Origin of the sequence: Clostridium frigoris, assembly GCF_018861865.1 — a bacterium.
In the GTDB taxonomy this organism is placed as follows: domain Bacteria; phylum Bacillota; class Clostridia; order Clostridiales; family Clostridiaceae; genus Clostridium_AD; species Clostridium_AD frigoris.
Genome location: NZ_JAHLDV010000005.1, coordinates 1 through 115,343, shown reverse-complemented (window position 1 = coordinate 115,343; position 115,343 = coordinate 1). Strand labels below are relative to the sequence as shown.

Annotated in this window: 111 protein-coding genes, 20 tRNA genes, 1 rRNA gene and 1 other annotated feature; of the genes, 105 read left to right on the top strand and 27 right to left on the bottom strand. The window is 30.5% G+C overall.

The window, feature by feature from the left end:
* Positions 1 to 56 precede the first annotated feature (56 nt).
* The gene (locus KPL37_RS04150; RefSeq protein ID WP_216146153.1) at positions 57 to 806 is read left to right on the top strand and encodes an acyl-[acyl-carrier-protein] thioesterase; all 750 of its coding nucleotides are present in this window, start codon (positions 57 to 59) and stop codon (positions 804 to 806) included.
* Positions 807 to 1,391: 585 nt separating this feature from the next.
* Here KPL37_RS04150 and KPL37_RS04145 read toward each other — a convergent pair.
* A complete protein-coding gene (locus KPL37_RS04145) occupies positions 1,392 to 2,624 on the bottom strand; it encodes a BaiN/RdsA family NAD(P)/FAD-dependent oxidoreductase (RefSeq protein WP_216146152.1) in 1,233 nt (410 codons plus the stop codon).
* A 329-nt stretch (positions 2,625 to 2,953) separates the two neighbouring features.
* On the opposite strand from KPL37_RS04145, the gene KPL37_RS04140 reads away from it, so the two are divergent.
* The 8 genes from KPL37_RS04140 to KPL37_RS04105 all read left to right on the top strand — a co-directional run bounded on the left by KPL37_RS04140 (position 2,954) and on the right by KPL37_RS04105 (position 3,623).
* A tRNA-Glu gene (locus tag KPL37_RS04140) sits at positions 2,954 to 3,028 on the top strand.
* A 13-nt stretch (positions 3,029 to 3,041) separates the two neighbouring features.
* Positions 3,042 to 3,117 (top strand) — tRNA-Val (locus tag KPL37_RS04135).
* A gap of 5 nt (positions 3,118 to 3,122) precedes the next feature.
* A tRNA-Asp gene (locus KPL37_RS04130) sits at positions 3,123 to 3,199 on the top strand.
* Between the two features lie 9 nt (positions 3,200 to 3,208).
* A tRNA-Thr gene (locus KPL37_RS04125) sits at positions 3,209 to 3,283 on the top strand.
* A 15-nt stretch (positions 3,284 to 3,298) separates the two neighbouring features.
* Positions 3,299 to 3,373, top strand: a tRNA-Glu gene (locus tag KPL37_RS04120).
* A 13-nt stretch (positions 3,374 to 3,386) separates the two neighbouring features.
* Positions 3,387 to 3,462, top strand: a tRNA-Val gene (locus tag KPL37_RS04115).
* 5 nt (positions 3,463 to 3,467) lie between these two features.
* Positions 3,468 to 3,544, top strand: a tRNA-Asp gene (locus tag KPL37_RS04110).
* Positions 3,545 to 3,551: 7 nt separating this feature from the next.
* Positions 3,552 to 3,623, top strand: a tRNA-Thr gene (locus KPL37_RS04105).
* Between the two features lie 150 nt (positions 3,624 to 3,773).
* On the opposite strand, the gene KPL37_RS04100 is transcribed toward KPL37_RS04105, so the two are convergent.
* Positions 3,774 to 4,760 (bottom strand): ATP-binding protein, encoded by a 987-nt coding sequence (locus tag KPL37_RS04100; protein WP_216146151.1) that lies wholly within the window; start codon positions 4,758 to 4,760, stop codon positions 3,774 to 3,776.
* Positions 4,753 to 5,739, bottom strand: a complete 987-nt coding sequence (locus tag KPL37_RS04095) for a DnaD domain protein (RefSeq protein WP_216146150.1) — start codon at positions 5,737 to 5,739, stop codon at positions 4,753 to 4,755. The genes KPL37_RS04100 and KPL37_RS04095 overlap by 8 nt, the downstream gene beginning before the upstream one ends.
* Before the next feature lie 232 nt (positions 5,740 to 5,971).
* On the opposite strand from KPL37_RS04095, the gene KPL37_RS04090 reads away from it, so the two are divergent.
* The 4 genes from KPL37_RS04090 (at position 5,972) to KPL37_RS04080 (ending at position 8,491) form a co-directional block, all read left to right on the top strand.
* The gene (locus KPL37_RS04090) at positions 5,972 to 6,961 is read left to right on the top strand and encodes a M23 family metallopeptidase (RefSeq protein WP_216146149.1); all 990 of its coding nucleotides are present in this window, start codon (positions 5,972 to 5,974) and stop codon (positions 6,959 to 6,961) included.
* A 61-nt stretch (positions 6,962 to 7,022) separates the two neighbouring features.
* Positions 7,023 to 7,148 (top strand): hypothetical protein, encoded by a 126-nt coding sequence (locus KPL37_RS20040; protein ID WP_281418619.1) that lies wholly within the window; start codon positions 7,023 to 7,025, stop codon positions 7,146 to 7,148.
* A gap of 199 nt (positions 7,149 to 7,347) precedes the next feature.
* Positions 7,348 to 8,010 carry a hypothetical protein gene (locus KPL37_RS04085; RefSeq protein ID WP_216146148.1) on the top strand — a complete coding sequence of 221 codons (663 nt, stop codon included), beginning with the start codon at positions 7,348 to 7,350 and terminating at the stop codon, positions 8,008 to 8,010.
* Positions 8,011 to 8,275: 265 nt separating this feature from the next.
* The gene (locus tag KPL37_RS04080; protein ID WP_216146147.1) at positions 8,276 to 8,491 is read left to right on the top strand and encodes a hypothetical protein; all 216 of its coding nucleotides are present in this window, start codon (positions 8,276 to 8,278) and stop codon (positions 8,489 to 8,491) included.
* Positions 8,492 to 8,596: 105 nt separating this feature from the next.
* Here KPL37_RS04080 and KPL37_RS04075 read toward each other — a convergent pair whose 3' ends face one another.
* Both KPL37_RS04075 and KPL37_RS04070 read right to left on the bottom strand, forming a co-directional pair.
* On the bottom strand, positions 8,597 to 8,770 hold the full coding sequence (locus KPL37_RS04075) for a uracil-DNA glycosylase (RefSeq protein ID WP_216146146.1): 174 nt from the start codon (positions 8,768 to 8,770) through the stop codon (positions 8,597 to 8,599).
* Between the two features lie 129 nt (positions 8,771 to 8,899).
* The gene (locus tag KPL37_RS04070) at positions 8,900 to 9,544 is read right to left on the bottom strand and encodes an undecaprenyl diphosphate synthase family protein (RefSeq protein WP_216146145.1); all 645 of its coding nucleotides are present in this window, start codon (positions 9,542 to 9,544) and stop codon (positions 8,900 to 8,902) included.
* Positions 9,545 to 9,771: 227 nt separating this feature from the next.
* On the opposite strand from KPL37_RS04070, the gene KPL37_RS04065 reads away from it, so the two are divergent.
* Positions 9,772 to 10,086, top strand: coding sequence for a demethoxyubiquinone hydroxylase family protein (locus KPL37_RS04065; protein WP_216146144.1), 315 nt, complete (start codon positions 9,772 to 9,774; stop codon positions 10,084 to 10,086).
* 85 nt (positions 10,087 to 10,171) lie between these two features.
* Here the strand turns inward: KPL37_RS04065 and KPL37_RS04060 are convergent, their stop codons facing one another.
* Both KPL37_RS04060 and KPL37_RS04055 read right to left on the bottom strand, forming a co-directional pair.
* A complete protein-coding gene (locus KPL37_RS04060; protein ID WP_216146143.1) occupies positions 10,172 to 10,819 on the bottom strand; it encodes a tRNA-uridine aminocarboxypropyltransferase in 648 nt (215 codons plus the stop codon).
* Positions 10,820 to 10,850: 31 nt separating this feature from the next.
* On the bottom strand, positions 10,851 to 11,345 hold the full coding sequence (locus KPL37_RS04055; protein WP_216146142.1) for a TspO/MBR family protein: 495 nt from the start codon (positions 11,343 to 11,345) through the stop codon (positions 10,851 to 10,853).
* Positions 11,346 to 11,656: 311 nt separating this feature from the next.
* Here KPL37_RS04055 and KPL37_RS04050 point away from each other — a divergent pair, with 311 nt between their 5' ends.
* The 14 genes from KPL37_RS04050 (at position 11,657) to KPL37_RS03985 (ending at position 24,287) form a co-directional block, all read left to right on the top strand.
* Positions 11,657 to 12,727: an NAD(P)H-dependent flavin oxidoreductase gene (locus KPL37_RS04050; protein WP_216146141.1), complete on the top strand. Its 1,071-nt coding sequence runs from the start codon at positions 11,657 to 11,659 to the stop codon at positions 12,725 to 12,727.
* A gap of 150 nt (positions 12,728 to 12,877) precedes the next feature.
* Entirely contained in the window at positions 12,878 to 13,330 is a 453-nt protein-coding gene (locus KPL37_RS04045; RefSeq protein ID WP_216146140.1) for a MarR family winged helix-turn-helix transcriptional regulator, read from the top strand.
* 18 nt (positions 13,331 to 13,348) lie between these two features.
* A complete protein-coding gene (locus tag KPL37_RS04040) occupies positions 13,349 to 14,332 on the top strand; it encodes a beta-ketoacyl-ACP synthase III (protein ID WP_216146139.1) in 984 nt (327 codons plus the stop codon).
* A gap of 20 nt (positions 14,333 to 14,352) precedes the next feature.
* Positions 14,353 to 14,583 (top strand): acyl carrier protein, encoded by a 231-nt coding sequence (gene acpP, locus KPL37_RS04035; protein ID WP_216124444.1) that lies wholly within the window; start codon positions 14,353 to 14,355, stop codon positions 14,581 to 14,583.
* A 173-nt stretch (positions 14,584 to 14,756) separates the two neighbouring features.
* Positions 14,757 to 15,689 (top strand): enoyl-[acyl-carrier-protein] reductase FabK, encoded by a 933-nt coding sequence (gene fabK / locus KPL37_RS04030; protein ID WP_216146138.1) that lies wholly within the window; start codon positions 14,757 to 14,759, stop codon positions 15,687 to 15,689.
* Positions 15,690 to 15,782: 93 nt separating this feature from the next.
* A complete protein-coding gene (fabD, locus tag KPL37_RS04025) occupies positions 15,783 to 16,718 on the top strand; it encodes an ACP S-malonyltransferase (RefSeq protein ID WP_216146137.1) in 936 nt (311 codons plus the stop codon).
* A gap of 68 nt (positions 16,719 to 16,786) precedes the next feature.
* Positions 16,787 to 17,527 carry a 3-oxoacyl-[acyl-carrier-protein] reductase gene (gene fabG, locus KPL37_RS04020; RefSeq protein ID WP_216146136.1) on the top strand — a complete coding sequence of 247 codons (741 nt, stop codon included), beginning with the start codon at positions 16,787 to 16,789 and terminating at the stop codon, positions 17,525 to 17,527.
* An 86-nt stretch (positions 17,528 to 17,613) separates the two neighbouring features.
* Complete coding sequence (gene fabF, locus KPL37_RS04015; protein ID WP_216146135.1) at positions 17,614 to 18,855, top strand: beta-ketoacyl-ACP synthase II; 1,242 nt, start codon at positions 17,614 to 17,616, stop codon at positions 18,853 to 18,855.
* Positions 18,856 to 18,857: 2 nt separating this feature from the next.
* On the top strand, positions 18,858 to 19,367 hold the full coding sequence (accB, locus tag KPL37_RS04010) for an acetyl-CoA carboxylase biotin carboxyl carrier protein (RefSeq protein ID WP_216146134.1): 510 nt from the start codon (positions 18,858 to 18,860) through the stop codon (positions 19,365 to 19,367).
* 70 nt (positions 19,368 to 19,437) lie between these two features.
* Entirely contained in the window at positions 19,438 to 19,905 is a 468-nt protein-coding gene (fabZ, locus tag KPL37_RS04005) for a 3-hydroxyacyl-ACP dehydratase FabZ (RefSeq protein WP_246578115.1), read from the top strand.
* Between the two features lie 51 nt (positions 19,906 to 19,956).
* Positions 19,957 to 21,303, top strand: coding sequence for an acetyl-CoA carboxylase biotin carboxylase subunit (locus tag KPL37_RS04000; RefSeq protein WP_216146133.1), 1,347 nt, complete (start codon positions 19,957 to 19,959; stop codon positions 21,301 to 21,303).
* 114 nt (positions 21,304 to 21,417) lie between these two features.
* Entirely contained in the window at positions 21,418 to 22,278 is an 861-nt protein-coding gene (gene accD, locus KPL37_RS03995; RefSeq protein WP_216146132.1) for an acetyl-CoA carboxylase, carboxyltransferase subunit beta, read from the top strand.
* Positions 22,279 to 22,321: 43 nt separating this feature from the next.
* On the top strand, positions 22,322 to 23,272 hold the full coding sequence (locus KPL37_RS03990; protein WP_216146131.1) for an acetyl-CoA carboxylase carboxyltransferase subunit alpha: 951 nt from the start codon (positions 22,322 to 22,324) through the stop codon (positions 23,270 to 23,272).
* A 133-nt stretch (positions 23,273 to 23,405) separates the two neighbouring features.
* Positions 23,406 to 24,287, top strand: a complete 882-nt coding sequence (locus tag KPL37_RS03985) for a DegV family protein (protein WP_216146130.1) — start codon at positions 23,406 to 23,408, stop codon at positions 24,285 to 24,287.
* 129 nt (positions 24,288 to 24,416) lie between these two features.
* On the opposite strand, the gene KPL37_RS03980 is transcribed toward KPL37_RS03985, so the two are convergent.
* Complete coding sequence (locus KPL37_RS03980; RefSeq protein ID WP_216146129.1) at positions 24,417 to 24,563, bottom strand: small, acid-soluble spore protein, alpha/beta type; 147 nt, start codon at positions 24,561 to 24,563, stop codon at positions 24,417 to 24,419.
* A gap of 229 nt (positions 24,564 to 24,792) precedes the next feature.
* Here KPL37_RS03980 and proC point away from each other — a divergent pair, with 229 nt between their 5' ends.
* The 8 genes from proC to KPL37_RS03940 all read left to right on the top strand — a co-directional run bounded on the left by proC (position 24,793) and on the right by KPL37_RS03940 (position 32,580).
* Complete coding sequence (gene proC, locus KPL37_RS03975) at positions 24,793 to 25,602, top strand: pyrroline-5-carboxylate reductase (RefSeq protein ID WP_216146128.1); 810 nt, start codon at positions 24,793 to 24,795, stop codon at positions 25,600 to 25,602.
* Between the two features lie 162 nt (positions 25,603 to 25,764).
* Complete coding sequence (locus KPL37_RS03970) at positions 25,765 to 27,006, top strand: hypothetical protein (RefSeq protein WP_246578114.1); 1,242 nt, start codon at positions 25,765 to 25,767, stop codon at positions 27,004 to 27,006.
* A 154-nt stretch (positions 27,007 to 27,160) separates the two neighbouring features.
* Complete coding sequence (locus KPL37_RS03965) at positions 27,161 to 27,886, top strand: ABC transporter ATP-binding protein (protein WP_216146127.1); 726 nt, start codon at positions 27,161 to 27,163, stop codon at positions 27,884 to 27,886.
* On the top strand, positions 27,873 to 28,625 hold the full coding sequence (locus KPL37_RS03960) for an ABC transporter permease (RefSeq protein WP_216146126.1): 753 nt from the start codon (positions 27,873 to 27,875) through the stop codon (positions 28,623 to 28,625). The genes KPL37_RS03965 and KPL37_RS03960 overlap by 14 nt, the downstream gene beginning before the upstream one ends.
* Before the next feature lie 19 nt (positions 28,626 to 28,644).
* Positions 28,645 to 30,096: a sensor histidine kinase gene (locus tag KPL37_RS03955; RefSeq protein WP_216146125.1), complete on the top strand. Its 1,452-nt coding sequence runs from the start codon at positions 28,645 to 28,647 to the stop codon at positions 30,094 to 30,096.
* Positions 30,093 to 30,788, top strand: coding sequence for a response regulator transcription factor (locus KPL37_RS03950; protein ID WP_216146124.1), 696 nt, complete (start codon positions 30,093 to 30,095; stop codon positions 30,786 to 30,788). Before KPL37_RS03955 ends, KPL37_RS03950 begins: the two co-directional genes overlap by 4 nt.
* 270 nt (positions 30,789 to 31,058) lie before the next feature.
* Positions 31,059 to 31,331: a hypothetical protein gene (locus tag KPL37_RS03945; protein WP_216146123.1), complete on the top strand. Its 273-nt coding sequence runs from the start codon at positions 31,059 to 31,061 to the stop codon at positions 31,329 to 31,331.
* 385 nt (positions 31,332 to 31,716) lie between these two features.
* Positions 31,717 to 32,580: a methionyl aminopeptidase gene (locus KPL37_RS03940; RefSeq protein ID WP_216146122.1), complete on the top strand. Its 864-nt coding sequence runs from the start codon at positions 31,717 to 31,719 to the stop codon at positions 32,578 to 32,580.
* 111 nt (positions 32,581 to 32,691) lie between these two features.
* Here the strand turns inward: KPL37_RS03940 and KPL37_RS03935 are convergent, their stop codons facing one another.
* A complete protein-coding gene (locus KPL37_RS03935; protein WP_216146121.1) occupies positions 32,692 to 33,036 on the bottom strand; it encodes a protease inhibitor I42 family protein in 345 nt (114 codons plus the stop codon).
* Positions 33,037 to 33,570: 534 nt separating this feature from the next.
* On the opposite strand from KPL37_RS03935, the gene KPL37_RS03930 reads away from it, so the two are divergent.
* The 3 genes from KPL37_RS03930 to KPL37_RS03920 all read left to right on the top strand — a co-directional run bounded on the left by KPL37_RS03930 (position 33,571) and on the right by KPL37_RS03920 (position 38,829).
* On the top strand, positions 33,571 to 36,501 hold the full coding sequence (locus KPL37_RS03930) for an insulinase family protein (RefSeq protein WP_216146120.1): 2,931 nt from the start codon (positions 33,571 to 33,573) through the stop codon (positions 36,499 to 36,501).
* 89 nt (positions 36,502 to 36,590) lie between these two features.
* Positions 36,591 to 37,538: a phosphoglycerate dehydrogenase gene (locus tag KPL37_RS03925; protein ID WP_216146119.1), complete on the top strand. Its 948-nt coding sequence runs from the start codon at positions 36,591 to 36,593 to the stop codon at positions 37,536 to 37,538.
* A gap of 58 nt (positions 37,539 to 37,596) precedes the next feature.
* Positions 37,597 to 38,829, top strand: coding sequence for a competence/damage-inducible protein A (locus tag KPL37_RS03920; protein WP_216146118.1), 1,233 nt, complete (start codon positions 37,597 to 37,599; stop codon positions 38,827 to 38,829).
* Between the two features lie 162 nt (positions 38,830 to 38,991).
* Here the strand turns inward: KPL37_RS03920 and KPL37_RS03915 are convergent, their stop codons facing one another.
* From KPL37_RS03915 to KPL37_RS03890, 6 genes are all read right to left on the bottom strand, one after another.
* Complete coding sequence (locus KPL37_RS03915; protein ID WP_216146117.1) at positions 38,992 to 39,498, bottom strand: ferritin; 507 nt, start codon at positions 39,496 to 39,498, stop codon at positions 38,992 to 38,994.
* 192 nt (positions 39,499 to 39,690) lie between these two features.
* Complete coding sequence (locus tag KPL37_RS03910; RefSeq protein ID WP_216146116.1) at positions 39,691 to 40,884, bottom strand: S8 family serine peptidase; 1,194 nt, start codon at positions 40,882 to 40,884, stop codon at positions 39,691 to 39,693.
* Positions 40,885 to 41,038: 154 nt separating this feature from the next.
* Positions 41,039 to 41,467 carry a DMT family transporter gene (locus KPL37_RS03905; protein WP_281418618.1) on the bottom strand — a complete coding sequence of 143 codons (429 nt, stop codon included), beginning with the start codon at positions 41,465 to 41,467 and terminating at the stop codon, positions 41,039 to 41,041.
* A gap of 58 nt (positions 41,468 to 41,525) precedes the next feature.
* Positions 41,526 to 42,011 carry a dUTP diphosphatase gene (locus KPL37_RS03900; RefSeq protein WP_216146115.1) on the bottom strand — a complete coding sequence of 162 codons (486 nt, stop codon included), beginning with the start codon at positions 42,009 to 42,011 and terminating at the stop codon, positions 41,526 to 41,528.
* Positions 41,998 to 42,549, bottom strand: coding sequence for a 2'-5' RNA ligase family protein (locus KPL37_RS03895; RefSeq protein ID WP_216146114.1), 552 nt, complete (start codon positions 42,547 to 42,549; stop codon positions 41,998 to 42,000). The genes KPL37_RS03900 and KPL37_RS03895 overlap by 14 nt, the downstream gene beginning before the upstream one ends.
* Positions 42,550 to 42,581: 32 nt before the next feature.
* Positions 42,582 to 43,130: a hypothetical protein gene (locus KPL37_RS03890; RefSeq protein ID WP_216146113.1), complete on the bottom strand. Its 549-nt coding sequence runs from the start codon at positions 43,128 to 43,130 to the stop codon at positions 42,582 to 42,584.
* A 247-nt stretch (positions 43,131 to 43,377) separates the two neighbouring features.
* Between KPL37_RS03890 and KPL37_RS03885 the strand changes: the two genes are divergently transcribed.
* The 8 genes from KPL37_RS03885 to KPL37_RS03850 all read left to right on the top strand — a co-directional run bounded on the left by KPL37_RS03885 (position 43,378) and on the right by KPL37_RS03850 (position 49,952).
* A complete protein-coding gene (locus tag KPL37_RS03885; protein ID WP_216146112.1) occupies positions 43,378 to 43,539 on the top strand; it encodes a DUF1540 domain-containing protein in 162 nt (53 codons plus the stop codon).
* 198 nt (positions 43,540 to 43,737) lie between these two features.
* Positions 43,738 to 44,994 carry a UDP-N-acetylglucosamine 1-carboxyvinyltransferase gene (locus KPL37_RS03880; RefSeq protein WP_216146111.1) on the top strand — a complete coding sequence of 419 codons (1,257 nt, stop codon included), beginning with the start codon at positions 43,738 to 43,740 and terminating at the stop codon, positions 44,992 to 44,994.
* 25 nt (positions 44,995 to 45,019) lie between these two features.
* Positions 45,020 to 45,805, top strand: coding sequence for an MBL fold metallo-hydrolase (locus KPL37_RS03875; RefSeq protein WP_216146110.1), 786 nt, complete (start codon positions 45,020 to 45,022; stop codon positions 45,803 to 45,805).
* Positions 45,806 to 45,898: 93 nt separating this feature from the next.
* Positions 45,899 to 46,462, top strand: a complete 564-nt coding sequence (locus tag KPL37_RS03870; RefSeq protein WP_216146109.1) for a GerMN domain-containing protein — start codon at positions 45,899 to 45,901, stop codon at positions 46,460 to 46,462.
* A gap of 116 nt (positions 46,463 to 46,578) precedes the next feature.
* Positions 46,579 to 47,076 carry an SEC-C metal-binding domain-containing protein gene (locus tag KPL37_RS03865; RefSeq protein ID WP_216146108.1) on the top strand — a complete coding sequence of 166 codons (498 nt, stop codon included), beginning with the start codon at positions 46,579 to 46,581 and terminating at the stop codon, positions 47,074 to 47,076.
* A 165-nt stretch (positions 47,077 to 47,241) separates the two neighbouring features.
* On the top strand, positions 47,242 to 47,721 hold the full coding sequence (rlmH, locus tag KPL37_RS03860; RefSeq protein ID WP_216146107.1) for a 23S rRNA (pseudouridine(1915)-N(3))-methyltransferase RlmH: 480 nt from the start codon (positions 47,242 to 47,244) through the stop codon (positions 47,719 to 47,721).
* 82 nt (positions 47,722 to 47,803) lie between these two features.
* Entirely contained in the window at positions 47,804 to 48,496 is a 693-nt protein-coding gene (locus tag KPL37_RS03855; protein ID WP_216146106.1) for a response regulator transcription factor, read from the top strand.
* The gene (locus KPL37_RS03850; protein WP_216146105.1) at positions 48,489 to 49,952 is read left to right on the top strand and encodes a HAMP domain-containing sensor histidine kinase; all 1,464 of its coding nucleotides are present in this window, start codon (positions 48,489 to 48,491) and stop codon (positions 49,950 to 49,952) included. Before KPL37_RS03855 ends, KPL37_RS03850 begins: the two co-directional genes overlap by 8 nt.
* Positions 49,953 to 50,028: 76 nt before the next feature.
* On the opposite strand, the gene KPL37_RS03845 is transcribed toward KPL37_RS03850, so the two are convergent.
* A complete protein-coding gene (locus KPL37_RS03845; RefSeq protein WP_216146104.1) occupies positions 50,029 to 50,325 on the bottom strand; it encodes a hypothetical protein in 297 nt (98 codons plus the stop codon).
* Between the two features lie 168 nt (positions 50,326 to 50,493).
* Here KPL37_RS03845 and murI point away from each other — a divergent pair, with 168 nt between their 5' ends.
* The 7 genes from murI (at position 50,494) to KPL37_RS03810 (ending at position 56,690) form a co-directional block, all read left to right on the top strand.
* Positions 50,494 to 51,267, top strand: a complete 774-nt coding sequence (gene murI / locus KPL37_RS03840) for a glutamate racemase (RefSeq protein ID WP_216146103.1) — start codon at positions 50,494 to 50,496, stop codon at positions 51,265 to 51,267.
* A 248-nt stretch (positions 51,268 to 51,515) separates the two neighbouring features.
* Positions 51,516 to 51,956 carry a hypothetical protein gene (locus KPL37_RS03835; RefSeq protein WP_216146102.1) on the top strand — a complete coding sequence of 147 codons (441 nt, stop codon included), beginning with the start codon at positions 51,516 to 51,518 and terminating at the stop codon, positions 51,954 to 51,956.
* A gap of 143 nt (positions 51,957 to 52,099) precedes the next feature.
* Positions 52,100 to 52,618 carry a peptidylprolyl isomerase gene (locus tag KPL37_RS03830; protein ID WP_216146101.1) on the top strand — a complete coding sequence of 173 codons (519 nt, stop codon included), beginning with the start codon at positions 52,100 to 52,102 and terminating at the stop codon, positions 52,616 to 52,618.
* A gap of 51 nt (positions 52,619 to 52,669) precedes the next feature.
* Entirely contained in the window at positions 52,670 to 53,047 is a 378-nt protein-coding gene (locus KPL37_RS03825; RefSeq protein WP_216146100.1) for a DUF3783 domain-containing protein, read from the top strand.
* A 165-nt stretch (positions 53,048 to 53,212) separates the two neighbouring features.
* The gene (locus KPL37_RS03820; RefSeq protein WP_216146099.1) at positions 53,213 to 53,878 is read left to right on the top strand and encodes a S24 family peptidase; all 666 of its coding nucleotides are present in this window, start codon (positions 53,213 to 53,215) and stop codon (positions 53,876 to 53,878) included.
* A 318-nt stretch (positions 53,879 to 54,196) separates the two neighbouring features.
* Positions 54,197 to 55,996: a heme NO-binding domain-containing protein gene (locus KPL37_RS03815; protein ID WP_216146098.1), complete on the top strand. Its 1,800-nt coding sequence runs from the start codon at positions 54,197 to 54,199 to the stop codon at positions 55,994 to 55,996.
* 28 nt (positions 55,997 to 56,024) lie between these two features.
* Complete coding sequence (locus KPL37_RS03810; protein ID WP_216146097.1) at positions 56,025 to 56,690, top strand: phosphatase PAP2 family protein; 666 nt, start codon at positions 56,025 to 56,027, stop codon at positions 56,688 to 56,690.
* A gap of 72 nt (positions 56,691 to 56,762) precedes the next feature.
* On the opposite strand, the gene KPL37_RS03805 is transcribed toward KPL37_RS03810, so the two are convergent.
* Positions 56,763 to 57,653: a radical SAM protein gene (locus KPL37_RS03805; protein WP_216146192.1), complete on the bottom strand. Its 891-nt coding sequence runs from the start codon at positions 57,651 to 57,653 to the stop codon at positions 56,763 to 56,765.
* 119 nt (positions 57,654 to 57,772) lie between these two features.
* Positions 57,773 to 58,849, bottom strand: a complete 1,077-nt coding sequence (locus KPL37_RS03800) for a YkvI family membrane protein (RefSeq protein ID WP_425514022.1) — start codon at positions 58,847 to 58,849, stop codon at positions 57,773 to 57,775.
* A 229-nt stretch (positions 58,850 to 59,078) separates the two neighbouring features.
* On the opposite strand from KPL37_RS03800, the gene KPL37_RS03795 reads away from it, so the two are divergent.
* The 6 genes from KPL37_RS03795 (at position 59,079) to KPL37_RS03770 (ending at position 64,841) form a co-directional block, all read left to right on the top strand.
* A complete protein-coding gene (locus KPL37_RS03795; protein WP_216146095.1) occupies positions 59,079 to 60,155 on the top strand; it encodes a hypothetical protein in 1,077 nt (358 codons plus the stop codon).
* A gap of 114 nt (positions 60,156 to 60,269) precedes the next feature.
* Positions 60,270 to 61,199 carry a tRNA modification radical SAM protein MnmL/YtqA gene (gene mnmL, locus KPL37_RS03790; RefSeq protein WP_216146094.1) on the top strand — a complete coding sequence of 310 codons (930 nt, stop codon included), beginning with the start codon at positions 60,270 to 60,272 and terminating at the stop codon, positions 61,197 to 61,199.
* A gap of 165 nt (positions 61,200 to 61,364) precedes the next feature.
* Positions 61,365 to 62,474, top strand: coding sequence for an ABC transporter ATP-binding protein (locus KPL37_RS03785; protein ID WP_216146093.1), 1,110 nt, complete (start codon positions 61,365 to 61,367; stop codon positions 62,472 to 62,474).
* A gap of 14 nt (positions 62,475 to 62,488) precedes the next feature.
* The gene (locus KPL37_RS03780; RefSeq protein ID WP_216146092.1) at positions 62,489 to 63,439 is read left to right on the top strand and encodes a PucR family transcriptional regulator; all 951 of its coding nucleotides are present in this window, start codon (positions 62,489 to 62,491) and stop codon (positions 63,437 to 63,439) included.
* 227 nt (positions 63,440 to 63,666) lie between these two features.
* Positions 63,667 to 63,993 (top strand): hypothetical protein, encoded by a 327-nt coding sequence (locus KPL37_RS03775; RefSeq protein WP_216146091.1) that lies wholly within the window; start codon positions 63,667 to 63,669, stop codon positions 63,991 to 63,993.
* Positions 63,994 to 64,136: 143 nt separating this feature from the next.
* Positions 64,137 to 64,841: a 2-phosphosulfolactate phosphatase family protein gene (locus KPL37_RS03770; protein ID WP_216146090.1), complete on the top strand. Its 705-nt coding sequence runs from the start codon at positions 64,137 to 64,139 to the stop codon at positions 64,839 to 64,841.
* An 83-nt stretch (positions 64,842 to 64,924) separates the two neighbouring features.
* Here the strand turns inward: KPL37_RS03770 and KPL37_RS03765 are convergent, their stop codons facing one another.
* Positions 64,925 to 66,103, bottom strand: coding sequence for a class I SAM-dependent rRNA methyltransferase (locus KPL37_RS03765; RefSeq protein WP_216146089.1), 1,179 nt, complete (start codon positions 66,101 to 66,103; stop codon positions 64,925 to 64,927).
* A 382-nt stretch (positions 66,104 to 66,485) separates the two neighbouring features.
* On the opposite strand from KPL37_RS03765, the gene KPL37_RS03760 reads away from it, so the two are divergent.
* Entirely contained in the window at positions 66,486 to 68,042 is a 1,557-nt protein-coding gene (locus KPL37_RS03760) for an ABC-F family ATP-binding cassette domain-containing protein (RefSeq protein ID WP_216146088.1), read from the top strand.
* A 44-nt stretch (positions 68,043 to 68,086) separates the two neighbouring features.
* Here KPL37_RS03760 and KPL37_RS03755 read toward each other — a convergent pair whose 3' ends face one another.
* From KPL37_RS03755 to KPL37_RS03725, 7 genes are all read right to left on the bottom strand, one after another.
* Complete coding sequence (locus KPL37_RS03755) at positions 68,087 to 68,950, bottom strand: hypothetical protein (protein ID WP_216146087.1); 864 nt, start codon at positions 68,948 to 68,950, stop codon at positions 68,087 to 68,089.
* 457 nt (positions 68,951 to 69,407) lie between these two features.
* Positions 69,408 to 69,860 carry a hypothetical protein gene (locus KPL37_RS03750; protein ID WP_216146086.1) on the bottom strand — a complete coding sequence of 151 codons (453 nt, stop codon included), beginning with the start codon at positions 69,858 to 69,860 and terminating at the stop codon, positions 69,408 to 69,410.
* 169 nt (positions 69,861 to 70,029) lie between these two features.
* Positions 70,030 to 70,683 carry an HAD family hydrolase gene (locus KPL37_RS03745; protein WP_216146085.1) on the bottom strand — a complete coding sequence of 218 codons (654 nt, stop codon included), beginning with the start codon at positions 70,681 to 70,683 and terminating at the stop codon, positions 70,030 to 70,032.
* 47 nt (positions 70,684 to 70,730) lie between these two features.
* Positions 70,731 to 71,255, bottom strand: a complete 525-nt coding sequence (locus KPL37_RS03740; protein ID WP_216146084.1) for a phosphatase PAP2 family protein — start codon at positions 71,253 to 71,255, stop codon at positions 70,731 to 70,733.
* A 90-nt stretch (positions 71,256 to 71,345) separates the two neighbouring features.
* Positions 71,346 to 72,692 carry a [Fe-Fe] hydrogenase large subunit C-terminal domain-containing protein gene (locus KPL37_RS03735; RefSeq protein WP_216146083.1) on the bottom strand — a complete coding sequence of 449 codons (1,347 nt, stop codon included), beginning with the start codon at positions 72,690 to 72,692 and terminating at the stop codon, positions 71,346 to 71,348.
* A gap of 176 nt (positions 72,693 to 72,868) precedes the next feature.
* Positions 72,869 to 72,944: transfer RNA gene (locus KPL37_RS03730), tRNA-Pro, on the bottom strand.
* A gap of 252 nt (positions 72,945 to 73,196) precedes the next feature.
* Positions 73,197 to 73,520, bottom strand: coding sequence for a hypothetical protein (locus KPL37_RS03725; protein ID WP_216146082.1), 324 nt, complete (start codon positions 73,518 to 73,520; stop codon positions 73,197 to 73,199).
* 188 nt (positions 73,521 to 73,708) lie between these two features.
* On the opposite strand from KPL37_RS03725, the gene KPL37_RS03720 reads away from it, so the two are divergent.
* Positions 73,709 to 74,065 (top strand): hypothetical protein, encoded by a 357-nt coding sequence (locus KPL37_RS03720; protein ID WP_216146081.1) that lies wholly within the window; start codon positions 73,709 to 73,711, stop codon positions 74,063 to 74,065.
* A gap of 104 nt (positions 74,066 to 74,169) precedes the next feature.
* On the opposite strand, the gene murC is transcribed toward KPL37_RS03720, so the two are convergent.
* Positions 74,170 to 75,549, bottom strand: coding sequence for a UDP-N-acetylmuramate--L-alanine ligase (gene murC / locus KPL37_RS03715; RefSeq protein WP_216146080.1), 1,380 nt, complete (start codon positions 75,547 to 75,549; stop codon positions 74,170 to 74,172).
* Between the two features lie 294 nt (positions 75,550 to 75,843).
* Here murC and purR point away from each other — a divergent pair, with 294 nt between their 5' ends.
* From purR to KPL37_RS03500, 43 genes are all read left to right on the top strand, one after another.
* Positions 75,844 to 76,665 carry a pur operon repressor gene (gene purR / locus KPL37_RS03710; protein WP_216146079.1) on the top strand — a complete coding sequence of 274 codons (822 nt, stop codon included), beginning with the start codon at positions 75,844 to 75,846 and terminating at the stop codon, positions 76,663 to 76,665.
* Positions 76,666 to 76,768: 103 nt separating this feature from the next.
* Entirely contained in the window at positions 76,769 to 77,086 is a 318-nt protein-coding gene (gene spoVG / locus KPL37_RS03705; RefSeq protein ID WP_216146078.1) for a septation regulator SpoVG, read from the top strand.
* A 178-nt stretch (positions 77,087 to 77,264) separates the two neighbouring features.
* Entirely contained in the window at positions 77,265 to 78,635 is a 1,371-nt protein-coding gene (glmU, locus tag KPL37_RS03700; protein ID WP_216146077.1) for a bifunctional UDP-N-acetylglucosamine diphosphorylase/glucosamine-1-phosphate N-acetyltransferase GlmU, read from the top strand.
* 202 nt (positions 78,636 to 78,837) lie between these two features.
* Positions 78,838 to 79,809 (top strand): ribose-phosphate diphosphokinase, encoded by a 972-nt coding sequence (locus KPL37_RS03695; protein WP_216146076.1) that lies wholly within the window; start codon positions 78,838 to 78,840, stop codon positions 79,807 to 79,809.
* A 306-nt stretch (positions 79,810 to 80,115) separates the two neighbouring features.
* Positions 80,116 to 80,802 (top strand): response regulator transcription factor, encoded by a 687-nt coding sequence (locus tag KPL37_RS03690; protein WP_216146075.1) that lies wholly within the window; start codon positions 80,116 to 80,118, stop codon positions 80,800 to 80,802.
* 1 nt (position 80,803) lies between these two features.
* Positions 80,804 to 82,219 carry a sensor histidine kinase gene (locus KPL37_RS03685; RefSeq protein WP_216146074.1) on the top strand — a complete coding sequence of 472 codons (1,416 nt, stop codon included), beginning with the start codon at positions 80,804 to 80,806 and terminating at the stop codon, positions 82,217 to 82,219.
* An 87-nt stretch (positions 82,220 to 82,306) separates the two neighbouring features.
* A complete protein-coding gene (locus tag KPL37_RS03680) occupies positions 82,307 to 83,515 on the top strand; it encodes a S1C family serine protease (RefSeq protein ID WP_216146073.1) in 1,209 nt (402 codons plus the stop codon).
* A gap of 126 nt (positions 83,516 to 83,641) precedes the next feature.
* The gene (pth, locus tag KPL37_RS03675) at positions 83,642 to 84,205 is read left to right on the top strand and encodes an aminoacyl-tRNA hydrolase (protein WP_216146191.1); all 564 of its coding nucleotides are present in this window, start codon (positions 83,642 to 83,644) and stop codon (positions 84,203 to 84,205) included.
* 61 nt (positions 84,206 to 84,266) lie between these two features.
* On the top strand, positions 84,267 to 87,788 hold the full coding sequence (gene mfd, locus KPL37_RS03670) for a transcription-repair coupling factor (RefSeq protein WP_216146072.1): 3,522 nt from the start codon (positions 84,267 to 84,269) through the stop codon (positions 87,786 to 87,788).
* A gap of 73 nt (positions 87,789 to 87,861) precedes the next feature.
* Positions 87,862 to 88,857, top strand: a complete 996-nt coding sequence (locus KPL37_RS03665; RefSeq protein WP_216146071.1) for a peptidylprolyl isomerase — start codon at positions 87,862 to 87,864, stop codon at positions 88,855 to 88,857.
* Between the two features lie 221 nt (positions 88,858 to 89,078).
* Complete coding sequence (spoVT, locus tag KPL37_RS03660; protein ID WP_216146070.1) at positions 89,079 to 89,630, top strand: stage V sporulation protein T; 552 nt, start codon at positions 89,079 to 89,081, stop codon at positions 89,628 to 89,630.
* 164 nt (positions 89,631 to 89,794) lie between these two features.
* On the top strand, positions 89,795 to 91,333 hold the full coding sequence (locus KPL37_RS03655) for a putative polysaccharide biosynthesis protein (protein ID WP_216146069.1): 1,539 nt from the start codon (positions 89,795 to 89,797) through the stop codon (positions 91,331 to 91,333).
* A 17-nt stretch (positions 91,334 to 91,350) separates the two neighbouring features.
* Positions 91,351 to 92,796 (top strand): bifunctional methyltransferase/pyrophosphohydrolase YabN, encoded by a 1,446-nt coding sequence (gene yabN, locus KPL37_RS03650; protein ID WP_216146068.1) that lies wholly within the window; start codon positions 91,351 to 91,353, stop codon positions 92,794 to 92,796.
* A gap of 97 nt (positions 92,797 to 92,893) precedes the next feature.
* A complete protein-coding gene (locus KPL37_RS03645) occupies positions 92,894 to 93,169 on the top strand; it encodes an HU family DNA-binding protein (RefSeq protein WP_216146067.1) in 276 nt (91 codons plus the stop codon).
* Between the two features lie 284 nt (positions 93,170 to 93,453).
* Positions 93,454 to 93,714: an RNA-binding S4 domain-containing protein gene (locus KPL37_RS03640; protein WP_216146066.1), complete on the top strand. Its 261-nt coding sequence runs from the start codon at positions 93,454 to 93,456 to the stop codon at positions 93,712 to 93,714.
* Positions 93,715 to 93,859: 145 nt separating this feature from the next.
* Entirely contained in the window at positions 93,860 to 94,153 is a 294-nt protein-coding gene (gene yabP, locus KPL37_RS03635; RefSeq protein ID WP_216146065.1) for a sporulation protein YabP, read from the top strand.
* 7 nt (positions 94,154 to 94,160) lie between these two features.
* On the top strand, positions 94,161 to 94,565 hold the full coding sequence (gene yabQ / locus KPL37_RS03630; protein ID WP_216146064.1) for a spore cortex biosynthesis protein YabQ: 405 nt from the start codon (positions 94,161 to 94,163) through the stop codon (positions 94,563 to 94,565).
* A 94-nt stretch (positions 94,566 to 94,659) separates the two neighbouring features.
* A complete protein-coding gene (locus tag KPL37_RS03625; RefSeq protein ID WP_216146063.1) occupies positions 94,660 to 94,932 on the top strand; it encodes an FtsB family cell division protein in 273 nt (90 codons plus the stop codon).
* An 81-nt stretch (positions 94,933 to 95,013) separates the two neighbouring features.
* A complete protein-coding gene (locus KPL37_RS03620; RefSeq protein ID WP_171298551.1) occupies positions 95,014 to 95,427 on the top strand; it encodes a S1 domain-containing RNA-binding protein in 414 nt (137 codons plus the stop codon).
* Positions 95,428 to 95,579: 152 nt separating this feature from the next.
* Positions 95,580 to 95,668: transfer RNA gene (locus KPL37_RS03615), tRNA-Leu, on the top strand.
* Between the two features lie 5 nt (positions 95,669 to 95,673).
* A tRNA-Met gene (locus KPL37_RS03610) sits at positions 95,674 to 95,749 on the top strand.
* A gap of 5 nt (positions 95,750 to 95,754) precedes the next feature.
* A tRNA-Met gene (locus KPL37_RS03605) sits at positions 95,755 to 95,831 on the top strand.
* 150 nt (positions 95,832 to 95,981) lie between these two features.
* Positions 95,982 to 96,057, top strand: a tRNA-Met gene (locus KPL37_RS03600).
* 55 nt (positions 96,058 to 96,112) lie between these two features.
* A tRNA-Met gene (locus KPL37_RS03595) sits at positions 96,113 to 96,188 on the top strand.
* 70 nt (positions 96,189 to 96,258) lie between these two features.
* Positions 96,259 to 96,347 (top strand) — tRNA-Leu (locus KPL37_RS03590).
* Positions 96,348 to 96,352: 5 nt separating this feature from the next.
* Positions 96,353 to 96,428 (top strand) — tRNA-Met (locus tag KPL37_RS03585).
* 69 nt (positions 96,429 to 96,497) lie between these two features.
* A tRNA-Leu gene (locus tag KPL37_RS03580) sits at positions 96,498 to 96,583 on the top strand.
* An 8-nt stretch (positions 96,584 to 96,591) separates the two neighbouring features.
* Positions 96,592 to 96,667, top strand: a tRNA-Met gene (locus KPL37_RS03575).
* Positions 96,668 to 96,672: 5 nt separating this feature from the next.
* A tRNA-Met gene (locus KPL37_RS03570) sits at positions 96,673 to 96,749 on the top strand.
* Between the two features lie 309 nt (positions 96,750 to 97,058).
* On the top strand, positions 97,059 to 99,449 hold the full coding sequence (gene spoIIE, locus KPL37_RS03565; RefSeq protein ID WP_216146062.1) for a stage II sporulation protein E: 2,391 nt from the start codon (positions 97,059 to 97,061) through the stop codon (positions 99,447 to 99,449).
* Positions 99,450 to 99,713: 264 nt separating this feature from the next.
* Positions 99,714 to 101,108: a tRNA lysidine(34) synthetase TilS gene (gene tilS / locus KPL37_RS03560; RefSeq protein WP_343216212.1), complete on the top strand. Its 1,395-nt coding sequence runs from the start codon at positions 99,714 to 99,716 to the stop codon at positions 101,106 to 101,108.
* A gap of 3 nt (positions 101,109 to 101,111) precedes the next feature.
* Positions 101,112 to 101,648, top strand: a complete 537-nt coding sequence (gene hpt / locus KPL37_RS03555; protein ID WP_216146060.1) for a hypoxanthine phosphoribosyltransferase — start codon at positions 101,112 to 101,114, stop codon at positions 101,646 to 101,648.
* 101 nt (positions 101,649 to 101,749) lie between these two features.
* Positions 101,750 to 103,579, top strand: a complete 1,830-nt coding sequence (ftsH, locus tag KPL37_RS03550) for an ATP-dependent zinc metalloprotease FtsH (RefSeq protein ID WP_216146059.1) — start codon at positions 101,750 to 101,752, stop codon at positions 103,577 to 103,579.
* Positions 103,580 to 103,920: 341 nt separating this feature from the next.
* On the top strand, positions 103,921 to 105,591 hold the full coding sequence (locus KPL37_RS03545; protein ID WP_216146058.1) for a formate--tetrahydrofolate ligase: 1,671 nt from the start codon (positions 103,921 to 103,923) through the stop codon (positions 105,589 to 105,591).
* Between the two features lie 291 nt (positions 105,592 to 105,882).
* Positions 105,883 to 106,662 carry a type III pantothenate kinase gene (locus KPL37_RS03540; RefSeq protein WP_216146057.1) on the top strand — a complete coding sequence of 260 codons (780 nt, stop codon included), beginning with the start codon at positions 105,883 to 105,885 and terminating at the stop codon, positions 106,660 to 106,662.
* 8 nt (positions 106,663 to 106,670) lie between these two features.
* Positions 106,671 to 107,642 carry a tRNA dihydrouridine synthase DusB gene (dusB, locus tag KPL37_RS03535; RefSeq protein ID WP_216146056.1) on the top strand — a complete coding sequence of 324 codons (972 nt, stop codon included), beginning with the start codon at positions 106,671 to 106,673 and terminating at the stop codon, positions 107,640 to 107,642.
* 97 nt (positions 107,643 to 107,739) lie between these two features.
* Positions 107,740 to 108,558 carry a Rossmann-fold NAD(P)-binding domain-containing protein gene (locus KPL37_RS03530; protein ID WP_216146055.1) on the top strand — a complete coding sequence of 273 codons (819 nt, stop codon included), beginning with the start codon at positions 107,740 to 107,742 and terminating at the stop codon, positions 108,556 to 108,558.
* Between the two features lie 265 nt (positions 108,559 to 108,823).
* Positions 108,824 to 109,306 carry a transcription elongation factor GreA gene (greA, locus tag KPL37_RS03525; RefSeq protein ID WP_216146054.1) on the top strand — a complete coding sequence of 161 codons (483 nt, stop codon included), beginning with the start codon at positions 108,824 to 108,826 and terminating at the stop codon, positions 109,304 to 109,306.
* A gap of 240 nt (positions 109,307 to 109,546) precedes the next feature.
* The gene (gene lysS / locus KPL37_RS03520) at positions 109,547 to 111,064 is read left to right on the top strand and encodes a lysine--tRNA ligase (RefSeq protein ID WP_216146053.1); all 1,518 of its coding nucleotides are present in this window, start codon (positions 109,547 to 109,549) and stop codon (positions 111,062 to 111,064) included.
* Positions 111,065 to 111,233: 169 nt separating this feature from the next.
* Positions 111,234 to 111,308: transfer RNA gene (locus KPL37_RS03515), tRNA-Asn, on the top strand.
* Positions 111,309 to 111,404: 96 nt separating this feature from the next.
* Positions 111,405 to 111,570 (top strand) — a binding site (T-box leader).
* 43 nt (positions 111,571 to 111,613) lie between these two features.
* On the top strand, positions 111,614 to 113,005 hold the full coding sequence (locus KPL37_RS03510) for a glycine--tRNA ligase (RefSeq protein ID WP_216146052.1): 1,392 nt from the start codon (positions 111,614 to 111,616) through the stop codon (positions 113,003 to 113,005).
* A 271-nt stretch (positions 113,006 to 113,276) separates the two neighbouring features.
* The gene (gene murD / locus KPL37_RS03505; RefSeq protein WP_216146051.1) at positions 113,277 to 114,656 is read left to right on the top strand and encodes a UDP-N-acetylmuramoyl-L-alanine--D-glutamate ligase; all 1,380 of its coding nucleotides are present in this window, start codon (positions 113,277 to 113,279) and stop codon (positions 114,654 to 114,656) included.
* Positions 114,657 to 115,282: 626 nt separating this feature from the next.
* Positions 115,283 to 115,343: ribosomal RNA gene (locus KPL37_RS03500) — 16S ribosomal RNA — on the top strand; the annotation flags it as partial.

Here is a 115,343-nt window from a genome sequence, read left to right as displayed (position 1 = left end):
GGTAATCATAAAATTAGTAGATATTATGTACTCATAAAAAATATAGGAGTGATAACATGAGTAAAATTCCAGTAGTTACTGGCAGAGAGTATAATGTTCATTATTATGAAGTAGATATACAAAAAAGAGTTTTGATTACAAGCATAATGAATTATCTAGGAGATATGGCAATGTACCAAAGTGAAACTTTGGGAGTTGGAATAGACTACCTTAAAGATAACAAAATGGCCTGGGTCTTATATAAATGGGACATAACAATGGAGTCATACCCACTACTTAATGAGACTATAAGGGTGGAGACCTTTGCACATTCTTTTAAAAAATTTTATGCAGATAGAAAATATGATATCTTTGATGGTAAAGGAGATAAAATAGGACATGCTGATTCAGTTTGGATTTTAATAAATACAGATAGAAGAAGACCAATAAGAGTTACAAAAGATATGTATGAAGTTTATGGTATAGAGGATAGTCCGAACACTTTAATAAACATTGAGAATATATTATCAATAAATGAAGTAGATAGTGAGAAAAGTTTCCAGGTAAGATATAGTGATATTGATACAAATATGCATGTAAACAATGTTAAATATGCAGCATGGGCAATAGAGACAATACCTGAGGAGATTATATTAAATAAAGAACTTAAAAATATTAAAGTAACCTACATCAAGGAAACAAAATACGGTGAAGTTATAAAAGTAAGCACGCAGGTGATAAAAGAAGTTGATAAAACGATATGTAGACATAGAATAGTAAACGAAGAAGGAATTGAACTGACTCTTTTAGAAAGTATCTGGGTATAGTAGACAAATAGATTATCTTATATATTGTTAATGAAAAGGATAGATTGCTCAGATTTCTTTCACTTCACCATGTAATTCTAAAATTTATATTATTTACATATGCTAAAAATCACAAACTCGCTTTCGCTCAAACATGTGATTTTCTCCACGCATCTGTAAATAAAACAAATTAGAATTACTATGGTTTGTTAAATGAATCCTACGCAATCTATCCTTTTGTTAATATAATATAAGAAAAAATACAAAAGTGCTAGGTTGATAATATTAACGATAGAGTATGTTTAGGGAAAATGAAAAATCTAAGTCATTCTGTTTAGAGGTTAGGTATGTTAATTGGATAAATCATATATTTTTCTTATATTATGCTAACAAAAGTATAGGTTGATAAGAATGCATTTGAATGTGCCTTAGCAATTCTTAATTAACTTTATGGAAAGATGCGTTAAGAAAAGTGCTTGTTTGAGCGTTAGCGAGTTTGCACTTTTTAGTATCTTACAATAAAGTTAATTTAGAATTACTTGGCTAAGTGAAGCATTCAAGCAACCTATACTTTTAGTTATAGCATAATATAAGAAAACACTAAGACTATCTTTTGGAAGCATTTTTGCCTGCGACAGCACCAGAACTCCACGCCCATTGAAGGTTAAAACCACCGCAATCACCATCAACATCTAATATTTCACCTGAAAAGAATAGGCCCTTTATAATGTTAGATTCTAGAGTTTGAGGATTAATTTCTTTTGTATTTATGCCTCCTGCAGTGACTTGAGCATTTGAAAAAGAATTAGTGCCTGATACTTCAAATTGCCAATGTTTAAGCAAATCATAAATAGCTTTTTTTTCTATTTGATCCAAGTCGTAGCAAGGTTTGTGCATATCTTCTATTTTGGCTTCTTTTAAAACTATTGGAATCATTTTCTTGTGAATTATACCGATAAATGAATCACAAAGGTCGCGACTTTCAAATAATGACCAATGTTTGCTTAAAAATTGTGGTAAATCTTCGCGGCTGATATGTGGTAACATATCAATTTTTAAAGAAACTTTATTCTTTTTTGATAAGCCATAAGCTGCAGTTCTACTAAGTTGAAGTATTGGAGGTCCAGAAATACCGTAGTCCGTAAAGAGTATTTCTCCAAATTCCTTTTGAATACATAAACCATTTATAAATATTTCTCCATAACCATCAAATTTTACTCCAGATAAAGCTTTTAATCTACTATAGTTTAATTTAAGCTGTACAAGGGCAGGTAATTGAGGAAGTACATTGTGACCCAATTGTCTTGCCAATGTATAGCCGGAGCCGTCAGAACCTGTTTTAGGGGCACATTTGCCACCGGTTGCAATAATCAACCTGTCACATTCATATATACTATTATCGGAGCTGGAAATTCTAAAACCATTCTTAGTTTTATTGATTTCCTTAGCTTTAGTGTTTGTATAGACAGGAATATTTTTTTCGTCTAGAGCAAACCTTAATATATCAAGAACTGATGAGGCTTGCATTGACATAGGAAACATTTTACCTCCATCTACGGTCACCAAAGGTATGCCCAAAGAGGCGAAAAAAGCTATAGTATCCGATGAAGAAAAAGAATTTAGGGTGTTTGTAAAGAAACCAGGGTTATCACTATGGTATCTATCATTATTTATATGATCATTACTAATGTTACATCTACCGTTACCGGTAGTTAATATTTTTTTGCCAATTCTGTCGCTTCCTTCAATTATCGCTACATCTATACCAAAATCCTTGGCTATAAGAGCAGCTGTTAGACCGGAAGCGCCTCCGCCAACTATTATAAGAGAATGTTTCAAAAAAATCTCTCCCTTCGAGAAAAAATTATGTTTATAAAATATAAATTGTTTGATTATAATTTTACCCTAAAATGATTAAGATGAACATGAATTTTATATAAATCATTTAATATGTCCATAAATTTAGTAATGAATAGGAATATATCAAAAAAAACTATAATTTTTATTTGTGGGTTAAACCGTTGGAACCACTAGAGTTAAGCAGCATATTAAAAAAAAAGAATGAAAAAAACAAGAAAACATGTTGACACACTAAGATAAATTGGGTATTATAGTCTATGTCGGGTTGCGAGACCCAACTACATAATTAATAAAGTGACAACGACTATGGCTCCTTGGTCAAGCGGTTAAGACACCACCCTTTCACGGTGGTAACAGGGGTTCAATTCCCCTAGGAGTCACCACTAAAACATATATGGGAGCATAGCTCAGCTGGGAGAGCATCTGCCTTACAAGCAGAGGGTCACAGGTTCGAACCCTGTTGTTCCCACCATATATGGCTCAGTAGCTCAGTTGGTTAGAGTGCTGCCCTGTCACGGCAGAGGTCGAGGGTCCGAGTCCCTTCTGAGTCGCCATTTTCATTAGCTAGCATGGCTCAACGGTAGAGCAGCTGACTTGTAATCAGCAGGTTGTAGGTTCAATTCCTATTGCTAGCTCCATTTAAAACTTAATAAGGCTCCTTGGTCAAGCGGTTAAGACACCACCCTTTCACGGTGGTAACAGGGGTTCAATTCCCCTAGGAGTCACCAACAAAACATATATGGGAGCATAGCTCAGCTGGGAGAGCATCTGCCTTACAAGCAGAGGGTCACAGGTTCGAACCCTGTTGTTCCCACCATATATGGCTCAGTAGCTCAGTTGGTTAGAGTGCTGCCCTGTCACGGCAGAGGTCGAGGGTCCGAGTCCCTTCTGAGTCGCCATATTTTTGCTAGCATGGCTCAACGGTAGAGCAGCTGACTTGTAATCAGCAGGTTGTAGGTTCGATTCCTATTGCTAGCTTCAGAAAAGTACTAAACATTTGTTTAGTACTTTTTTTGATTTGATAAAAGATTATTATAGTATATGAACATTCCAAAAGAAAGATGGTTTAATAATAGAAAGTACATATTACCATAAAAGCATTTATGGTAATATGTACTTTGTTATTAATTAATAATGTTTAGATTTATTTAAATTTTTCTTTATTCTTATATCATCCCCAAAAAATTTACAAAGTGTAAAATTGCCCATTAATCTAGAAGTTATTCTTTCAGAATAGGTTTTAAGTAAGCTCTCAAGAGTTAAATTAGTGGAAACTAACATTTTTTTTTGTTTTAATAATTTAGTGTTAAGTAAGTTAAACATTTCAGCTTTATTAAAATCTGAAAGTTGCTCAGTACCTAAATCGTCAATAATAAGTAAGTCACAATCTATTAGTAATTCTTCTAAAGAACTATTGTTATTAAACCTAATATCTTTTAAGGCCCTTATTAATTCCTCGGCAGTCCTATACACTACAAAAGAACCTTTATCAATTAATTCTTTTGTAATGCAATGAGACAGAAAAGTTTTTCCTGTTCCAGAACTTCCATAAAACAACAGGTTTTCATCACTTGTATGGAAGTTTTTTAAAAAGTTCATAGATTTAGATAGAATTTTTTCCATATTCTTTTTTGGTGACTCTGATTGGAGTTCACTTTTTCTAGAAGGATAATAATCTAATTTAAAATTATCAAAATTATGAGTTTTTAGCATGTTTTTTAATTCAGATCCAGTATAATAAACATCAACAACCTTTTGTTTGAAGCAAGAACATTTAGTGTTTCCAATAAATCCAGTGTCGCGGCATTTATTACATCTATAATGTAAATTCAAGTATTCCATGTCAAATCCATTAGAGACTAATAGTTCAGATTTTTTTACTCTTAGATCCATTATTTTTTCTTTTAAATTATGTAAATACCCTTCTCTATTATCAATACTCTTCAATGCACTAATGGATAACTCAATACATAACCTACCTATTTTTCGATCTATTTCAATAATTTCAGGATGCGTTTTTTCTATATGAATTTTTCTGTTTCTATAGTCAGATTCTTCTTTTTGTCTTATTTCATCATACATACCTAATATTTTGGTCTGATATCCTTTAATCATTTTTATCCCATCCTAGTAGTTTTTTTTCTAGTTCATCAAAATCATAAGCTCTTTGTTCATAATCATTAAAACTACCTTTAGCAGGTTTACCACCAGCAGTATTGCGTTTGCTAGTAATCGCATGTTTTTTATCTTTCTTTTCTATATCCTCTAAGGAGTTTATGCCATCTTTAAACCAACTATTTAGAATTCCATCAATATATTTAAAATCGGCTCTGCTAAGTCTATCAAAACAAATATCACAAGCTTTAAATATAATTTCTAGAGAAAATTTATAAACATTTAGCCATTTATCTAGTATTTGCTCTTGAGGTTTCATTATATCAGGAGCTTTAATCCCTAAATAATTTAATATTTTTCTAATATTTATCCATTTATCTTCGTGTTTCTTTATATAAGATTGGGCGTCTTCAATATTTTTAATATCCGCATCATGCCATGCAATGGCAATGGTTTCAATGTACCTATAATCAACTTTACCTTTTGACACGCAATATTGAATTAATAGAAGTATTAATTCTGGGGGGAAATTATAATCTTTTTGCCAACTTAGGTACATTGTCATTTCTTTTGGTGACAATGGTTTGGCTAATAGTTTTTCAATATCCTGTAGCATGCCTTTTATTGAAGAGTTGTTTAATTCCTTGAGTAAATTTATATTTTGTATATTCTCATCTGGAACATCTAACAGGTCTAAAAATTCAATATTAAAATTACCCATATTATCAATGGGAGTCATTTTAATTATGTTTTCATCGTTCCAGTAGCTCCAAGCATTAACAACATCAGTTTCTAGAAGTCCGAGTGTATTTGCTATTACTGAAGAAGTAGCACCTATTTCTCCAGAAGTACAATATTTTAGTCCGAGAAGATAAACTTTAACAAATTCTCCTCTAGCTTTAGGCATAAACTTATCTATAAAAATATTACTCACAGGAGTATATTTATAATTTTCATTTTTAAACATGAAAGTGCTCATAAAGTCACTACCTTCCTTTTTATATTTTAAAATTATTATTTTAACATCTAAAATTAAGTTTATCTATATAGCGTAAACAATAAAGTATACACTACATTTTAGTCTATAAAAATTTTATTATTCAACCTATAGTATACCATATAGTTAAAAATATAAATAAAAGAATATTTAAATATTGTTTAATATGTGGTAAAAAAGGGTATATTAAGTAAATGTTATAGGAGGTATAATATTGAATACTTTAAGACGAAACAAAAGTGTTATTTTTGTGTTACTTACAACAATGATACTTACTACTACAATTTTATATTTTAATGTATACAAATTTTATGGATATAAAGTTTCCAGAGGAGGAAATACTATTACTTTTGTAAAAAGTAGGATAGACTTTAATAAAACATATAGGGAGTTTAAAAGTGAGCTCAAATCGAAATATAGTAACGCTACAATAATAGAAGATTTTACTTTAACTAAAGTAAAAGTGGATGATGCTGATAGTTTTATGAATAATGATGAACTCAAAAAAGTTATGTTAAAAAAATTTAATATAGTAGTTGATGCATTTTTAATGAAATCGGATAATAGAAAAGTTGCAGATGTAACATCTGAAAAGCAAGGGAAAGCAATTCTTAATTCTATGCAAGATGATTATAAGAGAGCAAAATTAACTAAAACTTTAAAAACAAATGTAGAAAATAAAATTAGTTATGAACCAGTTAAAGTTAAAATAGGAAGTTTGCATGAAAACTCAGAAATTATTAGTGAAATAGCACAATATAACATCAAAGATAAAACACCATTAATAACGGTTAAAGAAGTAAACAGTGGAATAAAAAAAATCAAAATACTTCAATCTGAATCAATAACTAGTCCATCAAGAGGCCATATAAGTTCAGGGTTTGGAACACGATGGGGAAAAATGCATAAAGGAATTGATATAGCCGCAAATTTTGGGGAATCAATAGATGCCGTATTAGATGGCACTATTACTTATTCAGCGTGGGAAGATGGATATGGTAATGTAATAAAGATTAATAATGGTTGTGGCATAGAAACCATGTATGCACATTGTAGTGTTATTGTTGTGAAAAAAGGTGATATAGTAAAGGAAGGCATGAAAATAGGAGAGGTAGGAAGCACGGGGCATAGTACAGGTCCACATCTGCATTTTGAACTAAGAGTGAATGGAGAACCTAAAAATCCTGAAAAATATATAAGGTGAAAATAAATATATGAATAAAATTATATTAAAAGTGAAAAATACTTTATAAAGGGGTGAGTTTATGCCATATAAAGAAATGAGTACACCAGCTAAGAAAAAGGATAATAAATCTAAAAAGCCAGAGATTATTGAAGAATCTGATATGAAAAAGGAAAAACGTAAATCAGCAATAAGATTTGATGAATAATTAAACTTATTTAACAAGTGAAAGCGATAGTTAAGTTTAATAAAAGATGGATTATAAAGAGAGTATTTTATGCTCTCTTTATTTTTTTGGATGAAATATTATATAAAATTGTAACGTAGGTTACCGTAAGTTTATTTTATATACAGTATTATTGAGATATAGATTTGTAAATTAAACAATAAATATTGGAGGAATAATAATGAGCGCTTTTTTAGCACCAATCCACACGTGGATATTTAGTAAGATTTTATTGGCAGAAGATTTAGAGTCAAACTTAAAAAAAGTTTATATAGATAAATACGGTGATAATGCAAAGGATGTTATTGAAAAATCACTGGTTTATGGTAGTCCAATAGACACAAGCAAAAGCATCGAGGATATAATTGACGTATCTAATATTCATGGTTGGCTTCAGGATAAAATCAAAAAAGCTGAAACGAGAATAGCATTTATAATAACAGAAATGACTAAAAAAAATGAAACAGAAGCAGAGGTTATTGCACATGAATGTTTCGTGAAGCAAGGTGAAATCGTGGGAGAGATTTCAAGAGCAAAAGAAATGTCGAAAAATCCAGAAGATGTATTTAATGCACTTAATAATTACTTGTTAGAAGGTATGCCTTGTGATAGAGTAACAAGACCTATAAAATCTGAAGATGATATATTTGAATGGGAAACTACAAGTTGCATTCATAAAAGCTATTGGGAAACAGTAGAGGGAGATGTAAATATATTTTATAACCTTAGACATGAATGGATTAAAGCATTTGTTGAGAATTCAAATGGTGAATATACTTATAATTTCATTAGAAACTTAAAACATAATGGTATAATTGGGGTCAATCAAATTATAAGAAAGTAGGTATAAAGATGGACATAATACTTATTAATCTATTCATGGAATAGAAGTAGTGTTTTATACATTGTAATAATTTTTTGAAAATCAGAATTTTAAAGTTATATTAAAAACGCTTAATAGGCGTTTCTATTTTTTTGAGGATAAATTTTATGTTTTTTATCAATACTATATTATTATCATTATTTTTTTCTGAAAAGTGTTTCTAAAATCTACAAAGTATATATTTACTGTAAATGAAAATCCTAATATTCGAGAGGAGTGATGAATTTTGAGAAGTGTAAAGGGGCGACAATTAGGACAAGAAGAATGTGAAAAACTTAAGGATGGTCTAGACAGATATGTAAAAATCGAAGGTATAGAAAGTAAGTTAGTAAATATACCCACTATAGTTACAGGAATTAATGGTGATGGGACAATAAGGCAAGAAGAAATTCAGGCTTACGCATATGAGGTAGTTGATCAAAATAATAAAGTTATAGATTAACATTTAATTAGGGCACAGCGTATATAATCAAAGTTATAATAGTATAAAGTTTTATTTATGTGCCTTAATTTGTAATTTTATTAGCAGGTACCATAAAACACTTACTTACTTTACCTTTGGTGTAAATTTAGCACAAGCTATCCCAGATGATTGTTTTACTAATATGGAAGGTAAAGTTGCAGATTTAAAACCATAAAGTTTACATCCTTTAGGGTAAGCTGGATCCCAAGTAATATAGTAATATATGCATTTACAACAATTTATTTTTTTAATAACCATAAGAGCTCCTTTGATGAAATAATATTATGTAAGTTTAAAAATATTATTTCATTAATAATAGCATATTTTAGTGCATAAAAAAATAGATATAGTTTGTTTTAGACCTATATCTATATAGAAAATATAAAATTAACCACCAAGGGTTACATCTTGCTGATCATACCAATTTAAAGCGTTAGTTAAATGCTCAGATTTAAAATCAGGCCAAAGGTCATCTATAATATAAAAATCAGAATAAATGGACTGTATTGGTAAGAAACCACTAAGACGACGTCTACCACCCCAACGAATAATTAAATCTACTCTAGAAATATCTTTAGTTTTGATACAATTAATTATATTACTCCTTTTGCTACTTTTGTTTTGGTTGAGGTTACTAAGATCCCATTCCCACCCATAGTTTACTAGGAAATTTATTTTTATACCGCCTTTGCCAAAGGTTTTACGCGTAGTAAAAGGAAGTAACTCTTTTGGAAACATAGGTGAATCACAATTCCCTACTACTAATAAATCGGCATCCTGTGTACTTAAAAGCTTTACAGCATCTACGCAAGCGTTAACAAAAGCTTCTCTTTGCAGTGCTGGTCTTTTGGTATTATCTGTAGTAAAACCGTAATAAGTTATTTCTTTTACACCTGCATCTTTGCAAAGCTTATACAAAGATAGACCAGGATCTAATCCATAGGTATATCCTTTGTCTTTAGATAAACCATTATCTACGGACCATCTTCTATTTCCATCGGGAATTATTCCGATATGATTTGGTATTCTCATATTACCACCCTTTAATTATAAATTTTTACAAGTTATAAATCATATTATATCCATTATTTATACATTAATCCATAATAATTATAGAACAATTAATAATTTAATCTCATAGGGGGAATTATAAAGGGTGATATACTAAAATCTTAGCTAGAATTTAGTTTGCGGATAAATGAATAAAATATCATGATGGTGCTAAAAATACATCTAAGTTTAAAAAGGAGGATGAAACTATGGCGTTATTAGGAAATCCATTTGTTGCGAATGTACCAAGACAAATGTCAAATGATGAGCTTGCACAAGCAATTCGCGTTGATATTTCAGGTGAACTTGAGGCTATCATAGGTTATGAAGCTCATTCAATGTCTACAACTGATGAAAGAGTTAAAAAAGTTTTGAATCATATCGCAGATGAAGAAAGAAGGCATGTTGGTGAGCTTCAAGAAGTTTTGTACATGTTATCGCCAAAGGATTCACAATTCATGGAGGAAGGTAAACAGAAAATTAAAGATCAGCAATCTCAAAATTTTCAGCAACCGATTCAGTAATTTTTATTGTAAGATTATTAGTTTTTAATATGGTTATTTTAGATATTAATAATAATTAAAAATACTATCCTTTTGGATGGTATTTTCAATTTTTATTAGAGGGTATAAGTTTGTGACCACTTAAGCCAGCCTTATAACTCTTTAAGAATAAATTGTAAAATTCATCGATTACTTGTGAAGCTTTAATCTCGCCATTTATAGTTAATATTTCTATTGCAGCTTCTATTGTACATAAATTACCGTCCTTTGCACCTCTTCTTAAATCATATATAGACTTAAAGCTTGGGTTTAATGAAATAATTGGGAGGTTTTCTAAATAGAAACTTTTCCTAAGTATTTTCCGTGCTTCTTTCCATGTACCGTCTATGATAATAAAGGCAGGGATTTTTTCTGAACTTTTGTATTCAATTTTTCTACACTTGGTTTCGTTATTTTCTATGGGAAAAAGCAAAAATGGTTCATAAATATCATTATTTAAATTTGTTATTAATTTTTCTGGAAATTTTGTTCTTTCCCAAAGAAAAAGCTCTGTGGAATGTGGATTTATGAGTTTTAATAGTCTTGCAGTATTAGAAGGTCTGTAAAATTCTTTTTCCGTAGATAGAATCCAAATTTTTGAATTGGTTTTTATTTTAGGTGCTGCAGAACAGATGCAATTTATAATAGGCAATCCACATTGGTTACAACTGTTATACAGACTTGTTATTTGTTTTATTTTATAATTTGAGTTCATATTTCCTCCTAAGTATTTAATAATACAAATTTTAATTAAGCATCCATATAGTATAATTTAAAACTCCAGCAAATGATACCCAAGCGATATATGGAATCATAAGATAAGCTGCGGGTTTATCAATCCTATAAAATTCAAAAGTAGTTAGAAGAATAAATACTAATAATAGAAGTAACTCTAAAAAAGCTATAGCATATAGTCTAAACCTAAAGAATATAATGGACCAAAGAAAATTTAAAAACAATTGAAAACCATATAAAATTAATGCTTTTTTTACATCAACTCCGGATTTGTAAGCCATCCAAATCCTATAAGCAGCTACAGCCATTAAAAAGAATAATATTGTCCATACAATAGGAAAAATCCATCCAGGGGGCGAAAAAAAAGGTTTATTAAAATCTTCATAGACGCTCGGACCGCTCATGCTTAAAAAACCACTTAAGAAACCTATGCCTTGTGCAATCAAAATGCTAATAATAAGAGCAATAATATTTTTTTTACCATTTACCTTAAAAATAGTAAACATATTTTATCTTCCTTTCTATAATTATTTTGAGTATAGTTTTGGGTAAATATAAGCAAGTATATTTTATAATATACTTGTTTAGGAGTTGTTTTATACCTATAAAAGGTTTGTATAATTAGTAATGATATTAGGCAAAGTAAAAGCATACATTAAACTGCTATAAATACTAAAAAGAATGAAAATTAAAGATTCTGTTATTAAAAAACATTTGCATTAGTTGTAAGATACTTTTATCTTGACATAGAATATAAAAATATATATACTTTGACTATCAAACTAGTTGAAAATCTAAGCAAAGGGAGAGGATAATTATGAAGTTACCTCCTTTAAAAATTGGAGAATTAATAGCACGTATTCCTATAATTCAAGGTGGTATGGGAGTAGGAGTATCTTTATCGAAGCTTTCATCAGCTGTTGCAAATGAGGGTGGTATTGGGATAATATCTACTGCACAAATTGGATTTAATGAAAAAGACTTTGCAACTAATGCAAAGGAAGCAAACAAAAGAGCATTAAGAAATGAAATTAGGCGAGCTAGAGAATTAAGTCCTAAGGGTATACTTGGAATAAATATTATGGTAGCTATGAATAATTATGATGAACTAACAACGGTAGCTTTAGAAGAAGGTATAGATTTAATAATATCTGGTGCAGGGCTTGCACTTGATTTACCCAAAATAGCCAAAGGATTTAAAACAAAACTTGCACCTGTAGTATCGTCAGCAAAGGCAGCTATAGTTATATCAAAGATGTGGGACAGAAAAAATAATTGTGCCGCGGATTTAATTGTTGTTGAAGGCCCAGAGGCTGGGGGTCATCTTGGTTTTTCTTTGGAATCACTACTTGAGAAGAAAGCACAAGATTTAAAGCAAATAGTTAAAGAAGTTATAGAGGCAATTAAGCCTTTTGAAGAGAAATATAACAAGAAAATTCCAGTAGTAGCTGCTGGTGGAGTCTATACTGGCACCGATATTTCAGAATTAATAAAAATAGGTGCAGCTGGTGTACAAATGGCTACTAGATTTGTGGCGACGTATGAGTGTGATGCTAGTTTAGATTTTAAAATGGCATATATTAATTCAAAAGAAGAAGATATTAAGATAGTAAAAAGCCCGGTAGGTATGCCTGGACGTGCTATTAACAATAATTTTATGAAAGACGTAGAGGAAAATGGTTGCAAAGTAAGTAAGTGTTATCTATGCATTAAGAAATGCAACCCTAAAACTACACCCTATTGTATTACAGAAGCACTTATACAAGCAGTAAGAGGGAACTTAGATAAGGGACTTATTTTTGTTGGAAGCAATGCTTATAAAGTAAATAAAATTGTGACAGTTAAGGAACTTATGACTGAACTTGAGGAAGAAGCAGAACGTAATTAATAGTTTACTATACACAAAAGAAAAATGTAAAAATTTTCATTAAGATGGTAAAAATATTGACAAATTACAACTCCATAGATATACTTTGAGTATCAAAGTACATGAAAATATAAGTATATGAAAATCAAGGTATGGGAAATGGTGATAATTATGAGCAGATCTGTTGGAGTTGTAAATGAACTTTTAGTAGAGACCTTTAGTGATATAACTCAGATAGAACAGAGGGCACTTAAAGAAGGAATCCTTAATGATATATCTGTAACAGAAGTACATACTATTGATGCAATTGGAATGTATGAATATCGAACTATGTCAGAGGTTGCTCAAGATCTTAGAATAACTGTGGGGACTCTTACAACCGCTATTAATAAACTTCTCAAAAAGGGGTATGTTGATAGAAAAAGGGGAGAAGAAGATAGAAGATCAGTAATGATTACACTTACCAGAAAAGGAAAACTTGCCTATAGAATACATAATAGGTTTCATTCTAATATGGTACATGCAACTATCGATGGGTTAAATGAAGAAGAGGAAGAGGTATTAATAAAATCTCTTGAAAAATTAAATGATTTCTTCAAAAACAATTATAGATTAGAAGATTAAGGAAGTGGGAGTTAAGCAATGAATGAAGTACAAATAATTGGTACGGGAAGTTATGCACCTGTAAATATAATGACTAATCATGAGTTATCAAAAATTGTAGATACTTCTGATGAATGGATAGTTTCTATGACGGGTATAAAGCAGAGACATATATCTACAGGTGAAAACACTTCAGATTTAGCTACAAAAGCAGCAGCTTTCGCATTAAAAAATGCAAATGTTAAAGCCGAAGATATAGACTTGATCATTGTTGCAAGTACATCTCCAGATCAATTTGTACCAGCAACTGCATGTATAGTTCAAGGAAATATTGGAGCAGTTAATGCCATGGCTTTTGATATATCAGCAGCGTGTACAGGGTTTATATTTGCCCTAAATATAGCAATGCAATTTCTTAAAACAGGTCAGCTAAAAAGAGCACTAATAATAGGGGCTGATGTATTATCAAAAATAGTTGATTGGACAGACAGAAACACTTGTATTTTATTTGGAGATGGAGCAGGGGCAGCAGTACTTGAGGCGGGAAAAGTTAGAGGGATAATCTCTATAAATTCAGCTTCAGAAGGTCAAAAGGGCAAATTTTTGACGTGTCCAACTGTAGATGTGAAAAATACATATACAAAAGGAACTGAAAATTTTAAATCAACAATAAGTATGGATGGCAAAGAAATTTTTAAATTTGCAGTAAAAACTATTGCAAGTAGCATAAGTAGAATCTTAAATGAAAATAATTACACACTTGATGATATTAAGTATGTAGTTTGTCATCAAGCAAATTTTAGAATAATAGAATTTGTTGTTAGAAAATTGAAGGCTGATAAAGATAAATTTTTCGTTAATTTAGATAAGTATGGGAATACTTCAGCAGCAAGTATAGCTATAGCAATGGATGAAATGAATAAGAAAAATTTACTTACAGCTGGAGATAAAATTATACTTGTAGGCTTCGGTGGTGGGTTAACCTACGGAGCTTCATTAATAGAATGGACAATGAATAAATAAAATCTTAGGAGGAATTAATAATGGTATTTGAAAAAGTTAAAAGTGTAATAGTTGAACAATTAGGAATAGACGAAGCAGAGGTTAAAATGGAGGCTAAATTTGCAGATGATTTAGGTGTAGATTCTCTTGAGATTTTTGAAATTGTTATGTCACTTGAAGAAGCATTTGAAATTGAAATACCAAATGAGGATATAGAAAATATTAAAGATGTACAGGGAATTGTTAAATATATAGAAGAAAAACTTAAATAATTTAAATTAAGAGTTAGATGATTGGGGAGCTGAAATACTAAGTATAAAAATTTAGTTTTATTCAGTATATTAAAAAGTATATATTACGTAGAATGTAGTTGTAGTAATATATACTTTTTTTTTATAATTATCTGACTTTAACTATATGTTTTAAGGAATCAAGGAGGGGTAAAATGTTTAATTCCGTATTTTTTAAAGAGTTGGGTGTAAAGTATCCAATAATACAAGGTGGGATGGCTTGGGTTGCGGACAGTAGTCTGGCATCTGCAGTATCTAATGCAGGAGGCCTAGGTATTATAGCTGCAGCCAATGCACCAACAGATTATATAAGGGATGAAATTAGAAAAGCTAAAAAGCTAACAGATAAATCTTTTGGCGTTAATATAATGCTTTTGAGTGATAATGCAGAAGAAATTGCACATCTTGTATGTGAAGAAGGTGTTAAGGTAGTTACTACTGGAGCAGGTAATCCAGGTAAATATATGGAACTTTGGAAGTCACATGGGATTAAAGTAATACCAGTAGTGGCTTCTGTTGCATTGGCAAAGCGTATGGAGAGAGCTGGAGCAGATGCAGTTATCGCAGAAGGCTGTGAATCTGGAGGACATATCGGTGAACTTACAACTATGTCACTTGTACCCCAGGTTGTTGATGCGGTTACTATTCCTGTAATCGCAGCAGGCGGAATAGGCGATGGACGAGGTGTTGCGGCAGCATTTATGCTTGGCGTACAAGGAGTACAAGTAGGAACAAGGTTTTTAGTAGCAAATGAATGTACAATACATGATAATTATAAAAAGAAAATATTAGGTGCGAAGGATATAGATTCAGTGGTTACTGGAAGATCTACAGGTCATCCTATTAGGGTTTTAAAAAATAAATTATCGAGAAAATTCCAGAAATTTGAGAAAGAAAATGCTTCAATAGAAGAGTTAGAGGAACTGGGACGAGGATGTTTACCAAAGGCAGTAAAAGAAGGCGATATAGAGATGGGATCTATTATGGCAGGTCAAATTGCGGGTCTTGTAAAAAAAGAACAAAGTTGCAAGGAAATTATCGAAGAAATGTTCACAGAGGCGAAAGAAGCTATTATAAGATTTAAATAAATTATTATATTATTATTTCATACAGATTAAAGCCATAATATTTGGAGCTGAAGTAATGATTAGCTCTAAAAGTGATGAGTGAGGAGATAAATTATGAGCAAAATTGCTTTTATTTTTCCGGGACAGGGAGCCCAATATATTGGTATGGGCAAGGAATTATTTGAAAATATAGAGGAATGCAAAAATATATTTAATATAGCAGATAAAGAACTTAATTTTGAATTAAGTAAACTTTGTTTTGAAGGTGAAATTGAGGAGTTAAATATTACAGAGAATACTCAACCCGCTATTTTAACTGTTAGTATAGCAGCACTTATGGCATTACAAAAATATGGTGTGAAATGTGATGTGACTGCAGGACTTAGTCTTGGAGAGTACTCAGCACTTGTTTGTAGTGGAGCTATGAATTTCAAAGATGCTGTAAAGCTTGTTAAAAAGCGAGGTAGATTTATGCAAGAGGCGGTACCTGTAGGGATAGGCACCATGGCTGCGATTATTGGTCTTGAGGCATCGAAGGTTAAGGAAGCATGTAACGAGGCAAAAACTTCTGGGATAGTTGAAATTGCAAATTTGAATTGCCCGGGACAAATAGTAATTGCCGGGGAAATAGCGGCGGTAGAACTTGCATGTGAAAAAGCTAAGGAAAAAGGTGCTAAACGAGCTATAGTTTTATCTGTAAGTGCACCATTTCATTCATCTATGCTAAAACCGGCAGCAGAGAAGTTAGAAATCGAACTTGAAAATATAGTCCTTAAAGATATGAGTATTCCGGTAATGACAAATGTAAATGGGGATTATATAAAAAGCATAGATGATATCAAATCAAATTTAAAACTTCAAGTTATGAGTTCGGTTTTATGGGAGACAATTATTAGAAGAATGATAAAAGACGGTGTTGATACTTTTGTAGAGATAGGACCTGGCAAAGTATTAAGTGGATTTGTTAAGAAAATAGATAGAAACCTTACAATTGTTAATATAGAAGATATGGCATCTTTAAATAAAGCAGTAGAATTGCTAAAAAAATAGGATTTATTAATAATAAAATTGATTAATAAATAAAGATATATGAAAGATGCAAAGGAGAACATAAATTTATGTTAAAAGGAAAAACAGCAGTAGTTACAGGAGCTAGTCGTGGCATTGGAAGAGCTATAGCATTAAAGCTTGCAAAGCTTGGTGCAAATGTAGTTGTTAATTATAGAAATAGCGTTGATGCAGTGCGTGAAGTAGTTAAAGAGATAGAAGCTTTGGGAGTTAAGGTACTTGCAATTCAAGCGGATATAAGCAGTTATAGTGACGTGGAAAATATGATGAAGAAATGTGTTGAGGAATTTGGAAGCATAGATATTCTAGTTAATAATGCTGGCATAACAAAAGATGGGCTTTTGATGAGAATGAAAGAAGAAGATTTTGATAGTGTTATAGATATTAATCTAAAAGGTGCCTTTAATTGCACAAGACATGTATCATCTATAATGCTTAAACAAAGAAGTGGAAGAATAATAAATATATCTTCAGTTACTGGGATTACAGGAAATGCAGGTCAAGTAAATTATTCGGCAGCGAAGGCAGGAATAATAGGAATGACAAAATCTGTAGCTAGAGAATTTGGAAGCAGAGGGGTAACTTGTAATGCAGTAGCACCAGGATATATTCAAACGGATATGACTGAGTCTTTGCCCACTAAAGTAAAGGATGCTATAATGAGCACTATTCCATTAAAGAGACTTGGCAGGCCAGAAGATGTTGCAAATGTAGTAGCATTTTTAGCAACAGATGAAGCAGCATATATAACGGGTCAAGTTATAAATGTAGATGGTGGAATGGTAATGTAGCACATTTGGGTGATTCAGCATATAAATATGATGCGACGCCCTAAGGTGATTAAGCACCTAAAGATGATTAAAGGAGGATTTACTTTATGAAAAATAGAGTCGTTATAACAGGTATGGGAGCAGTTACACCTATAGGAAATGATGTAAATATTTTTTGGGATAATATAAAAAAAGGAACTTGCGGTATAGATGTAATTAAATCTTTTGATGTTACGGATTTTAAATGTAAGTTAGCTGCAGAGGTTAAAGACTTTGATGTAACCGTAGCGCTAGATAAAAGAGAAGCTAGAAAAATGGATATGTATTGTCAGTATGCAATGGTTGCAGCGAAAGAAGCAGTTGAAAACTCCGGACTAGATGTAGAAAACGAGGACAGTGAAAGAATAGGAGTAATAGTTGGTTCTGGTATTGGTGGAATAAGTACCATTGAGAGAGAACATGCAAAGCTTTTAGAAAAGGGACCAAGTAGAGTGACACCTTACTTAATACCTATGATAATTGGTAATATGGCAGCTGGAAATATAGCAATAAAGTATGGTGCTAAAGGTATGTGTTATAGTGTAGTTACTGCTTGCGCTACAGGAACAAATGCAATCGGGGATGCTTTTCATCTAATTCAAGATGGTAGAGCAGATATAATAATAGCTGGAGGAGCAGAAGCATCTATAAGTCCACTTGCTTTATCTGGTTTTACACAATTAACAGCTTTAAGTAAAAGTGAAGACCCTTTAAGAGCATCAATTCCTTTTGATAAGGAGAGAAATGGTTTTATTATGGGAGATGGTGCAGGTATAGTTATACTTGAATCTTTAGAGCATGCACAAAAGAGAAATGCTAAAATATATGCAGAGGTCAATGGTTATGGATCAACTTGTGACGCATACCACATAACTTCACCAGCACCAGATGGAGAAGGGGCTGCAAGGTCAATGGTAATGGCGCTTAAAGATGGTGGTGTTAAGCCAGAAGAAGTATCTTACATTAATGCACATGGAACAAGTACTCCATATAATGATAAGTTTGAAACAATAGCTGTTAAATCTGTTTTTGGTGAATATGCTTACAAGATACCAATGAGTTCAACAAAGTCTATGACAGGACATCTTCTTGGAGCATCAGGAGCAATAGAGGCTATAGTATGTGTAAAAGCATTAGAAGAAGGTTTTGTGCCAGCAACTGTAGGTTATAAAGTACCAGATGAAGATTGTGATTTAGATATTGTTCCAAATGTAGGCAGAAAACAGCAGCTTAAGTATGCAATGTCAAATTCTTTTGGATTTGGTGGTCATGATGCTACTATATTATTAAAAAAATGGGATGGTAGATAACTATGGATTATAAAAACATTCAAGAATTAATAAAAACTGTTAGTGATTCGCAAATCACTTGTTTTGAAATTGAGACAGAGGGTATTAGAATAAAGATGGAGAAAAAAGAAGACCAGGTGGTAGTAGAAAGAATTCCTGCAAGTTCTACACAGATAGCTACGGCTACACAGGATCAATTAACTAGAAAAAACATAGAAATGCAGGAAGTACATGCAACAAATATAGAAAATGATGTTTCTAAAAATGCAGCGAAGACAATACCAGATGAAAACATATGTATAGTTAAATCACCTATTGTTGGAACTATGTATACTTCTCCAAGTGCTGAATCAAAGAATTTTGTTAAAGTTGGTTCTAAAGTTAAAGTAGGAGATACACTTTGTATATTAGAAGCTATGAAACTTATGAATGAAATTGAAAGTGAAGTAGATGGAGAAATTTTAGAAGTATTAGTTTCTAATGAAGATATGGTTGAGTACGGTCAACCATTATTTAAAATAACTAAGAACTAGTGCATAAAAAGGTAACCTAAAATTTAAATTTATTTAGTGATTTAATAACGTGCGAGGTGGAGGGATTAACATGGAAAATATAAAAGAAAATACAGAAGCTATAAAAGGAATTACTTTAGATGTAAAACAAATTCAACAAATTATTCCCCATAGATACCCATTTTTATTTGTGGATAAAGTAGAGGGATTAGAACCAGGGAAAAGAGCAGTTGGGTATAAGAATATTACTATGAATGAGTACTTTTTTCAAGGACACTTCCCTGAGGAACCAATACTTCCAGGAGTGATTATTATTGAGGCTCTTGCGCAAGTTGGGGCGGTAGCGCTTTTAAGTATGGAAGAATATAAAGGTAAAATAGCTTATTTTGGTGGTATTAACAAAGCAAAATTCAAGAGGAAAGTTGTTCCTGGAGATGTACTTAAGCTTGAGGTAGAGATAATTAAGATGAAGGGGCCTGTTGGAATAGGGCTTGGAATAGCAACAGTAAATGGAGTAAAGGCAGCACAAGCTGAAATTACGTTTGCAGTAGGTATTTAAAGAGTTTGAACGCTTTAGTTAATAATTTTAAGTATGGGGAAGGTAAACAATATGTTTAAGAAGATATTAATTGCCAATAGAGGCGAGATAGCGGTAAGAATAATTCGGGCATGTAATGAAATGGGTATCCAAACTGTGGCAGTATATTCCGAGGTTGATAAGGAAGCTCTTCATACTCAAATGGCAGATGAGGCTATATGTATTGGACCTGCTAAATCTAAGGATAGTTATTTAAATATGCAAAATATATTAAGTGCTACAGTTCTTACAGGTGCAGAAGCTATTCATCCAGGTTATGGATTCTTATCTGAAAATAGTAAGTTTGCACAAATGTGTGAGGAATGTAATATAAAATATATAGGCCCTAATTCACAAAATATTGATAACATGGGTAATAAGTTAAAGGCAAGAGAAATTATGATAAAAGCTGGTGTACCTGTTGTTCCTGGGTCAGATGGAGAAATTGCTTCTGAAACGGATGCTTTAGAATCAGCTGAGAAAATAGGATACCCTGTAATGATAAAGGCTTCAGCAGGAGGCGGGGGACGTGGTATAAGAGTTGTTAGCAAAGTAGAGGATCTCGCAAGCGCATTTAATACTGCAAAAGTAGAGGCGGAAACTGCATTTGGTGATGGAACAATGTATATGGAAAAATTCATAGAAGAACCAAGGCATATAGAGTTTCAAATACTTGCAGATGAGCATGGAAATGTGGTTCATCTTAATGAGCGAGATTGTTCTATTCAAAGAAGAAATCAAAAGGTAATAGAAGAGGCGCCTGGAGCTGGAATGAAAGAAGAACTTAGGAAACAGATGGGAGAGGTTGCGATTAAAGCAGCTAAATCTATTAATTATAAAAATGCGGGAACTATAGAATTCTTACTTGATAAGTATGGTAAATACTATTTCATGGAGATGAATACGCGTATACAAGTGGAGCACCCAATAACAGAAATGATTACTGGGATAGATTTGGTTAAAGCCCAAATAAGAATAGCGGCAGGTCAAGTACTTCCATACAAACAAGAAGAGATAAATATTAAGGGTCATGCTATTGAATGTAGAATAAATGCAGAAAATCCTGCTAAGAATTTTATGCCTTGTCCAGGGGTCATTAAATCACTTCATATTCCTGGTGGATATGGAATAAGAGTAGACAGCGCAGCGTATCAAGGATATAAAATTCCACCGACTTATGACTCTATGATAGGAAAGCTCATTGTGCACGGAAAAGATAGAGATGAAGCAATATGCAAAATGAGAAGGGCACTTGGTGAATTTATAATAGAAGGAGTAGATACTAATATAGACTTCCAATTTAAGATAGTAAATAATAAAGATTTTATAAAAGGCAAATTCGATACTGGATTTATTGGTAAAGAATTTAAAAATATTTAAAAGTAGCTAAATGTATACTGGAATTTATTACTTAAAAGTTTTATACTATGAGAGTAGTATTTATTATAGATGCTATAAATTGAAGTGGGTATGGTTTTAGAAAGGGGTAGTTATATGTTTGAGTTTAAACGTATATTTAAAAAGAGTAAATATATTGAGGTTAAAAATTTAGAAAATGAATATGGTGAGAAAAAACCTAATATCCCTTCAGGAATGTGGGTTAAATGTGAAACCTGTGGTAAAATCCTTTATAAAAAGGATTTGGAGAGTAGCATAATGACCTGTGATAATTGTAGAACCCATTTCAGAATTGGGTGTCGCGAAAGAATAGATTATACAATAGATAAAGGTACTTTTAAAGAATACGATGAATTTATGATCTCAGGTAACCCTATAGATTTTAAGGGATATACTGAGAAACTTCAAAAATTGCGCGATAAGACATTATTAAATGAAGCAGTAATTACTGGAGAAGGAAAGATAAATGGACAGGATACGTTAATTGCGGTGATGGATAGTAAGTTTATGATGGGAAGCATGGGGTCTGTTGTTGGAGAAAAAATTACGAGGGTCATTGAAAAAGCAACAGAGAGCAAAAAACCAATTATTATATTTACAGCCTCAGGGGGAGCTAGGATGCAGGAGGGGATATTTTCTCTAATGCAAATGGCTAAAACTAGCGCAGCGATTGCAAGACATAATGATAGTGGTAACCTTTATATAACTGTGCTTACAGACCCAACTACAGGTGGAGTTACAGCAAGTTTTGCAACTCTTGGAGATATAATTATCGCAGAACCTAACGCGTTAATAGGTTTCGCAGGTAAAAGAGTAATAGAGCAGACATTAAATCAGAAATTGCCTGAAGGGTTTCAAAGGGCCGAATTTTTGCTTAAGAAGGGTTTTATAGACAAGATAGTGGATAGAAAAGATATGAAGGATACTTTAGCACAGATATTGAAAGTTCATTTGTAGCACCGAAAGAAAGACAAAAGTAATACATAAGGAGTGAAAATTTATGGTAACTTTACCTTTTGAAAAGCACATGTATGAACTTAAAAGTAAAATAGATGAGCTAAAAAACTTAGCAAAAGATCAAAATATGGATTTAGATAAAGAGATAAGACAGATGGAAATAAAGCTCTACAATATGCAAAAGGAAGCCTATAAAAATTTAACTGCTTGGGATAAAGTAAGTATTGCAAGGCTAGTGGAACGTCCGACTGCTCTTGATTATATAAATAGAATTTTTGAGTCATTTATTGAGTTACATGGCGATAGATATTATGGAGACGATGCTGCAATTGTGGGTGGAATCGCAGAGTTTAATGGTATACCTGTAACTGTTATAGCACAGCAAAAGGGAAATAACACAAAGGAAAACATAAAGAGAAATTTTGGTATGCCGAGTCCTGAAGGTTATAGAAAAGCCTTAAGACTTATGAAACAGGCAGAAAAATTTAAAAGACCTGTTATTTGTCTTGTTGATACTCCGGGAGCATATTGTGGATTGGGTGCAGAAGAAAGAGGTCAAGGGGAAGCAATAGCTAGAAATCTTATGTATATGTCAACTTTAAAAACACCAATAATTTCAATAGTAATTGGTGAAGGTGGAAGTGGTGGAGCTTTAGCTATGGCAGTAGCAGATGAAGTTTGGATGCTTGAGCATGCAATTTATTCTATTTTATCACCAGAAGGTTTTGCTAGTATATTATATAAAGATGCAAGTCTTGCTAGTGAAGCGGCGAGTGCCATGAAAATAACAGCTCAGGATTTAATAAATTACGAAGTAATAGATAGAATTATAAAAGAACCTTTAGGTGGAGCACATACTAATGTAGATGAGATGTCAATTAGTATTAAACGTAATTTAGAGGAAGCAATTGTTAGATTAAAACGTGAACCAATAAAATCCCTACTTACAAAAAGATATTATAAGTTTAGAAAAATAGGTATGGTAGTAGAATAATTAGTGATTTTCAATTCAATGAAGCTCGGAAAAGTATATTTGCTTTTCTTTTTTTGTATATAGGTGTATATATAAATTATATAGAATAAAAGGTAAAAATAATATTTAAAGAATGGCAAAGGGGATTTAAGTTATGAGTAAAACACATAGTGAAATAATTCTAGTAATAGATTCAGGATGCGATTTACCTTTAGAATATATTAAACAAGATAATATAGTGCCATTAGGGTTGATTTGTAACTTTAAAGGGCAAGCAATAGAAGACGATTTTGGAGAAAAGTTTACTCGCAAAGATTTTTATGCTGCTTTAAGGCAGGGAGAAACGCCTACCACCTCACAAATTAATAGCCAAATATATTTAGATGTATTTAAAAAGTATGTTTTACTGAAAAAGTCTATAATATATATTGCATTGTCTTCTGCATTAACTGGAACTATTAATAGCGCAAATATAGCAAGAGAAACTATACTTGAAGAGTTTACTGATGCTGATATAAGAATAGTAGATAGTAAATGCGCAAGCCTTGGACAGGGACTTTTAACATATTATGCATATGAAATGTTGAAGAGTGGAAAATCTACAGGAGAGATAGTTAAATGGCTTGAGGAGAATAAACTGAGAATTAATCATTGGTTTACGGTTAATGATTTAAACCATTTAAAAAGAGGTGGGAGAATATCTAGTTCTGCAGCAGCTGTTGGTACATTACTAAATATAAAACCTGTTTTATTTGTGGACAACGAAGGTAGGCTTATACCATTCTCTAAGTGTAGAGGAAGAAAAAAAGCAATGAGTACACTAGTACAAAAGTTTAAGGAAAAGTCAGATCCAAGCATAAAGCAAGTTATTGCAATAAGTCATGGGGACTGCCTAGAAGATGCATTGGCTTTAGAAATATTACTTAGAGAAAATGGAAATGTTAAGGACGTTATTTTGAATTATGTTGGGACGGCAGTAGGGTCACATGTAGGACCAGAGATGTTAGGAATATTTTTCATAGCAAAAGAAAGATAAAGATTGAATATTTTAATAGTAATAAATCGCAATTATAATAACACATCATATATTAACATAATATCATTAGAATAAAGCAAAAGGAAGGTGTCATAGGGCATCTTCCTTTTGCTTTAGTATATACAAAAATTATTTTGTCTCTTTTCCTAATTTTTTAGACTCTTTAGAAACACCTATTTCATTGGCAGTTTCCATTCTCATTTTTTCTAATTCTTTTTTTGTTTTTTGACCAGCTTTTTTATTGTCTTTGCTATTTTTGTTGTCTTTATGTGACATATTAAGATCCTCCTTGTGTTATTTAAGAGTACAAAATTATTATTAAACCATTGCCTCTTAATATTAAATCCCAATATTAATATAACCATATTTTTATTGTTTATACTAAAAAATGTTATTAATTTGAATGCGACGTCTAACGACTAAGGAGCTGATTGTAGCACCACAGGAGATAATTAATGATATAATTAGTGTTATTAAGTAAATTTACATTGGAGGAGTTAATGATATGAATAAAACAATAGGATTTATAGGTTGTGGCAATATGGCAAGGGCTATGATAAGTGGGATAGTTAAATCAAATTTAGTTTATAGTGAAAATGTAATAGCAAGTAATCCATCAGATAATAATTTAATTAAGGTACAAGAAGAACACAATATTAAAGTAACAAAGGATAATAAGGAAGTTGCAAAGTTTTCTGATATAGTAATACTTGCTGTAAAACCTTATAAATATTTTGAAGTAATTGATGAAATAAAACCATATTTAAAGAAGGATGTGGTTATAGTAACTATAGCCGCTGGAATAACATTAGAGCGTATGAGCAATTTATTAGGGGAGAAAGCAAAAATTATAAGAACTATGCCAAATACTCCAGCACTTGTAGGGGAGGGAATGAGTGCACTTTGCTCAAATACAAATATAACTCCAAATGAATTGCAAGATGTATTAAAAATATTTGAAAGTTTTGGGAAGGTAGAAATATTAGATGAAAAGCTTATTGATGTGGTTCCGTCTGTTAGTGGGTCATCCCCGGCTTATGTATATATGCTTATTGAAGCTTTAGGTGATGGTGCAGTGCTCCAAGGAATGCCAAGAGGCAAAGCGTATAAAATGGCAGCACAGGCAGTGCTAGGGGCGGCCAAAATGGTGATTGAAACTGGAGAACATCCAGGAAAACTTAAAGATGACGTGTGCTCACCGGGGGGAACTACTATAGCGGCAGTATACACCCTTGAAAAAAATAATTTTAGGGGATCTGTAATTTCAGCTATGGAGAGCTGCACTGAGAAGGCAATTAAAATGGGTAAAAACTAATTAAAAAAATATTTCATATATCATGCATTATACATGAATGAATGGAGTTTATACTTTGTTTATAATTTGTTTATAGAAAGTAGAGACATGTACCTTAAAATAAAACTATGAAAGACTTTCATGTTAAAAAGCAAATTTATAGCAAAGAGGAGATTAAATAAAATGAAGTTAAATAAGAAGACAGCAACAATTGTAAGTTTTGCTCTAGGCAGTGTAATGTTTGCAACTACTGCTATGGCACAAGTATTAACTAAAAGTGGATATGATCAACTTAAGGACTCCGTTAAATATACCGCAGAAAGTGCTACAACAAAGCTAACAAGTTATACTGCAGATATGTCTATTGTCTTAAAAGACAATGGAACTGTAGTTTATTCTGAGGATTCTCTTGATAAGGTTGATGTATCAAAGGGAGCTAAAGAAACTGTAACAACAGGACTAGATGGTTTTAAAAAAACACAGGGTTATACTTACTCTGATATAAATGGTTATATATCCAAAGATACTTCGAAAAAGTCATATGTTATAACTGAATTTACAACTCCCCATAAAATTACAACTTCACAAAATCCTTTTAAAGAAGAGGGAGCAACTGACATGGAGAAAATTGCAGATGCTGTTGTCGGTAATTTAAAAGATGCAGTTGTAGTTACGCAAAATTCAGATGGAAGTAAGACTTTGTCTGGTTCTTTAAGTGAAGCTCAAATACCGGCTATTGTTAATGCAGTTGCTTCACTTACATCTAAAAAAGGATTTGAAAGTATAACTAATACTGAAAGTAATATGCCTAAAATAATAAGTGATATTTTTGTAAAAGAAGTTAAGGGAAATATGGTAACAACTAAGGAGGGATTAATTCAAACCGTTCTTGGTACTGGAGTGATTTCTGGTAAAGATGCAAAAGGCGTAGAGCACAAATTAACCTTTGAGTTACTAGCAAAGATGACAGATGTTAATTCTACTAAGGTTAGTAAACCTGATTTAACAGGTAAGAAAGTAGAAAAAAATGTAGAACAAGATTATAGTAAATTAACAAATCCAGAAAAATATATAGGAAAATACAAGACGGATATTTTAATAGAAAAGGATGCTAAATTTATAAAAATAGGAGAAAGATTTGTAGACATAACTTCTTTAGATAAGAAAGGTGTCAGCGGAAGATATTATGAACAATATGCAAAGGGCTTTGAGGAATATGCAGTAGATAAAAAAGATTTCAAGTTTAGTTCAACATTTCAAAAAGATCAGTTTAATGGGCTTTTCAATTCGAGTAGTGAAGTTGGTGAAAAGATTACAGGTAACATATCTATAAACATAGGTTCAGCAGATATATACTTTAGTACGAATGGAAGTACTGCGCAGCAGATGCTTAATAATGATAATTACAGTAAAGTATTCAACTAGTAATAAATAAAACAATTTAATTATTTGGGGACTCTAAATTAAAACATTGTATGGGGGGAGTCTCCAAACTGTTAATTTTACGATTATATAATGGTTATCGAAACTATATGTTTATAACAAAAAGATTTGAAAAAGTGTATTTGGGTGGAAATAAATGGAGAAAGTAATTGAAATTAAAAACCTTTCCAAGGTATATAAAAATGGACGGGGCATAACAGATATAAATCTTGATATACATAGAGGGGAAATTTTCGGATTTCTAGGACCTAATGGTGCTGGTAAAACTACTGCTATGAAAATAATGACTGGACTTATAAGACCAGACAGCGGGGATGTAAAAATCTTAGGACATAGTATACTAGAGAATTACGAACAGGTAATGAAAAAAGTCGGGTGCATTATAGAAACAGCAGAAACCTATTCCTATTTAACAGCTTATGAGAATCTAAAGCAAGTCTCAAGATATTATAAAGACGTTGACGATCAGCGAATTGATGAAGTCTTAGAGCTGACAGGTATTCTTAAATACAAAAATGAGAAACCTAGAAAGTTCTCTCTTGGAATGAAACAAAGACTAGGAATTGCAGCAGCCATTTTAGCAAGGCCAGAGGTAATTATATTAGATGAACCTCTAAATGGACTTGATGTTGAGGGAATGATTGCTATGAGAAATATAGTGAAAGACCTTGCAGCAAAGGAAAATACAACATTTTTTATATCAAGTCATCTTATTCACGATGTTGAACTTACTTGTACACATATTGGTGTGCTATACAATGGTAGAATGCTTAATGTTGATACTATGAAGAATATATTAAATAATTATTCAACACTTGAAAATTATTTTGTTAGTGAGGTAGAGCGAAATGGTAGAATTTAAAGCTGCTTTAATAAATGAAATTGAGAAGTTATATAAAAGAAAAAAAATTATTGTCGCAGTAATTATATCAATTATTGTCATAATTGTTGGACAATTATCTATGGTAGTATTAAGATCTGGTTTTGGACTACGTGGGGTTTCCAGCATGGAATTTCCTATACTGGTGCTATCAGTTGTTGTGAACACAATTCTTCCTTTATTTACGGCACTTGTTACTATAGAGAGTTTCTCAGGAGAGTTTTCACAAAACACTATGAAAATTGCATTAACAAGGCCCATCTCACGATTAAAATTTTATGCATCAAAGTTAATTGCAATTATGCTATTTATCATAGCAAACCTTTTATTTATAATGATTTTTTCAATAATTGCGGGTTGTCTTTTTAATTCAAATTCAGCTACATTTAGTAGTGTTATTAAAATTCTAGTTTCCTACATTGTAACGCTTGTGCCTATGGTGATATTATCGATAATTATTGCTTTTTTTGCCAATATAATTAGAAGTGGTATAGGCGTATTTTTTCTGTCTATTTTCGTTTTTGTTATGTTTAAGGGACTCGGAATTTTATTTTACAGATATTCGGGTATGTTCATTACATCAATGATGAACTGGTATACGCTATTTACTATGGATACCATACCTATTTTAAAAATCTTTCTTCAATTTATGATGATGATTAGTTATGGTATAATATTTTTTACAGCAGGATATTATATATTTGACAAAAAAGAATTTTAAAGACATTTTGAGGTGAAAAATGAACATAAAAAAAAGATTACTTCTTTCTAATACTATAACTGTGGTAGTGCCTTTTGTAATTACAATTATAGCTGCGTTCTTATTTATTTTTATTTCTTCAACTATTTTTAACAAGGACGTAAGTTATGGTAATTTTAAAAAGTTTGTATTTATAAAGACTCAATTATCTGATACTAGCAATATTGTACGTAATCAAACTTCAGGTGATATGCAGAATAAAAAATATCAACAATATTTACGCCAAAGGTTATCAACCATAAACGGAGAAATTATAATACTTAAAAATAGTACTATTATTTTCACTTCAAAGGATTTGAATAAAATTGACATAGAGAAGTGTTTAGTAGAAGGTAATGCTAGATCTGAAAAAAGATTAGTGGAAATTGATACTATATCTTATATGGTAGAAGTAACTCCAATTAGGTTTATTGATGGTAACGTAGGAAATGTCATATTAATTGCTCCAGTGTTTAAGTATTCAAGTATTCTAGAAGAGTTTATTATATTTATAGTTGCTATATTCCTTATATCGTTTATAGCGGTCAACATATATATGTCGTATTTACTTTCTAAAAGAATAATAAAGCCTTTATCACTTTTAAGTACAGCTGTAGGAGAAATTAGTAAAGGTGAGCTAAGTCTAGAAATTATTGAAGTCGGAGACCAAGAAATTAAGAATTTATGTGCTGATTTTGAAAAAATGAGAATACAACTTAAAGATTCTATTCGATTGAAAAAAAAGTATGATGAGAATAGGACTATGCTCGTTTCTAGTATATCTCATGATCTTAAAACACCTATAACGTCAATAAAAGGTTATGTTAATGGCATTTTGGATGGTGTTGCGAATACTCCTGAAAAGGTAGATCGATATTTAAAGACTATTTATTCAAAGTCGGAACAGATGGACATTATGATTAATGATTTGCTTTTATATTCGAAGTTAGATCTGAGTCAATTACCTTTTAATTTTGAAAAGACAGATATTATAGATTATTTTAAATACTGTATTCATGAAAGCGCACCAGAACTTGAAAAGTCGAACATAGAAATTTGTTTGGAGAATAATTTGGATGGTTTAAAATATATTATGATTGATAGAGAAAGATTAATGAGAGTGATATTAAACATTATTGATAACTCTAGTAAATATATGGATAAAGCTCAAGGCAAAATTACAATACTGCTTAGAGAAACAAATTCTAGTATTATAATCGAAATAAGAGATAATGGATCTGGTATTGATGAAAATGATGTAAATAAAATTTTTGATAGATTTTACAGAGCAGATATTGCAAGAAGTGAAGCAAATGGAAGCGGACTTGGGCTTGCAATTGCGAAACAAATTGTAGAGGGTCACAGTGGTACAATATGGGCTGTGAGTCATGAAAATGAGGGTACAAGCATTTTGATGTCATTTGGGAAAATATTAAATAAAGGAGTATTATGAAAAAAATTTTAATAGTAGAAGATGATATAAGTATTGCAGAGCTTCAAAAGGACTATTTAGAGCTCGAAGGGTTTGAGGTAAAAATATGTAATGATGGGGTAGATGGATTAAATGCTTTGAAAACAAAGGAATTCGATTTATTAATTCTTGATGTTATGCTTCCTAAAATTGATGGATTTACTATTTTGCGTAGTATGCAAGATGATAAAGAAATCCCAGTTTTAATGGTTTCTGCAAAAAAAGACGATATTGATAAAATAAAAGGATTGAGTCTTGGTGCTGATGATTATATTACAAAGCCGTTTAACCCAGGTGAACTAGTTGCTAGAGTTAAGTCACATATTCAAAATTATGATAGAATAAAAAATAAATTTAACGCTAGTGTGAAAAGTAGCACTATTATAATAAGGGGACTAGAAATAAGAAAGGATTGTAGGCAGGTATTTGTAAATGGTACTGAAATAAATTTAGCTCAAAAGGAGTTTGAGTTGTTGCTATATCTAGCTGAAAATCCTAACAGGGTATTTAGTAAGGTCGAGTTATTTGAAAAGATATGGGGATATGATGCACTATCCGATACTGCGACTGTAACAGTACATATTGGAAGAGTAAGAGAAAAGATAGAGAAATTTACATCTAAACCTCAATATATTGAAACTGTTTGGGGAACGGGGTATAGGCTTCGGGTATAAACGTACCCTAAGCCTATATTTTTTATTATCCTAAAAATCATATGTATTAGGTTTGTAAGGAATAAAAATTGTAATCAAAACATATATATTTATTATGAGAGTAAAAGCTATTGACTAACGAACAAATGTTCGTTACAATATATACATAACATAATAAGACAAAATACTTTTAAAGTATATATAAATATATAATTATTTCATTTTACGATAGTTTTAATTTGTACCTAAACTGTATTTCTAAAGTGGATTATTGGACTGGGGGTAAAACAAATGGAAACAAAAGATTTATTAGTTAAAATAAATTACTCAAGAGGGGGTAATGATAGTTTAGCAATAACTTATGCTTCAAGTACTGATAATGTTAATCGTTCTTCTAAATACTTAATATGTGGAGGAATGTATAATAGAAATGGTGGAACTATAGTGTTTAAGGCTAAGAATATAGAAGAAGCTGCAGAAATAGCTAATAATAATTTAGTAGTCAATGCGAGTGGTAATAAATATCAATATCTTAAAAAGGAACATATGATAAATAATATATAGAGAATAAGTCATTAAAAATAGATTAGGTTACTCCAAATTTTTAATAAAAAGAGGTATTCTTTAAATTTAAGGATATCTCTTTTTAGCTTTTAATAATATGTTGGCGTAACTCAGGTTTTATTATATCTTCAATTTCAGTTTCGTTGTATTCGTCACTAAAATATTTATTAATTATTAATTAATGCACAACAATTGTAAAGAAGAGGTATAATAGTAACTGTAATAAAAGATTAAACCATCAATAAAGCATATAACCTTAATTATTTAAGGTTGCTTAAAGATAAGCATATACTTAGCATAATAAAAAATAACAAGTCTAAGATGCCTTATAACTAATTTGTAGTTAATATTGATGTTTAGAATAATTTTAGTGGGAGGAAATAAAATGAATAAACTATCACGAAATGATGTGTGTTGGTGTGGAAGTGGCAAAAAATATAAAAAATGCCATATGAATCAAGACATATTTATAAGCAATATAGAGGAGAAAGTTGGGTATACAATACCTAGAGATATTATGAAAACGCAAGAGCAGATAGAAGGTATAAGAAAAAGCTGTAAACTGACTCATGATGTATTAGACATTGTTAGTGAAAGAATAAAAGTGGGAGTAACCACAGAGGAAATTAATACTTGGGTACATGATTATACGGTAGAGCATAATGCATACCCAGCGCCATTAGGCTATGGGGGATTTCCTAAGAGTGTATGTACATCAATAAATGATGTGATATGTCATGGAATACCATGTGAAACTATTCTAAAAGACGGAGATATAGTTAATGTAGATGTATCTTGTATATTAGACGGATATTATGGTGACGCTAGCAGAATGTATGTAATCGGAGAGGGTTCTAAAGAGGCCGTGGATTTGGTACGTGTCTCAAAGGAATGTTTAGACCTAGGTATAGAACAAGTGAAACCATTTAATACACTGGGCGATATAGGAAATGCTATTCAGCAACATGCAGAAAGTCTTGGTTATTCTGTAGTATATGATTATGGTGGTCATGGTGTTGGACTAGAATTTCATGAAGAACCATTTGTAGCTCATATAGGCAAAAAAGGTGAGGGTACAATACTGTTACCTAATATGACGTTTACGATTGAACCTATGATTAATATTGGAAGCCCAGACACGAGAGTACTTGATGATGATTGGACAGCGGTTACAACAGATGGATCATTGTCATCTCAATGGGAACATACCATACTTATTACTCAAACAGGTTATGAAATATTAACATAATCATTAATTAATAAATAGTGATTTACAAGGAGAGTCCACGTTACATACTGTGGACTTTCCTTTTTATTTTTTTACTGATTTTTGTGAATTAGGTCAATTTGATAAGGTATGCTATTGCACTTTTATTATGTATGTTAATTCATCTAAGAAGCATGACTCTTTTTTCCAGCTTTTATAATAAGAAAAGGTTATTTTACATTCGCCACAATTCAAGCATTTAAATTTCCAAATAATTTGCTTACTTCCTCCTAAAATATTTGGTTTATTAAAATCATATATTACTTTCTCTTCTAATATTATAATAGAAGGATCAGAAGTAGTGTAATGCCAAGAATATCCGGTTGTAGGAGATTCGGTAAGTTCAATAACCATATGCTCATGAAGAGATATAATGTTTATAAGCTTATTCCCTAAAACTATTGCATTTAACTTGAAATTTTCATATTTTTTATCCAAGTAATTTCCCTCCTTGATCATCACCTATTAGTGTTATTATTATTTCTTTTTTTTATATATTTATTCATGCAACAACAATATCGTAAATTTAATTTTAGTATCCAAATTCAATATTTTATATAAAAAAGTAAAACAAAAAAACATTGCTGTAATAATATGCATATTTAAATTTATAAGCGTATTGGTTAAGATAATATTCCAAATATTATAACCTAAATTATTTTTTATTCTATGCGTAGTATAGACTAAATAAAAATGAGGAAAGATAAATATATTAAATAATTTATGTTGTTAGCAGTGTGGAATAAAATGGTGTATAATTAATATAATAAAGAAAATTTTAATATTAGATATCATGAGTATGACATATTTGTTATACTCATGCCATACTTGTAATCAGTTATGCATAAGCATCATGTTTATTCAATGCTTGTCATTCATATAATATGTAATGTGCTTAAATATAAAATTTACGGAATATGAAACACTTAACGAATTATTTAATTTTTTAAAGAAAGTATTAGGAGGAGAAAAATGGAGTTTAAAATTGGAAGTACATACCATGGCTTTAAGTTAATTGAGGAAAAGAATATAGAAGAGTTAAATTCAGTAACAAGATTATTTGAACATTTAAAAAGTGGAGCTAGATTATTTCATATAGAAAATGATGATGACAATAAGGTTTTTTCTATAGGATTTAGAACACCACCTAAAAATAATAATGGACTCCCACATATATTGGAACATTCAGTACTTTGTGGATCTAGGAAGTTTCCTACAAAAGAGCCCTTTGTAGAATTAATAAAAGGATCTTTAAATACATTTTTAAATGCTATGACTTTTTCTGATAAAACAATTTATCCCTTAGCAAGTAAAAATGAAAAAGATTTCGTTAATCTTATGGATGTGTATTTGGATGCTGTTTTTTATCCAAACTTATACTCACAACCGGAAATATTAATGCAAGAGGGTTGGCATTATGAATTAGAAAACAAAGAAGACAAATTAACATACAAAGGTGTAGTTTATAATGAGATGAAAGGCGCATTCTCATCTCCGGAAGGGTCCCTTATGCGTAAAATTCAAGAATCCTTATTTCCTGACACTTCTTATGGTGTAGAGTCAGGTGGAGATCCAGAATTTATACCAGATTTAACTCAGAAGGAATTTACAGAGTTTCATAAAAAATATTATCATCCATCCAATAGTTATATATTCTTATATGGAGATGGAGATATTGATGAGCAGTTACAATTCATAAATGATAAATATTTAAAAGAGTTTGATAGAATTCAAATTGATTCAGAAATATTGTTACAAAAACCATTTAGTAAGATGAAAGAGGTTAAGATGGACTATCCTATTTCTAGTGATGATGATGAGAAGGGTAAAACCTTCTTAAGTTTGAACTTTGTATCAGGAGATAACGTTACCCAACCAGAAATGCATTTAGCTCTTGAAATTTTAGAATACTTATTATTAGAAAGTGCTGCAGCGCCTTTAAAAAAAGCGCTTGTGGATGCAGAGATTGGTAAGGATGTATTTGGAAGTTTCGATAATAGTATATTACAACCGGTGTTTAGTATAGTAGTAAAAAACTCAAGTGAAAGTGAAAAAGAAAAATTTAAGGAGGTTGTATTTACAACCTTAAAGAATTTAGTTAAAGATGGAATAGATAAAAAATTAATAGAGGCATGTATAAATATTACTGAATTTAAGTTAAGAGAAGCAGATTTAGGTGGCTTTCCAAAAGGATTATTTTACTATATAACTAGTATGGATAGTTGGCTTTATGATAAAGACCCCACTATGCATTTAGAATACGAAAGTTATTTAAGTAAAATAAAAGCTGCATTAACTACAAATTACTTTGAAAAACTTATAGAAAAGTATCTAATTAATAATACCCATAGTTCTATGGTTATTTTGAATGGTAAAAAAGGTCTTGCAGAGCAAAAGTCAAAGGCAACACAAGAAAAACTAGAAAAATACAAAGAGGGCCTCTCGGGGAAAGAAATAGAGGAAATTGTGAAGAGTACAAAAAATCTTAAAGAAAGACAAATGACACCAGACTCTGTAGAAGTACTTGAGACTATCCCTCTACTTGAGCTTTCAGATATTGAAAAAAAGGTAGAACACCTACCTTTAAAGGTAAATGATGAGCAGGGAGTAAAAGTATTATCTCATAATATATTCACCAATAAAATTGCTTATATAAATATATTGTTTGATGCTAAAAAAGTAGATGTTGAGTTAATACCTTATGTAACCTTACTATCAACTATTTTAGGTAGAGTAAGTACGCAAAATACTAATTACTCCGATTTATCTAATGAAGTTAATATTCATACAGGTGGTATTCATTTTACTACAGATGTTTATGGTGAAAATGAAAATTTTGAAAAATATAATCCTAAGTTAGTAGTAAAGACTAAAGCATTAGTTGCAAGTATTCCTAAACTATTTGATATTATTGCAGAAATAATTAGTCTTACTAAATTTGATGAAAAGAAACGTTTGAAGGAGTTAATTCAACAATTAAAATCAAGATATGAGATGAAAATTATTGATAGAGGACATATGGTAGCAGCTGGAAGACTTACATCATACTTTTCACCAGCTTCAGCTTATATAGAAAAAACAACAGGTATTTCATTTTATAAGTTTTTAAATGAAATTGAAACAGATTTTGATAATAAAGCAGATGAGGTTATAAAAAATTTAAATAAGGCATCAAAACTTATATTTAACAAAAATAACCTTATAATAAGTGTTACAGGAGAAGAAGACATATACAATTCATTTGTTAGCGAGCTACCTAAAGTCATTAATGTCCTAGGAGATGAAAAATTACCAGATGCTAAGTATGATTTTGATTTGAGTAAAAATAATGAGGGATTACTGACTTCATCAGATGTTCAGTATGTAGCTAAGGGATATAACTTTATTAAGAAGGGTTATTCTTATTCAGGTAAGATGTTAGTACTTAAGACTATAGCAAGCCTTGATTACTTGTGGAATAGAGTTCGTGTACAAGGTGGAGCCTATGGTGGATTTGCAAACATTGCTAGAAGTGGTAACATAGTATTTGTATCGTATAGAGATCCAAATGTTAAAGAAACTTTAACAGCATATGATGGAATATGTGATTATATACAAAATTTTGAAGCCTCTGATAGAGAAATGACAAAATACATTATAGGTACAATTAGTGAGCTGGATTCACCATTAACACCATCTATGAAGGGTGAACGGGCTACAGCATATTATATAAGAGGTATCACTGAGGAGCAAAGACAAAAGGAGCGAGAAGAGGTATTATCTACAAATTCTGATGATATTATATCATTTAAAACATTGCTCTCTGATATTATAAAAGAGAATTATTTTTGTGTACTCGGAAATGAAACAAAACTTAAAGATAATAAAGAAATATTTACTAAATTAGTAAATGTATTTAAATAAGGTGCCTTATGGCACCTTTTTTTCAAAGAAAAGGAGAAAAGGAGCCATCTACGTGGCAATTGGTATCTTTTTTTTTAAGGGGGATATGAATGTCTATTAAAGTACTTTTCACATATAACTACGGAGGAGAGAAAAGGAAAAATATAGAAGCTTTGGGATATGATTTAAAGGTTGTTTCAGAGGAAAATTTGACGTATAGTGAAGAACTTGCAGATATTGAAGTTTTAGTTTGTTATGACCCTTTTAAGACTCTTGATATAAAGAAAATGAAAAAACTAAAATGGATTCAATTATCTAGCATTGGCATTGATCAATTGCCAGTTGAGTATGTTAAAAATACTTCTATTATAATTACAAATAACAAAGGTGGATACAGTATTCCTATGGGGGAATGGGTTGTGTTAAAAACCCTTGAGATTCTAAAGAATAGTAAAAGATTATATAAAAATCAAGCCGATAGAAAATGGAAAGTGGATACAAGTCTTCTTGAGTTATATGGAAAGACTATAGGGTTTATTGGGACAGGTACAATAGCTAATGAAGCAGCTAAGAGATTTCAAGGGTTTGGTGTAACTATTCTAGGTGTAAATACAACTGGCCATGATGTTATATATTTTGATAAATGTTATGCTATGGATAACCTTCATGAAATGCTAAGGTTATGTGATGTTGTTGTGGTTGCATTGCCATATACTAAATCAACATATCATTTAATTAATGAGGATATGTTTAGTGCGATGAAAGATGGAACTTTTTTTATAAATGTAGCTAGAGGTAATATTGTAGATGAGCCATGTCTAGTTAAGAATTTACAAAATGGTAAACTAGCGGGTGCTGCAATAGATGTATATGAAGAAGAACCTTTAAAAGATAATAGCCTACTTTGGGATTTAGATAATATTATATTAACTTCCCATAATTCTTGGATTTCACAGATGAGAAATGAGCGAAGATTTGAGACTATATATGAAAATATGAAAAGGTATGTAGTAACTAAGGAACTAATAAATATTGTAGATTTAAAAAAGGGATACTAAATTATAAAGATACAGATGCCATTTGCCATGTGGGTGGTACCAAGAGGAGGAAATAATCATGAAAGCAGAAATATTAGCAGTGGGTACAGAAATATTACTAGGCGATATAGTAAATACAAATGCACAATATATTGCTAAGAGATTGGCAGATTTAGGAATGTCAGTATACAATCAATCAGTAGTTGGAGATAATCCAGAAAGACTTTTAGAGGCATATAGATTAGCTTTTAGTAGAGCTGATTTAGTTATAACTACTGGCGGCCTTGGACCTACGAAGGATGATTTAACTAAGGAGGTAGCTTTTGAGTATTTTGGAAAGAAAAGCGTGGTTCATGAAGCTTCTTTAAAAATTATTGAGAACTATTTTAAAAAGACCGATAGAGTAATGGTAGAAAGTAATAAGAAACAGGCGTATTTTCCAGTGGATGCAGTAATACTTCCTAACAATAATGGTACAGCACCGGGATGCATAATAGAAGAAAATAAAAAAATTGTTGCACTTCTACCTGGACCACCTTGGGAAATGAAGCCTATGTTTGAGGAGAGTGTTGTTCCATACCTTAGAAAGTTTGAGCAAGGGGTATTAGTTTCAAAGGTACTAAGGGTTATTGGAGTAGGTGAGAGTAACGCTTCCGAAATGATAGAAGATATATTAGACACGCAAACTAATCCGACGGTTGCACCTTATGCTAAAGAAGGAGAAGTAACATTTAGAATTACGTCAAAGGCTAATACTTATGATGAAGGTATAAAACTTATGGAGCCTATGGAAGCTAAAATACGTAGTAGACTTGGTAATGATAACATTTATGGCGAAGGTGATGTAACTTTAGAAAGTGTACTTTGCGAAATGTTAGTTAATAAAAAGTTAACTATAGCAACAGCTGAATCTTGCACAGGAGGAATGGTTGCAGCAGCACTTATAAATTACCCCGGGATATCGTCGGTATTTATGGAGGGAGCAGTAACTTACACTAATGATGCTAAAATTAATAGATTAGGAGTTAAGAAAGAAACTTTAGATAAGTATGGTGCAGTAAGTAGTGAAGTTGCAGCAGAAATGGCTATTGGAATAGCAAAGACTGCAGGTACTAGCATTGGAATTTCAACCACAGGTATTGCAGGACCGGGTGGAGGAAGTGAGGAAAAACCAGTAGGCCTTGTATATGTAGGATTATATATTAATGGTGAAGTTAAAACCAAGATGCTTAAATTGTCAGGTGATAGGCAAAAGGTTCGAGAAAGAGCGACCAAGCAACTAATAGACCTGCTTAGGAGAGAATTATTATAACATAATTGATCTATATTATTATAAGGACAAAATTTAGTTTATTTATATAAAATGGATAATAAAATAGATCTAGACATAAAAAAAACAGGTATATACACCTGTTTTTTTATGTCTAGATTACAATTATCTCAAATATATGTTGTTTTTATTAAGATATAGAAGTTATTTAGTAGGTAGAACAAAAACTCTTGTTGCTAGCTCGTTATCTAAAATGTAGATACTTGTTGGATCGTCATTAATTCTTCCTAGTCTTTTTATAAGACCGTTGAAATTAGCTTCTTCTTCCACTTGCTCATCAATAAACCATTTAAGTAAGCTTATGGTTGCATGTTCTCTCTCATCTGTTGCAATGTCAGTAAGGTTGTAAATTTTACTTGTTACAATTTTCTCATGTGCGTATGAAATTTTAAAAGCATCAAGGAGAGATTTATAATCGTTTTGAGGATTAGGCATCCCTTCTAGAGTTACACGTCCATTCATTTCATTTATATAATTATAAAATTTCATAGCATGGAATTTTTCTTCCTCAGCTTGTACTTTAAAAAAGTTAGAAAATCCGTCAAAATCTTCAGCAGCGCAGTAAGCCGCTATAGCTAAGTAAAGATGTGCAGAGTAAAATTCAAAATTCATTTGTTTGTTTAGTTCAGTGAACAATCTTTCGCTTATCATAATAATCCTCCTAATATTTTAAGGGTAGTATAAAATAATGAGCATACCCTTAGAAATGTTGATTAGTAATAGTAAATATTATTGTTTTAATAGTAATAATGATTTTTAATTAATTATAAATATTAAACAATATCTATATTATACACTATATATTTTCTATTATACGATATTTAGATAATATATATTAATAATTCAAGGTAATAATTTTTCCAAATCTATAATTCCTGCACCTTGCATATATTTTGGAAAATTTATCAAATTAGAGGATGCCTTTAATAATGCCAATATATCTTTAAAACCTAAATCCTTATTGTTTTCATAGAGAAGGGCACATATACCGCATACATATGCACAAGAGCAGGAAGTCCCGGTGTAAGTGGTATATAAATTAGTAATGCCATGCGGATAAAGCTTTATATTATTTTTTTCGGATATGAATTGTGTGTCGGATATCAATGAACAAATATCAACGCAGGCAGCAATTAAATTTGGTTTATCAAGTTTATGGAAAGGTCCACATGACGAATAATCATATATGATAGGGGTTCCTATGCTATTGTAACCACCTACAGTTATACAGTTATTAAGCGTAGCTATACCTCGTATTGAACTCTTAACACTTTTATTGCTTCCGCTGGGAACTATCACCACAAGACCTTTTAATGCTGCTAAATCGAAAAGTTTAGAAAATAAAGAAAGCATAAATTCATTAGTTTCTAGGGTTTCGAAAGGAAGACAAATAATTTTAATATTGAAGTCCTTACTTTCATTAATCAGAGTTTCAAGTGAAAATAAAATATCAGATATAAATCCTTTACCGAGCTTATTGAATGCCTTAATAGCATAAAGATGACTATTTTTTGCAACACCTTTGTACATGCCTTTTGAGCCGTAACCACTGCCACAAATAACACCACTCATAAACGTACCATGACCATTATCATCATAAGGATAGTTTAAATTATTAACTACATCTATGAATTTTTTAATCTTATTATAAGGATTTATTAAGTCACAATGCGGATATACCCCGCTATCAATTATTCCAATCCCAATACCATTTCCAGTTAATTCATAATTACTTTGGAAGGAGATACCATTAGAAGCGAGTATGCTACTACCACATAAATGTGCATAAGAATCAAAAGTCATATATGTTACCTGAGGATATTCGAGCATTCTATCTATAACGCTTGCGGTTAAAATAGCACAAATACAATTTATGGAGGGAATATGACGTAAAATATCGCATTTTAGAGATTTTATTTTATTAACAGTTTTACTTTCGAGAGATTTATAGTGTATTATCACCCTATAGTTATCATATAGGTTATTTAACAAAGCGTGCTTAAGAGAAGGATCTAACTTATTTTTGAAGGAAAACATGCATGCCTCCTAATGAATTGTTGCATCATTATAGTATATGCAAATTTTAAAAATATGTTAATGAAAAAGAAAAGTATAATTTAAAAGAGGAAAAAATAGATTTAATATTAGGTTAAATGGAAAATAAAATTATAAAAAAAATAAAAAGAGTTTATTACCCTTTCCATTTAAATATTATTATACCTAAAATCATTATGCCTACTCCTATAAATTTAGAAATACCAAATTTTAGTTGGGTAGCTCCAAATAATCCAAATCTATCAATTATACCAGCAGCTAGTAGTTGAGCAACTAATATAATAGCAATAGAACAAGTCGGTCCCATATTTGTTATGCCTAGCATAACAGAAAATATAATTATGGCGCCTAGTACTCCTCCTAGCAAATAAAATTTATTTACGTCTTTTATTGCTTTAAAATTGCCATTACCTACTATAAGAAGTATTATTAAAGTTAAAATAAAACCAGTGAATTGTACAAAAACATTAGTTTCCCATAATCCAATTTTTTCACTTAACCTTGTATTAAAAACACCTTGAAGGCTCATACAGATACCTGCGATTACAGAAAATATTATCCCCAATTACAATCACACTCCTCCAAGGTAGTTTACCCAAAATGTTTTGTAATATTAAAATATTTTAATATCCATTATCTTGTCTTTCATGGTTAATCTTATTTTTGTAAAAATATCCAGCTTCAATATCATCTTCAGAAAAGCCTAAGCTTTGACCTAAACTTAAAAAATTATTAAAGATACTTGAATAGTTATCTAAGGAAGCTGAAGTTGCAAAATTTGCTATTGTTATATATAAATTTAAAAACTGAAGAGATAATTCACAGGTTGAATTTTTTACATTCAAAGTAATATTTTGAAATCTTTTTTCTAATCCTAAACTTAAAATAAAGTGTATACAATCAACATATTCTTCCAGAATTATATCTTTACTTGATGATTCTTTTGTACTCCAAAATTTAAAACAACGAGTTTCGTTTGCGAGCTCGCCGAGTTCTACTTGAAGTGACAATATTTTTTTATTAAATAAAGGCACACCTTCAAGTTGATGCTCAGTCTCAATCCTATGGTCTAAAGTGATTTGCATCTCAAATAATTTATGTAAATTCATATTTTTTAACCACCATTTCATCATTATTATTTATAGGTTTCCAAAGCTCTACAGCACTAATTGTTATAGTTCTTTGGAAATTTTCATCTTTAGCTAAGTTACAAGCAGATAAATACTCGTTATTAGACCATTCTCTATCCGCGAAAGTTGTATTAGCAAGTGAAATATGTAAATTCCAATTTTCAATATGTTCTCTAACGGCAAAGCCTTGTTTGTTTAATGTAGAATTTATGTTTTTAGATAATTCATATATAATACCTTTGTTATCGATGTTTAAGTTTACAGATTTAAAGGGAGAATCAAAACATATTACACCATTTAATTTTACGTCAAATTTAGTGTAATCTTTAAGAATATTTGTTAAAGAAACATCTAAATCAAAAATACTAGGGTTTGTTATTATTTCTAGTGTTATATGAAGCTTGGGTAAATTTGTGTCGGCTCTGTACAGATTATATTTGTTGCAAAGTGATTTTTGCACAGATTCTATATATTCATAGGAAATTTTATCAAATAAGCCAACTAAATAATAAATCATTTTTTCCTCCTCAAAAAAAATATTTTATGCTTTTAATATTTTTTTAACTCATAAGTCTTAACTAACATTTCCTTTTTATTGTTTACTTGTTTCCATAGCTCTAACCTAGAAACCTTTACAAATTTAAAAAAATCGTCTTTGGATAGATTTGTATCAATAGAAATATTACCTAAAGTATATGACTTTTTAATAATATGATTAGCATTAGCTATTAGAATACGCAAATCAATTTTATTATCATCAGTTTTAACGTTAAAGCCATGTAGAGATAAAGTGTCTGTAATATTTCTAGCTATGCGAAAAATATATCCTTTGTCTTCGATTTTAAGATTAACTTGACTTGAGTTTTCAGTTAATTCAATACTGTTGTTTATTCCAACTTTAAAGTGTTTATAAGGAGATAAAATTTTAGAAATAACTACATCTAATTTATCTACATCAGGATTCGTAATAGTACTCACAGTTATATAAAGGCTAGGGGAGCTTTTGTATAGTTTATATTTTCTACAAATATCCCTTTGAATATTTTGAACTATAGAATTTGATAAATCATCAAATAATGCAACTAAAAAGTATTTCATGTTTGTCCTCCAAGTGAAATTAATAACCAAGATTGGTTAAAATTATTTTGATTAAATTATAAGTTTATTATAACATAATTTTTGATCTTTGTATTTTTTGTGTAAATTTATGTAACCAGAATCATTTTGAATTTATTAAGATAAAAAAGTATATGTGAGTTAATATAAATAGTTTTTAATTGTTTGTATAAATTATAATAATAATACTAATAATAGATTTGTAGTAAATAAAGGGAGGTGCTTTTTTATGGAGCATAACAATAGTATAGGTTGCGTAGTAAGTGAATGTGAATATCATTGTAAAGATGACAATTTTTGTACTTTGAATAAAATTGATGTAGTAAAACATGAAAATGTTGCTAAAACACCAGAATGTACAGATTGCGGTAGTTTTAAGACAATGAGATAATATAAAAATCACCCGTAAAAAATACGGGTGATTTTTATATTATCTCAATAAAAATTATAAATATTGTGTTAAACATAACAATATTATCCCACATTTTTAAAATAAGTGCTAGAATATAATGTAGGTATGGTATAATTGAGTTATATGTATAAAAATAAAAATACTTAATATATAAGGTATAGTGAGGATGATACAAATATGGATAAATTGGTAATTAACGGGGGTCGACGTATCCTTGGTCAAGTGGAAATAAGTGGTGCAAAAAATGCGGCAGTAGCAATTTTACCAATAGCTATAATAGCAAGTAAAGGTAAATGTATCATTGACAATATTCCAGATATAGAAGATGTAAATTGTATTGAAAGAATATTGGAAAATTTAGGCTGCGAAATTAAAAGAGAAAAAGATTCAGTTACAATAGATAGCACAAGTATAATTAGCATAGATGCTAATACGGAAGATGTAAGAAAAATGAGAGCATCATATTATTTGATTGGTGCGCTTTTAGCTAGGTTTAAAAAGGCTAAAGTAGAACTTCCGGGAGGGTGTCCCATAGGGGCTAGACCAATAGACCAACATATAAAAGGTTTTGAAGCGCTTGGGGCAACGGTAACTATTGAAAATGGTGCTGTAAATGTTCATGCTGATAGGTTAATCGGAACTAGTATTTACTTTGATGTTGTTACTGTAGGTGCAACGATAAATGTAATGACAGCCGCAACGCTTGCAGAAGGTACAACTATTTTAGAAAATTCTGCAAAAGAACCACATGTTGTTGATGTAGCTAATTTTTTAAATTCTATGGGAGCTAACATTAAAGGTGCAGGTACGGATGTTATAAGGATTATAGGGGTTGAGGAATTAACAGGATGTAACTATAGTGTAATTCCAGATCAAATTGAAGCAGGTACCTTTATGATAGCGGCAGCTGCTTGTGGTGGAGAGGTAACTATAAATAATGTTATCCCAAAACATCTTGAATCAATTTCTGCAAAGCTTATAGAAATGGGAGCAGAGGTACATGAAGGCGGAGATAGTGTTACGGTCAAGGCAAGCGGAAGACTTAAGGCTGTAAATATTAAGACGCTTCCTTATCCAGGCTTTCCAACGGATGTGCAACAACCAATGAATGCATTGCTTTGTATTTCAGAGGGGAGAAGCATAATAAATGAAAGTATATATGAATCTAGATTTAAACAAGTTGATGAATTAAAAAAAATGGGGGCTAATATAAAGGTTGAAGGAACTGTTGCTAAAGTTGATGGTGTAAGTAAACTTAAAGGAACTGTAGTTGTGGCATCAGATTTAAGAGCCGGAGCAGCTTTAGTTATTGCAGGGCTTATAGCAGAAGGTACAACAGAAATTTTAGGCATAGAACATATTGATAGAGGGTACCCCAATATAGAAGAAAAATTTAGAAGTATTGGTGCAGACATAAAGAGGGTTACTATATAACAATTTTAAATTAAAGGAGACAATTATGATTTTTTGTCCATTATATAGTGGAAGTAGTGGAAATAGTATTTTTGTAGCGTCACAAAATACAAAAATTTTAGTGGACGCAGGTATGCCTGGAAAAAGCATTGAAGGTGCACTTAAATATATAAATCAAAACCCAAATGATCTCGATGGTATTTTTATTACTCATGAACACTCTGACCACATAAAGGGTGCGGGTATTGTTTCAAGGAGATATAATATACCCATTTATGCAAATGAAGACACTTGGAAAGCTATGGAGAGTAAAATAGGGAATATAAAAAAAGAGAATATAAGAATTATAAATAATAACTCTGTGGATATAATGGATATGCATATAACAAATTATAAATTATCACATGATGCAGCAGCGCCTATAGGATATGCTTTATATACCGAAAAAAAGAAAGCGTGTATAGCTACTGACTTAGGTTATTTTTCGCCGGAAGTAAAGAATATAATAAAAGATGCTGATGTGGTTTTACTCGAGAGTAACCATGATGTAGAAATGGTGAAATTCGGACCATACCCATATTCATTAAAAAGAAGAATATTAAGTGATGTAGGTCATTTGTCTAATGATGCGTGTGGCCAAGCTATAGTGGATATAATGAGCAAAAAACATAAACATATCATTTTAGGTCACTTAAGTAAAACAAACAATTTCCCTGATTTGGCTTATCAAACAGTGGTTAATATTCTTAAAGAAAATAATATAGAAATAGGTAAGGATATTTCTTTGAATTTAGCTAAAAGAGATATGCCAAGCAATCTAATTGAATTTTAACAACCCAAGAGATGGTTTAATTACATTTAAGAATAAATATTATTACCTCAGTAAATTCAATACTTTAGTGAATTATTAAAGGAGAGGTTAAATATGAAAAAAGCAATCAAAATATTAGTATGTTCTATTCTAGTTGCGTCAACAGTTACATTTTCAGGGTGTGAAGAAAAAGATGAGAAAAGCGTCACGAATAAAGAAAAACTTGAAAATCTAAAACTACCTCTAGAAAAAGATGGCTTTATTCAATTAGGTATTTATTTTGATGGTACTAAAGATGGATCAACAGTAAAAGTAGTTAAAGATGAGAGAATTATTAATAAGGAAGAGCTCATTGGTGAGACTATCATGCAGGAACTTATAAAAGGACCTACTGTAAAAAGTGAATTAAAACCAATACTTCCGAGGGAAACTAGACTACTTAGTTTTTCAATTAAAGATAATATTGCTTATGTAAATTTAAGTAAAGAAGCTAAAATAAAGATGTCAGAGGCGAAAGAAAAAAGTTGTCTTCAGAGTATAGCAGCGTCGCTAACTCAATTGTCGTCTGTAAAAAAAGTTAAAATGACACTTGAGAACAATGATATTAATACTATAGGTGGAAACTTTAATGTATCTAAGCCTTTCAGTAAAGAAGGATTAACACTATTAAACAAATAAATAGTAAATAATAAAAAACGTACAAATATATTAAACATATATGTTGAATATTAACGAAGTTTTTATTATAATAATGAGATATAATAAATATATTATGATTTGAAGGAGAATAGAGTATGAGTTTATATAAAGAATGGACGGATATGGTGGTTGATTATGTTAAACGTAGAGGAGAAGCTGCGTTTTGGCATGACTATGGTGAAATCGAAAGACGTATTTATACTAAATTATTAGCAAACCATACAGAAAAGGTTGAGGGCACAATGGAAGAGCTTGCTAAACACTTTGAAGTATCTAACATATATTTCATGGGATTTACTGATGGAATAAATGATAGTCTTTTAGAACCTGTACAATTAGAAGAAACTGAAAGTGACACAGAAGTTAATTTCAAAGTGGATTTCGAAAAACTTTATTTTAACATGTTAGATGCAAAAGCAGATTATTTATATGAACTTCCTCAATGGGAAGGGATTTTTTCAAAAGAAAAAAGAAAAGAAATTCAAAGATCATATAGAGATTCTAAAATGGTAGTGAATAATGATAAAGTTGGAAGAAATGATCCATGCCCTTGTGGAAGCGGTAAAAAATATAAGAAATGTTGTGGGAAATAATTTTACCTTAATTATATAAAGAAAAAATAAAGAATGAATTACAGTAATAAACTTTGCTTTTAAGCAAGGTTTATTTCTTTTTAGTACCTAAGTTTGATATATGGTATGCAATAGTATATTATATGTATGATAATTGTAATATAAGTAAATTAAAGGGGATTTAGAATGAGAATAACTGTAATATGTGTAGGGAAAATAAAAGAAAAATATCTAAGAAGTGCTATAGATGAGTATTCCAAAAGACTATCTAGATATTGTAAACTTAATATAATTGAGCTAAGTGATGAGAAAACTCCAGATAATGCTTCTGGAAAAGAAGAGATATTAATAAAGGTAAAAGAAGGCGATGCTATACTTAAGAATATTAAGGACAGTATGTTTGTTATTGCTTTAGAACTAAAGGGAAATATGTTATCCTCTCAGGAGCTTTCAAATTACATAAGGAATTTGGGAGTAAGGGGAGAGAGTAATATAGCGTTTATAATTGGTGGATCACTCGGTTTATCTAAAGCGGTTTTAGAAAGGTCAAATTACAAGTTGTGTTTTTCAAAGATGACATTTCCACATCAGTTATTTAGGGTAATGCTGCTTGAGCAGATTTATAGAGGATTTAGAATAATAAGTGGTGAACCATATCATAAATAGGGTCAAATTGTATGATTTAAAATTTTATCCTAGGTGAAGTAAACTTTTAGGTTACAATGTATAAAGATGGGAGGGATGCATAATGAATATTTTAATTGTAGAGGATGAACAAGATATAAGAGAATTGCTAGAAATCCATTTATCAAAAGAAGGATACAAAATTTTTACGGCAGAAGATGGTGTTCAAGCTTTAAATATATTTGAGACTAAAGATATAGATATTGCGCTACTTGATGTTATGATTCCAAAAATTGATGGATTTAAAGTTCTTAAAAAAATTAGAGAAACTAGTGAGATACCAGTGATTTTTATAACTGCAAGGGAAGAAGAGTCTGATAAAATATTTGGTCTTGGGCTAGGAGCTGATGATTATGTAATAAAACCATTTAGCCCTATTGAAATAATTGCACGGGTTAAGGCTCAGCTCAGAAGGTATTATAAGTATGCTAATAAAACTCATAAAACTGGAATAGTTGTTGGAGAATTAAGACTAGACAAGGATAGTTGCTGTATTTATAAAAACAATATAGCTTTAGCTTTAAATCCGAAGGAATATAGGTTATTAGAGTTTATTTTAGAGAATCCAGGAAAGGTATACACTAAAAAACAGTTATATGAAATAGTGTGGTGTAATCCATATTATGGGGATTCAAATACTATTATGGTACACATAAGTCATATTAGAGAAAAAATTGAAGAAGATCCTAAAAATCCTAAATATTTAAAAACAATAAGATGTATAGGTTATAAAATGGAGTTACATCATAATGAATAGAAAAAAGTTAAAAAAATTAGGAATTTACTTTAAAAGCAAGAAAATGGCTACTCAATTATTTAAGAATTATATTGTATTTACAATTATATTAGTTGCAATATTCATTCTAACAATTGTAACTTTATTGTTTTATTTTTCTTCTAATTATTTAGATTTACCAACAGATAAAACTACAGCAGAGTATATTATAAAGCAAAATTATAAAGATATAAACGTAACAAATTTCATAAAACATAAGGGCTATGTTGAAGTACTTGATAAAAATCTAACTATTGTTATGGAAAATGGTAGTAAGCATGAAGTGGGATTTAAATATTCACAAAAGTATTATCATGATATGATTACCAATAATTTAAAAGATGGTTATTTTTATTCTAGTAAATATGGTACCAAGAAAGAGCTTATTCTAATTACAGCTATGCCAAATAGCATATTTGATGCATATACCTGGGGTTTTGAACATAAGCAACAATTGGAAGAGGCTAGTAAACGTAAGAATTATGGATTTAATTTCTTAACAATATTCCCATTTATAATATTTGTATTTCTATTATCTACAATGGTACTTTATTCTAAACTTACATCAATGATTTTTGTAAAACCGTTAAAAAAACTTTTAAAAGGTGTTAACACTGTAAAAAATGGTGAATACTCAACAAGGGTTGAAATTAATTCTTTAAACGAAATTGGTCAACTAAAGGATGCATTTAATTTAATGGCAGAAAAGATACAAAAGGAGAAGTTATTAAAGGAAAAAGCAGAACATAATAGGAAAAGGATGATACTTGATATATCACATGATTTAAAAAATCCGTTAACAAGTATATTAGGATATTCCGAATTTATATTAGAAAATGATGACATTAATATAGAGGATAGAAATAAGTTATTAAAAGTTATTAATAACAATAGTAGACGAGCGAATGATCTAATTCAAGATTTATTCGAATTTTCACGTATTGAAAGTACAGAATATAAATTAGACATAGGTAATCATGATATAGGTGAGTTTTTACGAGAACTAATTGCAGGGTATGTTCCAATTATGGAGCAAAAAGGCGTTTTATATGAATTTAGTATTACAGAAGATGAAGTTGAAATACCATTTGATAGAAAAAACTTAGATAGAGCATTAAGCAACATTTTATTAAATAGTATTAAATATAATAGTCCAGGGATTACTATTAATATCAATCTTTTATTAGATAATAATGATGTTATAATTATTATTGAGGACAACGGAATAGGAATACCTAAAGAATTTCAAGGTAATATTTTTGAACCTTTTGTTCGAGTAGATACTACGAGAAATTCTAGGAGTGGTGGTACAGGGCTTGGGCTTGCAATATCAAAAGCAATAATTCAAAAACATGGTGGGAATATAACTTTAGTGCAAGATATAGATAAGGGTTGCAATTTTATAATAAAATTAAAGAAGAGCGTAGGTAATATATAGATTAGACGTTTTTAAATAGAAGTTAACTGCACCTTGCCTTGTAGGTAGTGTGCAGCTTAAGGTTATCTTATAACACTTATTTGCTTCTATTTACTTTATTAATTTCTTTATCAAGATTTTTTATACGATTCTCTATTTTTTTTAGGGCATTACAGTAATCTAGTAAAGACTCATTAATATGACTATTAGTTTTAAAAATTGAGTATAATTCTTTTCCAAGATCCAGGTAGAGGTTATCCATATTATTTTCTTCAAAGTGGAGTTTATATTTAAGTTTGGATATTTCAATAAAATCTTCGGATTTGTTTGATAAGACCTCTAAACCGTTGCTTATTGAATCTTTAATTTTGTATAAATTAGGGCCTGAAGGCATAACAATTCCTCCTTTTATGGTATAATTTAAATTAAATGGGTAGACTCAATAACATACTATTTAAGAGAATGTGTATATGTGACTAATAAATGCTTACATACCAATAAATATCTTTATTCTCTTATAAATTATATGTAGAATTATTAATCTTAATATGGTGGTGATAATGTGAATAATAGAGAAAGACCAATAGGATTTTTTGATTCAGGGGTAGGCGGAATAAGTGTGTTAAAGGAATCTCTAAAAGTACTTCCTAATGAAGATTTTGTTTATTTTGGAGACTCATTAAATGCGCCCTATGGAACTAAAAATGTAAATGAAGTTAGAAAATTAACTTTCAAGGCAGTAGATTTTCTTTTGGAAAAAGGCGTAAAAGTAGTAGTGATTGCTTGTAACACTGCTACTAGTGCGGCTATTGATGAACTCCGTAACAGGTATAAAGATATACCTATAATTGGTATAGAGCCAGCACTTAAGCCTGCTGTAGAAATTAGTAGGGGCAAAAGCGTAATTATTATGGCAACTCCTATGACTTTAACTGAAAAAAAGTTTGATAATTTAATGAAGTTGTACAACAAAGAAGTTGATATAATACCTTTGCCTTGTGCGGGGCTAGTTGAACTTATCGAAAAAGGAATTATAGAGGGCGATGAGATTAATAAGTATTTAAAAGGAAAGTTAAAAGAGTTTAGCCATTTAGATGTAGCAGCTATAGTACTTGGATGTACTCACTATCCATTTATAAAAAAAGAATTAATTAAGATCGTTGGAGAAAAAACTATTATAATTGATGGAAGTATAGGTACAGTCAATCAATTAAAAAGGCAACTTAATCGTAATAATCTTTTAAATGAAAAGGAAACAAAAGGTATTGTAACTATATATAGTTCATCTATAGATGATAATACAATAGATTTAAGTTATAAATTATTAAAACTATAGTCTTATTATGTAGACTTAAGAGAAAGCATTGTATATATATATAAGAACAGCCTAAAACTATTAAATTAGTTTTAGGCTGTTTTTGTTTTTATTCTGGGATGTAAAATTAGCTAGTATAAGCTAAATACCCAATTTTTAAATTCCATTTAAATAACATAAGGTACTTATAATAAAATTAATTATAGCAATAGCATGACTAGGTGAATAGTATAAACTATACAAAGAAACAACAGAAATAAGGTGATGAAATGAGAGTATTTCAATTTAAAAAAGATAATGAATACAAGGTAGATCAGGATACATTTGATATGAAAATTGAAGGGATAAATAAAATTAATTGTATAACTATAGATAATCCCGTGCAAAATAATTGCTTATGTGTTATAAACCATTTAGTATGTAAATTTGAAGGAAATAAGAACATTGCGCATTTAATTATTACAAATGATGATAAACAATTCAAAGATACAACTACATTTGGTGGTTTAAATATTGGCTATAAGTATGATAAAGGAGAAACATTAGATAATTTAGAAATAGATATAGTTAATATTGATATAAATCGAGCGATTGACATGCTAGAAGAATATTCTTTGATAATACTTCCAGGAGGAAATATCCAAATAAAATTAGAAGAACCACAAGAAAAAATGAGTTTACAGATAAGCGTTGGTAAGGAAAACATTTAATTTTTAATTAGAATGACATTCTTAAGAATAGATAGGTCTTAACTAATTATTTTTGAGAGTGTCCTTATATATAAAAAATAGTAAATGATATAAAATGTGATATAATTTAATATGAATAGATAACATAAAGGAGAGATAAATATATGAATCCAATAGTTACAATTAATATGCAAGATGGAAAAGTGATAAAGGCTGAGTTATATCCAGAAGTTGCACCGAATACGGTAAATAATTTTATTAGTCTTATAAACAAGGGTTTTTATAATGGACTTATTTTTCATAGAGTAATTCCAGGATTTATGATTCAAGGCGGTTGTCCTGAAGGAACAGGCGTAGGTGGACCAGATTATTCTATAAAAGGTGAGTTTTCTTCTAATAAATTTAAAAATGATTTAAAACATTCAACAGGTGTTTTATCAATGGCTAGATCTAATGATTCGGATTCAGCAGGAAGTCAGTTCTTTATAATGGTAGCTAATTCTTATCATTTAGATGGAAGTTATGCAGCTTTTGGTAAGGTAACTGAGGGATTGGAAGATGCTTTAGAAATAGCTAAGGTAAAAAGAGATTTTAGAGATAAACCAAATAAAGAACAAAAAATAAAAAGCATGAGTGTTGATACTTTAGGAATTGAGTACAGTGAGCCAAAAAAAATAAAATAAGTATACATCAACCAAATCAGTAAAAATAATAAATTGTAGGGGGGATATAGTGTGAATCTTATTAATGAAAAAAGCATCCTTGCATATGGACTAACGGGTGTTGAGGAAGAAGTACTTAATGAGTTATTGGCAAAACAAAACATATTACCTTGCAGAGTAATTGAGAAAAATATGGGCAATGTAACAATTAGGGAAGTATTACAAGATATTAAAAAAATAAAGGTTAATACTGAATTACCTAATGAAAAATTACTTATATTTAGTAATTTTGAAGACAAGGAATTGTATGAGCTAATTGATGACATAAGACAAATTAAAAGCAGCGATACAATACTTGCAGCAGTAACACCAACGTCTATAAATTGGACAGTCAATTATCTTATGCATCATCTGATTGCAGAAAGAGAAGCTTATAAGAAAAGTAAATAAAGTACATGATGCATTATATAAATCTTCTGCTATAAGTAGAGGATTTATATTTTGTTGTACAAATAGTTACAAATTTTAAATAAAAATTTTTATATATACCGTAAATGGTGTAAAATTATAATTAAATGATTAAAAATAATTATTCAATTGGAAAGGCGGAGAATTATGAGTAGAGTAGGAGATAGGATTAAACAAGTAAGAGAAACAAAAGAGGTAAGCCAAAAACAATTAGGTAAAAAAATTGGAGTTTCTGAAGGATTTATTAATGATATCGAATTAGGTAAAAAAGTTATAAATGAAAAACTTTTAGAAAAAATATCTAAAATTTTAGGAGAAGAAATAGAAGATAGATCAGTGGCGTTTGAAGATGATCCCAAAGGGGATGAAAGAAATCCAAAACTTGAGAGGCCAATTGCTGGAAAAGTAAATGAAGTTTGGAATGATGCATTTAGCTCAGTTTTAAAAGATGTTGTCATCTATAAATATGATCTAGTTAAAGCTATTGGTATGAGACAAATGCCAATAATATCAAATAAAGTAGAGGGATATGCTCAAGATAAAGTTTTATTTTTAGAAATAGAAAACGATGATATGCAGGGGTTTAGAATTTGCAGTGGAGATGTTGCATTTGCTCATCTGACTCATGAGATAGAAAATAATTCTATATCATTATTAGATTATAATGGGGAAAGAGTTTTAAGGCAAATAAAGAAATTAGATAGTAACAAAGTATTGTTACTCAGTAATAGAATTTCATTAAAAACTGATACAGTTCCACATAACGACATTAAAGTAATTGCAAAACTAGATAGTATACAGTTTAAGTTATAATTATTATTTTAATGGTAAGATATGACTTACAAAGAATGGTATAATTGATATGTAAGGGGTGACTGCACCCAGGATATATATGGGGTGTACTATTCTTATTGTGAGGCATATTTTTTTATGAATATATCATTTACAAATGAAAATTAGCATTAATTGTAGAATAAAAATGATTAATTAATAATTAATAGTGTTAACAAAACACTACTAATAGTTTATAATAAATAGTATGTATGAAATATGCAATAATAGATGTAAATTAACAATTGATTAAAAAAACAAAAGGTAAGTGATATATAAATAAGGGGGGGAACTGTTATTATGAAAGGAACAGTAGTAGCAACTTGGATGAAGACTTGTAGAAAGCTTTATGGGGATGATGTAGTTAACAATGCGATGAAATCTGTAGGGTGGAATTCTAGAAAAATATTTTCACCGGTGGAAAATGTGGATGATATCCAAGTTAAAAATGTAATTGGGGATATATCAAAAAATCAAAATATATCTATTGATGTGCTATGGAGAACCATAGGAAAAGATAATTTAACAGCTTTCCATAGAGATTTTCCTGCATTTTTTAACACTGAAAATGTGTACTCGTTTTTGAAATCGCTGTTTGATATACACGTTGTGATGACAAAAAAATTTGTTGGAGCAAAACCGCCTTTAGTGGGAATAACTCCTATTTCAAGTAGGGAAGCTATTTTTACATATAATTCTAAGAGGGCGATGTTCGATTATTTTTTAGGACTATTGGATGGTACATGTGAGTATTTTAGTGAGAAAGTTCAAATCGAGCAATTAGAAAAAACTACAGATAGCTTAAGTTTAAAGCTTACATTTGATAAGGATATTTATTATAAAAAAACATATAAAATTAATAAAATACTATCATTAGGCTTTGTTAATAATACGCATGGTAAAGTGGGAATATTTACTTTTATTATAGCGTTGCTTGGAGCAATGATGTTGATTGGTACAGATGATATTTTAAAAGCAGTAGGTTTCTCTATAATTGCTGGTGTAGCATCAAGTCTTGCGTCTTTTATAATGGGAAGACCTTTTAAGTTAATTATGCAAACTATAGACCAGATTAATAGCAATAATTATGTTGAAGATGGAGATATAGTTACTTGCGATGAGTACGAAGAGTTATACAAAAACATTAAAAAATATAAAAAAGGATTTAGAGCGGATTTTGTTGAATTTAAAGGTGTGACTGATGAAATGGATACTTTTGCACAAAACATAAATGTGATTTCTAGTAGAATGAAAGATACTTCAGAGGATATATCAGGAGTAGTTGAGCAAATGGCTGATACCTCTGTAAGTCAAGCAGAGAGTACAGAAAATGCTGTTTTAATTTTAAATGATAACATTAGATCACTCACAAATATCGTTAAAAATGAGAATGGCAACAAGGATGAATTAGAAAAAGCTCTTGAAAAGATAAATAATAGCTATGAAAGTGTAGATAAAACGAGTAAAAATATACTTGGAACTTTAGAAAAATTTAAGGGAGTTAAGGATAATGGCATAAGGCTTGAAACCAAGGCTCATGATATAACAAGCATAGTGTCAATTGTTTCTCAAATTTCTGAACAAACAAACTTACTTGCTCTTAATGCGTCCATAGAGGCTGCTCGTGCAGGGGAACAAGGAAAAGGTTTCGCTGTTGTTGCAGATGAAGTTAGAAAACTTGCAGAACAGTCAAAGAGTGCTGTAGAAGAAATTAACAGCAATCTAATTGAGTTTGTTAAGGATATTAATGTACTTGTTGATAAAATCGGTGACCAATATGATATCTTGCAAAATGAGACTAAGGGATTAGAGGATGTAAGAGATATAAGTTATGAGGCTACTATGTCTGTTAGAACAGTTTCAACGGCAATGATAGATACCATAAATGATTTAGATAGAGAAGCTAAGTCTATTGGGAAAATATATGAAACAATAGAGTCGTTAGCCGCAATTTCAGAAGAAAATTCTGCATCTTCAGAAGAGGTAAGTGCAAGTGTTGGAACTTATACAAATGAAATTAAGAAGTTAATAGACAGTATATATGAGTTCAAAAAGATAACAAGCTCATTTAAAGATGATTTGAAAAAATATAAGATATAGTTATTATTAGGGAAGTAGGGAAACAAAGATGGAACAATTACAAAAGAAGATTGTAACATATCAATGGAAGGATGTTATTAAAAGGGGATTATTTGCTCTAAGCATACCATTAATAAGTTTGACTTATCCTATGCTTAATCAATATAGAGGAAATACTAATGACTTATTTACATTTGTAGATAAACTCATACCTTTTAATAAGTTTTTTATATTACCTTACGTATCTTGGTATATATTTATAGCAGTTTTTTCTGTTATTTTATGTATAGCAGATAAAGAAAAATATTTTAAACTACTTATAACTTTAAATATAGGTATGATTACATGTTATATAATATATTATTTTTATCCAACTTATGTTCCGAGGCCTTTGATATTAGGAACGGATTTCTTTAGCAATTTAGTTTTGAATTTATACGCGGCGGATAACCCCTACAACTGTTTTCCGAGTATTCATGTTTTAAATTCAGTGCTTATAGCTTTGTATATTTATGAATCTGAAAAGGTCAGCAAATGTACAAAGGTGATTTGTATTATTATGTCTGTTTCTATAATTTTATCTACTATGTTTATAAAGCAACATTATTTTGCAGATGTGATTGCAGGCGTAATATTTGCTTTTATTTTGTATTTTTCTTTTAGGAATTTAAAATTTAATTTACATAAAAGAGGTACCATAACATATATAGAATAATTAAAGGTCCCAATGATTAAATCATGGGGACCTTTAATTGTTAAAAAACGGCATAGATTGTAGTGTTATTTATTATATCCCACTTAAATTAAAATCAGGTATGAAAGCAGCAGACGAAGTCCCACTGTCTTGAATAAAACATTTTGTTATCCCTAAGTTTAAGCAGTAGTTTATTAAAGCGTCATAATGAGCTTGATTTATGGTCTTGTTTATTTCAGGATATTTAGTGGCTACATGTATAGGTGTATATTGATTCATTAAGCTAATATAAACATCATTATTAAAGGTAGCATGTATGAAGTCTATTACTTTTTTAGAATCAAATAATAAGCCAGGTAGCATTAGATGTCTAATTATTACTCCCTTTTGAATTATACCATTATCATCAAGTTTTACTTTGCCTACTTGGCAGAACATTTCAGTAATAACTTTACTTGCAGTATTAAAATAATTAGGTGCTTTTGAATATTTAATGGCATATTTGTCTGCATAATATTTTAAGTCTGGGAGGTAAACGTCAATTAGTCCAATAAGTGACTTAATGGTTTCTATATTTTCATATCCATTTGAATTATAGAGAATAGGAATACTAAGACCGCCTTTTTTAGCCATCTTTAAGGCAGCTATTATCTGTGGGACATAATGAGTTGGCGTAACTAAATTTATATTCAAGGCCCCCCTTGTCTGCTCCTCTAAAAAAATTTCACTAAGGCGAGTTATTGATATTATTTTTCCAAAACCTTCATGACTTATTTTATAATTTTGACAAAATACACATTTCAGATTACAATTTGAAAAAAACACAGTTCCAGAACCTAACTCACCTGAAATGCAAGGTTCTTCCCAATGATGTAAAGAAACTTTAGCTACTTTTATATACTGAGAAGCGTTGCAATAGCCTAATTCACCATCTAATCTATTAATAAAACATTTCCTAGGACATAAATTGCATTTTTTTAGCATGTCTAAGGAGGTTGAACCATCTAACTCTTTTGTGTTTTTATTTATCATTTTTATCTCCTTGATTTATAATTACAAGTTTTAGAACATACAAGAATTGTACAACTTCGATATGTACAATGTCAATTATGCCTTTTAGTAGTTTTCCTATAAAATAGAATGCATTGAATTAAAAAAATAAAACTTATTGCACCAAAACCAGGATAGAGGACTTTGATTAGAGTTTTGAAGCCAATTTGAGAAATAGGTAAAGCTATAAGGAGTATTAATAAAACAGCTTTCTTATACGAAATATTAAACTTTTTTTCTAGAGTTTTTCCAACACTATAGATGTTGGAAACTTCAGTTGAAAACATTTCACACCAGATTACACAAAGTAGAAGAACTTGCATTAACATACCAAAACGATGAGTTATATAAAGAAGAGGAATTTCATATTTAAAAATTTGAGGAATGTTTAATAAAAGCATTATATTTATCAAATAGCATAAGATAGTTAGACCTAATGCACCTATTATAACTCCAGGAATAAGAACTCGGTTATACTTAATTTCTTGACTTAGGGGTACTAGTACGCCACTACAACACAACATATTAAAACCAGCATAAAGCAAGGCTGAAAAAAACCATTGAACAGGTATTATATTGTTTTTATAAGAGGGAATCTGTTTTATATAAGTAACACTTACCATATCTTTATAAAATAATAAATATAAAATAAATATGGTTATAATAATTGTAATTAGAGTTGGAACTATAAATGAATTTATAGTGATTAATCCTTTAGTATCTTTAAGGACAGTGTATAAAGAGATCATAGACATAAGTAAAATCCCTATCCATTTTGAAATACCAAAATATTGATGAAGAAGTGCACCACTTCCAGCGAGAATTACGGCAGCACCACTTACTAAGAAAAAGCTTGTGAAAATATCTGTAATGATACCAAAAAAACCTGGGCTTACGAGAGTAATAAGCTCAGTATAGGAGCTTAATTTATGTTTTAGACTAATAGAAACAATAATTGAACTTATTACAATATAAATTAAACAACATACAAGAATACCCCAAAAACTTACATATCCATAAGTGCTGAAAAATTGAGTTATTTCTTGACCAGAAGCAAGTCCTGCACCTACTATGGTGCCAATAAATACAGCTGCAGTTTGAAATATTAAACCAATCGTTTTTTTCAAAATATCTCCTCCACAAAATTATTAAATTTAGAGCCACACTTAAATAAGATGCTTATAGTTATAAATATATGTGTGTTATTTAATAAAAAAAAATAATTTCAATAAAAATAATAATTATATAAATTAAAAATTTACTTTGAGGGAAACTATAATTATAATAAATTATTTTAATTTATAAATATTGAGCATATTTGCAACTGAAATTTAAAATTAATTGAAGGGAGTGAAAATATTGAAAAAATGGGTAAGTTGTTTATTAATACTGTTTTGTATTTTGTCTATTGTGGGATGTTCAAATAAAGAGGAAGAAGAGAAGTTAAAAGTAAATACCTTTGAAATTAAAACTGCAACCAATGTAGTTGGAAGTTATATGAATTTTATAATGAAAGAAGATTTCGAAAATGGTAAAAAATTATATACTAAGGATTTGCAACGTAAAGCTGTTAATTTGCCTATTAGTAATATGAAAATAAAAGGTTATAAAGTTACAGAAAGCAATGAAGTTGGTAGAAGTGGAGTTTTTAAGGTAAGAGTTACTAGAACATCTATTGATAGTTCCTTGTCTAGTATGGATGAGTACACTATTAAAATTGTTAAAGATGGAGCTGAATATAAAATAAGTGAAATTACTAATGAACCACAAAAGGAGGCTTTTCTAGAAGGCGCAGGTATTAGATTTCGAGATAAAAAAAATGTAAAGACAAATTTAATTATCGATGTATCAGGAATTCCTAAATATTCATATTCAAAGGATGACGGAGCAAAGCTATATAAAACAATGGTACCATTAAAAGAATTTGGACCCATAAATTTTAGCTATGAGGGAGATAAAATAGCATTTAGTACTTATAACAAAAATTCATTTATCGGTATTGTAAATATCGATGAATCTCTCGAAGTTCAGGGTAACGCTGATCAATCATCAGGTCAATCAACACAAGGCTCCGGATCTGGGGTAATGGCTAAAGAAAAACCAATAGGAAAAGATTTAGTGCCAATAGATTTATTATTTGGTTGCAAAGTAGAATTTATGACATTTTCATTAGATGAAAAATTTTTGCTTGTGCAATATAATAATGAAAAAATGGGGAAATGTATTAGAGTTTATAAAGTAGACAATGGGGATATGATCCCAATTAATTTTGAAAAAGATTATCCTATAGAAAAGGTTCAAATAATATTTTCTTCTTTTGGCGAGGATAACATGACATATGAAGTAATCTCCAAATCAAAGGGCAATGGAGCAGAAGCAGATATTATTGGAAAATGGAAATTAAGTTTAAAGGATTTTACCGTAAAAAAACTATAATTAATACACTCTCTATGGAGATAAGGTATAATTAATATAAATTTAGAAAATAGATAACTAGTCTAATAGCTAGTTATTAATTTTAATATTTTTTTATAAGAAAGGGAGAGTCTAGTGAAAAGTTTATGGAATGACAAAAGATATCATAGTTTAAATTATTTTTTAAGAAATAAATTTGGTAGTAAGGTTTTTAAAATTTCTTTAGATGGTGGGTTTTCTTGTCCTAATAGAGATGGAACTATAAATAGTAGCGGGTGTTTGTTTTGTAGCGAGAGGGGTTCTGGAGATTTTGCTGGAAATAGGATATTTCCTATTACAAAGCAATTCGAAGATATAAAGATTATGATGAGTAAGAAATGGAAATCGGGAAAGTATATTGCCTATTTTCAAGCATATACAAATACATATGCTAGCGTCGCAGTATTAAGAGAGAAATATGAGGAAGCAGTATTTCAAGAGGGCGTAGTGGCTCTTGCTATAGCGACAAGGCCTGATTGTTTAGAGGATGATGTATTAGATCTTATAGAGGAATATTCAAATAGAGTGTATACGTGGGTAGAATTAGGACTTCAGACGAGCTCTGATGAAAGTGCAAAAATTATTAATAGGGGTTATAAGTTATGTAAGTTTGAAGAGGCTTTGATCCAGCTAAATAAAAGAAATATAGATGTGGTGGTTCATACTATATTTGGTCTTCCTGGAGAAAGCAGTTCGGATATGCTTAAAACAATAGAATATGTTTCACATAAAAATATAAAAGGTATAAAGCTTCATTTGCTTCATCTTATGGAAAATACACCTATGGTGGAGCTCTATAAGCAAAAAAAACTAAAATTTTTAAAGCAAGATGAGTATGTAGATATTATTTGCAAAACAATTACTATGCTTCCACCTAATATGGTTATTCATAGATTAACAGGGGATGCACCAAGAGATTTATTAATAGGTCCTATGTGGAGTTTGAAAAAATGGGAAGTCTTAAATGCAATAGATAATAAACTAAAGGAGTTAGATTTATATCAAGGGAAAAATTTTATAGTGTGATTTTTAAATAAACAAGCCCTATATTAATATAATAACAATTTGTGTATTTCTACAAATTAACTTCATCACTTTTGGGGATATTGAGAATAGATAAATATGTTTTAAAGGATTACAATATACTTATATTGAAAATCATTTAAAACAAACATATAGGGGGAATATATTATGTCAAGTTTATCATTAAGGCACATATACAAGGTTTATGATGGCAATGTAACGGCGGTTAAGGATTTTAATCTTGAAATAGAAGATAAAGAGTTTATAGTTTTCGTAGGACCTTCAGGGTGCGGTAAATCAACAACTTTAAGAATGATAGCAGGTCTTGAAGAAATATCAAAAGGTGAAATATATATTGGCGATAAAGTTGTAAATGACGTAGCACCTAAGGATAGAGATATAGCAATGGTTTTTCAAAACTATGCACTATATCCTCATATGACTGTATATGATAATATGGCATTTGGATTAAAACTAAGAAAAATGCCAAAAGATGAAATAAAGAAAAAGGTTACTGATGTAGCTAAAACACTTGATATAGAACATTTACTTGATAGAAAACCAAAGGCATTATCAGGTGGACAAAGGCAAAGGGTTGCACTTGGAAGAGCAATAGTAAGAAATCCTAAGGTATTCTTAATGGACGAGCCATTATCAAATTTAGATGCTAAACTTAGAGTACAAATGAGAACGGAAATATCAAAGCTACATCACAAACTTCAAACAACATTTGTATATGTAACTCATGATCAAACAGAAGCTATGACTATGGGAACAAGAATAGTTGTAATGAAAGATGGTTTAGTTCAACAAGTAGATACTCCACATAACATATATGAGCACCCAGTTAATATATTTGTTGCTGGATTTATAGGAAGTCCTCAAATGAATTTTATGGATGCTAAGATTTTAGAACAAAATGGTGAAATTATTATTGCTTTTGATAATGAAACTCTAGTGATTCCAAAGGATAAAGCTAAAATCATAAGGGAAAAATCCTATATAGGTAAAACTGTTATAATGGGAATTAGACCAGAAGATATTGATGATGGTATTACTTTTCTTGAGGCACATAAGGATGCAATTATAGAAGCTAAAGTCGAGGTCGTAGAGCTTATGGGAGCAGAGACTAATATTTATATGTCAAAAGGAGATACAAATATTGTCGTAAGGGTTAACGGGTCTTCTATGGCTAAGGTTGGAGATAAGATTAAAATTGCTTTAGATATAAATAAAATTCATATATTTGATAAAGAAACTGAAAACACGGTAATATAGGGAGGCGACTGAAAATGTACAATTTTAATGAATTCTTAAAGAATTTAAGTCATTCTTCAAAAATACCATTTAATGTAGTTACGAAGGATGGTAATCCACTATATATTAGTGACTTAGATATTGAAAATTCACATATAACTAACTTTACGATTATGCTTGGACGTGTTACAAGTATAATTAGTTTAGAAAAGCAGTATGAAAATTGTATAGCTTTGCTCAAATATACTATCGAAAACAAGTATACCCAATGTTTTCTATCTAAAGAACAGGCAGTTATTGATATTCTAGAGAACAGAGAAATTTCAATTGACAACATTAGTATAAATTTGCCTTTTCTTAAAAATGGATGTTATGTTATATTAATAAGTGTTAACGAAAGCAAGTATGAAGCGCTTGGCATCATAAAACAAATATACGATAATGAGGCAGTCGTAAGTTTAATCTATAATGATAGAATTATTGTGATCGGTGAATTTGCAGAGGTCGAGCAACATATAGAAAGTATTAAGGAATCTATATCATCCGATTTGTATTGTGAATGTTATGTAAGTTACGGTGATATAAATTATGATATAAAGGGAATTAAAAAGGCCTATAATGATGCGATCGAGTGCATGATACTTGGTAAAAAATTCGACATAAAAGATCATACATTTAATTATAACAAGATGTTATTTGAGAAAATTGTATATAATGTAGATTCTAAGATTAAGCAGGAACTGTTATATATGTTAAAAGATAAATTTGATTCTTTGGATAGTCAAATGATTGTAACTATTGAGCAATTTGTAGATTGTGGTCTTAACATAAGTGATGCTGCTAGAAAGTTATATGTGCATAGGAATACCTTAATTTATAGACTAGATAAGATTAAGAAAGAAACAAATTTTGATATTAGAAATTTTAAAGATGCATCCGTATTTCTTATAGCCTTTTTGACATGGAAAGGAAATAAGGTAGAGTAACTTTTTTTCTTAGATGCGCAATAACGAAAGTATTATCTAAAAAAAATGTGTTATTGCAAAAATATATCACTTTTGGTGATTCCATAAAAGAGACTTCATAAGGAGCTTTATGCTCCATGTGGAGTCTTTTAGTTGTTATAAGGAGAATAGTGGTGTAATGTTTATAATAGTGGTGTTACAGTTGTAAAAATAAAGTAACAATTAAGATTAATATAGGAGGAATTGATATGAAAAGTAGAAGTGTTTTAATTAGAGTATGTATATATATTGCAATGACGTTTCTTTTGATTTTTTTAGAACCAAAGGTTAGTAATGTGTTACTTGGAAGTATATATTGGTTACTTTACATTGTGGCAATAGTGGTGCTAGTTAGTTGGAGAACATTTAATTGTATATGGGTATGTGATGAATGTGGTGAAAAATTTAAAATTTCATTTTGGGCGAGTATCAAAAGTTTTTCTATTATTAGTATCAAAAACAAATTATATCATAGGAAATTATATTGTCATAAATGTAATAAAAAAACATGGTGTCGATGTGTTTTTCAAGAGTAAATAATAAAATTATAGTATTAAGTTATGTCGACGCAAGTAAAACCAAAATATTAAGATATGTTTTAGTCGAATTTATATAAAATAATGAGGATAGCTTTTTTAAATAGTATAAGAAAAATTGTATTACAAAGGGGATAAAACATATGAAAATAGATATAATAATTTCTGCGGATGATATAAAAAAAGGAAAAATAGAAAATAAGACTGTAGTAGTTATAGATATGCTTAGGGCAACTAGTGTAATAGTTACTGCAATGAATAATGGGTGCAAGGGAGTAATTCCGGTTTTGACAGTTGAGGATGCAGCTGAAATTGTTAAAAATAACAAAGATGAGTTTATGCTTGGAGGAGAGAGAAATGCATTAAAAATAGAAGGCTTTCATTATTCTAATTCTCCACTTGAATACACCAGAAAGTCCATTGAGGGCAAAACACTTGTTATGACTACTACTAATGGGACTAAAGCTATAAAAGGCTGCAGAGGGGCTAGTGAGATCTTAATAGGGGCAATGCTAAATGCCAAAGCCATTGCAAGCAGAATAGCGTCTTTAAATAAAGACGTAGTAATAGTTAATGCGGGGACTTATGGTGAATTTTCTATAGATGATTTTATATGTAGTGGGTACATAATAGATTGTGTATTAAAACTAGCAGAAATAGAGCCAACAGACATAGCTGTAACTTCGCATTATATTTACAAGAATAATGAAGATATTCATAATTTTATAAAATACGCAAATCACTATAAAACAATTATGAAGTTAGGGTTATCTGCAGATTTAGAATATTGCTGTCAAAAAGATATTATAGATATTGTTCCAGAATATAAAGATGGGATTATATTATAAGTGGAATATAAAGAAATAAAGGAGTATATATTACGTAAAATGCATTTGAACAAGCATTTGTAGTAAAATATACTCCTTTTAATTTATACCACTTGGAATATGTAGAACTTTAAGTAGTAGGATTCATCAGAATTCCAAAGTATTGGATGATCTGCTGCTTGAGTTCTGAACTCTACTTGTCTAAGTGTCCTTTTAGCATCTAGAGCTGCATCAGCGATAGTATCTGCAAACATATCAGGTTTCATAAAGTGAGAGCAAGAGCAAGTTACAAGATATCCACCTGGTTTAACCAATTTCATACCACGTAGGTTAATTTCTTTGTAGCCCCTTGTTGCGCCATCTACAGTAGAACGTGATTTTGTAAAAGCTGGTGGGTCTAGTATTACGACATCATATTGTCTTTTTTCTTCTCTTGACCATTCTCTTAATACATCAAAGGCATTGTGGCATTCGAACTTAACGATACCGGAAAGATTATTAAGCTCTGCATTCTTTCTTGAAAATTCTACGGCATATTCAGATATATCTACACCAAGTACACTTTTAGCTCCGGCTATACCTGCATTAAGTGCAAATGATCCTGTATGAGTAAAACAATCCAAAACATCAGCACCTTTACATAATCTTTGAATAGCTGCCCTGTTTTCCTTTTGATCTAAGAAAAATCCAGTCTTTTGACCATTTTCAATGTCAACGTCATATTTAACTCCGTTTTCAATGATTTCTATAGTGGTATCAAATGGCTTCGTTAAAAATCCTTTTGTTTGCTCCATTCCCTCGAGCTCACGTACTTTAGCATCACTTCGCTCATATACACCCTTTGCACCATATTCATTTGTTAATAGCTTAACAACTATAGATTTATATTTATCTATTCCAAGAGCTAAGGATTGAATAACATAATAGTCCTCATATTTGTCTATTATCATGCCCGGTACAAAATCTGCTTCTCCAAACAAAAATCTACAGCTAGAAGTATCTATAACTGTTTTTCTATATGCCCATGCAGCGTGAAGCCTCTTTCTGAAAAACTCCTCATCTATTTCTTCGTGAATATCTCTTGTCATTATTCTTATGGCAATTTTAGAAACATCATTTATATAACCTTTTCCTATAAACTCATTTCTAAAATTATAGATTTCGACTATATCTCCATTTTCATATTCACCATCAAATTTTTCGATTTCATTAGCATATATCCAAAGATGTCCATTTTCTGAATTTCTACCTCTTCCTTTATATAAGTAAAATTTACAAGCCATTCTAAATTCCTCCTGTGCTTTTTAGGGAGACATAATATATAAATATATTATGTCTCATATGTTTTTATAGTTTTAATTATAATTATCAAGTTATTTATCTATAGTAGTATAACACACAGAATTAATTTGTAATATAAAATATAAAAATTTGTTTTGACATAAGGTCAATTATAAATTACACTTATGTATGTGCCATTTTTATATATATAATTGAAATAAAGATAATTATGTAAATAATGGACTATTTTTTAGTCGAAAATTGATATATAACATCAAATTAATATAAATAAGCAAATAATTACAAATGTAAAAATACAAATGTAAAAAATACAAATGTAAAAAATAAATATATAAAATCATACTAAAGTAAGGAGAAATACAAATGAGTATATTAGTAGTTAAAAACATGAGCCATGGTTTTGGCGACAGAGTAATATTTGAGGATGTGTCTTTTAGATTGCTTAAAGGAGAACACATAGCGCTTATAGGAGCAAATGGGGAAGGCAAATCAACGTTTATGCACATTATTACCGGAAAGCTTATGCCGGATGAAGGTGATGTTGAATGGTCGAATAACGTCAGAGTTGGGTATATGGATCAGCATACTGTTTTGGAAAAAGGCAAGAGTATTAGGGATGTTTTAAGGGATGCTTTTAAATATCTCTTTGACTTAGAAGAGGAAATGATTAGCGTAACAGAAAAGATGGCAGAGGCGTCACCTGAAGAATTAGAAAAATTATTAGATAGAATGGGTATAATTCAAGATCAACTTGATAATAACGGATTTTACGGTATTGATTCTAAGATAGATGAGGTAGCAGCAGGCGTTGGTCTTAAAGATGTGGGGCTTGATAATGATGTTGCAGAATTAAGTGGAGGACAAAGGACGAAAGTGCTCCTTGCAAAGCTTCTACTAGAAGCGCCAGATGTTCTACTCCTTGATGAACCTACCAACTTTTTAGATGAGCAACACGTAGAGTGGCTTAAGAGATATCTTCAAAATTATGATAAGGCATTTATATTAATATCACATGATGTTGAATTTTTAGATGGTGCAATCAATATAATATATCATGTAGAGAATAAAAAATTAACAAGGTATATAGGTTCATATGATGAATTTTTGAGAGTTCATGAGGCTAAGAAGCTACAGATGGAATCAGATTATGAAAGGCAACAAAAGGAAATTACTAGACTTGAGGTTTTTGTTGCTAAAAATAAAGCAAGAGCTTCTACTAGTGGAATGGCAAAATCAAGACAAAAGAAATTAGATAAAATAGATAGAATGGAAATTGTGCAAGATAAACCAAAACCACAGTTTAACTTTAAAACTGCAAGAGCTTCAGGGAAAATAATATTTAAAACTAAGGAATTAGTTACTGGTTATGATACCCCATTATCTAAGCCGTTAGATTTGTATATGGAAAGAGGACAAAAAATAGCGCTTACTGGTGCTAATGGTGTTGGAAAAACAACATTATTAAAGAGTCTTATGGGTGATATCAAAGCTATTTCGGGTAAGACAAACCTTGGAGATTATCAATATATAGGATACTATGAACAAGAAATAAAGGGAGTTAATCGAAATAATTGTATTGAAGAATTTTGGCAGGAATTTCCTAGCTTCACTCAAGGTCAGGTAAGATCTGCACTTGCTAAGTGTGGACTTACTACAAAACATATTGAAAGTAAAGTTACGGTGCTTAGTGGTGGAGAACAAGCAAAGGTAAGACTTGCTAAACTTCTAAACAGGGAAACTAATATACTAATTTTAGATGAGCCTACCAATCATTTAGATGTAGATGCTAAAGATGAGTTAAAGAGAGCCCTAAGGGAATATAATGGAAGCATACTTCTAGTTTGTCATGAGCCGGAATTTTATCAAGACGTGGTAACAGATGTATGGGATTGTGAAGAGTGGACGACTAAAATTGTATAATTAAACATAAAAAGAGCTAGAATAATTTCTAGCTCTTTTTACGTCTAATTATCTAAAACATTTAATCCTAGGTCTAAAATATTTGCAAATAATGATAATGTATTGGTATTTGGAATAACATTATTTTTAACATCTAATAATTTTCCGAGTCCATAACTCGTGCATATGCTAACTGTAGGAAAATTAGCTTCGCCAAGGTTACAAATAATATCAGTTTCATTTAATTTTATTTTAGTTGTTTTATCAGTAGGTTCTAGTATGATATATAATCTTGTAGAAACGTTATATCTTAGAACTATTAAAGTATTACTTATTAATATTTCTTTAGGTTTAGCGTTAATATCGTACTTTGAAGTATTTGAAGCTATGTTATTTATAACAAAATAATATATATTTCTTTTGTAGTTTACCTTATCTTTAAATTCTTGTAATCTTTCTAAATTTAAGTCTATATCTACTGGGAGTTTATCATTTTGTAGATCACTGAAGCTTTCTTTTATATAAGTTAATTCCTCTTTACCATCAAGGTCTCTAGTTAAGATATTCATGCAATTCTCATAAATGTCCTGGAATTGGCTAAACGGTAAGGAATATTTTATATTATCTAAAACAAAGTAAACCTTGAATTTAGCAGATTTATTACTGTTCTTAGATGAATAATTGACTTCAACTAATAAAAGTTCATTCAGTAGCTGAGTATCAAGTGTCATTTTCTGGATTCCGTTATTAAATTGTAGCATGTAATTCTCATTAGTAGATAAGTCTTGTGTATGTTGATTTATTATATAAGTACCTTTAAAGCCAGCTGTAGTAATTTCACCAACTCTAAGTGAACTTTTTATTGGCAATTTCTTTAAATTTATATATGGTCTATTTATACATAGGTTATTTTCGGATATTATTCTCATATTAAATCATCTCCTTCGCAGCTGAAATATTAACGACTTCAGAAGGAGATTTATATTCCTACTGAAGTTTTCTATTTGTTAGGGAATGTTACTCTCACTTATAGAAGTGGGAGACTTTCCTTGTGAAATGTCGTTAAACCCCTTTAGTTCTAACAAGCGTGTTAGTCTTATTTATAAATTATAACATAATTAGCATTTTAAAAAATATAAAACTTCAGTAATGATAGAAATAGTGTGATTGGAAATTTGTAGATTGGATATAATATTATAATGGTAGTGTTATTAGATTTTAGATGTAGGAGGTATAAATGTCATGGGTGAAAAAAAAGATAATTCTTGTGCAAGTCAACAAGAAAAAGAAAAGAAAGCGAATAATTCTGGAACTAAACATGATAAAAAAACACATAAAAAAGATTAATTAAAAGGCATATATTTTTGAATATATGCCTTTGCTTTTTTAGGTAGCACTTTTTTCATAAATAGTCTCTTCATGATTATTAACAGTATCATCTAGAGTAATCAGGACGTTTTTTTTTACCCATCCTTTATTATTAATGTTAGTCTGAGATTTAAGAGCTACCTCATACCATAAAACATTAAAAATCTCAGCACAATCTTGAATCTCTACGATAGTATCTTTAACTACAGTAGAGACAATTTGAGAATTTTCAAGGGGGCTTAGATATAGGCTGCAACTGTCTTTTGTAGTTCCAGTCCTAAAAAGAGATGGTTTATACTTTATTATTATAGGTGCATCAGAATCATGTAAATTTGAAATTTTTGACTTATAATCTCTATTTTGTCTAGAACTAATCCTTAACTGAGTTTTTTGGGTTGATAATTTTTGGTTCATTATATAATAATACACACCAAAGCATATCAAAAGAATTGAAAATAAAAAAATAAGCAATAATATCTCTCCTTGTAAATTACTTATATAATGAAAAACGTTTTATAGCAATGGGTTTTAAACTAAACTATTTAAGTATAATAAGTTTAAAGTCTATTGTATATTAATATATAGTATTCCATACTATGCAAAAAAATTCATAAAAAAACCTCATGTATAAACATGAGGCTTAAATTGCAGTAATTAATTCGTTATATTCTAGAATGTACATATCTGAATTGGTAATAATATCTTCTTTTTGATCTTTAGACGAAGAGTCATACACTGCAACTACCTTCATGCCAGCAGCCTTTGCACCTTTGACTGCTGGTAGTATATCCTCAAATACAACACACTGATCAGGTTTTACACCTAATTTCTCGGCAGCGAGTAAATACACATCAGGAAAGTTTTTGCCTCGAGACACTTCATCAGTGAGTGTTATAGAATCAAAATAGTGGTATATGCCATTAGATTTAAGAACAACTTCTAATAGAGATTTACTATTACTTGTAGCTAGTCCAATTTTTATATTCATTTTTTTTAGTAATGATAGGAATTCAAGTACACCCGGTTTTAGTTTAACATGGTTAAGGTACTGATTATAAGCAAAATCGTTCCATTCATTTTTGATTTCGTCTATAGTGTCTAATATACCAAAATTACTTTTAAAATATGCTGCGGTTTCATCAAAGCTAAGATGTTCTATTTGGCTTTTTAAATCTTTGGGTAAAGTAATATTTCTACATCTAAAATAATTCTCATCTATTTTGTTCCAAACCCACATAGAGTCAATAAGGGTTCCATCTAGATCAAAAATTGCAGCTTTAATATTAGTTAGCATTTAATCACCTCTTATGTAAGTATAATACATTTTAATTTTAAGATTCCTCAAAAGAACGTATAAGTAAGTAAAGAACAAGTGGTTCCAATAAAAATGCCCATAATAACATCTGTGGGGTAGTGAACTCCTATGTATATCCTAGAGATGCCTACACATATGGCTAGGGGTATAGTTATAAATCCAAAAATAGGAAAATACAAAGCTATTATTACAGCTAACGAAAATGCACCAGTTGTATGACCTGATGGGAAAGAGTATTTATCAATACCTATCTTTTTTATATTTAAGTTTGGAATTTTTATAAAGGGCCTTAATCTAGTAACGGTTACTTTTAGTATTTTACCAATGCCAGTACTAATTGTTATAGAAATCATAGCATTAATAGCCATGGCATGAAGCAAAGTGATATGAAATAAAAAAGTAGCAGTACAAAATATAAACATAAAAGGGAAGGAGCCTAGATAAGTCATAGATGGCATTATAATATCTAAAAACCTACATTTCCAAGAATTATTTATAATTCTAAGTATGTTAATATCTTTATCACTTATATACTCAAATAGTGATTTCATAAACCCCTCCCTTTGTTATAAAAAATTATTTATATCTACTACTATATATTGTATCATAAATAAACCTATACATATATTTTTTAATATTATTTAAAATTCTCTGCCGAATATTTTAGTTTTTTCTTTATTTTTAAAATCATCAATAGTATTAATTCCAATTCTACTTAGAATATCTTTCATACAATCACTATCTACGGATGTTTTAAATTTTGAGTCTTCTGCAAACTTGTTTACTCTGTTTCTTCCAGAAGTTGAGTCAATCAAAGCTTTAGGTCCTCCAACGCAACCACCAACACACCCCATACCTTCAATAAAGTTTGCATCAACCTCTTTTGTTTGAGCTTTGGTAAGTAGTGCCTTACATTCTTTTACACCATTTCCTTGAATAGCATTTAATAAATGGTATTTTTGGGGAAATAATTTCTCAATCATTTCGCCAACGGCTATAGATACTCCGCCAGTTCTTGCATAAAGTCTACCGCCACGAGATGCATATTCAGTAGAGACATCTTCTTCAAGTTTTTCTGGGTCAATACCAAGTGTCTCAAAAATATCCTTAAGTTCTGCGAAGGTAAGTACATAATCTATATCACCTAAAAGGTCCTTTTCTTTAGCTTCACCCTTTTTTGCAATGCAGGGTCCTATAAAGACTACTTTGCAGTTAGGGTTCAACTCCTTTAATACTCTTCCGGAGGCAATCATAGGAGAAACAGATGGAGATACATACTTAACTAAATCATTGTACACCCTTTTTACCATTCCGACCCACATAGGACAACAACAGGAGGTAAGCATTAAATCTTCTTTTGTTTTAACATGCTCATCGAATTCTACTGCTTCTTTTATTGTAAGCATATCTGCAAAAAATGCAACTTCAACCATATCTGTAAAACCTATTTTTTTAAAAGCTGTTCTAAGATTATCCACGTTAACATTTTCTCCGAATTGACCAGTAATTGCAGGTGCTACAGCCGCTATTACTGTAGAATTTCCTTTTAATAAATTTAAAAGTGGAATAAATTCTACTTTATCCATTAAGGCACCACTGGGGCAGGCTTCTATGCAAAATCCACATTCTGTGCATTTATCATTATCAATGTATGGAGTATTGCTTTTATTATCTATTAATATAGCATCAAAAGGGCAAGAGGCTTGACAAGGTGTTTTCCCAGGATTATCTAAACAATTCATAGTACAATCTTTAATTTTATTTACCACTTTATGATTTATTTCATAGGTAGAGATAGCCTTTTTTAAATCTTTTATGTAATTAAGCGAAAAATCTACATCAACACCACAAAGTGAAGAGATTATGGCACTTAGTTCTTTTTTATTAACATTATCTTCAGATAGTAACTCATGAACCTTATTTTCAAAATTATCTTGATTATAAGATTTAAGTAGAGTCTTAAAAAGTTCGTTATACATTTTATTCAAAATAATCACTCCTAATTTGTTATTAGTTATTAGTTATGTAATGATTTTAGCATAGTATTGATAAAAGACAATAAAATGGAGTATCATTATTAATTTTGTCAAAAATGAATTATTTTATACATTTTAATAGTATAAAAAAATGTATAAAAAAAGAGTTGTCGTTAGACAACTCTTTTTGGTCGGGGTGACAGGGATTGAACCTGCGACCTCATGGTCCCAAACCACGCGCGCTCCCAGCTGCGCTACACCCCGAAGACAATGTTAATTATACAAAATAAACGGACAAATGTCAATAGCATTTTCAAATATTATTAAAAATATTTGATACAAAATCTGTGAAACATAAATTCCATTTGTTAAATACAATACCTATTATATAAAATAAATGTATAAATGTCAATATATTTTAAGAATATATTTTCAAACATAATTATTATTAATTATGTTTGAAAGAGATTCGGATGGTAAATTCATTATATCATCCGAAAAGCAGCAATGTGTAGATTACTTTTTATTAGCGTCAGCTTCCTTATCGCCGGTGCCTCTAGTAGGTACAGTAGACATAACGAAACCTACCAATATAGAGACTAATGCAGGAGCTGCAACATTAATATACACTATATATTGTGTCTTATATAAGATTAGAGCAGTAAGGGATGTGACTAGCACACTGGCTATAAAAATTATAATTACAAATTTTGCAAAAGAACTCATAAATTTTTCATATAATCTATGACGGGTTGGTCCACTTATAACATGTACAAATAGAAAATATGAGGCGAAAATTATTACTATATCGACTACAGCCGAAACAAGAAAATTTTTCATTATATATACCTCCAAAATGTTTTTTTCTATTATAGTGTTACCTAAAATTGATATTTTTACGCAGTATAATTAACTGATTTTAATAGATGTGAAAACGTGTAAGGTAGTTTAATATAGAAAACTTGTAAAATGCATGATATATTTATATTATAAATATATTGATATCAAGTTTTTATTGGAGGAGATACATGATTTATGAAAAAAACAATTTTAAAATAAACAGTGATTTTAAATTAAAAGAAATACAAAAGGATAAATATAACGTTGATTTAATAATTGATGTAGAGTATAGATGTGTAAATATATATTTTAATAATTTTACTAAATTAGTAAACTATAGAGTGCAGTTCCCATTGGTTAAAAGTATTCTTGTTAGATTCTGCAATGTAAATGAGAATAATATATGTACTATACACCTTTTAAGTGATAGTGGAATTTATTCGTCCATGGCAAATTTTGAAATAGATTATAGTAAAATATATTTGGAAGTTTGTAGAAAAGATTTTTTTGTAAGCCTAACAATGAATGATGAGGAAGACAATTAAAAGAAATTAAATTTAGTAAAGAATCAAAAAAGGTCATAGGCTAGCAAGTCTATGACCTTTTTGTTTTAAATTATTGTTAGAAATAACTTGATTAAGAGCTAAACCTATTTTAGGTACATTTCACCTACATTAACAACGTCTCCGGCCCCCATAGTTATAAGAATATCTCCCTTTTTTAAATTGGATTTAAGATAACTTACAATTTCGTTAAAGCTATGAATATTTATACAATTTACGTTCTTTTCTCTTATTCTATCACCAAGCGTGTCTGAACTTACAACACCGGTATCTTTCTCTCTAGCAGCGTAAATATCTGCGAGTATTAGATTATCTATATCATAAAAAGAATTTGAAAAGTCCTCAAATAAGCTTAATGTTCTTGAATAAGTATGTGGTTGAAATACACAATAAATATTTTTGTGTGGATAATTTTTAGTAGCACCTAAAGTTGCTTTTATTTCTGTAGGATGATGAGCATAATCATCGATAACAGTTACTCCGTCCTTTGTTCCCTTTAACTCAAATCTTCTATGAGTACCATTAAAACCTGAAAGTCCGGAGGTAATGGAGTTCTCGGAAAAATTAAGGAGTAGTGAAGCACCTATACTTGCAAGTGCGTTTAGAACATTATATTCCCCTGGTACATTGAGATTTATGTGAAATAATAGTAAGCCTTCTTTATATACATTAAAATTTGCGCAACCTAATTCGTTGTAAATAATATCTTTTGCTCTAAGATCTCCATGATTTAGACCATAAGTAAGGATAGTACACTTATAGTCATTATCATGGAGAATAGTTTTAATATTCTCATCTTCTATATTTGCAACTAGGTAACCTTCTTTAGGTATAAGATTAATAAATTTTACAAAGGTATCTTTAATATGATTTATGTCTCTGTAGTAATCTAAATGATCTGCGTCTATATCAAGTATTGTACCTATATATGGAAAAAACTTTAAGAATGATGCCTTGTATTCACAGGCTTCTGTAATAAAATAGTCACTATGTCCAGCTAGTACATTGCCAGAAATAGCATCTAATTCTCCTCCAACTAATATAGTAGGATCTACATCTTCTTTTAAAATTATGTGGGCAAGCATTGAAGTTGAAGTTGTTTTACCATGTGTACCGGCTACTGCAACATTATACTTATGGCCCTTCATAATTTGACCTAAAAATTCAGCTCTATCCATTAGAGGAATGTTTAGTTGAGTGGCTTTAATATATTCAGGATTTTCAGGAGGGATAGCAGCAGTGTAAACTACTAAATCAACATCCTTTATGTTAGAGGCATCATGTCCTATATATATTTCAACATTTTGTTTTTTTAGTTTATCGGTTATATGTGATGAATGCATATCAGAACCTGAAACTTTATAACCATTTTTTACAAGTATTTCAGCGAGTCCGCTCATACTTATACCGCCGATTCCTATGAAATGAATTTTTTTGTTCTTATCTTTTATAAAATCAAAAGACATTATATCAACTCCCTAAAATTAAAATTATTATTATTTAGTATATGTAAATTTTATTAGTAGTGCTTATATAAAACAATTATTATAAGCACTTCTTAATTATATACAAAATAACAAAAAAACTATACACAATTAAAAAAAAACTAAATAAAAAACTAAATAAAATACAAAATAGCGTTTTAAAATTAAGATTATAATGATTGTAATAAAGATAAAAAAGATTTACAATTAAAATACGAATGATATTATGAATTTTACTAGATAAAATTCGTAAAATAAAAATATGGGTGATATATTATGAATAAATATAGCAGAAATCAAAGAGTTACAGGTATAACAAAAATATTAACAGAAAATCCTAATAAAACAATAAATCTAAAAACTTTTACAGAATTATTTAATGCTGCTAAATCAACAATTAGTGAAGACATTGTTATTGTCAGGGAAACTTTGAGTGAGTTATCTATGGGAAGAATTGAAACAGTGGCTGGTGCAGCTGGCGGAGTAAAATACATTTGTGGAGTTTCAAAGCAAGAAGGTAGGATATTTGCAGACGAATTATGCAAAGTTTTAATACAAAAGGACAGAGTAATACCAGGAAATTTTATATATATGACTGATATTATGTATAATCCAGAAATAGTACACAAAGCAGGAGTAATTCTTGCCTCTGCTTTTAGTGAGTTAGATATAGACTATGTAGTTACGGTGGAAACCAAAGGGATACCACTGGCATATGAGGTGGCAAAGATGTTAGGGGTTCAATTGGTTATTGTACGTAGGGACCCTAAGGTCACTGAAGGGAGTACTGTTAGCATAAATTATGCTTCTGGTTCGAGTAATAGAATTCAAACCATGTCACTATCTAGAAAATCTATAAAAAAAGGGAGTAAATGTGTCTTTATAGATGACTTTATGAAGGCAGGAGGGACTGCAATAGGTATAATTAATTTGCTTAAAGAGTTTGAAAGTGAGCTTTTAGGTATTGGAGTTCTTTTCGATAATATTGAAAGCGGGCATAAATTAGTAGAAGAATACATATCAATTATTCAGTTCACAGGAATAAATAATGAAGGTATTGCAGAGTTAACTCCATCAGAAATCTTTGAAAAAGCGTAATATTCAAAATATTTTATATTTATTTATAGATTTAGAAGGAAAAATACAATTTATAGAGAAATAGTATAAATATAACGTATAATGCAACTTGGAGGTGGAGTGTATGGAAATCACAGATGTTAGAATTAGAAAAATAGCTACAGAAGGTAAAATGAAAGCGATTGTATCAATAACTTTTGACAATGAATTCGTTGTTCATGATATTAAAGTTATAGAGGGTCAAAGTGGACTGTTTATTGCTATGCCAAGTAGAAAAACACCAGATGGAGAATTCAAGGACATAGCTCATCCAATAAATACTCAAACAAGAGAGAAGATTCAAACAGCTATTTTAGATGAATATGAAAAAGTGAGAAACGAAGAAGTAGTAAGGGTAGTGGAAAAAGTAGTAGAAAAAACAGAGAAAGTGTTAGAAGTATAAAAAAGAGGGGGAAACCCCTTTTATTTTTTGAAGAAAAATAATGAAAAATGCTTAAGGTTAGTTGCAATTAAATGCTTTATAAAATATAATATAAAATATAATATAATGTATTTTAATTAAAGTTAATGTGGTTTTAATATGTAAATATGTCGAATTATTGTATAAAGAGGTGTTTTATTTGTATAAATGCGCTATAATATTAGCTGCAGGTGAAGGAAAAAGAATGAATTCAAATACTCCTAAGGTTATGCATAAAGTTTGTGGTAAAGAAATGATAAATCATGTTATTGATACCATGAGAAGTGCAGATATTGAAATGGTAGATGTGGTAATTGGAAGAGGAGCCGCAGAGGTTAAAAAAGGAACAGAAGATAGAAAAATTAACTATTCTGTTCAAGAAGATCAGTTAGGGACAGGACATGCAGTGATGTGTGCTAAAGATTTTCTAAGTGGAAATGAAGGTATCGTCGCAATATTTGTTGGAGATGGGCCACTTATTAGTGAGCATACTGTTAGAGAACTCCTAGATTATCATGAAAAAGGAAATTATAAAGCTACTATATTAACTTCAAAGATGAGTGATCCTGCAAAATATGGTAGAATTATTAGGGGCGAAAATGGGGAAGTTAAGAAAATAGTTGAGTTTAAGGACGCAACTCGAGAAGAAAAACTAGTTAAAGAAATAAATTCGGGAATGTATTGCTTTAACATAAAAGAGCTACTTATTAGTTTAGATAAATTAAATAATAACAATGCTCAAAATGAATACTATTTAACGGATGTTATTGGTATATTAAAGAATCAAGGGCTTAAAGTTGGAGCATTTGATGTTTTAGCTGATGAAATTACTGCTGTCAACTCTAAGGTAGAACTCGCAAATGCAGAGGCAATTATGAGAAAAAGAATAAATGCAAAGCATATGGAAAATGGAGTAACAATAATGGATCCAAGCAATACATATATAGATTGTAACGTTATAATAGGAAAAGATACTATTATATATCCAGGTAATGTAATACAAGGCAATACTATTATTAAAGAAGAATGTGTTCTTTATCCCAACAATAGAATTACTGATAGTACTTTAGGGAATGGAATTGTAATTCAAAGTTCTGTAGTAATTGAAAGCCAAATAGGGGAGAAAACTACTGTAGGACCCTTCGCATATATAAGACCGGAAAGTAATATAGGTAAACATGCTAGAATAGGGGATTTTGTTGAAATAAAAAAATCAACTATTGGGGATAATACAAAAGTATCCCATCTTACATATATTGGTGATGCGCAGGTTGGAAGTGGATGTAACTTTGGTTGCGGAACTGTGGTTGTAAATTATGATGGGAAAGCAAAATATAAAACTACGATAGGCAATAACGTTTTTATAGGCTGTAATTCTAATCTAGTAGCGCCTGTAACAGTTAACGATAATGCGTATACTGCTGCTGGGTCTACAATTACAAATGAGGTGCCTGAAAATACTTTAGCAATAGCTAGAGCAAGGCAGAAGAATATTGAAAATTGGGTAGTAAGAAAAGGCCTTAATAAATAAGTTAGCAAAGTATGAAGTAAGTAAATTACAAAGGGAGGTGGAAAACTGATTTTAGCAGTAGATGGGTATATGAAAAATTACGTGATATAGTATGTGAAATTTTAATACTCTATATTGCCATTCTATTTAGTAAATAGAATGAAAATATATATAAATTATAATAAAATATGATTTATGAAAATTTTGAGAATCAGGACTGCAGATGATAAGCCATGGCAAAAACATTAAGATTTTCACAGGTAACTCAAATCCTAAATTAGCGTCAGATATAGCAGATATACTCGGAGTGACACTCGGAGATTCGAATGTAGGAACTTTTAGTGATGGAGAAATATCTGTTAATATTCACGAAACTGTTAGAGGCGCAGATGTATTTGTTGTTCAATCAACTAATGCGCCAGTAAATGATAATTTAATGGAATTACTTATTATGATTGATGCATTTAAGAGAGCTTCAGCAGGAAGAATAACAGCTGTTATTCCATATTATGGATATGCAAGACAGGATAGAAAGGCAAAAGCTAGAGATCCAATTACTGCAAAACTTGTGGCAGATATTATAACAACTGCAGGAGCGGATAGAGTGCTTACTATGGATTTACATGCAGCCCAAATACAAGGGTACTTCAATATCCCTGTTGATAATATGACGGGAACTCCAATACTTGCAAAATACTATATCGAAAATGGTTTTAAGGATAGGGATGATGTAGTTGTAGTTGCGCCAGATCTTGGAAGCGTTGCTAGATCAAGAAAATTTGCAGATAAATTACATGCACCGATAGCAATAATTGATAAGAGAAGACCAAAAGCTAATGTTGCAGAAATTATGAATGTTATAGGCGATATTAAAAATAAGACAGTTATCATGATGGATGATATGATAGATACTGCAGGTACCATAACTAATGGTGCTAATGCGTTAGTTAAACTAGGAGCAAAAGAGGTTTATGCTTGTTGCAGTCATGGAGTGCTATCAGGTCCTGCTATTCAAAGAATAAATGATTCTGTAATAAAAGAATTAATAATATTAAATACAATTGAGATACCGGAAGATAAACAATGCTCAAAATTCACTACATTATCTGTAGCACCAATTTTGGCTGAGGCTATAAAAAGAATATATGAGGATGTTTCAGTAAGCAAGCTATTCGAAGATGCGAATAACATATAAATACATAGTTTAAAATAGTGATGCTTTATTATAGTTATAATAAAGCATCGCTATTTTTTATTATTATAAAAATTAATAATATTTACATAATAGTTAATAATAGTTAGATAATAATTATAATAGAGAAAATAGTTATAATAGAAATAAAAAATATCTGTTTGTAACGGTGAATAATTTGTAACATTTAATAAAAACTAATAAGTTGACATTAAAGTATGATAAATTAGTAGTAAGGTGAATTATTTATAAGCTAAATTATTCTAATGTAATTGATAAAAAATAGATAAAAAATTTGGAGGTACTGATATGGAAGGAACTATAGGTAAAATACTAATAGTTGATGATGATAAAAATATTGCTGAGGTAATTAAAATGTATCTTGAAAGCTCTGGGTATGCAACAAAAGTAGCGCATGATGGTAGAGTTGCGCAGGAAGCCTTTTTAAGTTATAAACCAGATTTAGTGCTTTTGGATATAATGTTACCATATATTGATGGGATTGATGTTTTGAAATGGATAAGAAAAGAACATGAAACACCTGTTATTATGCTTACGGCTAAAGGCGAAACGTTTGATAAGGTATTAGCTCTAGAACTTGGAGCGGATGATTATGTAGTAAAGCCGTTTGAACCAAAAGAAATAATTGCCAGGGTAAAGGCGGTGCTTAGGCGTTATAACTTAGACAACGGTGGTAAAGAAGTTTTGAATTTTGAAGACTTAGAAATAGACATTAATTCTTACAATGTTACATATAAAGGAGCAGAGGTTAAAATGCCACCTAAAGAATTTGAATTAGTTCATTATTTAGCGCTTAATAAGAATAGAGTGTTTACTAGGCAACAGCTTTTATGTGAGGTTTGGGGATATGATTATCCAGGAGATTCAAGAACTGTGGATGTTCATGTTAAAAGAGTAAGGGAAAAGCTTCAAGGTGGACCTAATTGGCAGATTGAGACTGTTTGGGGAGTAGGATATAAATTTGAGGTGAAGTAAAATGGTCAAAAAAGGGCTGTTTTTCAAGATGTTAGCAACATATACTATTATAATATCTATGAGCCTAATAATTATTGCGTCGTTTTTGTCTTATTGGTTTCAAAATTATTTTTTTGATCAAAGAAAAGAACAATTTTTGGATAAATCATATATGATACAAGGAATTGCTATGAAGTATATGGAGGGGGACGCTACATCCGAGCAAGTAAATGATATAATAACCATAATTTCTAAGTATATAAAGTCAGATATATGGCTTACAGACAGCATTGGATATGTTTATGCTATATCTAATAAAGATCATAAGGAATTTATGGGAAAACAAGTATTTGGTGAAGAATTAGAGCAACTTAGACTGGGACATACATTCGAGATTACGGGACCTTATGCAGGTATATTTGATAAAAGTGTAAGAGTTTATGGTACACCCATAATGACTGAGGCGGGCGGGTTTAAGGGCTCAATAATATTATACAATTCTATTGACAAAATAAGTTCACCGTTAAAACGTGTTTATGAAATAATTTGGATATCTGCAATTTTCGCCATAATACTTTCTTATATAGTTATATATTATTTTTCTCAAAAAATAATTATAAAGCCGTTAGCCGAGATTAACGCTGTAGCAAGGAAGATATCTAATGGAGATGTTAATAAGAGGGTCTATTTAAAATCTAATGATGAAATCGGTGAACTTGCTCAAACTTTTAATTTTATGGCAGATTCTGTTGAAAAAAACGAAAAAAATAGACGTGAATTTATATCAAATGTATCACATGAAATTAGGTCGCCTATAACATCAATTAAGGGATTTATTGGAGGAATACTAGATGGAGTAATTCCAGAGGAAAAGGAAAAATACTATTTATCGATTGCATATGAAGAAATCCAAAGATTGACTAGACTGGTGAACGATTTACTGGATATGTCTGCAATTGAAGCTGGAGAGTTTAGTTTAAAAATTATTAAAGTGGATATTAATGAGATAATTAGACTTACAGTTATAAAAAATGAAACAAAAATTAAAGAGAAACGTGCCTCTGTGGATGTATGTTTTGAAGAAGAGAATTTATTCGTAGCGGGAGATAAAGATAGGCTTGTGCAAGTAATTACAAATTTATTAGATAATTCAATAAAATATGTTAATGAGGGTGGTAAAATAAAAATCAGTTCAAAAACTAAAGGTAGAAAAGCTTTCATATCTGTTTTTAATGATGGCCCACAAATAGCAGAAGAAGATTTATTGCATATTTGGGATAGGTTTTACAAAGCAGATAAAGCAAGAACAGCAAAAGATAGTACTGGTCTTGGCTTAGCTATAGTTAGAAATATAATAACTCAATTACAGGAAGATATATGGGTCGAAAATAAAGATAAAGGGGTTTATTTTACTTTTACGTTAATGAAAGTAGAATAATATAAAATTCGATCAAAGCATAATAGGGTTTTATAAGATTTTAAAAACTCGCATAATGTAGCTATAACAAGAAGGGTGGGTGAGACTATGAATAACAAGGATGACTATAAAGTTAATGAAGAAATAAGAGATGCTTTATGGAAGAATGCAGATAGAGGTCAGGATATCTTTGGAGAAATTAAATTCAGAAAAAACAATAAAAGAATTTATTTTAAAGCTCTCTTAAAAGTGATACTTTTTATGATGATAGCTGCCCTTTCTGGAGGAATTACAGCAAATTATGTTATTAGTAAAGGTGAATCACAAAAAAATATTAGTGGTGATTTAACCCAGAGTAAATTAGAAGAAAATAATAAGGCTATATATGCCAATTCTATTTCGGATGTTATAAGGAAGGTTTCACCAACAGTAGTTGGTATAAGCGTTAAAGTGGAAGGTGTAGAGGGAACGCCTGAGCTTAGCGGTTCTGGAATTATATTTAAAAGTGAAGGATTTATTATTACCAATTACCATATAATTGAAAATGCGACAGAGATAAACGTAAAACTTAGTAATTATAAGGTTTTGAAAGCAAAGGTAATAGGAACTGATGCAATATCTGATTTGGCAGTTATAAAGGTTGAAGCTAGTAATTTGCCTGTGGCAAAACTTGGTGATTCATCAAAGGTTAATGTTGGTGATTTAGCTATTGCTATTGGTAATCCAATAGGAGAGCAGTTTTCGGGAGTGGTTACATCAGGTATTATAAGTGCATTAGATAGAAAAATTAATATAGTTGATAAAAAGACTGGTGAGCAAACCATATATAAAGTAATACAAACTGATGCAGATATAAATCAAGGAAATAGTGGGGGGGCATTATGCAATATTAACGGAGAAGTAATTGGTGTAAATAGTTTGAAAATAGGTTCAGCTAGTGAAGTTTCTGGGGTGAGTTTTGCAATTAATATAAATGTAGCTAAAGAAATTATAAGTGATTTGATGACCTATGGTAAAGTTATAAGGCCTGCTATAGGTATTTATGGAGTGCCCGCAATTTCGGTTGGTAACAATGGTATAGAAGGAGTCTATGTGCAAGAAGTAGTAAGTGATAGTGGGGCAGATATAGCTGGAATTATACCTACTGATATTATAACTCAAGTCGGTGGAGTTGGTGTTAAAAATATGGAAGAGTTAAGTAATGTTTTAGATAAATACAAAGTTGCAAAGAGCGTGCATTGCAACGTTCAAAGAAATGGTAAAGTTAAAGATGTTAGTATAATTTTATCTGAATTAAAAGCCACAAATGAACCTTAAAGCGAGCGTTTTTATGTATAGTTGTAGATTATAACACTTATTGGTATAATATTATAAAAAAGGTAAATGAAAAAATAATTATGTAATAGATATATAACCTAAGCATAATAATATTTGGAGGTAATGATGTACTTAGTAGTTGGACTGGGAAATCCAGGAGATGAATATAGACATACAAGACATAATGTAGGATTCGATGTAATTGATTTGATGGCAGATAGGTATAATGTATCAATTAATAGGATAAAATTTAAAGGTGTATGCGCGGAAATTAATATAGGTTCTAATAAAATTATTTTATTAAAACCAAGTACATATATGAACTTAAGTGGGGAAAGTGTACGTTCGGCATCCTCATTTTATAAGATTCCTAATGAAAATATCATCATACTACATGATGATATTAGTTTGGATGCAGGTAAATTAAGAATACGAAGTAAAGGGAGTGCTGGCGGACATAATGGTTTAAAAAGTATTATTGAGAGTTTGTCGTCTGACACATTTGTCAGAATAAAAATAGGCGTAGGAAAACCAGAGAGGGCTCTAATACCTCATGTTTTAGGTAGATTTTCTAAAGAGCAGCGAATACTTGTAGAAAAGACTTTTGAAGCCACTATACAGGCAACACAAACTATAATCGAAAAAGGATGCAGCGAGGCTATGAATCAATTTAATGGCTTTAGTGCTTAGATGAAGAGAATTTTATTAGAATACTATTTATATATTTATGCAATGAGTGAGAGGTGTTAACATGAGACTAAATGGGCTTATGAAGCCTTTAAAGGAGAGTAATCAATTTAAAGATATCCTAAGCAATATAGAAAAAAGCATATACCCAATTGGAGTATATGGGCTTTCAGAATCAGCGAAGGGTTATTTAGTGAATGGTGTATATGAAGAGCTCGATAAATCAATATTAATCTTAACTCATAGTGATATAGAGGCTAAGAATATTTATGAGGACTTATCTTTTTATGTAAATGAAGTGTATTATTATCCAACTAGAGAAATGGGATTTTATAATGCGGATGCTGTATCAGGAGATTTAAGATGGGAAAGACTTAAGGTAATGAAGAAGATTGCCGAAGGTGGTAAGAAAATAATAATTACATGTATAGAAGCAATAGCTGCTACTTATATACCAGTAAATTTACTGCGAGAATTTGTTTTTAAATTATCTGTAGGCGGTAATTTAAATTTTAGTGACTTTTCAGAAAAATTAATACAATGCGGTTATGAGAGAGTAGATAGGGTAGAGATGAAAGGCCAATTTTGTATAAGGGGAGGGATAATGGATTTATATCCTCCCATATCTGCGTTGCCATTTAGGATAGAACTATATGATGATGAAATAGATTCTATAAGAACGTTTAATAGTGAAACCCAGAGGAGTATAGATAAGGTAAAAAAAATAGAAATATTTCCAGCAAAAGAAATTATACTAACGAAGGAGAGCCTTACAAAAGGTTATGACAAGATAAGGGAAGATCTAGAGAAAATGCTGGGTAGTTTACATAAGAAAAAGGATAAAGAAGCTATAGAAAGAATAACGTCTCTTGTTAATATTAACTTAGAAGAACTTAAAGAAACATGGAGTTTTAAAGACGTTGATAGTTATATGCCTTATTTTTATGATACTACATCTACTTTTTTAGATTATATGACAGGAGCATTTATAATAGTCGATGATGCACAAAGGTGTCAAGGTAAATTAGATAGTGTATATCAGGAGTTTGAAGAGAATTATGAGACTTCTTTAAGACGAGGAAGTATACTTCCAAAGCAAGCAGAGGTCTTAATAGATAAGCAGCGTATTTATGAAGAGTTAGAAAGTCTTGAGGTTATGACAATAAATGCGATTGCTAAAACTACAAAAGTTCTTAAGCCAAGATGTATAATATCTTTTTCTCAAATTACTATTTATGATTATCATGGACAATTAGATATGCTTATTGATGACATAAAGGATAAAAAAAGTAAGGGATATAAAACGGTAATTTTATCAGGCACAAGAACTAGAGGTGAAAGGCTTATAGATACACTTCGTGATAAAGGAATTGAAAGTGTCTATAAGGATAGTATCTCTCAAATCGAGTTTGGAGAAGTGGTTGTAACTTTTGGAAATCAATTAAAGGGATTTGAATATCTCGAACTAAAAGTATGCCTTATATCTGACAAAGAGGTTTTTGGAGGATCGAAAAGAAAAACTGTTAGCCGTGTCCATAAAAAGGGAGTAAGTAAACTTAAAAGTTTTACAGAACTTAAATTGGGGGATTATGTTGTTCATGTAAATCATGGTATAGGTGTATACAAAGGAATTAAGCAGCTGGAAGTTCATGGGCATAAAAGAGATTACTTAGACCTTAGCTACAATTCTGGAGACACACTTTATGTTCCAGTGGAACAATTAGATTTGGTACAAAAATATATTGGGAGTGAAGGTAAAGCCCCTAAAATAAGTAAATTAGGTGGATCTGAATGGGTTAAGGCTAAGAATAAAGTTAAAAATTCAATTGCAGATATTGCAGAGGATTTGGTGAAACTTTATGCGACTAGGGCTACACTTAAGGGACATAAATACAGCAAAGATACGGTATGGCAAAAACAATTTGAGGATGAATTTCCATTTGATGAAACACCAGACCAATTAATTGCGATTGAGGAAATTAAAAAAGATATGGAATCAGATAAACCGATGGATAGACTAATATGTGGAGATGTTGGGTATGGCAAAACGGAAGTTGCTGTTAGAGCGGCTTTTAAAGCTGTGATGGATGGCAAACAAGTTGCATTTTTAGTGCCAACTACAATACTTGCAGAGCAGCATTATAAAACTCTTACCAAGAGATTTTCAGATTTTCCTGTAAAAGTTGAAATGGTAAGTAGATTTAGAACACCTGCTCAACAAAAGGTTGTTATTAAAGCTACGAAAGAGGGAAATGTAGATATATTAATAGGGACGCACAGAATTATTCAGAGCGATGTAAAGTTCAAAGATTTAGGGGTTTTAATTATAGATGAGGAACAACGATTTGGGGTTACTCATAAGGAAAAAATAAAGAGCCTTCGAAAAAATATAGATGTAATTACGCTAACAGCTACGCCGATTCCAAGAACCCTTCATATGTCTCTTACCGGAGTTCGTGATATAAGTGTAATAGAAACACCACCAGAGGAAAGGTATCCAATACAAACCTATGTGGTGGAGTTTAATGATCAATTGATAAGGGATGCTATATTAAGAGAGATAAATAGAAAAGGTCAAGTTTTCTTTGTATACAATAGAGTAGAAACTATCAAGGATATGGCAGCGTACATAGGAAATTTGCTTCCGGAAGCAAGAGTATGTATTGCACATGGTCAGATGACAGAGCGTGAACTAGAGTCTGTAATGATAGATTTTATGGAAAATAAGTATGATATATTAATGTGTACTACAATAATTGAGACAGGAATAGACATTCAAAACACAAATACAATAATAATTTATGAGGCAGACAAGATGGGGCTTTCTCAGCTATACCAATTAAGAGGTAGAGTTGGTAGGTCAAATAGAATAGCTTATGCGTATCTTACGTATAAAAAAGATAAGGTATTAACAGAAATTGCTGAAAAAAGACTTAAAGCAATTAAAGATTTCACGGAGCTTGGATCAGGTTTTAAGATAGCGATGAGGGATCTTGAAATTAGGGGGGCTGGAAATATGATGGGTGGCGCCCAACATGGCCATATGGCTGCTGTAGGTTATGATTTATATTGTAGAATGCTTGAAGAAACAGTTAAAAATATAAGAGGTGATGTGGAAAAAGAACCTATTGAAACCTCTGTTGAAATTAAAATAGATGCATATATTCCTGGAAGTTATATAGAAGATGAATCTCAGAAAATTGAAATTTATAAAAAAATTGCGGCTATTGATTGCCTTGAAGATATGCAAGAAATACAAGAGGAAATAGAAGATAGATTCTCTGACATACCATCTTGCGTGGCGAATCTTATGGATATTTCATATCTAAGATGTATAGCTTCTAAAGTAGGAATAATAGAAATTAAAGAAGGCACGGATGAGATAATACTAGAGTTTGATAGTGCGGCACGGATAACTAAAGAAGTAGTTAAAGTTTTGGTTAGCAAATATAATAGAAGTATTGTATTTAAATTAGGAAATAAGCCAGTATTTTCATATAAATTTAAAAATTTAATTAAAGAAGAAGTACTTACAAATTTAATAGAAATTGTTAATCGCATAAAAAGTATAGTTGAAATAAAGTAAATTAGTGTTAAAATTAATGGGTATCGTAACAAGCTTTTTAATAGCGATATTACAAAAGAATGGGGGAAATAAAATGAAAAACGTAAAAAAAATAATTAGCGCAGCTTTAATAACTTTGTTTGCTACATCGTTAATTGGCTGTAATATGATTGAAAAAACACCAGAAGGTATTGCGAAAACGCAGGTAGCAAAAGTTTTTGATACTAAGATAACAAAAGGACAAATAGAAGCGCAATTACCAGGTGTTATTAAACAATTGCAAACACAATATGGAGCAAATTATACAACTAATACTGAGGCTATGGCGGCGTTAAAAACTCAAAAACAGCAGGTGTTAGCAGGTTTAATTGATGAGGAAATTGTAAATTATAAGGCCAAAGAGCTCAAATTAGTGCCTACAGATGCTAAGTTAAATGCAGAAATTAATAAGCAATTAGCAGAGATTAAGAAAAGCTTAGGAACGGATGCAAAATATAAAGCAGCGTTAACGCAAGCTGGTATTACAGAAGAGGCATTAAAGGGAAGAATTAAACCAATTGTTATTCAAGATGCATTAAAGACTGAAACTACAAAAAACGTTAAAGTTACCGAGGCAGAGGCACAAAAATACTATAATGCTAATTTAGCGTTATATTCAACAAAACCAAATACAATTCACTTAGCTCATATTTTAGTTAAGACTGAGGCTGAGGCAGTAGCTATTAAGAAGCGTTTAGACGCTGGTGAAGATTTTGCTAAACTTGCTAAAGAAAAAGGAACAGATGGAACTAAAGACACCGGTGGAGATCTAGGAATTTTAAAATTCAATGATACTACAATGGATGCAACTTTTATGGCAGCTGCTATTAAAGTACCTGCAGGTAAGGTTTCAGCACCAGTTAAAACTCAATTTGGATATCATTTAATAAAAGATGTTGCAAGAACAAATTATCCTGCAAAGAAGTTTGCAGTTGTTAAAGCAGAAATAGAAAAAACTCTATTAACAAAAAATAAAGCAACTGCATGGACTGCAGCAATGAAAAAATGGACGACAGAAGCTAAAGTAACAAAAATTGATGAAAATTTATAAATTTTAAAAAACAAAGAATGCCGTTAAAAAAGGTATTCTTTGTTTTTTTACTTTGTTAATATAAAATTATCTAGTAAAAAAGAGCAGTAAATTGAGTAAAACACCTCCTTATTTTCTTTAATAAAATTAAACATATACAAATGTGCATAAAATTTCAAGTTTTGAAAGATAATAATAGAGCTAGTATATTATATAAGATTTATATAAGGAGGAGTATTTAAATGAAAGCAACTGGTATAGTAAGACGTATAGATGATTTAGGAAGAGTTGTTATTCCTAAAGAAATAAGGAGAACGCTGAGAATAAGAGAGGGAGATCCACTAGAAATATTTACTGATAGAGAAGGCGGAGTTATTTTAAAAAAGTATTCGCCTATAGGTGAATTAAGTGAATTTTCTAGGGAATATGCTGAATCATTACAACAAACTATTGGGAATTCAATAATTATATGCGATAAGGATAACATAATATCTGTAAGTGGGTGTCCAAAGAAAGAGTATGTTGATAAAAAAGTTAGTATTGAATTAGAAAAAATGATGGAAAATAGGAAACCCATTGTATTGGGTGAAGGCGTTGAAAAAGTCATATCATTGTACGAAGATGAAATGGAAAACAAATATAGTACTCAAGTAATCGCGCCTATAATAACAGAAGGCGATGCAATTGGTGCAGTGATAATAATGGCGACAGAGCCGGGAATAAAATTTGGAAATTTAGAATTAAAATTGGCAGAAACTGCAGCATCTTTTTTAGGAAAACAAATGGAACAATAGTTGTATTAGGCTATAAAGTATATATTACTACGCAATTGAAACATATTTGCAGTAATATATACTTTTATTTTTTGAAGTATTAGTAATAATAATCTCTTAAATTAAATAATTATAATCAGAGGATGTATATATTTACAGCAATGTATGATTATAAGGAGGTTATTATGAAGAAACATTCATTGATAAAAGGAACTATTATACTTGGAATGGCAGGTATATTTGCAAGATTTTTAGGACTGTTTTTTAGAATCCCAATACAAGCACTTATAAAAGATGAGGGGATGGGATATTATCAGATGTCTTATCCACTTTACATGTTCTTTGTGGCAGTAGCTTCAGGAGTACCAATAGCTATGTCTAAACTTATTGCTGAGATGAACGCTAAAAATGATCAGGAGGGAGCTAGGCAAGTCTTAAGACAAACACTTATTTTTATGATTATATTAGGTTCGGTATTTACCACATGTATGATCATGTTTGCAAAGCCTATTATATCTTTTCTTAAATGGGACCCTAAATCATACTATGCTTTTTTGGCAATAGCTGCAGCACCAATTTTTGTATCTATTATGTGCACATTTAGGGGGTTTTTCCAAGGACTTCAAAATGTAAGGCCTACTGCAATTTCGCAAATAATAGAGCAAGTTGGAAGAGTGGTGGCTGGAGTTTTATTTGCATATTTATTATTCCCCAAGGGAATTGAATATGCAGCTGGAGGAGCGGCACTTGGAACATTGGTTGGAGCAATCATGGGAAGTGTATATTTAGTTTCAACATATTTTAAGGTGATACGAGAAATACCAGCAAGAAAAAAAATCAAACATAAGCATATTTTGGAGGAGTTAGGTAAGGCTGCACTTCCGATATCTCTTGGTGCAGCAGTAGGGACTATTATGTCGTTAATAGATTCTGTTTTAGTACCACAACAGCTTTTAAAAGCAGGATTTTCACATTTACAATCAGCTGTTATGTATGGCCAATTGACCGGAAAAGCATTTACCTTGATGAATGTACCTTTAGCCCTTTCCGTGGCACTGTGTGCATCTCTAGTGCCTATAATTGCAGAGGCATTCTATATGGGTAGAAAGGGAGAGCTGGTTAAACGGGTAGATATGGCGATTAAATTATCGAATGTTATATCATTACCATCTTGTTTAGGAATGTTTTTTATGGCCTATCCTATAATGCATTTAGTTTTTATGAGAGATGCAGCAGGATATGAAATTCTTAAATATATTTCAATATGTATACCGTTTGTAATATTAACACAAACGAGTACAGCAATACTACAAAGCATAGGTAACTATATGAAGCCTGTATATAATTTGGCTTTAGGATGCGGCGTAAAAGTTGTTGTGACGTATGTACTGGTTTCCTTTTCATCCGTGAATATATATGGGGCAGTAGTAGGCACAATTTTAGGATATATAACCAGTTGCTTATTGAATATGCATGATTTAAAGAAAAGTTTAAATATAAAATTTAATAAGGGGGATGCTTTTGTTAAACCGGCTATTGCTGCTATTATAATGATAGTTGCAGTTGTATTTAGTGATGCTATTGTCTATAATTATACAATGAGCGAAGGATTATCTTGTCTAATATCCATATTAATAGGCGTTATTGTTTATATAATATTTATATTTTTGCTTAGAGTATTTGCGTATCAAGAAATTAAGAATAAATTTCTGAGTAAAAAATAAAAAAGGAGTGAAAACTAATGATTAAAGTTGTAGGGCTTGGACCAGGCTCGATAGATTCACTAACTATAGGGACACTTGAAATACTTAAAAACAGTAAAAATATTTATTTAAGAACAGAAAAGCATCCTACTGTAGACTACTTAAAAACATTGTGTATTGAATTTGATACTTATGATAATAGATATGAAGAAAATAATAATTTTGATGATGTATACAGGTCTATTGCAGAAGATCTTATCGATAAGCATAAACTGTATGGAGACATTATTTATGGAGTTCCAGGTCATCCGCTTGTTGCAGAAACTTCCGTTAAACTTTTAATAGAGCTATGTGCAAAAAATAAAATCGATATAGAGATCTTCCCGGCGGTTAGCTTTATAGATGCAGTAATTCAAAGTTTGAAATTAGATCCTATTGAAGGATTAAAAATTATAGATGCCTTTGATATAGAAAATCAAGTTTTAGATAAAAGAGTAGGATTATTAATAACTCAAGTATATAGTCTTTCTATAGCATCCGACGTAAAACTTGCCTTGCTTGAATATTATGATGCGGATATGGAAATTTATTTTGTTCGCGCAGCAGGTATAAAAGAGCTCGAAAGTACTAGAAAAATGTACTTATATGAATTAGATAGGCAAAAGGATATTGATTATTTAACCTCAATATATATACCAAAAAAAATGGATGCAACAAAAGATTTTTACGATTTAATTAAAGTTGTGGATACGCTTAGAGATGAAAATGGATGTGCATGGGACAAAGAGCAGACTCATGAATCTTTGAAAAAATGCCTTATTGAAGAATGCTATGAAGTTTTAGAAGCTATTGATAAAAAAGATGAGGATAACATTATTGAGGAGTTGGGTGACGTATTATTACAAGTAATATTCCATTCTAAAATAGGAAAAGAAGAGGGATATTTTAATATAAATGACGTTATTTTTGGCATCACAAACAAAATGATAAACAGACATCCTCATATATTTAAAAGGTTAGAAAGTAAGACAACAGAGCAAGTTTTAGAAAGTTGGGAAAATATTAAAAGCGAAGAAAAGCAGTTTAATAGTTACACAGAGGGGTTAAAGCATGTTCCAAAAAATCTTCCAGGTTTAATGAAGGCAGTCAAAGTTCAACAAAAGGCTTCAAAATTAGGCTTTGATTTTGAATGTATTGAAGATGCTATGAAAAAGGTGCTCGAGGAGTTAGGAGAAGTAAGGGATGTATATAAAGGTGATAATAGGGCAAAAATACTAGAAGAAGTGGGAGATTTGGTGTTTTCTACAGTAAATATTGCTAGACTACTTGACATAGACCCTGAATTTGCAGTAAATTATACTATAGATAAATTTATTAATCGCTTTGGGTACATAGAAGAAAATGCAAGGAACAAAGGTGTGGATTTAAAAAAGATGTCACTTGCAGATATGGACAAATTATGGAACAAATCTAAAAGCCTATAAATTTATTTATAAAATAAAAATTGCATAAAAAGAAGGAAATTCAAAATTAGTGAAGAATATGCTTTAATAGTATATTTATAACGAGGAGGCAACAAAAGTGAATAAATCAGAATTAATAACAAGTATTGCAGAAAAATCTAATTTAACAAAAAAAGATGCGGAAGCAGCTCTAAAAGGAATTATAGAAAGTATTGAAGAAACATTAGAAAAGGGTGAAAAAGTTCAATTAGTTGGATTCGGAACTTTTGAAACAAGAGCTAGAGCAGCTAGAATGGGTAGAAACCCAAGAACAAAGGAAGAAATTCAAATTTCAGCATCAACAGTTCCAGTATTTAAAGCTGGTAAAGAATTTAAAGATATAGTAAATAAATAATTTTACTATTATGTGAAAAACCTGGATGTATATCTAGGTTTTTTATTTTAGAAACTTTAACAACATTTCAGAAGGAAAGTCTCCCATTTCTATAAGCGAAAGTTACATATCTTAACAAATAGAAAACTTCAGTGGGGGGATAACAATTGAGAATTGTTATCTGCTTCAGAGAACTACAAAGGGGTAAATCTCCTTCTGTATTTGTTAATATTGCAGGGACCCAGGAGATGATTTAATTTATAAATTCTTATAATGTTAAAAAATATTAAAAAGGGGAAGTATAAATGCGATTAGATAAATATTTGAAAGTTTCAAGAATTATAAAGAGAAGAACTATTGCAAAAGAAGCTTGCGAGAGCGGTAGAGTATCTATAAATGATAAAGTGGCTAAAGCAGGTACCGTTGTATCTGAAGATGATATTATACAAATTAAATTTGCAAATCAAGTTTTAAAAGCTAAAATTATAAATATCTCAGAACATGTTACAAAAGAAAGTGCAAAAGAAATGTATGAAATGATTTCAGGTAAAGAAGACAAAGAATAAATGTTGTTAAATATAATTCTTAATTAAACTTAATGAGCATATATATTTTATAAGAATATAATAATATGTCATTAATTAAAAATTGAGAATAAGATTAGCTTCTTAGTTCCCGATTTTTAATGGTAAAATTAAAAAGGAGGATATTATGGAGGCAAAAAGAGAAACAAAAATAGAAGACAAGAAAAGCAATTTAATACTAGAAAACAGAAGAAAGTTAACTATTAATGGTGTTATAGAGGTTATAAACTTTAATGAAAATCAGATATTATTAAATACAGATGTTGGAACAATGATGGTAAAAGGACAAGAATTAAAGATGAATAAGTTGGACGTACAAAATGGAGATGTTATAATAACTGGAAAAGTAGATTCTTTTGTATATACTAGTGATAAAAGTAAAATTAAAAAAGATAGCATAATATCAAGATTGTTTAGGTAGACGCGATATGATAATTTCACTTATAGACCAAGTTAGACTTATAATCTTCAGTTTGCTCGCAGGAATAATAACAGGAGTGTTTTTTGATATATATAGATTGATAAGAGGATTTGAAAATCCTAATAAAGTTTTAACTATAATACAAGATTTACTATTTTGGACATTAACTTCTATAGTTGTTTTTATATTTTTGATGTATACTAATGAAGGCTACATAAACTTTTATGTGTATGTATGTTTAATAATAGGGGTATACTTATATTTAAAACTTATAAGTAGAATATTTATTAAGCTGCAATATCGATCACTAAAATTTAATGGAAAATTATTTAGAGTTACAAGGAATATAATATTATATCCTGTAAATTTATTGTTTTATAAGCTTAAAATAAAAAAAAAAGATAAAATATAAAGAAATAGCTTGAAGTAATGTGAAATACAAATTAGAATAGGTTTAGGAATCTAAAAAGAATACTCATTCCATGGAAAGGAAAAGGGTATATAATATGAAAAAAAAATTTAATATTAAAGTTCTAGTATTAATTTTTGTATTTGTGTATGTAAGTTATCTTTTTATTCAGCAACAGGCAACCATGGGTAGACAAAAAAAAGAATTACAAAAGTACAACTTGGAATTACAAAAGAAAAAACAAGAAAAGAAAACATTGCAGGATGAAGTAGAGTTATCCAAAACTGATAAATATATAGAAAAGTTGGCAAGAGAGATTTTAGGTCTTGTTAAAGAAGGTGAAACTCCTGTAATGGATAATAAAAACTAAACGATATAATTATTGTTATACTTATTATTAAATTAATATATAAAATAAAAAACATAATTTTTAAGGAGGAGTCTTTTTAATATGACCTTAATGGCTGGAAGTATTGTAGAAGGTAAAGTAGTAAATATCACTAATTTTGGTGCGTTCGTAGAAGTGGAGGGTAAGACAGGACTAGTGCATATATCTGAGGTATCAGATACATTTGTTAAAAATGTTAATGATCATCTTAAAGAAAATGATATAGTAAAAGTTAAAGTAATTTCTGTTGATGATAATGGTAAAATAAGTTTATCCATAAAACAAGCGGGGGTTCCTAAAAAGTCTATTAAACCAATGGAGATAGATTGGGATAAAGAAAAAAACAAATCGAATGTAAGTGGGTTTGAAGATATAATGACTAAATTTTTAAAGGACAGTGAAGAAAGATTTCAAGATGTTAAAAAACATCAAGAAGGAAAAGGCAGAGGATATAGTAAAAAAACTTCAAGTTACTAGTAATCAGTGAATGGAATCATTTTTAGGAACTAAGTATTTAGTTCCTATTTTAAAAAAACAAAAAGTTATTGACAACAGTTTATACATCAGATATAATAAAACATGTTGCCAAGAGGTATTGTTTTATATGTTACTAATAAGCTAGTAAGTATGCTGGAGTGGCGGAACTGGCAGACGCACAGGACTTAAAATCCTGCGGTGGTTAAACACCGTACCGGTTCGATTCCGGTCTTCAGCACCAAATATCGCGGGATGGAGCAGTTGGTAGCTCGTCGGGCTCATAACCCGAAGGTCGTAGGTTCAAGTCCTACTCCCGCAACCAAACATGGCGGAATAGCTCAGCTGGCTAGAGCATTCGGTTCATACCCGAAGGGTCGTAGGTTCAAGTCCTATTTCCGCTACCATATATATAAGTTAGTATATTTTTCAAGTAAAGACTATTGACAAATAGATATATAATAGTATATAATTAAAAATGATTTTAAAAACTTATTTAATAGCAAATTAAAATTACAACATTAATAATATTTTAATTTTAATTTAAATATGAATATCGCGGGATGGAGCAGTTGGTAGCTCGTCGGGCTCATAACCCGAAGGTCGTAGGTTCAAGTCCTACTCCCGCAACCAATAAATAATCAAATTAAAAATTATATAATTAGTTAATAATTTTAAGTACTAATATCGCGGGGTGGAGCAGTTGGTAGCTCGTCGGGCTCATAACCCGAAGGTCACAGGTTCAAGTCCTGTCCCCGCAACCATTAAGCTATAAATTACTTAAAATATAAGCTAAGTAAAAGTTGCTAATAAGTTATACTTATAAATAAGCAAGCTGGAGTGGCGGAACTGGCAGACGCACAGGACTTAAAATCCTGCGGTGGTTAAACACCGTACCGGTTCGATTCCGGTCTTCAGCACCAAATATCGCGGGATGGAGCAGTTGGTAGCTCGTCGGGCTCATAACCCGAAGGTCGTAGGTTCAAGTCCTACTCCCGCAACCAATAAATCTGTAATTATTAAATATGGTAGTTATATAAAGTATTACAATAAAAATAATTAAAAGTAAATAAGCTGGAGTGGCGGAACTGGCAGACGCACAGGACTTAAAATCCTGCGGTGGTTAAACACCGTACCGGTTCGATTCCGGTCTTCAGCATTAAATATCGCGGGATGGAGCAGTTGGTAGCTCGTCGGGCTCATAACCCGAAGGTCGTAGGTTCAAGTCCTACTCCCGCAACCAAATAAGGCGGAATAGCTCAGCTGGCTAGAGCATTCGGTTCATACCCGAAGGGTCGTAGGTTCAAGTCCTATTTCCGCTACCATAACTCATAAGAAGACTTATGAGTTATTTTTTCGCCTATTTTTAAAACAAAGTTGTAAACAAAACATATTAGTATAAATTTCTTAAATATATAATTCCAACAAATGACAAGCTTCATAAAATATTTTAAAACCTGCTAAATTAATATGGTAGTTTTTTTTATATTATAGGGAAATTCATAATTAGAGTATAAAAAATATATATTTTATTGTCTCATAAAAAATGTACAAGCATCTCACCTTATGACAATTATTTCCAAAACAATTTGTTATAATGAAGTCCTAAATATTAAAGGTGGGTGAGTTGTAATATGCAATACGGAATTGATATATTTCCATATGAAAGAGTTAAAAAAGTTAAGGACAAAATACAAAAGAAAAATGCATTAAATGTTAATTTAATTCTAAGAGGAATTCTTTATTTTACGATGAGCTTATTAATAAGTAGAGTCCTTCTTCTTAATAATACAGCGCCATTTGGAATAGCTTTATTAATAGCTACAACGTTTATTAATAATGATAAAATTTCAATAATTGCAGCAAGTGGTACGTTTTTAGGTTATATTACTTTGTATGATAGCATAAAGAATCTACCATCATATTTAGTGGTAATAGTTACGATTGCTTTATTAAGTCACTTATTTAATAAAATGGAGGTTAAAACTAAAGCCTTAGTCATTACGTTTGTCATAATTATGTTTGAACTGTTTACCTATAATTTTTTTGTCGTTAGGATAAGTGCTTTAATGTCTTTTTTAAATTCGTTTTTTCTGGTTTTATGTGTCTTCCCTTTATATTTTATTCTTGATTATAGTCTTTTATGCTTTAAGGAGATTAAAACAAAACATATATTTTCAAATGAAGAAATAATAAGTATGTCAATTATAAGCTCATTAATTATAGCAGGCACTTGGGGGCTTAGTATTTTTAATATATCAATTACTAATATATTAGGGCTAGCATTTGTTATAATGATAGCATATATTAATGGAAGCGGAGCGGGTGCTGCATCAGGGGTAGCTATGGGCATTATTGTAGGGATGTCATCGCCAAATATGATTGTGTTTATAGGAATGTACGGGATATGTGGGTTAATAACAGGTGTTTTTAAAGAGACTGGAAAGATTTTAAGTGTTACATCTTATTTAGTAGCTTTTTCAATAATAAAAATATATTGTAATACCGGATCCACATTTATACTTTTTGAAGCGTTTATTGCAGGGGTAATATTTTTACTAATACCACAAAATACTTACGATAAATTATCTATAGAGTTTAATTCAGATAAAAAAAGGCAAAGCATAGAGCAGGGTTATATAAATAAAATTAAGGATACATTTGTAGGGCGACTAAATAAATTTTCGGATGTACTTTCTAATATGTCTGATATAGTAAATAATTTAGTAGATAATGATAAGTTAGCTATGAAGGGTAAAAGTAGTGCTCTCGTTGAAAATCTTGCAGATAGGGTATGTAGTAATTGTAATATGAAATCGATGTGTTGGAAAAGAGAACTACATTATACATATGCAGCCTTCGAGGAACTAATTGAAAATTTTGAGAAGAAGAATAATATTGTACCCGATGAAATTGAAAGAAAATGTATAAAGAGAACTGCTATACTTAAAAATACAGAGGATATTGTTAATAAGCACATTATAAATGAAATGCGTAGAACTAGATTTAGTGAAGGTAGGGAACTTTTAGCAAATCAGATTGGTAATATGGCAGATTCTGTAGGAGAAATTATTGAGGAGTTTAATTCTGAAATCCAAATAGATTCTTCTATGGAGAAGCTTGTATGCAGAGCCTTAGATAAAAATAGAATTAAGCACAACGATCTTATGTGCTTAAATGACAAAAAAGGAAGACTTAGTATTAAATTGTCACTTGATGCTTGTAGTGGCAGGCAAATGTGCGTTAAGGAGTTATTACCTATTATAAATGGGGTCACGGGAAAATCTATGTGTGTTAGTGATGAAGGATGCTCTATAGATTCAAAGACAAACATGTGTAAAGTAAATATTGAAGAAACACCTAAATTTCATGTAGTATCTAGTGTTGCTAGGCAGTGTAAAGAAGGCGAAAAGCAAAACGGAGATAGTTATAGCTTTGGTAAGCTTGCAGATGGAAGCTATATGTCAGTTATTAGTGACGGTATGGGATCAGGTCCTCAAGCCGGTAGGGAGAGTGAAGCTGCAGTTGAATTAATAGAAAAGTTTACATCAGCAGGATTTAGTAAAATTACGGCTATTAATACTGTGAATTCTATAATGACATTGAGATTTTCTGAAGAAGAAAAATTTTCAACAATTGACTTAAGTAGTATAGACCTATACACTGGTAAAATTGATTTCTTAAAAGTAGGAGCAGTTGCAACATTTTTAAAATCTGGTGATAGTTTAGAAATCATAAAATCAAAATCTCTTCCTATTGGTGTTTTAGATAAAGCGGATATAGATATCCAGCAAATGAAGCTAAAAAATGGAGATGTTATAGTCATGGTCAGTGATGGGGTATTAGATTATAATGATGAAAATGTAGGTAGAGTAGATTGGGTAGTTGATTATTTGGGAAAAAATAACTGCAACAATACTAATAATTTAGCAGAAGGTCTACTTGCACAAGCTAAAAAATTAAGCGGGAATAAGGTAAAGGATGATATGACGGTTCTGGTTTCGAAAATATACAGTTTATACTAATATTATTTTATGAAAGAAAGAATTAAGTTATATAAAATAAGAGCTTATATATATTAACTTAAAATTGAAAATGGAGAATATATTTATAGAAGGCAATAGCTTCCTTTATATTCTCCATTTTTTTATTTTTAGAATATGTTTAAAATGTTTAAAAAAATGGAATATATATGTTATCATATTATATTGTAGTATGATATAGTGATATAAGATTTAAATATACAAATATACATAAATAGTAGAATGTTTCAAAAATAAATTTGGGAAGTGAAAGTTTTGTCAGAAAAGGTAATGGGTTTTATAAAAGAAAATTCAATGTTTGATGATGGCGATAAAGTTATAGTTGCAGTTTCTGGTGGACCTGACTCCACATGTTTGCTTTATATTTTAAATGAACTTAAAGATAAACTTGGAATTACACTTGTAGGTGCACATTTGAATCACTGTCTTCGAGGAGAAGAATCAGATAAAGATGAAGAATATGCAAAAAAAACTTGTGAGGCTTTAAATATAGCTTTCTATAGTAATAAAGTAGATATACATAAAGTAGCTAAGGAAAGAAACTTATCTTGTGAAATGGCGGGAAGAGACGTTAGGTATAGTTTTTTCGAGGAACTTGTAATAAAATTAAATGCGAGTAAGGTTGCACTAGCTCATAATGCAAATGATCAAGCAGAGACTATTTTGATGAGAATAATGAGGGGAACGGGCATTGAGGGAATGGTTGGTATAAAGCCAGTTCGTGATAAAATATATGTAAGGCCTATACTTAGGCTTAGTAGAAAAGAAATTGAAAAGTATAATTCTATTAATAATATTAATCCAAGAATAGATAAATCTAATCTAGAAAATATTTACGCAAGAAATAAAGTTAGGCTTGAGATTCTCCCATATATGGAAGAAAATTTTAACAAAGATATAGTTAAAACATTAAATAGATTATCGAACATTGTTAAAAAAGACAATGATTTTTTAAAAATTATTTCTGAGAAAGAATATGAAAAACATTGTGAGATAAGTGAGCAAAGGGTTATAATAAATAAAAGTGCATTTAGTCTGCATGAAGCAATTCTAAGTAGAATAATTAGAAGTGCTTTACTTGCTGTGAATCATAATTTATGCAATTTTGAAGAGATTCATGTATTAAGTATTATAGAACTTCAAAAACATGATACAGGCAAAAATATAATGTTACCCAAAAACATAATAGTTGAAAATTGTTATGGGGATATTCATATATATATATATATAAAAGAGAGTGAAGTAAATGACAATCAATATTCCTTAAATATTAATCAGGAGAATATTATTCATTCTTTAAATAAGGTAGTAAAAATTGATGTTATACCAAAACTTAAATCTACAGAATTTACAGGAACTGATTATATTAAATACTTTGATTATGATCAGATAAATGGACCGATAATACTAAGGCATAGAAAAGATGGAGATAAATTCATGCCACTTGGTATGAATGGTAATAAAAAAATAAAGGATTTGTTTATTGATTTAAAAATACCTAAGTCTCATAGAAATGAAATACCTTTAATATGTTTTGGGGATGATATAAGTTGGGTAGTTGGGTATAGGGTTAGTGAAAAATTCAAGGTTTCAAAGGATACTAAAAATATATTGCAGATTAGAATTGGAAGAGAGGAATAAAAAATGAATAAAAATATTAAAGAGGTACTGTACAACGAAGATCAATTAAGGGATAAAATCAGGCAAATGGGTGCGAAAGTAAGTAAAGATTATTACGGTAAAGATCTTATACTTATTGGTATTTTAAAGGGCTCAGTTATATTTATGTCAGATTTGTTAAAAGAAATTACAATTCCATGTAAAATGGATTTTATGGCAGTATCGAGTTATGGAAATTCAACTAAAACTTCAGGAGTTGTAAGAATACTTAAGGATTTAGATTTTGAAATTCAAGGAAAGGATGTTCTGATAGTAGAAGATATCATAGATTCAGGTGTTACACTCAAATATCTAATGAAATGTCTATCTGCAAGAAAGCCAAGTAGTTTAGAAATTATATGTTTACTTAATAAACCAGAAAGACGAAAGGTAGATATAGATGTTAAATATGTAGGGTATGATGTACCAGACTTTTTCATTGTAGGATTTGGCATGGACTATGCAGAAAGATATAGAAATTTACCATATATAGGAATACTGAAAGACGAAATTTATAAATAAGTGTGGATTATAATAATTACTTATTAATATACATATTATTGTCAATTGCTTTTTAATATGATAAAATTTCATAGTAAAATAAAAAGGGAGGGGGGTTTCTAATGAAAAAAATTTCTAGTGCATCAATTTGGCTTGTGGTGTTTGTACTCGTGATTTTAGCATCACTGACCTTACTTGAGACTAATAAAAAAGTTGATACACTTAGTGTTAATCAATTCCAAGATTATTGGGTTAAGAAACAAATCAAAAGTGTTCAGGTAAGAGAAGATAAAACAGTAGAAGGACAATTAATTAACGGGACACAATATGAAACGATAGTTCCACTATCGAGATTAATGCAAGTTATGGATAAAAACCCAAATGATAAAGTTACAGAAACATATGTAAAACCAGCAAGCATGCCGATGTGGTTGCAAATAGTACCAACATTGCTTATTATTCTAATGCTAGTAGCATTTTGGTTTATGTATATGCAACAATCTCAAGGTGGCGGTGGTGGTGGTAATAGAGGGGTAATGAATTTTGGTAAAAGTAGAGCCAAGATTGCCACTCCCGATAAGAAGAAAGTTACATTTGATGATGTTGCAGGTGAAGATGAAGAAAAGGACGAACTTGCAGAAGTTGTAGATTTCTTAAAACAACCTAAAAGATACTTAGAGGCAGGTGCAAGAATTCCTAAAGGAATATTACTTGTTGGGCCGCCAGGTACTGGTAAGACTTTACTTGCAAGGGCAGTTTCAGGAGAAGCAGGAGTCCCATTTTATAGTATATCGGGTTCTGACTTTGTAGAAATGTTTGTTGGTGTTGGAGCTTCAAGAGTAAGAGATCTATTTGAGCAAGCTAAAAAAAGTGCTCCTTGTATAATATTTATTGATGAAATTGATGCAGTAGGTAGACAAAGAGGTGCTGGTGTTGGTGGTGGCCATGATGAAAGAGAACAAACGCTAAATCAGTTATTAGTTGAAATGGATGGATTTGGTGTTAATGAAGGCATAATCATGATAGCGGCGACTAATAGACCAGATATATTAGATCCAGCTCTTTTAAGACCGGGCAGATTTGATAGACACATATTAGTAGGTGCACCTGATGTTAAGGGAAGAGAAGAAATTCTTAAAGTACATTCTAAGAATAAGCACTTAGCAGATGAGGTAAAGCTTGATGTATTAGCTAAGAGAACACCAGGATTTACTGGTGCGGATTTAGAGAATCTAATGAATGAAGCTGCATTACTTACAGTAAGAAATAATAAAAACGTTATAGAAATGTTAGAACTTGATGAAGCAGTAACTAGGGTTATTGCAGGCCCTGAGAAAAAGAGCAGGGTTATTAGTGAAAAAGATAGAAAATTAACAGCATATCATGAGGCGGGGCATGCGGTAGTAATGAAATATTCTCCATTATCAGATCCTATTCATCAAATAAGCATTATACCAAGAGGTATGGCGGGTGGATATACAATGCATCTACCTGAAGAAGATACGTCTTATACTTCAAAATTAAAACTTAAAGATGAGATGGTTGGATTGCTTGGTGGTAGAGTTGCAGAAAAATTAATAATGAAAGATATTAGTACTGGCGCTAAAAATGATATTGATAGGGCGTCATCTATAGCAAGAAAAATGGTCATGGAATATGGTATGAGTGATAAGCTTGGACCAATATCCTTCGGTAATGATCATAATGAAGTATTCCTAGGAAGAGATTTAGGTAAAAGTAGAAACTTTAGTGAACAAGTAGCTTTTCAAATAGACTCAGAAGTTAAAGATCTTATTGGTGAAGCTTATGCAAAAGCTGAAAAGATTCTTGATGAAAATATAGGTAAACTTCACGCAGTAGCTCAAGAATTACTTTTAAAGGAAAAACTTGAGGGTGCAGAATTCGAAGCTATAATTGCTAGAACAGAATCAGATGAGATAGAATTATCTTAGATTGTTAAAGTTAAAAGACATACAGAGAATTTACTGTATGTCTTTTTTTAGATCAAAGTAACTATGGATTTTTTATCATAAGAATCTTCTGAAGATTTACTTAACTCATATTTAAACATTTGATATGAATTGTGATATAATATAAAAGATTAGTTTCATAAGGTAATAAGCAGTAATGAGTTTAAGGAGTTAATCTACTTAAGTAAATTTTAAATAATATATATGTACCGCAAGTTATGATTTAATTAGATGCTAATAATAAAATTATATCTAGAATTATAACAAAAAAAATTTTATAAAGGAATGCTGTCTGTTTAATTTATATATAAGGGGTGAAGCATATGAAAAGTGATATAGAAATTGCACAAAGTGCTAAGATGTTGCATATAAGTGCAGTTGCGCAGAAAATGGGATTAGGTGAGGATGATATTGATTTATATGGAAAATATAAAGCAAAAATTTCATTAGATGTATTAAGAAAAAATGAAAATAAAAAAGATGGAAAGTTAATATTAGTTACGGCAATTAATCCTACTCCAGCAGGAGAAGGAAAATCTACCGTTACAATAGGACTTGCAGAAGCTTTATGTAAAAAAGGTAAAAATACAATAATTGCTTTAAGAGAACCATCTCTTGGACCAGTATTTGGAATTAAAGGTGGCGCGGCTGGTGGCGGATATGCTCAAGTGGTACCGATGGAGGATATAAATTTGCATTTTACCGGTGATATGTATGCAATAACTGCTGCTAACAATTTATTATCAGCGGCTATAGATAACCATATTCAACAAGGTAACGAACTTGGAATTGATAGCAGAAAAATCATATTTAAAAGAGTTATGGATATGAATGATAGAGCTTTAAGACATATCATTGTTGGAATTGGTGGTAAACCTAATGGATTTACACGTGAAGATGGGTTTATGATAACAGTTGCGTCGGAAATAATGGCTATTTTATGTTTGGCAAGTAACCTTATGGACCTAAAGGAAAGAATGGGAAAGATTTTGGTTGCATATGATTTGGGAGGACTTCCAATTTATTGTAAAGACTTATCTGTTAATGGTGCAATGGCACTACTTATGAAGGATGCTATAAAACCAAATTTAGTTCAGACGTTAGGTAATACTCCAGCCATAATACATGGTGGGCCTTTTGCTAACATCGCTCATGGTTGCAATAGTATACTAGCAACGAAAATGGCTTTAAAGTTAGGGGATTACGTTGTAACTGAAGCGGGATTTGGAGCGGATTTAGGTGCTGAAAAATTCTTTGATATTAAATGTAGATATGGTAATTTAAAACCAGATTGCGTGGTTCTTGTGGCTACAATAAGAGCACTGAAACATCATGGTGGAGTAAAAAAAGATAAATTAAACGAACCTAATGTAGAAGCACTTTCAAAAGGAATTGGTAATTTAGAAAAACAAATAGAAAATATTGAAAAATATGGGGTTCAGGTAATAGTATCAATAAATAAATTTGTTTCAGATACTGAAAAAGAAATCGAATATGTAAAAGAATTTTGCGCGCAAAAGGGTGTTAAAGTAGACTTGACTGAGGTTTGGGAAAAGGGTGCAGATGGAGGCCTAGAACTTGCGAGTAAAGTAATAGACACTATTGAAAACAATAAAAGTGAGTTCAAAGTCCTATATGATGAGAAACTTGCTATAAAAGAAAAGATAAACATTATTGCCACGGAAATATACGGAGCAAATGGTGTAGAATATAGCCCGTCTGCAAATAAGCAAATTGCTGAAATAGAAAAGCTAGGGCTTGATAAAGTTCCTATATGTGTTGCTAAAACTCAAAACTCTTTGTCAGATAATCCAAGGCTTTTGGGGAGACCAACAAATTTTACAATAAATATTAAAGAAATTACGATATCTAATGGAGCGGGGTTTATTGTAGCCTTAACAGGAAACATAATGACAATGCCTGGTCTTCCAAAGATACCTGCAGCAAATAAGATGGATATATTTGAAGATGGAACTATTACAGGTCTATTCTAAAAAAAAATGTTATTGCTTTATTTTGATAAGGGTGTTATAGACTATATCTATGACACCCTTATTTTTTGTAACAACATAAATTATTAAAAATATAAATAAATATTTTAATATAAAATTTATTATAAATATTTAACTTGACAAATATATTCAAATTGTTAGAATTAGATTGATAAATTAGCAATGTTTTATATAGATGTTTTATTGTATTTAATATGCTATTATTATGTTTTAACATAGGGAAAACATGAAGCGATTTGTAAGTCGTTTTATATTATATAGGTGGTGTATAAAGTGATTTTAGTTTTAGATGTTGGAAATACTAATACTGTTTTAGGAGTTTTTAAGGAAAAAGAATTACTTGTTGAGTGGAGACTTTCTACTGATTCAAATAAAACTGCAGATGAATATGGAATTCAAGTAATGCAATTGTTTCATTTACGTAACATAAAAGTAGAGCATGTTAAAGGTGTAATAATTTCATCAGTTGTTCCAAATATTATGTATTCACTAGAACACATGATAAGAAAATATTTTGATTTAATACCTATGATAGTTGGACCAGGTATAAAGACTGGTATAAATGTAAAATATGATAATCCTAAAGAAGTAGGTGCAGATAGGATTGTTAACGCTGTGTCTGCTCATGCAATTTACAAAAGATCATTAATTTTGATTGATTTCGGGACAGCTACAACCTTTTGTGCCATAAGTAAAGATGCTAATTATTTAGGTGGAACCATATGCCCTGGTATTAAAATAGCTTCAGAAGCTTTGTTCGAGAGGGCAGCAAAGTTACCCAGGGTGGAACTTATAAAACCAGATACAGTTATATGTAAAAATACTGTTGCAAGCATGCAGTCTGGGATAATATATGGATATATCGGACAGGTAGATTATATTGTTAATAAAATGAAAAGCGAAATGATTAATATGGGGGAAGAAGAGCCGTTTGTAGTGGCAACAGGAGGACTTTCAAAGTTAATAACCAAAGACTCTTCAGCTATTGATGAGTTCCATCCTAATCTTACATTAGAAGGGCTTAGAATGATTTACGAAAAAAATAGGGAATAGGTGATTTAATGAGAATATCAAATATCGAATTTAAAAATGATGTTTTTTTAGCTCCTATGGCAGGAATTACAGATATTGCATTTAGAGGGTTATGTAAAGAATTGGGATGTGGACTTTTGTATTCTGAAATGGTAAGTGCTAAAGGCTTATATTATGGTAGTAGTAATACGGAATCACTTATGCGAATATCGGATGAGGAGAAACCTATAGCTATCCAGATATTTGGAAATGATCCTAAGATTATGGCTAGTGCTTGTGAAATTTTCAATACAAGGGATGACATAGACATTGTCGATGTAAATATGGGGTGTCCGGTACATAAAATAGTGAAAAATGGTGAGGGATCTGCTTTAATGAAAAATCCTAAACTTGCAGCGCAAATAATAAAAGAAATGAAAAAGGTTTCTGTAAAGCCCGTTACAGTTAAATTTAGAAAAGGCTTTGACTCAAATAGTATTAATGCAGTAGAATTTGCTAAATATATGGAGGATGCTGGCATAGATGCTATTACAGTGCACGGTAGGACTCGCGAGCAAATGTATGAAGGTAAGGCTGATTGGGATATTATAAGGGCTGTAAAAGAAAGTGTTAAAGTACCTGTAATAGGTAATGGAGATATATTTTCTGTAGAGGATGCAAAACGCATAAAAGAAATAACAAATTGTGATGCCATAATGATTGCAAGAGGGGCTATGGGTAACCCATGGATTTTTAGAGAAATTATGCAGGCGATAAATAAAGAAGAGGTCATATACCCTAAGCAAGGCGAGAAAATAGATATGTGCATAAGGCATTTAGATTTAGCTGTAAAATATTACGAAGAAAGTAAGGCAGTCAGAGAAATGAGAAAACATACAGCTTGGTATATTAAAGGTATTAGTAATTGTACTGAGATTAAGAATAAAATTAACACTAAAAAAAATTATGTTGAGGTTAAGGAATTGCTCTTAGAGTATAAAGAGTTTTTGAAGTCTGTTTAAAGTTTGTTCGAGGACTGTAAATATATAGTGAAAACATGAATTTATAGAATTAACACTGAATAAGATAGTAATACATTAATTTATAAGGTGTGTATGGATGAAGCCAATTTTATGTATAACTTCAAATATTGATAATTCCTATAATCAATTCGGTTTTCTCAGTAGAGTTAGGGATAAACTAAAGACAAAAATAATAACTAGTGAATATATTAAAGAACTAGACATTAGATTTATAAATGCACGGATGCCATCTAATTTTAATAATAGAGCATATTATTATAATGTAAATTACGCTAAAAAAATATCTAAATGCACAGAAGTACAATTATCACTAAAAACACTAAGGCCTATGGACTACAATTATTATAATGATTTTCAAAAGAGATTTTTGGCCTTTAGTGTTATAAAAAGTGTGCAACTTATGCTTAGAGTAAGAAATAAAAGTATTAAAAATTGCTGTATTGTAGTATATGATGCTTGCGATGCGATAAACTACAATATTATTTTACAGCTCGCTAAATATAGTAAATATATTGTGCTTTTGTCATCTGACTTAACGAAAAGTAGAAAATTGGCAGATTATATTGTTGCAAGTTATGGCGTATCACCTATTGTGACAGATGATGAAATCTATGCTACTAAAATAGCGGATTTTATTATATCATCTAGGAACCATGAATTTGATTATGGAAATTTAGTATGGTTCTTAGATAATAGCATCAATAAACGACAAAATATCACTGCCGTAAATGATGTAAGTTATAGTGTACCGTGGAACATTACTAGCGCTGATTCATCAATAGAACTTGTAGGAGCGATATTATGTCAAATGCAAGAAGATGATATAGAAAAGTCGCTTAAGTATAATGACGTACACCTAAAAGAAATAAAATTTAATAATAATGTAGTATGTTAATATGTTTTAATAAAATATATTGACAATATAGACTCTCTGATTTATAATGGCTAAATAGTTACATGATTGTTATTATAATAATAAATTTTAGAATAATAATTCATTAATTTGACTTATTAGTCTTATATTATATAAAGTACATTCCTTATATGCTTAAAAACACTATCATGGAGGGGGAGCAACATACCACGGTATTGTTAATTTATAGTGGATTTTATAAATGGTTATTAACTTATGTAATAAAAATATAAAAGGGGAGAAATATATGAGTGAACCAAAACAATATGTGATGACCTATGAGGGCATTACAAAGTTGGAGGCAGAATTAGAACTTCTTAAGACCGTTAAGAGAAAAGAAATAACAGAAAAGATAAAAGTTGCACTTGGATATGGGGACTTGAGTGAGAACTCGGAGTATGAGGATGCTAAGAATGAGCAAGCGTTTGTAGAAGGAAAAATATTGCAATTACAAACCATGCTTAGAAATGCAAGCGTTGTAGATGAAAATGATATTGAAAAAGATGTAGTGGGTATAGGAGCAATAGTAAAGGTTAAGGACTACCAATTTGATGAAGAAGTTGAATTTTATATAGTGGGATCAGCAGAAGCAGACCCAATGGTAAATAAGATATCCAATGAATCGCCAGTTGGGAGAATGCTTATTGGTAAGAAAGTAGGGGCGATTATAGAAGTTATTGTGCCAGACGGTATTGGCAAATATGAAATATTAGAAGTGCGACGTTCGTAATTATTTAAAACGCGATTAATCTTTATAGAATAAAGATTAATATAAAGCAAAGCATTTATAAAGTTAGATTTTTATAAATAATAAATCGTTTACAAATAATAAGGGTACTTAACAATTTATAATTGTTAGGTGCCCTAAAGAAATATATACATATATAAAACACATATATATTGAAAAAATGTGGTAGACTTAATTATTAATAATTATTTTATGACCTAAAGAAAAGTAGGAGGGGTAGTAATGTCAAACGAAAAAAAGAATGAAGAAAAAAGCATGCATGAACTTGAATCGAAATATAATGAGCAGGTAACAATAAGACGACGAAAATTATCTGCTTTAAAAGAAGACGGTAAGGATCCCTTTGATGTATACAAAGTTGAAAGAACTCATACATCTCAAGAGGTTAAGGACAATTATGAGAAATTAGAGGGAACCCAGGTTATTGTAGCAGGGAGACTTATGTCTAAAAGAGTTCATGGCAAGGCGGGCTTTTCTGATTTACAAGATAGATATGGAAGAATTCAACTATACATAAAAATAGATGCCGTAGGCGAAGAAAAATTAAAAGAATATAAAAGTTTTGACATAGGGGATCTTTTAAGTGTCAGTGGTACAACGTTTGTTACACAAACGGGTGAGATATCATTACATATAGCTGATTTTCAGCTTATAGCAAAATCATTAAAACCACTTCCGGAAAAATGGCATGGATTAAAAGATCCTGACTTAAGATATAGACAAAGAGAAGTAGATATAATATCTAACCCACAAGTTAAAGATACTTTTTTGAAGAGAATAGGAATAATTAAGGCTATTAGACAATTTTTAGATGATAAAGGTTTTTTAGAAGTAGAAACACCAATACTATCACCAATAGCAGGAGGAGCAGCAGCAAGGCCATTTATGACACATCATAATGCATTAGACATGGATATGTATCTTAGAATTGCTACAGAACTATATTTAAAAAGACTTATTGTTGCTGGTTTTGAAAAGGTATATGACATGGGTAAAAACTTTAGAAATGAAGGAACTGATATAAGACATAATCCAGAATTCACATGTATAGAGCTATATGAAGCTTTTGCAGATTATAATGATATGATGGAGATTACTGAAAATATGATAGCTTATGTTTGTGAAAAAATTCATGGAACGACGAAAGTAAATTATCAAGGAACTGAAATAGACTTTACACCACCATGGAGAAGAATTACTATGGTAGATGCAGTAAAAGAATATTCAGGTGTGGATTTTGCTAAAATAGCTACTAATGAAGAAGCTAGGTTTATAGCTAAAGAAAAGCATCTAGAGTTTAAAAAAGAATTAAAAAATTGTACAAAGGCAGATATCTTAAATGAATTATTTGAAGTATTTGTGGAAGAAAAATTAATTCAACCAACATTTTTATGTGATTACCCTGTAGAAATATCTCCTCTTACAAAGAAGAAGAGAGGAAATGAAGCGTTCACGGAGAGATTCGAAGGCTTTATATTTGGACGAGAAATTTGTAATGCATATTCAGAGTTAAATGATCCAGTTGTTCAACGAGAAAGATTTATGCAACAAGCTAAAGAAAGAGAATTAGGTGATGATGAAGCATATTTAATAGATGAAGAATTTATGAGTGCATTAGAAACAGGAATGCCACCAACAGGAGGTCTTGGTATAGGAATTGATAGATTGGTAATGTTCCTAACTGATGCTTATTCAATAAGAGATGTTATACTGTTCCCTACAATGAAACCAATTCAGTAATTTATAGGGCATTTTAGTTAGTCTAAAATGCCCTTTTGTTATATATAGTTATTAATATATAAAATATAAACCTAGTGGGGCATTTTTTTATTTGGATTTAATAAAAATAAGGCTATTGCATATTAAATTATATGTGGTATAATGTCTATAGAGTTAATAATAATTTTATTCCGCGATAGCTCAACGGTGGAGCGCTCGGCTGTTAACCGATAGGTTGAAGGTTCAAATCCTTTTCGCGGAGCCATTTTTTTATTTGCAAAATATATTATAGTAGTTAAAATACTATAGTTATATAAATTAAATATAATATGAGATTTAATGATACATTAATATAATAAAATATTTCACTATGATAAAGAAGAGTAATAGTAATACTTTATAAGAGAGATTGTGGTTAGTGTAAACAATCAAAGTATTATTGTGAAAGGAACTTTTGAGTGTATAAAATTTAGAGTAGGGCATGTGCCAATAAGGGTGGAACCGCGGAAGTAATTTTCGTCCCTTACGGTATAGTCCTTTTTTTATATTGAAAATTTAGGAGGTATTAAAATGATATTAAAAAAAAGCATGGATAAGATTGTTACTTTATGCAAGACTAGAGGGTTTGTATTTCCAGGATCAGATATATATGGAGGACTTGCTAACTCGTGGGATTATGGTCCTTTAGGAGTTGAATTTAAAAATAATGTAAAAAAGGCTTGGTGGAAAAAATTTGTTCAAGAAAGTCCGTATAATGTAGGTGTTGATTGTGCTATACTCATGAATCCTGAAGTGTGGGTTGCAACGGGCCATGTTGGAGGATTTTCAGATCCACTAATGGATTGTAGAGAATGCAAAGCTAGATTTAGGGCAGATAAATTAGTTGAAGAGCATATGACAAGTCTTGGAGTAGAAGTAGCCACTGCTGATGGATGGACGAATGAAGAGTTAAAAGATTATATTGAAAAGAATGAAATAGTATGTCCTAAATGTGGAAAGAAAAATTTTACAGATATTAGAAAATTCAATTTAATGTTTAAAACATCAATGGGAATAACAGAAGATGGGAAATCCGATATATATTTAAGACCCGAAACTGCTCAAGGTATTTTCGTAAACTTTAAAAATGTTCAAAGGGCATCAAGAAAAAAGATTCCATTTGGTATAGGCCAGATAGGTAAGGCATTTAGAAACGAAATAACACCAGGAAACTTTATTTTTAGAACAAGAGAATTTGAACAAATGGAATTGGAGTTTTTTTGTAAGCCGGGTACAGATTTAGAATGGTTTAAATATTGGAAAGATCAATGTGCTAGTTTCCTATATGATTTGGGAATGGAAAAAGAAAATTTAAGATTTAGAGACCATGATAAAGAGGAATTATCGTTTTATAGTAATGCTACTTGTGATATAGAATTCTTGTTTCCTTTTGGATGGGGAGAGTTATGGGGAATTGCGGATAGAACTGATTATGACTTAAAGAAACATATGGAACATTCGGGGAATGATTTAAGCTATTTAGACCCAATCACTAATGAAAAATATGTACCATATTGTATAGAGCCATCCCTTGGTGCAGATAGAGTTGTTCTTGCATTCTTAGCTAATGCATATGATGAAGAAGAACTTAAGGGTGGAGACTTAAGAACAGTGCTTCATTTACATCCAGCACTTGCACCATTTAAGGCAGCTGTTTTGCCACTCAGCAAAAAATTATCAGAAAAATCTCTTGAAGTTTTTGCTATGCTAAGTAAGAAATTCAATGTAGATTATGATGAAGCTGGGAGTATAGGAAAGAGATATAGAAGAGAAGATGAAATAGGAACTCCTTATTGTATAACTGTGGATTTTGATACTTTAGAAGATGACGCTGTAACAATTAGGGATAGAGATACAATGGAGCAAATAAGAGTAGGCATAGATGAACTTGAAAAGTTTATAGAAGAGAAACTTGTATTTTAAATGCAAAAAAACTACAAATTTAATTAAAAATTAGTAATTTAAGGTAGAATATAGTGTGTGGTATGAATGCGGGATTGAATAGTCTAGATTTATACTACACACTAATTTTTTTGTAGAATAATTTAAAAAACTTCTGTTATATCAAAATAAAGATTAATGGTATACAAAGATAATAATGAACATCATTGGTGATTTAAGCGTTATTATTAATATAAATAATTATGTAGTAATAATATAATATAAAAAATACAAAGTTTGCATGGAGGGTTATATGGAGAAAAATTTCAGAGAGTTTAAAGAACTTATAAAAGGCAAAAAAGTTGGAGTTGTAGGTATAGGGGTTAGCAATATTCCTTTAATATATTTCTTAGTTAAATTACAGGCTAACATTACAGCTTTTGATAAAAAAAATCAAAGCAAGCTTGGCAAGACTGCACTAGATTTAAAGGAAGCTGGGGTTAAATTAATTTTAGGAGAAGATTACTTGAATGATTTAACAGGATTTGATGTTATTTTCAAGACACCGTCTATGAGAATAGATAATCCCGCTCTTTTAAAAGCAAAACAAGAGGGGACATATATAACATCGGAAATGGAAGAGTTTATAAAGTATTGCCCTGCGAAAACTTTTGGTGTGACTGGTAGTGATGGTAAAACAACAACAACAACAATAATATATAATATATTAAAGAGCGAGGGTTATAAAACATGGGTTGGGGGTAACATAGGAAATCCATTGTTTGCAAACATTGAAGAAATAACTAAAGAAGATAAAGTAGTATTAGAGTTATCAAGTTTTCAACTTATGACAATGAATGTTTCGACGGATGTTGCAGTAGTAACAAATTTAAGCCCAAACCATCTAGACATCCATAAGAATATAGAAGAATATATAGATGCAAAGAAGAACATATTCAAATATCAAAGAGATCATGATCTTCTTATTCTTAATAAGGATAATGAGTTAACTTATGAATTAAGAAAGCAGGCCATGGGTAGGGTTAAATATTTTAGTGTAATAGATAAGATGGAAGAAGGGGCATACTTTCAAGATAATAAATTATTTGTTATGAATAATTTAGTATGTAACCTTGATGAGATTAAATTAAAAGGTATGCATAATGTGCAAAATTTATTAACTGCCTTTTGTGCAACTCAGGAAGAGGCATCAGTTGCAAGCATGAGGAAAGTTGCGACCACTTTTGTAGGTGTGGAACATAGAGGCGAGTTTGTGCGAGAAGTAGAGGGAGTTAAGTATTACAATGATTCAATAGCTTCTACTCCAACGAGAACAATAGCAAGTCTTAAAGCTTTTGAAAAACCTGTTATATTAATTGCAGGTGGTTATGATAAGAAGCTACCTTTTGAGCCATTAGCAGAGGAGGCCTATGTGAATATTAAAACACTAATATTAATCGGTGCTACTAAGTATAAAATAAAAGAAGTTTTTGAACAAATATTAAGGAATAAAAAAGTACATTTAGAAATAATACTTGCAAAGGAACTTGATGAAGCAATTTACACAGCTAAGCAAATTGCTAAACCAGGAGATATTGTAACGTTATCACCTGCATGTGCAAGTTTTGATATGTTTGATAATTTTGAAGTAAGAGGTAATAAATATAAGGAAATAGTAATGTCGCTAAAATAAAGGTGCATTATTATGGATATAAATAAAAACTTCAGTATAAATTACTGGAGTCTTTGTTTTATATATTTAGAATATGATACCACTATAGATAATAATAAGATGATTTTAATTAATGCTAGTTAAGATAATGAACATATAATATGAAGCTTCATATATAATGGTATTAAGTTAACAACAAATGCTCCAAGCGTATCACTATGCGTAAAATCGAAGATATGATAGAAATACGGATAAAAATGAAAATAAATAGGTAAAATGGGTGACAATAAACAACTAGTGTTTTATACATGTGATATTATATTAATTGTCGCTGGAACACACAGTTATAAATTAATTTGGAGTGATTAGTGATTCTATAAAATTTATTATCAATTATTTTTAAATGGTTGACAACAAATTGAAAAAGATTTATAATAGTAAAGTCGTCACATGATGACAAACAAATTGGTCTTTGAAAATTAAACAGAAAAATAGGTAAAGAAATAAAATAATGTTTTATTTTAACCAGTCAATTACTTTAGTAAAAGTAATATTTTAGTCGTAAGACTAAAAAGTATGTAATGAGCTTGCTAACCAACTTAACAGTTGGCGCAGATTAATTATTTCAACAAAAAAGTGTAAACTTTTAAATTGAGAGTTTGATCCTGGCTCAGGACGAACGCTGGCGGCGTGCCTAACACATGCAAG

Excerpts from the sequence above, each read along its gene's own strand:
- KPL37_RS03885 (WP_216146112.1), top strand. The coding sequence starts at position 43,378 with ATGGAGCATAACAATAGTATAGGTTGCGTAGTAAGTGAATGTGAATAT.
- KPL37_RS03805 (WP_216146192.1), bottom strand. The coding sequence starts at position 57,653 with ATGCTAAAAAAATGCAATTTATGTCCTAGGAAATGTTTTATTAATAGA.
- KPL37_RS04040 (WP_216146139.1), top strand. The coding sequence starts at position 13,349 with ATGAATGAAGTACAAATAATTGGTACGGGAAGTTATGCACCTGTAAAT.
- KPL37_RS03775 (WP_216146091.1), top strand. The coding sequence starts at position 63,667 with ATGAAAAGTAGAAGTGTTTTAATTAGAGTATGTATATATATTGCAATG.
- KPL37_RS03890 (WP_216146113.1), bottom strand. The coding sequence starts at position 43,130 with ATGAAATACTTTTTAGTTGCATTATTTGATGATTTATCAAATTCTATA.
- KPL37_RS03530 (WP_216146055.1), top strand. The coding sequence starts at position 107,740 with ATGAAGCCAATTTTATGTATAACTTCAAATATTGATAATTCCTATAAT.
- spoVG (WP_216146078.1), top strand. The coding sequence starts at position 76,769 with ATGGAAATCACAGATGTTAGAATTAGAAAAATAGCTACAGAAGGTAAA.
- KPL37_RS03930 (WP_216146120.1), top strand. The coding sequence starts at position 33,571 with ATGGAGTTTAAAATTGGAAGTACATACCATGGCTTTAAGTTAATTGAG.
- yabN (WP_216146068.1), top strand. The coding sequence starts at position 91,351 with ATGATTAAAGTTGTAGGGCTTGGACCAGGCTCGATAGATTCACTAACT.
- spoVT (WP_216146070.1), top strand. The coding sequence starts at position 89,079 with ATGAAAGCAACTGGTATAGTAAGACGTATAGATGATTTAGGAAGAGTT.
- KPL37_RS03845 (WP_216146104.1), bottom strand. The coding sequence starts at position 50,325 with ATGCCTTCAGGCCCTAATTTATACAAAATTAAAGATTCAATAAGCAAC.
- spoIIE (WP_216146062.1), top strand. The coding sequence starts at position 97,059 with ATGCAATACGGAATTGATATATTTCCATATGAAAGAGTTAAAAAAGTT.
- proC (WP_216146128.1), top strand. The coding sequence starts at position 24,793 with ATGAATAAAACAATAGGATTTATAGGTTGTGGCAATATGGCAAGGGCT.
- KPL37_RS03925 (WP_216146119.1), top strand. The coding sequence starts at position 36,591 with ATGTCTATTAAAGTACTTTTCACATATAACTACGGAGGAGAGAAAAGG.
- KPL37_RS03870 (WP_216146109.1), top strand. The coding sequence starts at position 45,899 with ATGAAAAAAGCAATCAAAATATTAGTATGTTCTATTCTAGTTGCGTCA.
- KPL37_RS03755 (WP_216146087.1), bottom strand. The coding sequence starts at position 68,950 with ATGAGAATAATATCCGAAAATAACCTATGTATAAATAGACCATATATA.
- mfd (WP_216146072.1), top strand. The coding sequence starts at position 84,267 with ATGAGACTAAATGGGCTTATGAAGCCTTTAAAGGAGAGTAATCAATTT.
- fabG (WP_216146136.1), top strand. The coding sequence starts at position 16,787 with ATGTTAAAAGGAAAAACAGCAGTAGTTACAGGAGCTAGTCGTGGCATT.
- KPL37_RS20040 (WP_281418619.1), top strand. The coding sequence starts at position 7,023 with ATGCCATATAAAGAAATGAGTACACCAGCTAAGAAAAAGGATAATAAA.
- KPL37_RS03690 (WP_216146075.1), top strand. The coding sequence starts at position 80,116 with ATGGAAGGAACTATAGGTAAAATACTAATAGTTGATGATGATAAAAAT.
- fabF (WP_216146135.1), top strand. The coding sequence starts at position 17,614 with ATGAAAAATAGAGTCGTTATAACAGGTATGGGAGCAGTTACACCTATA.
- KPL37_RS03880 (WP_216146111.1), top strand. The coding sequence starts at position 43,738 with ATGGATAAATTGGTAATTAACGGGGGTCGACGTATCCTTGGTCAAGTG.
- yabP (WP_216146065.1), top strand. The coding sequence starts at position 93,860 with ATGGAGGCAAAAAGAGAAACAAAAATAGAAGACAAGAAAAGCAATTTA.
- KPL37_RS03850 (WP_216146105.1), top strand. The coding sequence starts at position 48,489 with ATGAATAGAAAAAAGTTAAAAAAATTAGGAATTTACTTTAAAAGCAAG.
- KPL37_RS04060 (WP_216146143.1), bottom strand. The coding sequence starts at position 10,819 with ATGAACTCAAATTATAAAATAAAACAAATAACAAGTCTGTATAACAGT.
- ftsH (WP_216146059.1), top strand. The coding sequence starts at position 101,750 with ATGAAAAAAATTTCTAGTGCATCAATTTGGCTTGTGGTGTTTGTACTC.
- KPL37_RS03980 (WP_216146129.1), bottom strand. The coding sequence starts at position 24,563 with ATGTCACATAAAGACAACAAAAATAGCAAAGACAATAAAAAAGCTGGT.
- KPL37_RS03875 (WP_216146110.1), top strand. The coding sequence starts at position 45,020 with ATGATTTTTTGTCCATTATATAGTGGAAGTAGTGGAAATAGTATTTTT.
- KPL37_RS04150 (WP_216146153.1), top strand. The coding sequence starts at position 57 with ATGAGTAAAATTCCAGTAGTTACTGGCAGAGAGTATAATGTTCATTAT.
- fabD (WP_216146137.1), top strand. The coding sequence starts at position 15,783 with ATGAGCAAAATTGCTTTTATTTTTCCGGGACAGGGAGCCCAATATATT.
- KPL37_RS03655 (WP_216146069.1), top strand. The coding sequence starts at position 89,795 with ATGAAGAAACATTCATTGATAAAAGGAACTATTATACTTGGAATGGCA.
- KPL37_RS03970 (WP_246578114.1), top strand. The coding sequence starts at position 25,765 with ATGAAGTTAAATAAGAAGACAGCAACAATTGTAAGTTTTGCTCTAGGC.
- KPL37_RS03950 (WP_216146124.1), top strand. The coding sequence starts at position 30,093 with ATGAAAAAAATTTTAATAGTAGAAGATGATATAAGTATTGCAGAGCTT.
- KPL37_RS03855 (WP_216146106.1), top strand. The coding sequence starts at position 47,804 with ATGAATATTTTAATTGTAGAGGATGAACAAGATATAAGAGAATTGCTA.
- KPL37_RS03985 (WP_216146130.1), top strand. The coding sequence starts at position 23,406 with ATGAGTAAAACACATAGTGAAATAATTCTAGTAATAGATTCAGGATGC.
- KPL37_RS03665 (WP_216146071.1), top strand. The coding sequence starts at position 87,862 with ATGAAAAACGTAAAAAAAATAATTAGCGCAGCTTTAATAACTTTGTTT.
- KPL37_RS03900 (WP_216146115.1), bottom strand. The coding sequence starts at position 42,011 with ATGAATTTACATAAATTATTTGAGATGCAAATCACTTTAGACCATAGG.
- KPL37_RS03510 (WP_216146052.1), top strand. The coding sequence starts at position 111,614 with ATGATATTAAAAAAAAGCATGGATAAGATTGTTACTTTATGCAAGACT.
- KPL37_RS03920 (WP_216146118.1), top strand. The coding sequence starts at position 37,597 with ATGAAAGCAGAAATATTAGCAGTGGGTACAGAAATATTACTAGGCGAT.
- KPL37_RS03865 (WP_216146108.1), top strand. The coding sequence starts at position 46,579 with ATGAGTTTATATAAAGAATGGACGGATATGGTGGTTGATTATGTTAAA.
- KPL37_RS03835 (WP_216146102.1), top strand. The coding sequence starts at position 51,516 with ATGAGAGTATTTCAATTTAAAAAAGATAATGAATACAAGGTAGATCAG.
- KPL37_RS03990 (WP_216146131.1), top strand. The coding sequence starts at position 22,322 with ATGGTAACTTTACCTTTTGAAAAGCACATGTATGAACTTAAAAGTAAA.
- accB (WP_216146134.1), top strand. The coding sequence starts at position 18,858 with ATGGATTATAAAAACATTCAAGAATTAATAAAAACTGTTAGTGATTCG.
- KPL37_RS03910 (WP_216146116.1), bottom strand. The coding sequence starts at position 40,884 with ATGTTTTCCTTCAAAAATAAGTTAGATCCTTCTCTTAAGCACGCTTTG.
- KPL37_RS03770 (WP_216146090.1), top strand. The coding sequence starts at position 64,137 with ATGAAAATAGATATAATAATTTCTGCGGATGATATAAAAAAAGGAAAA.
- KPL37_RS03915 (WP_216146117.1), bottom strand. The coding sequence starts at position 39,498 with ATGATAAGCGAAAGATTGTTCACTGAACTAAACAAACAAATGAATTTT.
- KPL37_RS03640 (WP_216146066.1), top strand. The coding sequence starts at position 93,454 with ATGCGATTAGATAAATATTTGAAAGTTTCAAGAATTATAAAGAGAAGA.
- KPL37_RS04065 (WP_216146144.1), top strand. The coding sequence starts at position 9,772 with ATGGCGTTATTAGGAAATCCATTTGTTGCGAATGTACCAAGACAAATG.
- KPL37_RS04055 (WP_216146142.1), bottom strand. The coding sequence starts at position 11,345 with ATGTTTACTATTTTTAAGGTAAATGGTAAAAAAAATATTATTGCTCTT.
- KPL37_RS03680 (WP_216146073.1), top strand. The coding sequence starts at position 82,307 with ATGAATAACAAGGATGACTATAAAGTTAATGAAGAAATAAGAGATGCT.
- KPL37_RS04070 (WP_216146145.1), bottom strand. The coding sequence starts at position 9,544 with ATGAGAATACCAAATCATATCGGAATAATTCCCGATGGAAATAGAAGA.
- fabK (WP_216146138.1), top strand. The coding sequence starts at position 14,757 with ATGTTTAATTCCGTATTTTTTAAAGAGTTGGGTGTAAAGTATCCAATA.
- KPL37_RS03820 (WP_216146099.1), top strand. The coding sequence starts at position 53,213 with ATGAGTAGAGTAGGAGATAGGATTAAACAAGTAAGAGAAACAAAAGAG.
- KPL37_RS03740 (WP_216146084.1), bottom strand. The coding sequence starts at position 71,255 with ATGAAATCACTATTTGAGTATATAAGTGATAAAGATATTAACATACTT.
- acpP (WP_216124444.1), top strand. The coding sequence starts at position 14,353 with ATGGTATTTGAAAAAGTTAAAAGTGTAATAGTTGAACAATTAGGAATA.
- fabZ (WP_246578115.1), top strand. The coding sequence starts at position 19,438 with ATGGAAAATATAAAAGAAAATACAGAAGCTATAAAAGGAATTACTTTA.
- dusB (WP_216146056.1), top strand. The coding sequence starts at position 106,671 with ATGAGAATATCAAATATCGAATTTAAAAATGATGTTTTTTTAGCTCCT.
- KPL37_RS03830 (WP_216146101.1), top strand. The coding sequence starts at position 52,100 with ATGAATCCAATAGTTACAATTAATATGCAAGATGGAAAAGTGATAAAG.
- KPL37_RS04075 (WP_216146146.1), bottom strand. The coding sequence starts at position 8,770 with ATGGTTATTAAAAAAATAAATTGTTGTAAATGCATATATTACTATATT.
- KPL37_RS04045 (WP_216146140.1), top strand. The coding sequence starts at position 12,878 with ATGAGCAGATCTGTTGGAGTTGTAAATGAACTTTTAGTAGAGACCTTT.
- KPL37_RS03765 (WP_216146089.1), bottom strand. The coding sequence starts at position 66,103 with ATGGCTTGTAAATTTTACTTATATAAAGGAAGAGGTAGAAATTCAGAA.
- KPL37_RS04100 (WP_216146151.1), bottom strand. The coding sequence starts at position 4,760 with ATGATTAAAGGATATCAGACCAAAATATTAGGTATGTATGATGAAATA.
- KPL37_RS03895 (WP_216146114.1), bottom strand. The coding sequence starts at position 42,549 with ATGATTTATTATTTAGTTGGCTTATTTGATAAAATTTCCTATGAATAT.
- KPL37_RS04085 (WP_216146148.1), top strand. The coding sequence starts at position 7,348 with ATGAGCGCTTTTTTAGCACCAATCCACACGTGGATATTTAGTAAGATT.
- KPL37_RS03745 (WP_216146085.1), bottom strand. The coding sequence starts at position 70,683 with ATGCTAACTAATATTAAAGCTGCAATTTTTGATCTAGATGGAACCCTT.
- KPL37_RS03810 (WP_216146097.1), top strand. The coding sequence starts at position 56,025 with ATGGAACAATTACAAAAGAAGATTGTAACATATCAATGGAAGGATGTT.
- KPL37_RS03965 (WP_216146127.1), top strand. The coding sequence starts at position 27,161 with ATGGAGAAAGTAATTGAAATTAAAAACCTTTCCAAGGTATATAAAAAT.
- KPL37_RS04000 (WP_216146133.1), top strand. The coding sequence starts at position 19,957 with ATGTTTAAGAAGATATTAATTGCCAATAGAGGCGAGATAGCGGTAAGA.
- KPL37_RS03945 (WP_216146123.1), top strand. The coding sequence starts at position 31,059 with ATGGAAACAAAAGATTTATTAGTTAAAATAAATTACTCAAGAGGGGGT.
- KPL37_RS03720 (WP_216146081.1), top strand. The coding sequence starts at position 73,709 with ATGATTTATGAAAAAAACAATTTTAAAATAAACAGTGATTTTAAATTA.
- purR (WP_216146079.1), top strand. The coding sequence starts at position 75,844 with ATGAATAAATATAGCAGAAATCAAAGAGTTACAGGTATAACAAAAATA.
- KPL37_RS03545 (WP_216146058.1), top strand. The coding sequence starts at position 103,921 with ATGAAAAGTGATATAGAAATTGCACAAAGTGCTAAGATGTTGCATATA.
- KPL37_RS03780 (WP_216146092.1), top strand. The coding sequence starts at position 62,489 with ATGTACAATTTTAATGAATTCTTAAAGAATTTAAGTCATTCTTCAAAA.
- rlmH (WP_216146107.1), top strand. The coding sequence starts at position 47,242 with ATGAGAATAACTGTAATATGTGTAGGGAAAATAAAAGAAAAATATCTA.
- KPL37_RS03785 (WP_216146093.1), top strand. The coding sequence starts at position 61,365 with ATGTCAAGTTTATCATTAAGGCACATATACAAGGTTTATGATGGCAAT.
- murD (WP_216146051.1), top strand. The coding sequence starts at position 113,277 with ATGGAGAAAAATTTCAGAGAGTTTAAAGAACTTATAAAAGGCAAAAAA.
- KPL37_RS03620 (WP_171298551.1), top strand. The coding sequence starts at position 95,014 with ATGACCTTAATGGCTGGAAGTATTGTAGAAGGTAAAGTAGTAAATATC.
- KPL37_RS03685 (WP_216146074.1), top strand. The coding sequence starts at position 80,804 with ATGGTCAAAAAAGGGCTGTTTTTCAAGATGTTAGCAACATATACTATT.
- hpt (WP_216146060.1), top strand. The coding sequence starts at position 101,112 with ATGAATAAAAATATTAAAGAGGTACTGTACAACGAAGATCAATTAAGG.
- murC (WP_216146080.1), bottom strand. The coding sequence starts at position 75,549 with ATGTCTTTTGATTTTATAAAAGATAAGAACAAAAAAATTCATTTCATA.
- KPL37_RS03695 (WP_216146076.1), top strand. The coding sequence starts at position 78,838 with ATGATAAGCCATGGCAAAAACATTAAGATTTTCACAGGTAACTCAAAT.
- KPL37_RS03725 (WP_216146082.1), bottom strand. The coding sequence starts at position 73,520 with ATGAAAAATTTTCTTGTTTCGGCTGTAGTCGATATAGTAATAATTTTC.
- accD (WP_216146132.1), top strand. The coding sequence starts at position 21,418 with ATGTTTGAGTTTAAACGTATATTTAAAAAGAGTAAATATATTGAGGTT.
- KPL37_RS04050 (WP_216146141.1), top strand. The coding sequence starts at position 11,657 with ATGAAGTTACCTCCTTTAAAAATTGGAGAATTAATAGCACGTATTCCT.
- KPL37_RS03955 (WP_216146125.1), top strand. The coding sequence starts at position 28,645 with ATGAACATAAAAAAAAGATTACTTCTTTCTAATACTATAACTGTGGTA.
- lysS (WP_216146053.1), top strand. The coding sequence starts at position 109,547 with ATGTCAAACGAAAAAAAGAATGAAGAAAAAAGCATGCATGAACTTGAA.
- pth (WP_216146191.1), top strand. The coding sequence starts at position 83,642 with ATGTACTTAGTAGTTGGACTGGGAAATCCAGGAGATGAATATAGACAT.
- KPL37_RS04095 (WP_216146150.1), bottom strand. The coding sequence starts at position 5,739 with ATGAGCACTTTCATGTTTAAAAATGAAAATTATAAATATACTCCTGTG.
- yabQ (WP_216146064.1), top strand. The coding sequence starts at position 94,161 with ATGATAATTTCACTTATAGACCAAGTTAGACTTATAATCTTCAGTTTG.
- KPL37_RS03815 (WP_216146098.1), top strand. The coding sequence starts at position 54,197 with ATGAAAGGAACAGTAGTAGCAACTTGGATGAAGACTTGTAGAAAGCTT.
- greA (WP_216146054.1), top strand. The coding sequence starts at position 108,824 with ATGAGTGAACCAAAACAATATGTGATGACCTATGAGGGCATTACAAAG.
- KPL37_RS03960 (WP_216146126.1), top strand. The coding sequence starts at position 27,873 with ATGGTAGAATTTAAAGCTGCTTTAATAAATGAAATTGAGAAGTTATAT.
- KPL37_RS03940 (WP_216146122.1), top strand. The coding sequence starts at position 31,717 with ATGAATAAACTATCACGAAATGATGTGTGTTGGTGTGGAAGTGGCAAA.
- KPL37_RS03760 (WP_216146088.1), top strand. The coding sequence starts at position 66,486 with ATGAGTATATTAGTAGTTAAAAACATGAGCCATGGTTTTGGCGACAGA.
- KPL37_RS03625 (WP_216146063.1), top strand. The coding sequence starts at position 94,660 with ATGAAAAAAAAATTTAATATTAAAGTTCTAGTATTAATTTTTGTATTT.